Genomic DNA, 115,343 nt, shown 5'->3' with positions numbered 1-115,343 from the left:
AACAAAAATAAATATCCGTTCTGATTCGAGAAAAAAATCAATTTTTAGTTAACCATTACTTAAAGTGCGTAGAGAAATTTTTCCAAATCAAGCCTGCAATGTGGAAATAAATGCTTGATTTCTTAATTTAGCGTCTGCCAATAAGTCATGCCACTCTATTATTTCAATCGTTCCTCGCAATTTACTGTTTAGATTCATAATTCTTCCCCGACCATTAGCTGTTTCCTGCCAGCCAGCCGTCTGCTCATCAAATTCACCTTCAATATTAGCAATAATATAACAATAAAAAATGCACTGATCTGAAATTTTTATACTCTTATTATCGAATGTCTTTATGCGCTTTCCTCGAAGCTCAGCAAGGTATTTCTTGATTTGATAATCAGGAGAATAACCAGAGCTATATTGTTTCTTTCCTGGTCTTTTAAACTCCACCAACATTAATTTGTCTAGATCTGTATCAGAAGAACACATGCGACCTAAAGCATGCACTCTATCATAACATAATAAATCAGGACGACTTTTTGCTGTACTGTCCTCCATGATTTTATTAAAAGGAACATCAGAAGAGAAATATCTGGTAAATGTTAGCCTTTCATCAATAATCCATAAATCATGAGCCAAATTGTCGTAAGCTTGAGAATCATCACCACGAACTTGCATAGGACAAATAAGTTCATGCAATGTTTTTTCTAAATGTCCTACTTCTTCACCAGAATCAGTTTTTTTAACCTCTATTATTAATTTTTCTAAAATATCAAGTACAACCTTACGACGTATAACATACTCTGCTAATTGTCTTTTTTCTTCATCTTTAACATCATTTGCAAGTTGAGAAACTTCATCTGAGAAACTCTTTGTGTTAGCTTCTCCTTTAGTAATTTTACTGTATATGTTTTCAATTCTCGTATTTCTATTTTTATCTTTTCTAAGCTTATAAATAGCTAATTCTCTAACAAAACTCTCTGGATCATTTGCAGATTTAGGAAGTTTTTTTAATAAGTTTTCATAACTATCAAAGTGATAAGAAGGATTCTCTTTACAAAACTTTTTTAATTTATCTAAACGTTCTTTTTCATATTCTTCATTTTCTTGGGAAAGAGTACCATCTAAAATATTATCAACAATGATGTGTATAATATCTTGTAATACATTGCTCTTGAAAGAAAAATTGGTTCTTTCTTGATTAACTCTATCATCTAAGTATTGACCACTTATACAACCATGATACACTAATCCTTGCTCTCCTAGTTTTCCAAAACCAAAAAGACCGTCTATACGTTCGGTAGCGACAGTGCGGCTATGCGCAGAAAAATGCAGCTGGTGATTTCCTTTAAAATTACGGCTAGCATCCGATAAACAAATAAAATTGTGAATTTTTAACAAACCAAATTCTTCGGTCTCAAGCAGAATTTCACCCTTATTTTCTACTAAATATTGCCCAATCTTCTTTGCTAGATCAATAGATCGCTCACCGTGACAAAAATTTATTCTTGGAAGTCTTTCTAAAATTAAATCTGAAAAAAAATGTGATCCCATATGGTCAATAATTGTTTCAATTTTGCGTGGAAAATAACTCTTATATGCAGAATCTCTCAAACCTCGAAAAACAACTTCTGTTCCCGTCATCTCTTCATTCGTCAAGGGAATTTTTGAATGGTTAAGAATCTGATTATCGTTTTCTAAATAAAAACCAAAACTTCTATGATAGAGCTGTTTTTCCTCACGGAATACACTATTAACCTCTATTTCTTTAAAGGCTTGCAACCATAAAAGTCGACCAACTCCCTTTCCTCCTTTTTTTAATTTAAAATTAGTATCTATAGTACAAAAAGCTTGAAAATGCTCATTATCTAATCCTACACCATTATCCTTAACCACAATTTCAAGTGAATCATTTCCATCTGTGTTTCTGATACTGACATCTATTTCACCATCAACTCTGTAAGTTCCTTGCTCAACACCTTCAAGTGCGTGAATAGCATTACTTATTGCTTCAAAAACAGGTTGCAAAGCTTCTGCTGAAGTAGAGGGTTTAGGAAAACGAAGAACTCTTCCAACAAGGTCTTCTTTTATAGAAAACTGCTGAATGCTATTCTTTTCTTGTTTTTCTTTAAGTGCGACATTTCCCATAATTATTCCTACTTTTTCTACCAGATAATGCTCATTTCATCGTCTATGATAACAAATATTTATTTCGTATCATAAAAAATTGTTCTTAACGTAAACAAAATATCAACTTTTTGAAAACCACTGCTTTAGATGCATAAAAATATTGTCTAGTGCATCCATGAGGCGTGCAAATTCAAGAATGAATAGAAAGATGATGAACACAATCCATTTCATAAAACGAGACATCACTTTCAAACTTTGGTAGGTAACGATCATTTCTTGAAGCATTTCTTTTTCTGATTCCGTAAGCTCTGTTGTTTTTTTAGTCTTTTTTCTGACCATGTTTCCACCAGCACAAGCATTCACCTTGTTTGTTATGCTTTAAGATATCTCTTGCTAAGTTTGAGCTGATGGCGTTCAGATCTTGTTTGCTTAAGTAAATGGGCATCCAACCTAGACAGGAAACAGACCTATTTGTCGCGCACCCAGTCAGAGAGATCAGCACGCACATCAGCATCACTTTTCTTGTTAATCTCATTTTCCACCTTAAGCCTTGTTGCTGCTGCTGCTAAAACTTTCTCTGTTTGCTTCTGTTGTTCAAACTTCTTTCCAAGGTAAAAGGCTTTCGCTATGACCATAAAAAAAGCAGCCAAAGCTGCCATAATGAGTACAAAGTTTTTCTTTACCCGCCAGATCATAAGCGCTGCTCATGAAAACGTTTGGCTATAAACATAACACCTATACAGACAGCTATAATCATAATGGCTGCCAAAGCCCGTTGAACTGGGCCATTGCCCGCTAACAAGCCTCCAAGTCCAGAAAAAGAGCCTATAATGGGGGCAAGTGCTTCTATTTTGAAAAGACCTGTTGATTCTTTTGTCTCTACTGCTTGATAATTGGAAGAAACATAAGAGCCTTTTGCCCATAAGCCTGCTTCTGCTGCACGGCGGTTTACAAGACCTTGAAGACGTTTTCCCCCTGCTTTACTCCATCTCTGTAATTCAGCTGGCACTGTTTCATAATCCCCTTTATTCAGCTTTTTGAGCAATGTTGAATTGCAAAAAGCTTTTATTCCTACATTATAGCAAAAGGACACTAACGCCGCGAATTGTTCATCGGTTAAAGGGACAACGACTGCTTGTTCAACTGCCTTTTCAAATTGTTTTAGATCTTGAAATAAAATATCTTCTGCCTTTTTTTCAGTGATGTTCATATTTTTATGAACAAAAGGCTTTCCAGCATTACTCGTATGACCATAACCTATTGTCCATAAACCGGTAGCATCTTGATAAGATTGCAAGCGCAATCCCTCCCATTGCTTAATGAGTGCAAGTCCTTCCTTCGATATTTTTCCCTCCATAAAAAAAGCCCCGCAAAACGCGGAGCTGATTGACATATTTAAAATTCATTTTCCCGTCTTTAACAACGGCAAGAGATAAGCTTCAGTATAAAGTTAAGCCACTTTCTTAAGTGAGCTTTCTAAAGTAGGATCATAAGCTCTCAGAAAAGGATCGATAATTTTAGGAAGGTTTGACCCTCCACAATCTGTAAGAACTGCTAGAAGCCTGATAATATGCGGATATTCTTTTTTAAGCTTTAAAACTAAAACATTCTCTACTGCATCCATGCTATTAACCAAAGAATTACATTCCTCATCGTCAATATCATCACGATTGCAAAGCTTAAATAAAACCAGCCACAAATCACACAAAGAGTCGATATCAGTCTTCATTGCACACCTCCGTGGATTTGTTCTCTCAAGAATGCCAAGCCTTTTGCTGTAACACGTGCCTGAACAGAAATTTTCTCGCTGCCATCATCTCTTCTAAACACATTCGTTGCGCAATCCATAAGCCCCCGTTGTATCTTATCCTGATAGGATACAAATTCAGATGTACCCACGCGCTTATATATCCAACGTTTTTGCTTCATATAGCCGAATAGATCTTTCGGACGTATTTCAAGCATTTTGGCGGTATCTGTGATGCACATAGTCCCATCAGCACGGATTAGGTGGTCATAAGCTATAACCTTATGGGCTTGTTGTTCAATTAACGCGTCTTTATTTTGCAACTCCTCTTGCATATGAGTGATAACGCCAAGTATCGTGCGTGGATCCGAATAATCAATCTGCGGTGCGGATACTTGCTTCTCCAATTCTTGCCACCGGTCAACTATCTTGGCTCGCAATGTAGTACCTGATACAAGAATTAAACATTCACGTTTAGGAAGGTGATAGCAGTTTTGTGGCTTTCCCTGCTTATCTAAATAGGTGCCCCCAAATTTGGGGAGACCTCCTTCAGAGTATAATTCTCCTAACATTTGCCGAATATCACGCATAACATGGTCATGCCGTTTGTCACACAATTCAGCAATCTCACGGCTAGACATAGTCTGAACCGTTGCACCATTAACAGTGCTTTCTGTAATTTTTATAAGAGTGTTCATGATGAACTCCTAGATGTTAGATGTTTTTGATTGACACTCAAGAAGAGTGCCGGGTGCTCAAAAACACGGCATCTAGTCCGTCGTTACACTTTCCCCTAAAAGGGTATTGTATAGTGTAACCACACCCGACAAAATCACTATATGCCACAAGCACACAATGAGTCAAAGTCTTTAAAATGCGCGGAAGACTGATTATTTCGGTAACCAACCCGCTAGATGTTTTAAGGTGTTTTTGAGGCACCTGAATCAACAATAGACATGTTCCTGCCATATTGTCAACGAATAAAATTGCTTTCTGTTCTTTCACATATCTCCCTCATCCATATGAATAACGTCCTCACCTTCATCATATGACGCGTAAGGTGGAGCGTTGGGATCGATAATGTCATCTTTGTCTGGTGTTGTATTGGCAACGTTTCCCGCAGCATCTTCCTGTGCTTCGTCAAAGAGTTCGCATTCTATTTTTGTGGTATACCCGCCTATCTTATCAAATTTGTGCTTAACGCTTTTGATGCGCCATTCTGCTGGGATATAAGGTCGAAGTGGCGGTTCTTGAACAAGCTTTGCTTCTGCTTGGATTAAGGGATTACCACCCATGCTACACGAAAAGGATGATTTTCCACGCAATGATTTATTACGATAAGCAGCAATTGCTGCAACAGCTTCTGATTGATTATGATAGGTGTATTTTAATTCATGAAAGGGCGCATTCCCAACTTTGACCTCTTTTTTTTTCACCACTGCGTAAATCATGATAAGCAGCAAGAACACCACCCTTTTTCTCTTCTTCTTGTCCAGATATTTGTTCTGTTTCTTTTAGATTCGGTGATGTAGGGTTTTCTTTTGTATCTCCTTCATCCATATGGATAAAGTTTGCATCTTCCCCAATCTCTTCTGGTGCTCGTGCAGCAGAAGCAGCTTTTTGATCGTCACCCACATCCGTTCCCAAGCCATTGGCTGCCCCTGCTTCATCACGCGCGCTATACTTAAAATCCCAAGAGCTACACATTTGTTCATTGATAGAAACGATAGGAAGTGGCTCACCTGTTATCGCTTTGCCAAACCCGCGCTTGGCAAGCACGAGTTTCCCATCAACAGGCTTTGCAACAGCGTCATATTCCGCGGCAAGGCGTGCAGCAAAAGCCATGTCACTTTCCGCCTTTTGGTCACTGTGACGCACAACAATCTTTGCCAAAGTAGGATCAACTTTTGCTGTATAGCCGTTGCGCTGTGCTATTTCCTGGATAATGCTGCCTAATGTTTGTTGGTGATAGGATTGACTTTTAGGTGTTCTATAAGAGGTATTCATTGAAGCTGCGCGCCCTGTAATACTCAAGCTTTGTGGTGGGCTGCTGACAGATATTTCATCAATCAAGTACGTGCCCATGTCACGCACAACTCCCCCTTCATAACCGATAGTGATAAAAACAACTGTCCCAATTAAAGGGATATCTAGAAAGCTGTTATCACTGTCACGTGCACGATCATCAAGCTCTATGGTGATACGGTCACTTTTCTCTTCTGCCTCATCGGTAATTTCAATCGACAAAACATAATTCATTAAAGAGCTTGTAATGTCTTTGCCATTTGCCATCACTCTGCAAAAAGGCTTCATTCTTCACTGCCCCAAATTCTAATCACTGGTGTTGCTTTTGGATAAGGCAAGGAAGGCAAAAGCAATATTCTGTAACCGATAGCTCTCAACCGTATTGTTTAAATTGGGATTACTATAAAAGATGCTTTCAACTTCCCACGCCAGTTCATCAACACAGCGTGCCCCCTCTTTCTCTGTTACATAACATTCAACATCAACGGTTAAAACACGCCGCCGTAATCCATGGTCATGTCCCTCTTCTAGTGTCTCGTTTTGCGTAGACACGTTAATGGCAGGCATTGTCTTAACAGAGAAATTAAAGTCTCGCATATTGAAAACACCCTCATTAGCAGCTGTCTTTGCTGCCTTTATCAATGCAACAAATATCTCTCTTATCTTCTCTCGCGGTTGCACAAAGACTCCTGTTCAGATGAGGTAATTGATTTGTAAATACATTTAAATATACATACGTTATGGTATCAGCCTCTTTCTCATCTTTTAGGGTAAGGAGAAGACAGAATGCACCAAAGAAAGATTTATTTTTATGAAAACCTCTAAATTAAAACAAATACCCATTTTCAAGACGGATGCAGAAACAGAAAGCTTTGTTGATACTGCCTGAGCTTACTGATTATGACTTAACTGGCTTTAAGCCTGTTTATTTCGAACTTTTACTTAAAAAAGATTAGAAAACTGTAGCTTCTCCATTATTGACGGATGAAAAATTCACACGCCTCAAGCCAGCAAAAGAAGTTTTACCTACTTCCTTTTTTAAACATGTAGTAAAAGAACGCAGTAAACGTGGACGCTCACTTATTGCATATCAAAAGTAACTTTTTAAATATTTTCAGTTTCTCTCACTTCCAATTTTGGAAGATTGCGAACAATTTTCATTGTTTCTAAGCTTACAGTAATAACCCGTTGAAACAATTCTAAGGGATAGGCTGGATTACCAACTGTTTCCACAGCATAGCGATTAGCATCATTAACAAGACCGCTTGCTTTATCAGTTTTGACAACCTGCCGCTCCATAATCCATTCCAGAGCAGGCCTGCCATTCACTACATAATCATAAGCTTCAAGCGGAATATTCTGCATAGTGATGTGCGCATTATAAATCACTGTGCTTTTATCAAGTGCACCGCGTTTACCGGCAAACTTCATTGCTTGAACACGATAGAAACTCACCTCATCAGAAATAATCCAAGTGCGTGGATCTCCCTGTTTATATGTAACAGGATATGGCTCAACATCTTCATAATTCATATGCAAATCACCAAGCTTTCGACCCGCTGTAACAAAAGCCCAAAAGTCCTCTACCTTTTTAACAGTTGGAATACGCGGCAATTGTTTGGATAGATTATGCGCATAACGCACACGGTAATCCTCAGAATGCAACACCCCATAAACGTAGAAAAAAAGATCATCCTTTGTAATCATTTCACCGGGATAAGCCGCCTTAAAATATGCCAACCCTTCATCAGTAATCGCATCACGTCGCTGCAAGCCAGCTCTTTTGCTTTCCTCTGCAAAATTTGCAAATAAATGAACTTGGCTCTCTTCTTTATCGTCTAAGAACTCAGCATTTTCATAAATATACCGTGGAAAACATTGACCTTTCTCCATTGCATCATAGTTGGGCAAATTTTTAGTCATCAGAACAGAAAAACCACTGCTTGCTCCCTTTCCCGTAACTTGTATGACCCTATTTTCAACCACTTCCCCCAGAGGAAATAGACGTGGAATTTGATAAACCATTTCATTAAAAATACGATCATAATAGAGCCACTGTCGTGTAAAAGCACGATAAAGACTTTGAACTAAGCAATTATTTTCAAATTCGGAAAACTTTCCCCTTATTAATTCTTCTTTAAGACTACGACTCCAACTGATTTTTCTAGCATTTGTATTGACAAAATCATTCACAGAATTTGCACGTGCCTTGCGATCAGAATGTAGATACGCAGCATTAAAACGTTCTACTTCACTGTTATAGAAGGTAATCATATTGCTCATATTCTTCATTAAAGCCTCGCGACTTGCGTTGTATGCCCAAGCATCACGACTAGTTGAAATACCACAAGAAAAATTTTCAAAAAGCTTTTTATCGCCCCCCTTCTTGTCACCTAAGACCAGAAATTTTTCAAAATCACTGTTGCGCTGATCTAGCCAATCACCATATTTATCTGGCTTAATCATCTGCAAACCATCTTCACTCTTGATGCCACCAATACTACCCAATCGTTGAAGTTCAGATAATTTCTCTTTCGTTGTGAGATTATCACCAATGTTGTAATAGTAAATTTCGCACGGCTTCGTGACATTTGGATTTTTAATAAACAGTGTCACCGCAATACCTGTCATACTTCCACTTCCGAAAACATTTTGCCCCTCTTGAGCGCGCCCTTTACTCATAATATTTTTGCGAATATCACCTCGCAAATTGAGAACATAAATGCTTGAAAATTCTTCATTCAATTCTTTTCGCAAGCCATTCATAGAATATCCATTGATAAAACCTGCATTTGTCACAAAACCAATAACACCACAGTCTTTTATGCGATCACTTGCCCACCGAATTGCACGAATATAACTATCATAAAGTCCATTAACATTGCTCGCTTTAGATTGAGTGGCATAAGTTTCACGGATGCGATGATCCAATTTGGCGTAGCTGATATTCTTTGCATTGTCGTTTTCATTTTTTTGCCCAGTAGAATAAGGGGGATTACCAACAATAACACGAATATCCAGTTCCTTCTGGCGCGAACGACGTGTGCTATTGTCCATCATCAAGTCACTAATCAGATCTTTTTCCTGTTCATAAAGCTGAAAAGTATCGGTCAGACAAATTCCTTCGAACGGGATATAATCTCCCCCCATAAGATCATGATACGTTGTCTCAATATTAATGGCTGCAATATAATACGCTAAAAGCATGATTTCATTGGCATGAATCTCATGACAAAATTTGTGCTTCATTTCTTCTGGTTTTATCAAACCCGACTGTAAAAGCCGTGTGATAAACGTCCCTGTTCCCGTAAAGGGATCCATGATGTGAACACCCGATGAGCCAAGCGTTTGCTCAAATTCATTTTGTAATACCTCATTTACTGAGTGAATAATAAAATCTACAATCTCAACGGGAGTATAAACAATCCCTAGTTTTTCTACAGTGCGTGGAAAAGCGTAACGGAAAAACTTATCATATAGCTCTACAATCAAGTTCTGTTTTGCTTTTGGGTCCGTAATTCCACTGGCTCGTAATTTTACACTTGCATAAAAACTCTTAAGATCTTTGGATTCTTTATCAAGGTTTGCCTCATCAAGCATATCGAGCATACGCTGCATAGCACGCGATACAGGATTTTCACGCGTAAACTGATACCCTTCAAACAGCACCTGAAATACGGGACGCGTAATGATATGCTGTGCCAACATCTCAATCGCATCAGCCTCTGTAACAGCATCGTTTAAGTCATCACGCAGTTCTGCTACAAACTTGTCAAAGGCTTGACGCACCTCAGTGTCTGGTTCTGCTAAAATGCCTGTTAAACGCATGATATGATTCTTAGCAATCTCAGCAATATTGCTCGCCCAATCTTCCCAATAATCACGCGTACCGCATTTTTTGACGATCTTTGCCATGATCGCACGAGAAAGTTCATCTACAGGGAAAGAAAGCTCTCCTTGTACATTTTCTGTAATAGTGAGATCATACTCCGGTGTTCCAATTTGTGATCGTGCGGATTGTGACCGAACAGGGAGATTTTCTACAGCAGCAGTAACAGCCTGTAACTCAGTACTCTGGGTGACACCAATAATCTCAATCACATTGCTCACATCCTGCCCTAAAGATGCCTTATTAATCGTAGCATCAAAACGATCATCATGCGCACGCAAAGCATTCAAAATTTGCCAGATAACCCGATATTTCTCGTTATTGTTTAAAGCCTGTTCCACTGGAATATCAGAAGGAATACCAATTGGCAGAATGACATACCCCATCTTTTTTCCTTCAGAGCGACGCATCACACGCCCAACCGATTGAACAACATCAACCTGACTCTTCCGTGGATTAAAAAAAATGATCGCATCAAGAGCCGGAACATCCACTCCCTCAGACAAACAACGGGCATTGGTCAAAATACGACAAACATCATCATCACCACCAGCTTTCAACCAATCGAGCAATGCACCACGATCCTTCGCATTGAAAGTGCCATCAACATGCTCGACTTCACACTTCAGAAATGGCTCATTTTCCGTATTCTCTTTAGTATAATCAAGATATTCTTCGACAACTGCAGAAAACTCATCACGGACCAGTTTAGAGCTGCGAATATCTTTACAAAACACCAAAGCACGATGCATAGGATGCAGATCAGCCCCAACGTCAGCCTTCACATCTTGTTTTAAGAGCGCCTTATAACACCCGATAATCTTCGTTGCATCATCAAGAACAAGCTCAGACTGGACATCACTAAGGCGCTTCTGAACAGCTGAACTCACGAGTTTCTCGTCCATTGCTAATACAATAACCTTGTAGTCAGTTAAAAGGTTATTTTGTACTGCCCATGAAAAACCACGATAAAAAAGTGTTTTGCCAAAGAGCTTTTCATCATCCATTGAAGCAAGAACCGCATTTGCTTCATTCGCGCGACTTTTTGCATTATCACCAAAAATACGTGGTGTTGCCGTCATATAAAGGCGCTTCTTGGCATGAATAACATCATTGGAATGAACCTTAACAAAATTGGATTCATCCTCTCCCACCAGCGTTGCACCTGTTGTACGATGGGCTTCATCACAAATGATAAGATCAAATGTTGGAAAACCATACTGTTTTTGAGCATCCGCAATCACCTGAATGGATTGATAGGTTGCAAACACAACGGTCATCTCATCTGCAACACCATCACTCGCATGTTCTGCGAGTTTAGCAGCATCTGTTGTTGCTGGAAAAGCAAGATCAAATACATCAATTTCTGCAATATCATTACTGCTTTTACGGCGCTTTCCAACCTGTATATCTGAACATACAGCAAAGGATCGTAATCCGATTTCTGTATCCGTTGTCCATTCACGCACCGTTTGTGACATTAAAGCCAAGGATGGCACAAGAAACAAGACAAATTTCCCTTCACCCGCTAAATCTTCAGCAATCTTAAGACTGGTAAATGTCTTACCGGTACCACAAGCCATGATGAGCTTGCCGCGATCTGCTTCAGCAAGTCCAGCGCGCACACAATGCAATGCCTCCAACTGATGCGGACGGGGTTCCTTTTTATCCTCCAGCACAACTTTACCTTTGGCAGCAAAAGTTTCCCAACGGATCGGACTTTCTTGCATATCGGAAAGACTAATCCGTATAACAGGAATATCCTGTCCTCTTATCATTGTTTCAGCGTTTTCACTCCAAGCATTGACAGTACTGTCTATAATAACACGCCGCTTGAACGGTTTTTTACCTGATGCTGCAATAAAACTATCAATGTCTTCTTTTCTAATCCGATACGCTGCATTATAAAATTTACATTGAATTGCCGCAAAACCATCTTCATTACGAATCTTTGCAACAAGATCGATACCGGTATCACGACCATCCCAACCATTTTCATGAGCCCAATCTTTAAAAGTTTGAACCTTTTCATACTGTTTCAACTGGAGAGGATCATGGGTAAGATACGCAAGAGAAAAACGCTCAAAATATGTACCTTTATCTCGTTCGGTACGCGCTTCATCACGATATGTCTGTAAAAGTAATTGTAGCGTCATGCTCCCCCCTAATTACCCCCATTTTAAAACATCCCCAACTACCGTGTCTAGATAAATTCGTCAATGCCCATTGTGCTGCACAAAAGACTTAAAACAGCCTAATCTACTGATTACCTTCAAATGCCAGCTTTCTTCACCACGTCCCCAACCGACAACTTCCAATTCTAATCGATCATTTTGCACATCAATACCCGCTGTCAACAACACAGCTTGCGACGGTGCAAGAGGATACTCTTCACGCCGTGCATAGAGGCTTTCAGGATCAATCACTTCACCCGTTTTATCTTCCCATGGCTCTCCAAGAACCGTGTTGATAAAAGGCTGTAAAAGTGCAGGATCATCTTTGGCATCTAAAAATTCACGCGCACACTCTCCCCATGTCAACCACGGTGAATAGAGTGCTGAAATGTGATAAGAACGTAAATTCGGTCGACTTGATTCACTTGTTGGAACCCAACACGCTCCCCTTTCTTCAGACATCAAATCTGCTTTGCGATGCTCCGCATGTTCATGACCACAATGGGCACAAACAAAAACCGCCTTTTCTGGTGACCCTTTCGGCCATTTTATTTGTGACCAAACAATCGGCTGTAACACACCGCACGCATCACAAGGCACGTTGTAATATCTCTGATCTCCAAGCACAAAATCTTTGGCTATACGGCTAGTGTCACGATGTGTTGGTGTCGACAATTTAAAAATCTTTCTTTGCACAAAGGTCGATGTACGCTTTTCGGCAATCACCACGGGATCACCTTCATTATCCACGCTCAAAGGATAAGCATCGACCTCATCCAAAATCAGATAACGAATAGGCATAGAGCGAAGCCCAGCTGCACTGTTGGCTCCTGTGAGCATCAAAACGCCCCCGTCAAATTCCTTCGAGAACATTGTGTTACCACTGTCGCGTGCACGAGCTGGAGCAATCCGTTCACTTAAAGCAGGACTTGCCGTAATCATCGGATCAAGACGAGTCTTCGACAATTTCTTCGCTGTCTCAACAGTTGGCATCACATAGAGTGCTGGGCTCGGGCTAAAATGAATCGCATACCCACAGAAATTCAGTCCTGCTTCCGACATACCAACCTGCGCACCTTTCATCACAATGGTTGTTTCAATCGGCACGTAAGAGGAAAGATTATCCATGATTTCCCGCAAATAAGGCGTCCGTTTTGTTCTCCACAATCCAGGCTCTGCACTTGCCACTATAAAGCTGTTGAAGCGTTTTTAGGAGAGATAGAACAAGACATGGAACAAATCTCAATAAAAGCCGCTTAACGCTATGGGGGTCTTTCTCCTCCTCGGCACCCCCGCCCTCTTCCATAACAACTTTTCATGAAATGCGTGATTCACGCCACAGATAAACTGCATCTAAAATTAGGAGAAAAGATATGCCACATCGCCCTCCCACCATAACACAGCCAGCCATTGCTCGTGCCCTAAGAGAAGCTAAAAAACAAGGCTGCGAATTAATATAAATCAAGCCTACGGGTGAATTGCTAATCTACCTTAATACGGGAATCGGAGTACCTAAAACTGCTACCCATCCAGACAAATTATTAGATTTGCCAAAGAATGAATATTACGAAGCTTTGCTCTCTAAGATGTGAAGCTGCTATGCCAAAGCCACGCCCTCCTCATCTTGTTAAAGAAATTACACGCCATGGCAAAACTATATGGTATGTGCGTATTGGTCATGGGCAACGAATTAGAATCCACGGGATTTATGGAACGCAAGAATTTGTTGACAACTATAAAAGCGCCCTAGCCCAATCACAAGGGCTCATACTTCCTAAATCCAAACCAGGAAAACTTATTGAAAGTTCCTTTGCATGGCTTCTCAAACAATATTTTAACAGCGTCAATTGGCACAGCCTAGCTAAAGCTACAAAAGACAAAGAGAACTTCATTCTTAGAAGGTGTGCGATGCCATAGGAAATATTCCATACAGAGAAATTAAAAACACGCATATCATAGCTGGTGTTGAACGACGCAAAAAAACACCAGAAACTGCGAGAAACTTTCTAAAAGCACTGAACGGGCTTTTTAAATGGGCAATCGATCAAAATCTTCTAGAAAATAATCCAGCTTTCAGGGTAAAGAGACCCCCTTTGAAAAACAAGGATGGGTTTCCCGCTTGGACAGAAGAAGATGTTGAGAAATATTATCAACGATGGTCTATCGGTACGCATGAACGCGTCTGGATTGATGTTCTTCTTTATACCGGCTTGCGTCGTGGTGATGCAATACGAATTGGCTGGAAAGACGTAAAAGATAATACTATCCATCTAAAAACAGAGAAGAGTAAATTCCAAACAGATGTCTTTCTTCCCATTTTACCAGAACTGGCCGCAACACTTGAAATTGGTCCTATCGGAGATGAAACATTCATTTGTGGAAAAGAAGGTAAGAAACTAATTAAGGAAAGCTTTGGTAATTTGTTTAGAGATGCTTGTAACGCAGCAGGAATAAAAAAGTCAGCACATGGATTGAGAAAATTAGCAGCAACACGTGCGGCTAATTCAGGTGCAACAGTATCGCAACTCAAAGCACTTTTTGGCTGAACAGAAGATAAAATGGCATCTCTTTACACCAAAAGCGCTGACCGCAGAAAACTTTCTCTCGAAGCGATAAAAAAGCTACAAAAACATGAGGGATAGAACTCTAAAAAATTCAATAGAATCAACAATCGAAAGATTCCCCCATATTGAATTAACATATTGAATTTATTATAAAATATCGCCGTGTCTGAGCACCATTTTATTTTGAATAATACAATGTAATCAATATGTTAGCTGTTTTTACTCTTTTTTAATCCACCTAACAGTCCCCTTTTTATCGCACGATCAAAATGCATATGTTTAGAAAATTTGTTGCGTAAAAATCTGGAAGGTATTCTCTTCAGGAATCTTAAAACGGACAGTGATTTTTGAGCAAACCAAATCAGTAAAAATTCTTCATGTATAGCAATTTGACATAAATTTTTACTACAAAGAGTGTAATAATGGACGAATATCACACAAATCTGCAACGAACGCGTTCGAAATTATGGTTTTTCTGTTACTAACTATGACTACTTATCGGAGCAGAAAATGTTCGTGCTATAGCCCGCAAAGTTCCTGCAAATCCTGTAGATAAATATAGGATAAATTATCAGCAATATGTAAAAAAATTATATGCGCTGGGAGAACATGAAAAGAAGCTGATTCAAGCAAGATGGTTAGCAGAAACTCAAAATTATAACGAGCAATTTGTTATTTTAACTTTGCAGACAACCGCCATATATTTGTTGTTATGTACAAATACATGGGAGATGTGCTGCATAGTGATATGGGAAAACGTTGCATAAAGAATTTGGTTGAAAAGAAAAAGATTTTCATTGGGCAATCAACGCAATGTACTCTGAGCCAGAAATATTCAAACATGTAGAAGAATTTCTAAAATCTCCACCAACCTTTCACAGGAAAAAGCAGATTGCTGAGATAAGACACGATATAATGTACGCGTAAAGTTCTACGTGCATCTGAGATATACAATGGTCTTGAAACAATGTCTCATATGATGTTCCTAGACAAACAAGCACTCTCAATTAGTCGCACTCATCTTTTATTAAGTGAGGTTGCTGAGCGAAAAGCTGGTACCTAACCTCATCCTGTGAGCAAGGCATTTGACGAATTTATCTTCTAAAACAGTAATACGAACTCTCAAAACCTTCAAATCCCATGCGTAAATAGTTTTGAGAATTCTTATTTTAGAATATTTCGAAAATTTTTGGACAACTCTTTACTCAGAATTGCTCCTTATTTCTCTTGAGTTTATCCATCTCACTTTATAGTGAAACATCGCTCACTTACTAAGTCTCTGGGAATCTAAGGCAATATAAAGTTAAAAAAATCAGTGAACCTCAATATTGGTGGGTTCCTCCTCCATGAGAAATGATTGCAATATGCTAACGCACTCAAAAAATAAAACAGCAAGTGTTTAGCACTCTGTTTATTGTTCATACTCTATTCACTGGATCTATTCCATATTTGTGACCTATATGCTTTCCATTTTTGAAAAGAAGATAAAGAGACAAAGCAATTCTAGAACATATCACCAACATAAAAAAAAGATCAAAAAAGATGCTCTTCATTAGGTAAGCTAAAGATTCGCTCATCTCCATGAGATCACCTATAAACCCCATTGCCAACCAAGGTGCATAAACAGGAATCAGCCAAAAACCTGAATGACCTAAATCGTGTAATCGTCTCACTGAAACAGAAAGCTCCGGTATCAGTAATACATGATAAATCACATGCAACAAAACTGTGAAACCAACATTCGGTTCAGGAAGTATAAACGCAAATATTTTAGGCTGTTTCGCAAAAAACCAGATAGGTGATGCAATAATACGCGATGTGAGTAAAATCCAAGCATACTCAGCACGTGTTGCACGTTCTCTCCAGTTAAATGAACGTTTTAGCCCATAATAAACCCATCTAAATCCGCTGTACCACTTCAATTCTTGCACCTTACTCTCCTATATTTCAACAACTTATCTATCACCCTCTTTCACACATCTTTAAAATTTAACGATAAAGAAGATATCTATTTTAGATATCCATCTTTAATGGAGTTTCTTTGTCCACATACTCTTCTTTTATATCTAATTTAGGCAGATTTTTCACAATCTTACAGATTTCTAAACTTACCGTGATAATCCGTAGGATAGTTCGAGTGGATAACGTGTATTGCCTATAACCTCAATAGTCCAATCATTCACATCATTTATAATCCCAGATTTATTCTCCTTCTTATTATTCGATTTGGCAGCTTGATATGTCATACCCCATTACAAAGAAGACCTTCCAGTGACAACGTACTCGTAGACTTTCTCAGAGATATTCTCAATCGTGGTCTTATCATCGTAAATGAGAATGCTTTTATCGTAAACTTCTCCTTACTTTTTGGCTTCTTTTTCTCAGAAAATTGTATTTCATCAACATGAAAGTCTTCATCATTCCCATCAATAACTTTTTGGTTTATTAACTCCAGATCTTCTAAGAAGCTCATAAAAAAAGAGATATAGTTTCATAATTCAGATGAAGCGCTGTTAGATCGCGATCCGCTTGAGTAAAAGTAGTAAAATCATCAAAACTCTTTACACGTGAAATCCGTAGCAACTGTTTGATTCGGTTATCGGCATAATACTCCCGATATCCTTCACTATGTAACAAACCATATATAATAAAAGATATCTTCTTTGCTTATCTTCTCTCCTGGATAAGCTACTTGAAAATGAGTCAAAACCTTATCAGTAATTACGTCTCTTCATCGATATTGTGCAATATTATCTGATTCTAATGACAATTACCCAGAAGAATCTACTTTCTCATAAAGATACAATGGGAAATAATTTCCAGATGAACTAAATGAATAATCAGAAATTGTATCGACAATCAACGACGAAAAATTTTCTCTTTTATCACTCCCTCTAACGACAATAACCAAATTTTTACACTGTTTATCAGAGAATATCTTAGGCATTCGATGTTGGCTGTTATTAAAGTTTCTATCAAAATACAACATATTTTTTATGAACGGCCATCCCACTCGTAAAAAGAATTGCCAGAAGATCAACAAGCTCATGGAGAAGACCAAAACCAGCGCAAGGCCAGTTTTTATCCTTTCACAAATGACGTAATGCTGTCCATCATGTTCATTTTAACGAACTGCTCCACCTATAGCAGATCCCAGCATCGCCTTCTGTGGTTCAAGATCAGCTTTAGTGCCATTTTCACACAGATAAGTTCTATGAATAGCAAAGGATTACCCACCTTCTACAAGGGAAATCATCGTAGGAAGAACAATACCAGAGAGATGAGGACAATACTCATGAAAGCGTAAGCTCTGCAATAAAACACAAGCAATCCCACGCTTGCACAAATAAGTTTCCGCTAAACTATTCTCTATTAGATGAGCTTGTTTCCAAACATCTTGTGCTCTTTCAGATCGCTTCTTCGCTGTTTTATCATCCATACATGAAAGCAGCTCATCATTTTTTCTGGGAAATAGAAATTGTGATTATAGCTTTTACCCTTCGAAACCTCATATCATCTCAGTAGATTCATTCTACCTTTTAAGCCCTTTTGCTTGAAGGATTCTTATGATCTCTGAAAATGGACACCCAGCATGACAACATAACAGCAATCGCCCATCATCACTATCAGAAAGGGATAAGCTAGGATTCCTATCATCATGTACTGGACAGCGAGCAAATTCATCATGACCATGCTCATGTGCCATTTACTTGATATATTATGTGTTGAACACTATGACTATAACGATACATGAATTTTATCCTTATAGCATTATGCCACAGAACCGGTTATGCTACTCTATAATTAGTGAAAGATAGAAGAATCTTGTCCATTCATACGTAGCAGGTTTTTTTCTTCATCCGTTGAATGTATGTTGCTGCTCCTTTGCTTTTTCGATGACAGTTATATGTCAGATTTTTGTCAGCGTGAAAGTGCGCCTATTTTCAAAGGTCTTAGCACTGTTCCATTTGCAACACGCCGCCAAAATGTGGGCACGCTTATTTGCAAGATTTTTGCACTCTCATAACACTCTAAAAGCGGATCATGAATATTTGTCGTATTTAATCTCCAATAGATAAATGAACTTTGGACTCAAAACGTGTACTTTGGAATTCCACCAAAGATGACGAAAAAACGAAGAAAAATAGAGGGAGAAATGAGCTTAAATCTCCCTTAGATTAATGTTTTCTCATTTAAAATAAAAACAAAAAATTGTGAAAAACTGTTTTATGAGACAAAAATGGGTGCTGATTGCAAACAAAAAGAAAAACCTAGGAAAAATTACCCTAACTTGTTTTTTTGGACAAAATAAAGATAGAAAATGTGAAATAAACAATAAGTTAAAATCTAGGAGAGGTTAAAGATAACCTCTCCTAAATCGGAATTGCAGCCCTATTGTTCGTTATTTTTTGATAAGAGCACTTGGCTTTTTCCGTTGCCCCTTCTTCAGGCTTCCAATTGACGGATAGACGCTAATCGCTCGAGAACCTCTTTTGACGGAAAATTTCTCCTATTCTTTACGTTATATTGAGCAGCATTTTCAATCATCCTCTTTTGAATTGTTCGTTTAATAGACACATTATCATCAGGTTTTTCTGGATGATAAAAAGGCTCAGTTACATTCTCCCATGCCACAACAGCCAAAGCAAGTTTTGGAGTATAACGTTATGATCTTTATTCATAAATTCATATCTTTCCGTTTCATGAACATCAATATTGAACAATAAAAATTTAGATGATGTTATACCACGTAATAAAAACAATTTTTTCGTGGACGGCAATGAAAGCCATTCTCGCAAATCTTCAATATTGGCAAGAGAGTGCTCGTTTACAATTGGATAACTCAAAGGAGTATACTCCATATATTGCACTCTTAGTATTTCCGCTTTTGCACATCGGATCAAGCAGTCATAAACTGCCCGGAATTTCTTTGTTATCAGACGCAGTGCAAACCACGCAGACCCGTCTTTATAGGACACGCTCCGGCATTCCTCCACTATACACCTAGTAACGATGATAGATAGATTCTGTCCTTATAAACAACCGTATATTCTCCTGAATATTTTTTAATTAAAGGTTTGCACTTTACTGGGCTTATTCCAATTATCAATAGGGCTGTGTTTGTAATTCAACACGATCTTGACACAAAAAAATCTTTCACATCTGTATCAAGGTTCATATATAATGCCATTTTTTATCTGCAAAATTTAACTATTTTTCCCCGTAACGTGCAATGCTCAGCACGTTTCATATATTTTGACATAGACATATCTAAAATAATACTACGACTAATACCAAGAAAAAGAAAACTGTCATGAGAAAGAGAACGAGCCTGCTCAGTGACATTCACCGCTTCATTGGATAAAAAAGAACACCCTAAAATCTGTTGTGGTGTCACGTCTATCTTTCATGCCTTTAGCGGTGATTGTCCAGATATGACCATCAATCTGGTTTTCATGAATAAAACGCAAAGGCTCCAAATGAACATTGGTCAGAATAAGAAGACGTAAAGCTAAATGTGTTGCTGTTGATTCACTGAGTGTTTTGTAAAAACTCGGTACATTTCGCCAATTCATTGCCGGTATGTTTTTAACCTTATAGCGCTGTTTTCCTAGCAATACTCGTTGCCTTATCTGTGGCTTGTAAATCAACATTCAACCCTAGAGCAGCAGTATATTTTCAGCAAATATCAAGGCGGTTCATTGCCTTTCTCGCCGTTCAGCTTTTGTATGCCAAACGGGCTCTCATGTGCCACGGATGTCAGTTTGCTCAATCTCTGAAACGGGCGCTTTCCCTAACTTTGGCAAAATATGAAATTTTAGAGGTATAAACCAGCACCCAACTTTGCCATATCCCTTAATTCATTCTTACGGCTTTCAAAAGCATCAAGAGCGATATCTTTTAGCAAACAAAGATTGTGAGCAGCTTCACGTTGCAACTTTTCACGCTCTTTGATGGAGTCACGACCTGTAAACGACACCGCACCACTGTTCAGCTAACTGGTGCACCTGTTTTAAGGATATATCCTTGCAGGCTCCTAATCCCATTTTTTGACGCCGCCCATGAATAGTGTAGTGCAAGACTCATTGAGCTCCACCATCTTCACGCTTATGCAACCAAAAATCGGCACCATCATTATATTTGCCAACACCCAATGTTGCTACTGCTCTGGCACTTAAACAGTTCATAGCCCCTACGGTCAATCCACCCATGGATCCACCTTTTGGACTGCGATTAAATAATGCTTGATGATTGTTGTCATAAAGAACAAAATAACAAATACTGCAAGATCAAATGCTTCAAGACAGCATAAAAATGATTATTTATGATGATAAATCAATAGGTTGTAGCATCTTAGCACCGCATCTTCTTTTATCACGAACAATCTAATTATTTTTATAAACATTTTTAAGGTAAGGAGTGCGTCAATAAAAGCAAGAGAACAAGATTTTTACACTTGCCTCTCAGGCTATTACAAATGAAGACTTCTTTTCAAAGTCCTTTTTTAACCATCTCTTAAAGCACATTTCATGGCTTTAATGTAAAAACTAAGCTAAAAAATGTATTAACGTATTCTCTCACCCTAACGACTAAATATGGAGAATATGGAAACGTATAAATACTGTCCTAAAGCAGCATACACACGTCTTGCTTTCTGTAACATTAACGATACATTTTTCCAAAATACACCCTGATCCCCTGGAAGAGTGGGTATAACAACTTTATTCAATAAAACACCAGCCTGCTTATTAAAAAACAAATCTGTTCTAAAAGCAGTAATAACAGACTTTTCTCCTTGAATGACCGCATGATCCGATGCTCTCACAACAGAAGAAAAACTTAAAAAAACAATACATATAGCAAAAAAATATCTTATAGCCATAGCTTTACCTATAATATATCATACCATTTATAACTTATATATTACATTATCCAACAAAAGCATGTAGTGTATTAATAGTAATTATTATTATGTATTTTACATATAACATAATAATAAAAATATTTCAAGATTTATTAAAAAATATTATTAATAAAATCCGTAATTTTGTTAATAAACTAAGATTTTTTTCACAGAAAGTAATATTAACTACAATATGTATTTTATATATCATATAATTTATCAACGACCATAATAATTACAATAAAGAATAAATAAAATAATCACTTAAATAATATACTCTATGATTCTTTTATCCTACATATCCCTTCATTAAACTAGCAAATAAATAAACAGGGAACTTTATAATATTGTCATTTTATTTCTGTTTTACCTCCAAGTATATTACAACACAAAATCTCATTCAAAGTAAGAACTACCCTTCCTTTGACGAAATGAGAGGGATGGATTTTTTCACTGTGAGTGCTACAAAAGATGCAATCAATACTTTCAGAAAACCACCAATCAAAAAACCTAATGAACTCGTTAAAGCTGTCAGAAAAGGAACCTGTGCAATATACGCCGTCCATGGTATTCCAAAGGAATAGACAATCCCAATGCCACCAACAGCATTTATCACAAACAATGTAATAAAATTTAACCGCCGCCAAAGCAATTCGACCATAAAACCAATAAAAAATGCAGCGACTGGATAACCAATCATATAGCCACCTCCAACTCCTAAAAAAACCCCGATACCTCCGCGTCCACCAGCCAATAGAGGAAATCCAATAGCAACAAGCACTAGAAAAAGAAGCGATGCTAGTGCTCCTCTTTTTGCTCCAAGTATAGACCCTGCTAACATCGGCCCCATAGATTGAGCTGTAATAGGTAACCCAAGAAAAATAGGAAGAAAAATAGGAGGGAAAAGTCCCAAAATTGCATAAATAGCCGCAAATAAAGCAATATAGGTCAAATCTTTTGTATTCATTAAATCATTCCTTCATCGTAGATATTTTTACCGTCATTGGACTTTATCATCAGCATCGTAAGAACGTGCATCTAACGCTTCAGCAACCTCTGAAGCCATTCTTATCGTTCGTATAATTAACGGCATCGCAAAAGCAAAAATGTTAGTATAAAATCCACGCGCTTGCTGTGCTTCACGCACCTCATTAAACTTTTCAGCAATAACTGGAATAAATCTAATTGCCATAGATAAAACCATACTAAATTTTGATGAATTTAGACCCAAGTGTCGCAATGGCTGAAGCCATGTTTCAATTGCACTCACCATATCTGAAACTTTAGTCGTTAAAGAAACAAGTGATGCCAAAAAAACAAGAGAAATAAGACGCAATATAATCTCAAAACCTGTAAGCCAACCTTTAAAAGCAACTTGAAAAACAAATATAAGAACTAAAAATAGCCCCATTGATTTAAGCTGTTTTAAAATATTATCGAGAGGAATCTTAGAAATTCTATACAGTAAAGCCACGAACAATAGAAAGAGTAAAAGGATCAATATCGATGACACCGTGAATAGAACTGTTGCACATACAATGAGGGATAACAGCTTAATTCCCGGTCTAAGCCTATGCACAAATGTATCCCGGGGCAGATATAAACCGATCACGACATTCTCCTGATGTATTCTTTGATCGCAACAAAAGGTATATCGTCAACAACTATCTTCCCCTTATCAAAAACTAACACTCTATCAAACTTTTTCAAAAGTTCCAGATCATGTGATACAACAATTGCCGTTTGTGATAACTCTTCTATAACTCGTGTAATACGACGCTTATTTTGCAAATCAAGTAATGTTGTCGGCTCATCAAAAATAATATAGTCTGGGTTCATTACCACAACACCCGAAATGGCAAGTAATTGCTTTTGCCCACCACTTAATAAATGAACCGCATGATTTCTAAAATTTTGAAGATCGTAGCGCTGTAAGATTTCATCCACACGCTCCTTAATTTCACCCTTACTAAGTTTTAAATTTTTGAGACCAAATGATAAATCTTCTTCTACTAATGGCAGAACAATTTGATTATCAGGATTTTGAAAAACAAACCCTATTTTACGCTTTACTGCCTTAGCATCACGCTTTGTATCAAGACCATCAACACTCACAGAACCCTTTGATGGTAATTGTAGCCCATTGATAAGACGAGCGAATGTACTTTTTCCAGAACCATTCGCACCAATAACTGCAATTCGCCTTTCAGTAAGCTCTACAGTAATATCTCTTAAAACACACAAATCACCGAAGACTTGTGTCACCTTATCAAACTTTATGCTTCCCAAAAGTTATTCCAATCAATCCCCTTTATTACTTCGTCTACCACCTATCGCTTAAGTTTATAGCAAAAAAGCAAAAGTAAGCACCATACAGGCATGATAATAACGGCCAAACTCATATCAGGCATCTCCACAGGGACATACAATTCAATAAAGGACGTTCTGATCCCTATTATATTGAAAAATTGAACCATTAATCCATTTTTTCCAAAGCCGCTTAAAAACATAATACAAAACAATAAAGCGAGAAAGCAAAGACAAAGATAGTTAGCATAAGGATATAAACTAAACGCATAAATAAACAACCCTTTTTTGTCTTTATGTGCTCTTCTAAATTTCAAATGAACAATAACAATAATAGCCCAAATAACAACCACTGCTGCAGTTGCAGTCGCCATCATCCGCATAAAACTATTGTCTGGAACAAGAACATTAACAATGATAATTGTCGCGGTACAGAATGATGAAAAAAGGATAGCAACATAAGGAACGTGAGCAGCATTCAGTTTACTAAAAATATGTGGTGCATTTTTTTGTATAGCTAAACTATAAAGCATACGACCATTGGAATAAATGCCACTATTGTAAACAGAAATGGCAGCCATAATAACCACAAAATTTAAAATATGACCCGCCGCAGGAATTCCTACGGTTTCAAAAATTGTAACAAAAGGACTACCATTTTTCCCGATCATATTCCATGGACTTATCATCATAATAACACCAATAGAACCAACATAAAAAATGATAATCCTCCACATAACTTGACGAATAGCCGTTGGAATTGTTTTTTGTGGATTAGATGTCTCTCCAGCGGTAATACTAATAAGCTCTGTTCCACCAAAAGAAAACATTACTATAGAAGTAGCCAGGATAAACCCCATTATCCCATAAGGAAAAAAACCGCCATGAGCCCAAAGGTGCTGAACACTTGCACCATTGGTTCCAGTTGCAATGAGAAAAATCCCAAAAATAATCATACCAATAACAGCAGCAACTTTGATTAAGGCACAACTAAATTCAAATTCTCCATAAAAACGAACATTCAACAAATTAACTGATGTAATAAATAAAAGAACAATAAAGGATGACTTCCAATGTTCAATCAAAATCCAATGATCAAGATAAAATCCGATCACTGTAAGTTCAGTCATGCTCACAAGAATATAAAGAAGCCAATAATTCCAACCTGTTATAAAACTGGCAAGGCATCCCCAATATTTATAAGCAACAAAACTAAAAGCACCTGAGGTAGGTTCTTCTACAGACATTTCACCAAGCATCCGCATAATAAAATAGATAATAAGCCCCCCAAAAAGATAAGCTAAAATGATTGAAGGACCAGCTAATTTTATAGACTCTGTTGATCCATAGAAAAGACCCGTTCCAATAGCTCCTCCTAAAGCAATCATTTGAACGTGACGATTTTTAAGGTTACGCTTCAATTCATTGTGCTTTTTCTCAAACATCATTCCTCATTTCTTTTGTTGAGTTCAACCTAAACTTTTATCGAGATAAAACAATCATGATTTTTATGCATATTTTTCAAAAAAATAAAAATGAACATCGACTTATTTTCTTGTCATAATGCAACTCCTTGTTCTTCCGTGCATTATGCGAATGTTCCATTTAAATTAAAGGAAAAAATATGCTCCGTCCTCTACTCAAATTAATGGCTTTCATTTTCGTTACACTAACGATTATACTATTAGTCATTGATAGTGCACACTCTGTGAGTACATCATATTGGACGACAACCCCCTTAAATAAAATGTTAGCAAACCTTCTGAAAACAGATATCTATGGCCTTAACCAGTCTATACATAATATCATACCAACCTTCCTGTCCTCAATTTGCATTACTCTCACTTGTTTACCAGCATGGTTCATCTTCGGTGCTTTAGCAATAGCATTTTGCATATTGAATCAAGAAAAACAAAAACCTTTTCAGAAAATTTTGTATACAAAATGAAGAATACATTTGATATTAAAAAGACTCTTCTAGCGCCCATTGTACCCTACAACCAATACACCTTAAAGGGCTTCATCCTATCAAGATAGCTGAGAGTCATTTTGTAATAGGAGCAGATTAAAAGAGCCTTATTATTAACATATACATCAGCTCATGATTGTTATAGATAAAACTATGGTATCAACTCATTTCCACCAATTGCAAGCAATGAGCTGCTAAATTTTATCTCTCATTCCATCTATAAAAAAGTTTGTACAGAGAAAAACACAGATATGCTGAAATAACTAAAATTGCCTATGATCGCTAATTTATCCCCTCTAAAAAGCTTTCTCTATTTTTCAGCACCATGGATCGCACACAGAAAATACGTCCTAATAATAATCAGCACTCTTTATAAGACTGCAATTTCTTGACATAATGAAGAAGATTCTAAAACTTGTAAAAGTCGCCCCACATGCCTAGTAAAACGCATTAAAAACTTGGTGGTAAACAACTACAATTGTGATAAAAAAACTTCACACCATTCCAGCCTGCTACCCATCATATCTTGAAAAAATCAAGAGGCTATTACTGGAAAAATTTGAGAGCTTCAAAAAAATATCTAACATCCCACCCCTATTGATGAGAAGATGATGAAACAAGAGCTTCAGAAACACTCCGTTTTCTAAATCTGAAAATCGCCGCGTTTAAATATTAAATTTTTTAGATATCTCATTCAAATTTTTCCATCAATTAGTTACTACATAAGAAAATTCGTCAATAAGCTTTTTTGTAAGCTGACTCCACTTCTAATTCTATCAGCCTATTTTTACGATATGGTTTTTAATCCATCTTAAACAGAAAAACGTGTTTAATTTTATTAAATCGCCATTTATTCCCATTCCCTATAGAAATGAGGAGTAACCTTTCTACCAATTTCACTAACCTTATCTTCACATTATAAAGGTTGATGGTATCTTTTATCTCCCCAATCATTTGTTCAACAAATTTCTTCCTTCCATAAAAGCAGTAGATATTTTTATTTTTACGAGGATATCCTGACATCATTTCCTACAAAAAACATGCTTTTCATACCAACTTAAGTTTGAACGCGACCGTAAATTAGAAAGTATTTTACAACATCAAGATCAAAAAATACTATTTTTCTCCTAACCTTTGCACCCCTTCCTCTACTTCAATAATTACCGCATCTTATAAGTTATCGAAAAAATGGATACTTGCTTTTGTGCGTACTTTTGTCTAATTAATGTACAAGCCTATGCCGCATTAGCTCAGTTGGTAGAGCACATCATTCGTAATGATGGGGTCGCTGGTTCAAACCCGGCATGCGGCACCGTCTAATCTTTTAAAATCAACATAATAATAGATCGTTCATCTTTAGTTATTTCTAATCTATCTTTTGACACATAATTAAATCTTGCTATATGTCATACAAAACTGTTAGCAGACCCACCTTATTGTAAAGAGAAAAATCAAAAATTTTGTTTTGAATGTGATGTAATCCCTCAAAACCATTCCTATAGGGATTTAAAAAGCTGTCATTCAAACTGTTTCTGTAATTTTTAGCGTGATACTCTCTAATTACATCTAGTATATAAGCTGTATTTATTAGCGCAAGATACTGAAAAAATGATAAAATTTTATCCTTTCATCAAGAGCTTTAATGCCAAGTAAAATTATTTTCTCATGTCTTGGTTACTCTCACATAAAACCTCCTATGTCGTATACTTTTTGGATGTAACAAATATAGTGTGAACCAATTGGTTGCGACAATAAGAATGTGCCTCTTTTAGAAAATAGTGCACTGAATAGTAGTTTATTGGGAAGATTTTAGTAACCTTAAAGTCTTCTTTTAACTCAATAACTATTTATGTGATCTCCTTCATTGAGAAATCACACTTCAATAAAAGTATTATGACCTCTTTTAGTTAAATTTTTTTTCCCATACAGTATTTATTAACGACTCATCATAAATTTACAGATTTAATTTAATCCGTTTGCATCTGTAACTTTAGCGGTATGAAGTGCCTATCTTTGTTATTGGATAACTTAACAAAGAGATATTTCACTTAGCGTAAAAAATATTGCTTACTTTGTAAAAAAATGAATATAAAATAAGACATTGGATAGCTGTAATTTCTCGAGCTCACGCACTTTTACAACTGAATTTAGCTTTTTCAAATCTGTCACGCTCAGGCTGAACCGCTTCGAAAAACATCTAAAGAAAAAGAAATTTTCGTTTCCTGCCTACGATGAGAAACGAATACTGGGCAGATGCTTCAAACAATAGAGTTTCAGTGTATATTTGAGGAGTAAGCACATTTTTTTGTGGCTTTTTTAGAAAGTATAATTTGAAAGGCACGAGATAGTAAAACAAAGTGCAATATCTACTCTATAAAATTTGGACTGCTTCCATTAAATGTATCTATTCAAAAAACGATTGATTTCTTACACGCAAAGATGTTTAGCTGCTGGTAAATATCTCTTAACCTGTTTAAAAAATTATGAACTATGTGCCTTCCAAAATTAATTGGATAGATGCTCTTATTTCCAAACTGAATTCGATGGATAGATATAGAGAAAGCTGATTGGGCTTCTCCTACTTAATCACAGAGCAACCGATTAATTATTACGCATGAGAAAAGATAAAAAGCTATCATTTAATCCGATAGTACCACGAAAAAATTTCATAATCATAATGTATTTTCGACAGATATAAATCAAGAGATTCTGCGATAACATCATGCATGCAGAGTCAAAGAAATTTATGACTGCTGATCTCAGTAAAATCATAAGAAAAGAAGTTATCTTTATGCTATGTTTATAATTCGCTTCATTCACAAGATGATTGCACCCATAATGAGAAAGCTCATAAACACAAAGAAGTGCACTATAGTGAGGCATTTTCTATGCTTTCTTAGAAATTAAAGAGTGCTATAGGAGAAAGATAACATGAATGTTGATTTAGTGCTCAGTGGCAGAGATGTACGTAGTTTAAGTTGTTTTACAGTTTTTGAACTTAAAATTAAACGTTATCGCACGATCTTCCGTCAGTCTGATTAAGTGTGGGTTTGACTTACGGAATAACAGAAACGAATTGGAAAGGTTGAAGTTAAAGAGATTTAACGACATGTTGCATTTTTTTGAAAGAAGCTAAAAGGAAAGGTTCCCGATTTGCTAAAGAAAAAAAATGCAATGAATGATGCATAATTTTTATTGATGAATATACAAAAGTTACGTTCTAATTTGTATAAGTTTGTCAGATTTCTTATCAATGTAAATAATAAATATTTTAAGGAGCCTATAATGACTGACAAAAACCAGATTGATAAAGCCGCTTCGTTAATTGAAGCGGCAAAGCGTTCTGGGGCAGATGCTGCTGATGCTGTTATTGTTCGTGCACATTCTACCAGTGTATCGGTTCGTTTTGGGAAAGTCGAATCGACAGAAACTTCAGAGAGCAATGATTTTACATTAAGGGTTTTTGTTGGCAAAAAAGTAGCAAGTGTTTCTGCTAATTTAGCAGCTTATCCGCAAGAATTAGCAGAACGTGCTGTTGCTATGGCAAAAGCTTCTCCTGACAGTTTGTTCGAAGGATTGGCAGATAAAGAATCTTTAGTTTCACATCCTAAAAATCTCGATCTTTTTGATGATTTTGTTCCGCACAGTCATTTTCTAACAGAAGATGCTTTTAAAATGGAAGCAGCAGCTCTTGATGTTAAAGGAGTAAGCAATTCTGGTGGAGCCGCGACAGCTTATGGCCAGAGCGGATTTGTTCTTGTGACCAGCGATGGTTTTTGTGGAGCCTATCACTCCAGTTGTTTTTCACGTTCTTGCAGTGCGCTTGCTGGTGAGGGTACTGCAATGGAACGGGATTATGATTATACAACTGCCTTACATTTCTCTGATCTGGAAGCAGCAAAAACTGTGGGTAGAAATGCAGGAGTTAGGGCAGTTCAACGTTTGGGAGCAGTTCGTGCTGCTACGGGAGTTGTGGATGTTATTTTTGCCCCACGTACAGCTCGCGGAATTACTGGGCATATCGCACATATGGTGAATGGAGCATTGGTTGCTCGCAAAACAAGCCTTTTACAAAATCTCTTCGGAAAATCGGTAATGAAACCAGATGTTAATGTAACAGATCAACCTTTGCGATTGCGTGGGAATGCTTCTCGTCCTTTCGATGGAGAGGGAGTAGAAGGGCAAACATTAAATATTATTGAAAATGGTATTTTAAAAAATTGGCTTCTTTCATCGTCCTCAGCGCGTGAATTGGGGCTTGAAACCAACGGTCATGGCGTGCGTTCGGCATCATTGGTTCAGCCGGCAAGTACCAATTTTGCTATTGAACCGGGTTTAATATCGCCTCACGATATGATAAAAGATTTACGAAGTGGTTTTTATGTTACAGAATTATTCGGACATGGAATTGATTTTGTTACGGGTCAGTACAGTCGTGGAGCTTCTGGTTTTTGGATTGAAAATGGTGAAATTGCTTATCCAGTGAGTGAAGTAACGCTGGGTTCTGATTTGCTCCACATGTTAGCGCATTTAACACCTGCAAACGATATTGATCGGCGCTATGGTATAACTGCTCCGACATTGTTAATTGAAGGAATGACACTTGCAGGAAAATAACACACACCATTCTTCCGACCTAAATCTTCTGCTTGATGTTTGTCGAGAGGCAGGAGATTTAACGATGAGGTATTTTGGATGTGCGTTGGATGTTTGGATCAAAGATGGCAATTCACCGGTCAGTGAGGCAGATTTTGCAGTTGATCACTTTTTGAAGGAAAAGCTTCTTAAAGCGCGTCCGAATTATGGATGGATTTCAGAAGAAACAAAAGATGAGCGAGGACAAGGGATTTATAAACGCTACTTTGTGGTTGATCCGATTGATGGAACTCGTGGCTTTCTATCAGGTAGCACCTATTGGTGTGTTTCGATTGCTATTATTGAGAATGGGCGTCCTATCGTAGGTGTTGTGCAATGTCCAGCTCAAGGAGATGTTTATGCAGCTATTGCTGGTGGAGGGGCGACATTAAATGGTATAGAGCTTCCTCTTTTGACATCTGAGGTGAATAAAAAATACAAAGTTTCGTTTGATAAGTCGTTCGCTAAAAAATTACCGGATGGTTTTTGTGATAAGGTTAGTTTTTACCGTCATATTCCTTCTCTTGCATATCGTATTGCTCTTGTTGCCCAAGGTGAGATCGATATCGTGTTGATACGTCCGAATTGTCATGAATGGGATATTGCCGCTGCTGACCTTATCTTACAAGAATGCGGAGGATGTCTTATGTCACTTGATGCAGATCGTATATTTTACGGAATTGAACCTTATCAATGTAGACTGTTAATTGCTGGTAAAAATAATTGCTGTCAAGATATGATAGATGTTATTCGTCAAGCAAAGTTAGTTTAATCACATAAAAACACGCTGAAATCTCTGAATGATATGGAAAAACACATGAATGAAACCAACGAAAAAAGACAATACTTGCACCTTGTATTTGGTGGGGAATTGAAAAATCTTAATAGTGACCAATTTAAGAACCTTGATGATTTAGATGTGGTTGGTATTTTTCCAGATTACCAATCAGCTCAAGAAGCATGGCAGGCAAAAGCGCAAAGCAGTGTAGATAACGCATTACAACGTTATTACATTGTAGATTTGCATCAGCTTCTTTGCCCTGAAACAAACGACGCAGAGTAAAATTTGAATATTTGATCGTCATTTTCTTAGTTATCCAAGTGCAACGAGATTGCATTTTCTAAATGTAATATCAGGGTGAATAGAATAATTCAGAAAAGGAAGGGATGTGCTTTAAAGCGCTTTTGGCGAAAGCATTCATCGATAAAGATATGGTTTATACAGTTTTTTGTTGTATGAGTGAATTGTCTGCGTTTTTTATTGGACAAATCTGCACTTGAAAAGTTTAGAGTAATGTCCCGAAGGTACAGAAAATTTATAATCAATTTATTATCACTTTTTTGCATGAGTGACATACCATGGAATCTTTTCTTCATTCTCAATGTGAAGAAGTTTTTGCCATGTTTTCTTGTTCTGCGAATGCAAAAATAAAGACGCAATTTGCAAACTAAAATGGGGACTTACATTTATGCACGGTTCTCAGGGAGATGAGATAAAACACATTTATTAATGAGAATAAATGTGGGTACTGTTAACGCTTAAAATACTCTTAAATCTAGCAAAAACACTATGATTGCGGATAGTTCACGTGGAAAAACATCTAAAATTGGGAAAAAGATTATTTTATTAGCTAACTTATTACCTGCCTTCTATCATACTTTGTATACATGCACTTTTATGAGAAATGATTTTTGAAAAAATGTAGAGTAAAATTGTGTCCTTGTACAATCATTCTCATGAAGAAAGCGTTTTTTATCTTCCAAAATACGGATAATATTTCACTAGAAGAAATATGAATGCAATGAACAGAGTTAATGAATCGTTTAATAAAAGTAAATTATAAGCATTTCAAAAAGGTGAATGAGGTGATTTTCAATGGTAGAACTAAAGGAACGTACAGCTCTTTTAATCTATCGGATGATTGGCTTTTGCTTACATCCTGTGGTACCTTTTTATTTATTTCTCCGTTCTGTACGTGGAAAAGAAGAGCGTGGTCGCCAAAAAGAACGTTTAGGTAAAAGCCATAAAGTACGTCCTCCAAGTCCGTTAATTTGGTTGCATGCGGCTAGTGTTGGAGAAACGCTTGCCATTGTCCCACTCATTAATTATATTTTATCATTGAAAATCAATATATTATTAACAACTGGCACTGTAACATCTTCTTCCCTCGTAAAAAAGCATTTTGGTAATCGGTTAATTCATCAATATGCTCCGTTAGATTTAGACTTAGCAGTACGCCGTTTTATCGGCCATTGGAAACCTGATTTAGTGCTGGTTTGTGAATCAGAAATTTGGCCTCTACGTATTAAGGAACTTGCCAAAATGCGCATTCCACAGATTTTGGTTAATGCCCATATGTCTGAACGTTCTTTTAAGGCTTGGCAAAAACGGCGCGCTCTTGCCAAACATATTTTTAAGCATATTGATATGGCTATTGGCCAGAATGAAAAAGATGTCGCTTATTATCACGCACTTGGAGTAAAGTCTGTTGCATTTTCTGGTAATCTCAAGGCTGATGTTTTTCTAATTGAAGATCAAGCATTATTTGCGCGTTACCGTAATGCTATTGGAAACCGTCCTGTTTGGGCAGCTGTTTCAACCCATGAAGGGGAAGAGCAGATTGCTTTTGAAGTGCATAAGATTCTTAAAAACTATTTGCCAGATTTGTTGACAATCATTGTGCCCCGTCACCCTGAACGTTCAGAAAGTCTTATCAAAAGATATGACAATAAGAGTTTGCATTTTATTCGCAGAAGCAGCAATGCTATTCCAGATATGAATACAGACATTTTGTGGGGAGATACAATTGGAGAAATGGGACTTTTCCTTCGCTTATCGAAAGTTACTTTCATTGGTAAATCACTATGTGGAAACGGTGGACATAATCCATTGGAGTTGGCTTTGCTTGGTTCAGCTATCTTGACGGGACCTCATGTCTCAAATTTTCAAGAAATGTTTGAACAATTTTTAACGCATGATGCAGCATATATAGTGCAAGATACAAAACAGCTTGCTATTCAGGTGTATAAGCTTTTAACCAATGAAACATTACGGAAAGAAATGGTCGATAAAGCCTATGAAGTAGCAACAAGTATGGCAGGTGCACTTGAGCGCACATTGAAAGTTCTTGATCCATTTTTGCAACCCCTCGTGATACAAACAGGTTTAAGTCAGCATCGGGATGGATATGCATATTAGTGCGCCTCGTTTTTGGTGGAAAGATAAAAGCTTTTTGCATTTTTTATTAGCTCCAATTTCTTTGGTGTATGGCTATTTTTCAAGTTACCGTATAACAAAGCGGCCTCCCGTTATTGATCTTCCGGTTTTGTGTATTGGTAATTTTACATGTGGTGGTGCTGGTAAAACGCCTGTTGTCATTGCTTTTTCCAAAGTGGCTAAAGAGCTTGGTTTTGTGCCTGGTGTTGTATCACGTGGTTATGGTGGGACAGTTAAGGAAGTACACCTTGTAAATGTGGAATGTGACAATGCCCACGATGTTGGAGATGAAGCACTTTTACTTGCACGGCACGCTTTTGTTGCTGTATCTGCTGACCGTCATGCGGCAGCACAACGGCTCAAAGAAGAGGGATGTAATCTTATTTTAATGGATGACGGATTTCAAAGCCGCCGTCTTTATATGGATTATGCATTGCTCGTTGTAGATGCAATGCGCGGCTTTGGGAATGGAGCTGTTTTTCCGGCAGGACCTTTGCGTGTACCGTTAAAAACACAGTTTTCTTTGATGGACAGTGTTTTATTGATTGGTCATTCGGATGCGCGTGAGAAGATTGCTTTTCTTGTCACTCGTACTGGAAAACCTTTGTATCATGCTCATCTTAAACCATTAGCATCTGATAAGGTCGCAGGAAAATCATTTTTGGCATTTGCAGGTATTGGCAATCCAGATAAATTTTTCCAATCGATTAAAGAATTGTCTGGTCATGTTGTGCAAACCTACTCTTATCCAGATCACTATTTTTTTACCGATACGGATTTAAAAAATCTTGCACAAAAGGCTAAAGTGCACAATTTATGGCTGGCTACAACTGCTAAGGATTATACACGTATACAGACACGTGATGTACAAAAAGACTTAAAAAATCTTATTGTATTTGATGTTAAAGTTGACTTCACTCAAGAAGATTTTTGCCGTATGCTGCTTGAGGAGGTCATAACTCGTTTTAAAAAACGCAAACATCCCCTTTAATTTGCATTTTCGAAAAAAGAGCTGAATTTATAGTTTTCAATTGGTTATTTTTTCTGTGCTTTTAACAATTGGCTGAGATACGGATTGCATTCAAGCTCGCGATGATAAGAAATTTCACAACTGGCATACGCCTCTTGGCGGTGATGATTCCAATATTTTAAATCATCTATAGGGATTTTTTGTCCACTGACGGCGCAAAGGGTATAGGTTCCATATTCTATGATTTTATATCCATTATTGGAATAATGAATTTTTGCTTCGTGTTCATCACTGGAAAACATTCTTTAATAATCCCTTCTTGTTTGTATGAGAGATGACTCAAGCAAAGTGCCATAAGATGCCTTATAAAGTCGAGGGTGAATTTAAAAAAATATTTTTTCCCTGCCAAAATGGTGAGTAGTAACTCATTTTCTACCAAAAAGTCTCTCTATATCAGCCAATTTGAGTTCAATATAGGTAGGACGACCGTGATTACATGTGCTTGTATTAGGTGTTGCTTCTATTTGTCGTAACAGTGCATTCATTTCTTCAGGGCGTAAAAGACGCCCTGACCGTATTGAGCCGTGACAAGCCATAGTTGCTGCAACATAATCAAGCATTTCTTTTAAATTGTCTGCTGTATCATATTCAGCAGCTTCATCTGCGAGATCCTTAATGAGAGCTTGTACGTTTATCTCTCCTAACATAGAGGGCGTTTCTCGCACAACGATTGCACCAGGTCCAAATGGTTCTATTCCCAAGCCAAATTTCTGCAAAGCATCTTTGTGCATTAAAAGACACGTTGCATCTTCTTCAGAGAGTTCTACAACTTCAGGGATAAGCAACAACTGTGAAGGAAGCGGTTTGGAATAAAGCGCATTCTTGAGTGATTCATAAACCAGTCTTTCATGAGCTGCATGTTGATCGACAATTATCAAACTTTCTTTGGTTTGAGCGATAATGTAGTTTTTATGTATTTGTGCTCTAGCAGCTCCTAGTGGATAACGCAATTCTTCTGATGAAAGTGCAGTACTTGGAATATAGGCATCACCGCTTGGCGTATCTAAACCTTCTATAAGAGGAATCGCATCTTCTTTAAAACTAAAAGAGTTCGTCGCATCCAATGGTTTATGAATCATTGATGCAGCTGCTGTTGCAAGGTGATGGTGCTGTGAACTGTCCGAAAGAGATCGGTAACTGTTTTTAAAACTTCCCAATGACTGTGATGTCTGAAATGCGGAAAGCATTGCTTTAGAACACGTTGAAGTAGGACGAACACCAGTCTGATGCAATGCTTCGTGAATTGCTCCAACAATTAAACCACGAATTAATCCAGGATCACGGAATCGTACATCGGCTTTGGTCGGGTGCACATTAACATCAACATAAGCGGGTGCCAGATCGATAAAAAGAATGCATACAGGGTAACGATCCCGAGTCATAACATCAGCATAGGCTCCTCGAATTGCCCCCCAGAGAAATTTATCACGCACTGGACGTCCATTAACATAGGCAAATTGATGAAGACTATTAGTGCGGTTGAAAGATGGTAAACACGCAAATCCAGTCAAACGGACTGATTCGCGTTCAGCATTAAGTGCGATACTATTGGGAGCAAACTCTTTACCCATAATTTGTGTAATACGTTGTAATTGCCCTTGGATGTTATTTTCCGTGGCAGGTAATTCCATAGAAGTTCTATCCGGACCTGAAAGAGAAAAGCGGATATGCGGAAATGCAATAGCAATTCGTTTAATCATATCGGTAATAGCATTTGTTTCAGCACGGTCAGTTTTCATAAATTTTAACCGTGCTGGAGTGACAAAGAAAAGGTCACGAACTTCAACGATAGTTCCAGGATTTGCAGCAGCCGGTTTTGGTCCAACAATTTTTCCTGCTGTAACAATAATTTCAGTAGCACTACCAACATTTTGCGTTCGTGAAGTTAATTTAAGTTTAGCAACAGAACCAATAGAAGGTAAGGCTTCTCCTCTAAAACCAAGAAAGCAGATATTGTGCACGTCGTCAGTAATTTTTGATGTACAATGGCGAGAAACTGCTAAGGTTAACTGATCTTCCGGAATGCCACAGCCATTATCAGTCACCTTTATAAAACTTTTTCCACCGTTTGCTGTAACAATTTCAATTCGAGTTGCTCCAGCATCAATAGCATTTTCGACAAGTTCTTTGACAACATTCGCTGGCCGCTCAATAACTTCACCGGCAGCAATTTGATTAATAATATTTTCGCTGAGATGGCGTATGATCATGGTAAATTCTAACAAGATTCCTGCGGATTCTATAGAAGCTTTGAATCATGATAACATTATTTGTTCAACATTCAAGAATGATAGTACGTGAAAAGTATTATCTGAAATAAATATTATTTACTTTAAATAGAGTGTTGTACCAAGTGCTATTTCGTTGTTTGTGGTATTCTGGTATGAATTGCAACAGTAAATTGATTGAAAAAATCAGAAGGAAATCGTTTTTATCGCCTAAAACAGCTTGCACCAATCAATCATCTGGGCCAAAAAAAGAAATGAAGTAAAAATGGAAGGCAAAACATATGAAGCGTGTAAGCGGTATTTTGGCAGATAATGATATACAAGCTTTGATTGATAATAACATTCTCAAGGCTCTTTGGTCATTTGATGCAGCCCAAATACAGCCAGCAAGCCTTGATCTTCGTTTAGGGAACAAAGCCTATCGTATACGTGCCTCTTTTATGCCAGGATCCAATGTAAAAGTTTTAGATAAACTCGAACGGTTAAAGTTGCACGAATTTGATTTGCAGGACGGAGCAGTCTTAGAAACAGGCTGTGTTTATGTTGTTCCCCTTTTGGAAAGTTTGGCTTTACCAGAAATTTTATCAGCAGTTGCAAATCCTAAAAGTTCTACCGGACGATTAGATATTTTTACGCGTGTGATTACGGATAATGCACAAGAATTTGATAAAATTTGTGCCGGTTATCATGGTCCACTTTATCTTGAAATTAGCCCACGGACATTTCCAATTTTGGTGCGTACCGGTTCGCGTTTGTCTCAGCTTCGATTTCGCAAGGGACTCAGTTATTTAAATGAAATTGAACTACATGCTTTGCATACGGATGAAACGTTGATATCGGATAATCTGCCTAATATTAGCGAGGGTGGTATTGGACTCTCCATTAATTTGAAGGGAGACGAAAACGGACTTGTGGGCTATCGTGGAAAACGTCATACAAGTGTTATTGATATTGATAAACATGCTGTTGCTCACGTTCTAGATTTTTGGGAGCCTCTTTTTGACCGTGGTCAAAGGGAATTGATTCTTGATCCTGATGAGTTTTATATTTTAGTTTCGCGAGAAGCTGTCCATGTCCCTCCACTTTATGCAGCTGAAATGACCCCTTTTGATCCTTTAGTTGGTGAGTTTAGGGTGCATTATGCGGGTTTTTTTGACCCCGGATTTGGACATATAGAAGCGGGTGGAAAAGGAGCAAGAGCAGTTTTAGAAATGCGTAGCCATGAAGTTCCATTTATCTTGGAGCATGGTCAAATTATTGGCCGTCTCGTGTATGAACACATGCTTAATCGACCGTTAACACTTTATGGGCACGATTCTGGATCACATTATCAAGCACAGGGACTAAAATTATCTAAGCATTTTAAATGATTTTGAAAAAACGGAACTTTATAAAGTGTTTTCAGGAAGAAGATCTGAGTAAAAAGGCTTCGGTTTTTCACGGATATAATACAACATTAGTTTGTTCGTTTCTCAAACTGAATATTCAAAACTGATTGCCAGCACTCGCTCCATTTTTAAAAATTTAAATGAAAATCTCATGTGTTTTATTTTATATAAAATACCGTTAAAAAACAAAAAAGTACGTTTTCAGTGATAGTATAATAACAAACCTTTTAATGTAGCATTATCAATAATTTTTTTAAATGTATCTAATTTTAATCCAAATATCATTTTGATAAGTTTATATCATTCCCCCTCTGGATATAATCAATTTACAGTATGACCAGATAATTACTTAACCAAAAGTGAGATTTTTCTGTTTATATGTACCTATATTTAAAATTCTTTAAAATGCTCTATATAAATCAACAAATGCAGGTTTTATAAATTTCTATTAGCGGAAAACCTGCAAAGTTTAGGATACTGATAGGGGAAATTACCGGATGCCCGTGACAGGTTTGTTCCGTTTTATTAACGATCTTTTTCATCTTTTTAAGGAACTTTTGTGATGTATACCCAATAATGTAGCTATATGACTTTTATGAACTGTAATGTGAGATATCTTTATAGTTTGTAAGAGAGATATCGCTTTAAAATTAGAATAAATAGCTAAAAAACATCTCTCGAAAGACATTGATTATAAAGAGCCTATCACGTCTTGATTCTCGGATACATATTAATAACGTGTGAGTTATAGGTTATTGATTAAGGCTTAGCACCATTAGACTTTTAATCTGGAAAAAAGCAATAAAAATGTTGTGTTCATTGATTAATTTTTTAAGTTGCAATCTTTGTTACCTACATCTAGTGAATGGAGTGTTTTTGGAGACGTCTAAAGGAGGAGTGTGGGCTAATCCTTATTAGTTTTAGAGCATTTTCGCTTTTTATTCAGGAATAGTGTCGTTATGATTATTTCTTCAACATTTGATTACCGCAAAGCAGCAAAACGTCGACTTCCTCCTTTCCTTTTTCACTATATCGATGGTGGAGCCTATACTGAGGAAACGATGCGACGTAATTGTGCAGATCTTCAAGCACTTGCACTACGTCAAAGGATTCTGAAGCAGATTGGTGAAGTTGATCTTTCAACCAAGCTTTTTGACCAAACATTTGATTTGCCAATTATACTTGCGCCTGTTGGATTAACAGGCATGTATACGCGCCGTGGTGAGGTAAAAGCTGCACGTGCAGCAATTGCAAAAGGTATTCCTTTTACATTATCCTCAGTTTCAGTCTGCCCCATTGCAGAAATACAGAAAGAGGTTGGAAGTGCATTTTGGTTTCAACTTTATGTTCTCAAAGATCGCGGGTTCATGCGTGATGTATTAGAGCGGTCTTGGTTAGCTGGTGTGCGCACCTTGGTTTTTACAGTTGATATGCCGATTCCTGGTGCACGTTATCGTGATGCGCATTCGGGGATGTCTGGACCTTATGCTGGATTACGCCGTATTTTACAAGCTTTTACTCATCTACACTGGGCGTGGAATGTCGGTGTTATGGGGCGCCCACATGATCTTGGGAATGTTTCTACCTATCTGCAAAAGAAGATTAGACTGGACGATTATGTTGGTTGGCTTGGTGCAAACTTTGACCCATCAATTGGTTGGCATGATCTGCAGTGGATTCGAGATTTTTGGAAGGGAAAAATGATTCTGAAAGGTATTCTTGATCCAGAGGATGCACGAGAAGCAGTACAATTTGGTGCTGATGGTATTGTTGTTTCCAATCATGGCGGACGTCAGCTTGATGGTGTATTATCAACTGCACGGGCATTGCCAATGATTGCAGAGGCTGTAGGAAGTGATTTGACTATTTTAGCGGATTCTGGTGTTCGTTCTGGTCTTGATGTTGTACGCATGTTAGCGCAAGGTGCGAATGCTGTTATGATTGGCCGTGCTTTTGTTTATGCGCTTGCAGCAGCGGGTGAGAAAGGAGTAGCTCACCTCCTTGATCTTTTTGCTAATGAAATGCGGGTGGCTATGACATTGACAGGTGCACGCGCAATTAAAGATATCACAAGAGAGAATTTAGTGAGTGCAGACATTCTTGATTCATGAGGAGATATACTGCTTCTTCTCCTATTCTTTGGGAAAAGGGAAGCACATCTATTAAAAGCAAGAAGAACGCGATTTAATACATCTATATACTTTATTCTCTTTTAGAATCCTCAATGAATTATGATACACTTTTAATTGAGGAGCACATTCAGATGCCGTTAGATGTTTTGTATATTATTTCATTGCTAACATAGCTTCCGTTATACCATCTCGACTGATAGCATAATTTGCTAAGACACCCAATTGACTTCCACTATAAATTAGCTCATCTGCTATTCCTAATGATACAAATTTGCATGCAATATTATGTTCTCCACAAGCAATCTAGCAATTGCATCTCCAAGCCCCCATTCATGCTATACTCTTAAAAGATAACAATAGATCTATGAGATTTACATAGTTCTAGTACACATATATCGTCTAAAGGCCAAATTATTAGCACGCTTGTAATCGTTTGGTAAAATTTTATATTTTTTGAGTTCTTCAACAGCATCAAGATAAATCTTGACGGTTCCTCCGGTAGCAAGCAAGAGAATATCTTTTCCCTTTTTTACAAAGAAAACTTTACTATGAATGTTTGTAACTGCACGCTTTCCTACACGTATATAAGCAAGTGTAGGATTAATTGCTCAGAGTGGAAAGAATTGCCAGCTTCCATTTTTTTATTATCCGCAGAAGAAATGATGCGCATATTAGGAATAGCATGAAATGAAGCAAAATCGAAAATAACATGATATGTCGCTCTAAATGATTTATATAGCTAGTACCAGCACTCATGACAATCAATCGAATAGAACTTTCGTAATAAAGAGGATAGCAAAGCTGATAAAACTTGTGCAAATATTATATCAAGGATGTAGAAAATCGTAGGTTTATTTATTGATTTTAAAATTATTTTTTATGTATTTTTTCATATTTGCGCTTCGTAGATATTTTGTCCAAAGAAATAGATGGTTATTGAACCGTTGAATTTAAAGGCTACATCTTGGTATAATTTTTATCAAGATTTTGTTATATGTAGCAAAGTTGAAAGGGCAGTTATGCTTTCTGTACTACCATACTGTTTGTGATTTTTTCCCCATAATTCCCGCAATATTGGTTTCTTGAAATTGAGTTATTGTGATGGTCGTTAGAAGATCATTTAAACCATTCCATATACCTTTAGATGTATTATGAATAAAAAAAAGCATATGTACCGATAAGAAATTGTATATTGGTTATAAAAAATAGTAATATAAAAGCTTTCCGCAGCTTTAATCGGTTAAAAAACTACGGTTAATTAATAAAGTAATCACTCCATATAAAAAGCAATAGAAAAAGGTGTACAGAATAATTTTTCTCATCCTATCGAATAAAAATGAGAGTTTTTCCAAACATTAAACTATGATCGCAGTTTATAAAAACGTATTGCTGTCTCACCATAAAAACGTTCATCATCTAGATAAAATATATCGGGTAATTCAATAATTGCATCTTTCTTTTCTTCGAGCACAAAGAGTGTATCAGCTTTTGCCCACCCTCCCCTCAGAGCCTCTACAAAAGCACGCTCACCTAAACAATGACCATAGGGAGGATCAGCGCAAATAACATCAAATGGAAGCATTGTCCCAATATTTCCTAGTTTAGTTGCATCACGACGCAAAATCCGCCCAATTGACTGTAATTCAAAAACTTCAATATTTTTTTGAAGCAATCCACGCCCTTCAACTGAATTTTCAACAAAAACAGCGTTTTTTGCACCACGTGAGAGCGCCTCAATACCTAAAGCGCCCGTACCAGCAAAAAGATCAAGTATACGTTTGTTAGCCCAAAATTGTTCTTCTCTGCTTGCAAGAATATTGAAAAGGCTTTCGCGCGTACGATCACTCGTTGGGCGAATCGACTGTCCCACAGGCGCAAACAAAACACGCCCAGCGAATTTACCGCCGATGACCCGCACGTGGCTCTCCAAATTGCTTCGATGTTTTTCTACCGCTATACGCTTTAGATTTTTTCACAGCACCATTAAATGATTTTGCTCTTCGCTTATCATCAAAAGAATGCTCATCATGATCGCCTTTCATAGCCTTTCCTTCTTTCTTTAAAAAACGATCTTTCTTTTTAGAAACATGCGCTTCACCATAAGATATTTTATTACGTTTTTGACCAAAACTAACGCCCCTCTTTTTCCGTAACTGCACTTCTGATGGCTTTTCCTTATCTGTACGGAAAGATCCTTTACCGACTAAATTGCTTTGATGCTCATGAGGAGTATCCTCACTGTAGAAAGACTTCTTACGCGTACTCTGTGGACGTGCACCAGGAGCCATCCAAACATTAGAACGGCGTGAACGAGGTAAAAAGCGCTCTACTTTTCCACCCTCACTCTTATCCTTACGCATAAATTTCTCATCAAATTTCGTATCCAATCGTAATTGATCGTGCTTAGCAGAGCTGCCTCGCTGCCTGCGCTGTACATTTCTCCCACTCAAAAAAATCCAGCTATCATTGGTGACAGAAAGATCTTTATTACTTCGTTTTTCTGCAACAACCGCAGAATTTGAAAATGGCTTAAGAATAGGAGCATCAAAATCTGCATTGGCTTGCATAATTAAACGCTCACCCAACTGCTCGCGTAACATCCGACCTTTTATCTCACGAACTGCTCCTTCTTCCAAGTCAGATAACTGAAATGGACCATAAGATACACGAATTAAACGATTAACCGATAATCCTAATGCACCCAGAACATTTTTTATTTCACGATTTTTTCCTTCACGCAAAGCCACAGAAAGCCATATATTTGCCCCCTGTTCACGTTCAATCGATGCTTCGATCGAACCATAGAAAACACCATCAATCGCGATGCCATTTTTAAGGTTATCAAGCGCACTCTGTTTTACTCTTCCATGAGCACGAACCCGATATTTGCGCACCCATCCCGTTAAAGGAAGCTCTAATACACGTGCTAAACCACCATCATTGGTTAACAGTAAAAGCCCTTCCGTGTTAATGTCAAGCCTGCCCACAGAAAGAACACGAGGCATTCCTTTCGGCAAATTGCCAAATACTGTTGGCCGACCTTCAGGATCACGGTTAGTGGTGACAAGCCCTGCCGACTTGTGGTAAAGCCATAACCGTGTTCGTTCTACAGGAGCCAAAGGTTTGCCATCAACTTTAATAACATCAGAGCGGATAACATTAAAAGCAGGCGTCGTCACAACTTTACCATTAACAACGATACGACCCGCGAAAATCATCATTTCTGCATCACGACGCGAGGCGACACCAGCACGCGCTAACCTTTTAGCAATCCGCTCACTCTCACTGTTTTCACTCATTTGCTCTTCACACCAACCTCTTTCAGTACACTCGGAAAATCATCTACCCACACTATATTGCTTATCCTGAAAAGGGGAAGTAACATAATCATTTATCATTTTCTATCCTTTAGCAGAGACAATATATCGATTTACTTGCAAGTTCGCTTTAAACATTTTAAAAAAATAATACCCCTTCATTATAAAAGGATCATAGCTCATTCCTTTTACAGTTCTCCTCTCTACAAAGAAGCCTTTTGACTCCTTACACTTCAATGGAAAAGAATACCATGACTTTAACTCCCATGGAAATAGCTCTCTTAGAAGCGCAATGGGCAAACGAAAAAAATGAAGTCCCTGTAGGCGCCGTTATCACACACGGAAAAATGATCATTGCACGCGCTGGCAACTACATAAAAACCGCATACGACCCTACAGGACATGCAGAAATGCGCGTAATCCGTATGGCCTGCGAAAAATTCCAAAGTGAAAGACTTCCTGAATGCGACCTGTATGTGACACTTGAACCTTGTGCTATGTGTGCCGCAGCCATTTCATTTGCACGTATACGGCGCCTCTATTATGCAACAAGCGACTCCAAAGGAGGCGCCATTGAACACGGCACACGCTTCTATCAGCAGCCAACCTGCCATCACAGACCTGAAATCTATTCTGGTTTTAAGGAAAAAGAAGCTTCTCAATTGCTGAAAGATTTTTTTGCACAAAAACGATGCTAAAGTTCCTCTCCTTACCTACACCTATCTTTTAACAATATTAGAACTTTTTGAAAAAGTTAACAGCTCTTCTTTTTACCAGAAACCGTTTTCAGAGCACTTTCTCTCTCACGCTCTTTTAAAACTCTGCCTTTACTCTTCTTGACCAACAGATGCAGCTCCTCTGCCAGTTAACGATAACTTAAAGACGGCTCCATGAGATACCGAGATTCACACTTTCAACTCGTGCTCTCTGATGACGTCAATATTCCTTTCATTGCTTAGCACTCAATCAAAAAAATACTTTGTAAATCAAAGATATTAACATCCCCATTAACTGATAATGCTTTTTTGGATAAAATAAAAGCTCAGCCACCACCAAAACGTTGCATTGGTGCTACAATTCTAATTCTACCAAGAGAACGACCCGGTGCTATATCTTGCTTTACACCTTGCTTGAGTGTGACAGTAAAACACGCTCGAGTCGAGCTTCGGAACCACAAGTTTTGGATAAGATTTCATAACAAGCTGACTTTATTTTTGTCGCTGGTAACGAGATAAGATCAGCAACATCTTCAAAAAATTACAACGAAGCTACCTTATCTGTACCATAGGCAGGAGCAAGCAAATTAAATCCCGTTAAAATAAAGTACATACTTAAAATGCTTATTGAAAATATTTTTATTTCACGTTTTTTCACTGCTTATCCATTTTCCTAAAGCATATAGCTGGTTGATATTTCCCCAATTTACTGGAAATCAACTCCGTACACAAATCCCCCCTGCAGAAAAAAGTAAAATCCTTTAACATCACAAAAAATCTATTCACCAATGATAGAATTCAAATGATAAAACGTTGTTTAATCCTGCATTTTTCATCTCTGATCCAAAACCTTTAGATCTTTCCGAGCATCTTCAATTCCCGTAAAGCAGCCGCATCGCGAGCGGATACATCAGGATAAGCTGGATCACTCCCAACATCCTGCGTATAACGCCATGATCGAGCACATTTTGTACCTAATGCCTTCCCCGGATACACACCAACACCTTCAACCTCACTCAGTGAAAAAGCATCCGCAGGCGGTATATCCTGAGTAATTGTTAGAGCACTGGTGATACAAATTTCCGCCATATCCAAATTTTCTAACGCCTCTAGTAAAGTTGGATTAGAAATAAAAACAATAGGCGCTGCTTCTAAAGACGATCCAATACGCTTGTCAGCCCGTTCAAGCTCTAAAGCGCCCGTCACAACTTTACGAACCTGTCGAATTTTTTTCCAACGTTCAGCCAAGGATTCATTTTGCCATTCCCTTTGCGCAGGACGAAACTGCTCTAAATGCACCGAAGAACTTTTTGGATAACACTCCAGCCAAGCCTCTTCCATTGTAAAAGGCAACATTGGAGCAAGCCATGTTACCATTCGCTCAAAAATCTCACGGACAATCTGCAAAGAAGCTTTACGTTTTTGTGATGAAGGTGCATCACAATAAAGAGAATCTTTGCGGATATCAAAATAAAACGCTGATAATTCAATGATCGAAAAATCCAATAATGCACGCATAATTTTTTTAAAATCAAACTCATCATAGGCTCTGTTAATCAATTGATCGAGTTCAAAAAGCCGATGGAGTATAAATTTTTCAAGATCCGGTAGTTCGCAATAAGGTATTTTTTCTCCTTCATCATGTGCCAAAGTTCCAAGCATCCAACGAATCGCATTTCGTAGTTTACGATATGAGTCTACGTTTGTTTGAAGAATTTTTTTGCCTAAACGTTGATCTTCCCAATAATCAGTTGTCATAACCCAAAGCCGAAAAATATCGGCACCAGATGTTTTAATGATCTCTTGCGGTACAACCGTATTTCCCAAGGATTTAGACATTTTCTTGCCATTCTCATCCAAAGTAAAACCGTGCGTTATCACAGCCTTATAAGGGGAACAGGCACGCGTACCACAACTTTCCAAAAGAGAAGACTGAAACCACCCACGATGTTGATCAGACCCTTCAAAATAAACATCTGCAGGCCATTTCAAATCAGCCCGATCTTCTAATACAAAACTATGACTCGCTCCAGAATCAAACCAAACATCAAGAATATCATAAACCTGAACCCAGGGCTCATGCGCACGATCGCCTAAAAAACGCTCACGCGCTCCTTCTGCAAACCATGCATCTGCCCCGTCTTCTTTAAAAGCCTGCAAGATACGCTCATTCACGCACTCATCTTTAAGAACAACACCATCCTCATTCGCAAAAATACAAATAGGAACACCCCAAGATCGCTGGCGAGAAAGAACCCAATCAGGACGATCTGCTATCATAGAAGCTAAACGGTTTTGACCAGCAGAAGGAACAAAACGTGTCGTCGCAACAGCTTCCAAAGCACGACTGCGTAAAGTTGAACCATCTCCAAGATCTTTATCCATTGAAATAAACCATTGTGGTGTATTACGGAAAATAACCGGCTTTTTTGAACGCCAACTGTGAGGATAGGAATGCTTCAAACGACCGCGTGCAAACAACCGATCCATCTTAATTAAAGCGTTAATAACCTCTTTATTGGCATTACCCATTTTTCCATTATCATCAATAATGCGTGCGGCTCCCCCTTTGCGATCTGGGCCAAAACCAGGAACATCCCTCGTGTAAAAACCAGCATCATCAACAGGAAATGGTATAGACGAATCAATACCAGCCTGCTCTAATAAAGGCTTATGCGCATTCCAAATTTCAAAATCCTCACGCCCATGGCTGGGCGCTGTATGCACAAAACCTGTACCAGCACTATCTGTTACATGCGAACCATCAAGCAGCACAATCTTATCATTATAACCGCCAGCAAAACCTTTGAGTGGATGAGAAAGAACAAGGGTTTGAAGCTCGTCAGTAGAAACAACACGTAAACGCTTCAAAACAAGTTTTGCTTTTTCTGCACAACCCATGGCTAACGCATCAGCAAAGAGAAGTTTTTCTCCAGCTTGAGGACCAAAATCATTTTCCGCGCTTTCAACTTCGTAAACACCATAAGAAATCTGCAAAGAATAACTAACCGCACGGTTACTAGGAATTGTCCACGGAGTCGTTGTCCAAATCACGACATAAGCACCATATAAATCTCTGGAATCTGTTTCCAAAACAGGAAACTTAACCCAAACAACCTCTGATTCATGATCATGATATTCAATCTCTGCCTCCGCCAAAGCGGTACGCTCCACAACAGACCACATCACAGGCTTTGAACCACGATAAATCTGATCTGACATAGCAAATTTCATCAATTCACTGGCAATACGTGCCTCTGTATGAAAAGCCATTGTGGTATAGGGAGTGTCAAAATCTCCAATAACGCCAAGGCGTTTAAATTCTTCACTTTGAACCATTATCCAATGCTGTGCAAATTCACGACATTCTTGACGAAATTCGTTAAGAGGCACATCATCCTTATTTTTTCCTTGTGCACGATATTTTTCTTCTATTTTCCATTCAATTGGAAGTCCATGGCAATCCCAACCAGGAACATAATTTGCATTAAAACCGCGCATTTGGAATGAACGAACAATCACATCCTTTAATACTTTGTTCAAAGCATGCCCTACATGAATATGGCCATTTGCATAAGGCGGACCATCATGGAGAATGTAAAGTGGACGGTCTTTTGCCTGCTGACGCAATTGAGCATAAAGTCCAATATCCTCCCACCGCGCCATCAATTCAAGCTCCTTTTGTGGTAGCCCTGCACGCATAGGAAAATTTGTGTATGGTAAATAAAGAGTTTTCGAATAATCTATTGCTTCATTTTTCACAGTCATTGTGAAATATTCCTGTCCACTTTTACGATTTCATTTTTGCATAATTTCCCTGAACCCTGCAACTCTGTTTTTGAATAGGGAAAGCCAGACTAATCATCCGTATTAAGCAGCGATCAAGAAGATATACCATCACGTTTCACGGGCTTTATCATGAAACTATCAAGAAAGGAAACTTAAAAATGATCTTCTCAAAAAATAAAGGCTCCACTACCAGTGGAGCCTCTTAGCAGCTTACTCTTAAAACAAATTAGAATTTGTAAGCTACACCAACACGGAAATCATTGGTTTTGTATCTAATTTCAAATTTTTCCTTTGCAAATTTCTTTTTACCAAAATCTGCATAACGATATTCCGCACGCACAATAACGTTATCTAGCATTGCAAAGTCAATTCCACCACCAAGAGTATAACCAATCATCGTTTTTGTTTCATCGGTTAAGTTCTTAGTAGCAGCTTCTCTTCCATTCTCTTGCTTAAATGATGTTGATACAGTGTCTTGGAGCTGCGCATAAGCTATACCACCAGCAACATAAGGCATAAAGCGATCAGCAGCAAAACCGATGCGCATCCGTGTAGCACCAGTCCAATTCTGTTTTAAAGTGTGACTTAAAGCTTCAACTTCAACTCCCTGAGCAAGACCAAGATCAGAGATCACACTCCTGACTTGTTCTATACTATATACACTGTTGCCTTTTTCATCCGCAGCTTGCATAGCTTTCGCATCACGTCCAGCTATATTCGGCACACCCTTCGGATGACCGTGGACACCACCCGGTGCACCGTGATGATTACCGCCAACTACACCCCCACCATTAACTTGTGGCACTTGTTTTGCTACTTCCGGTGCTGATCGTACTTCCGGTGCTGGTCGAGCTGCCGGTGCTGATCTCCGAGATCTCGCTACTAAATTTTCTACTAAAGCATTATCAGGTGTATCTATAACAATAGCTTTTGCGTGCTTTTTTCTAGACCAAATTAAATCTGTATCAACACCTAAAACGAAGCCATCACCGAGATCAATATTAGACCCTGCATAAAGACCACCTACGAATCCTGAAAGTTTGGGTGACAAATCTTTGCTCAGTGGGATAGTTTCGTCTTTACCAATAATACTCATATCAATTTTACTTGAAAAGCCACCGACTTGACCACCAAAATAAAAACCCGTCCACGCAAAAGTAGGAGCTACAACAGCTGGCGCTGGAGCTGGTGCAGGTTGATGAGAAACCACCACATCTGCTGCTTGCACTGCAGAAGCTGAAACTAAAGCAAAAATAGATGCTGTTATTAAACGTTTCGTATTCATGTACTATCTCCAAATATCCAAAATGGTGCTTATATAGGACATCTCATTTAAAATATCTGTAGTAAAAATGACACAATTACAAAAAAAATAGAGGCTCTGTCTTTGACAGAGCCTCTATAGAAATTTAGTCTTCTACTAAATTAGAATTTGTAAGCTACACCAACACGGAAATCATTGGTTTTGTAGTTAACTTCGTATTTATCATCTGCGAATTTCTTTTTACCAAAATCTGCATAACGATATTCTGCACGTAAAACAACATTATGAGTCATTGCAAAGTCAACTCCCGCACCAAGAGTATAACCAATCATCGTCTTTTTACCATCAAAGCCGTCAGCAAGAGCGTACCCTGAAGTATTCTCTGGTTTATTTTGAGGTTTACCAACTCCATACAAAGCTTCCAAAGATGCATAAGAAACACCACCAGAAATATAAGGAAGAAGGTGGTGGTGAGAAGTTTCAAAACCAAGACGTACCCGCGTAGCACCGGACCACTTTTCTTTTAAACCACTCTCATATACTATTGGATCACTTGGTTCTGTAGCATCAGACTTTTTTTCAACAAAACTGACCACTGGGGCAAGTCTTATATCAACTTTATCAGCCCAACTAGCATCCGTTTCAATCCCTAAAATAAGACCATTTCCAATGTTTATATTGGAACCTGCGTAAATACCAGCCATGAAACCTGAGGGCTGAGCTGTAGCATCTTTAGAAAAAAGATTACTATTATTTTCCAAAACATTCATTTCAGGCTTACTAAAAAAACCACCAGCTTGAACACCAAGATAAAAACCTGTCCAAGAAAATTCTGGGGCAGAAACAACTGGTGCTACCTCATGAGAGGGAGCTATAACATCCGCGGCCTGTGCTGCACAAGCTGAAGTTAAAGCGATAACAGAAGTCGTCATTAAACATTTCATATTCATAAATTTTGCTCCTAACTGATTTGTTATATGCAATGCTACACGACTGCTTAAAAAAAATCTGTAGTAAAAATGACACATCCATAAAAAATAGAAGTTCCTTCGAGACTCCATCAAAGACAGAGCCTCTTAGAAATTTAGCAATTTAAGCCTACAATATGTTAAAATTTGTAGGCTACACCGACGCGGAAATCATTGGTTTTGTAAGAAGTTTCATATTTATCTTTTGAGAATTTCTTTTTACCAAAATCCGAGTAACGATATTCCGCACGCAAAATAACATTATTGGTCATTGCCAAATCAATACCAGCACCAAGGGTGTAACCAACAAGCGTCTTTTTTTCATCAGATATGTTACCAGAAGCTAATACCCCACCCTTGTCTTTTTCTGTTATTAATATCGATTTGATATCTTGAAGCTGCGTATAAGCAACACCACCAGCAATATAAGGCATGATGCGCTCAGCAGCAAAACCAATCCGTACCCGCGTAGCACCAGCCCATTTTTGTTTTAAAGTGAAATTGTGCGTCCGTTTATCACCAGCTTTGAGCACCTTATCACCAATCTTAATACCAGATTCTTTCAAGATACTATTAATATATGTCAAGTGATCTGGAATAATGTCATATGTTGGCGTTGTCTTACTATCATCTTTATCAGACCACATAATATCTGTATCAACACCTAAAATGAGGCCATTGCTGAGATCAATATTAGAGCCTGCATAAAGACCACCCATAAAGCCAGAAGGTTTTGGCACAAGATCTTGATTAAAGGAAACATTTTTTCCTTTAGTAATAATATCCATTTTAGGCTTACTCGAAAAACCACCAATTTGGCCACCAATATATAAACCTGTCCAGGAAAAAGTAGGGGCAACAATAACCGGTGCAACAGGTGCAGTATTGTGAGGAACAATAACATCTGCTGCATGCGCTGCTGAAGCTGAAACAAAAGCGAAAGCAGAAGCTGTTATTAACCATTTCATATTCATAATTTTTCTCCATGCTGAATATTTGAACACGCGATTTCATATAGAGCCCCAATAACAGATATCTGTAGCAAAAATGATACACTCATAAAAAAAACACAAATCCCGCTTCTTCGCATAAACAACATCACACAAACTGTAACAAGACCACCCCCATCTTCGTGACTCCAGATTCTTTATTCTTTAAAATAAAACTCTTTACGCATTTCTTATTTTCTTAAATACAGGCTTATCACTTTACTCTATGCTTCTTCCAACCTTCTAGAAAATCTTTTTCCTCTCGCGTAATGATCTTCCATCTATTTTGTACTCTCTTTCAAACTAAACTGTGCTGCTTCCTACATAAAAATTTCCGAGATAAAAAAGAAAAAACACTTCAGAATACGAACAAGCCAAAAACTCTATTCTCACAGTTTTAAGCTGGTCCCCTCCTCCAGACCTCATCGATTATCAAGAGTAAAACTGTATCTCTTGATATTAGTTCTTTGCTTACTAAAAACTCATCGGACTTTTTAAAAATAATTGCGGCCGTGTTCGTTTCTGGCAATATCCTGAACTTCTTCTTTTTCTAATTGAAGACGACACAGGTACCAACTTAACAACCGGTTTCCATTGCTCATTATCAATAGAAGAAAATTTTATTTGAAAAGTTTCAGCTAAGGAACTGCTAACCTGTGCACTCTCAAAAAAAGCCTTAGGAGAAACAATGGAAGATATTCCCTGTACCAGCTTTTGAGAAGTCACAAGACCAGCTCCATGAGCCACAGAGATTGAAGTAAAAGCAGCCAAAGCTGTAATAAAATATTTCAAGTTCATAAATTTATCTCCATAAAAATATCCATAATGTATTTTACGTAGTGCCTTCACTTCAATTTTCCATAGAAAAAATGATACATTTATAGATAAAAATAGAGAACGCTCAAAAAACGGATCTTGGTAGCACTTTGATTTTAAAATAAATGGAATTTTCTAAACTATGCTAACATAGAAATCACTTGTTTTGTAATCAATAAGAATATAGCGCCAGCTGTGAAATAAACTAAACTGGTATTTACCAATGCACTTCTTCTAGAAAGGTTTACCTCATATCTCTAGTGCAATTTCAACAACATTTATACAGCACCAAACCTTTTATGTGATATTATTGGCCATATTTTTCTGCTTCCCTCATAAAGCTGTCTATTGTAAGTCTTAAGATAAAGACAGCTCTACATAAAAAGCACGTATTCATAAATATACTTTTATTATGCCTATTGTGTGTTGTGCAATCTTCAAATTCAATAGCACTCACTACACTAAGAATTATGTCACAAAACACTATCATAAAAACAAACGACAGAACAAAATGCTCATATACTATAAGCATTTTGTTCTGTTGCATTAATATTTCTTCTTACTCTTATTTTTAAAAAAAAGTTTTAAACTCAGCTATGTGCAAAAATATCAACCTCTGACCATCCCAAAAGATCGAGTTTTGCTCTCATAGGCAAAAATTGAAAACATGCCTTTGCAACATTTTCCCGCTCTTCACGTCTTAAACGTTCTTCAAATATATCTTTTAAACGATGCAAATATAAAACATCCGACGCGGCATATTCAATTTGTGCACGTGACAAAGCTTCAGCAGCCCAATCCGAAGATTGCTGCTGTTTAGAAATATTCACATTCAACAATTCACTACAAATTTCTTTTAATCCATGACGATCCGTGTATGTACGCGTGAGTTTTGAAGCAATTTTGGTACAAAAAACCACATCTGGCATAACGCCAAATGTATGCGCTAAAATAGAAAGATCAAAACGCCCAAAATGAAATATTTTAGTGATTGCCTTATCTTCAAGCAATTTGACCAAGTTTGGCGCACTTTTTTGTCCTTTAGCAATCTGTATAATGTCAGCAGTACCATCTCCAGGAGAAAGCTGAACAACACATAAACGATCACGGTACGGTTGCAATCCTAAAGTTTCGGTATCAATCGCAACGGCATCAACTTGATAATTGTCTAAGTTTGATAAATCACCTTGATGAATACGGATCTCAGTCATTTACTCTCCTATTTGCTAAAGCTGTAAGAATACGTGCCCAAGACCGCTGCCCCTTATGAAACGATTTTAGATTATACTTTTCATTAGGCGAATGAATACGATCATCAGCCAGTGCAAAGCCAACCAAAAGAGTTTCCATGTTAAGAATTGACTGAAAATCTCCAACAATCGGAATTGAACCACCCATGGCTGTTAATAAAGCCGGATTACTCCACTCTTGCGACAAAGCATCCTTCGCTGCTTCGATAAAAGGAGAATCATAGGGAAGTTGAATTGCTGGAGAAGCACCATGTTCCTTAAATGCAACTGTACAGTCAGCAGGAATAAGACTGCGCACATAGTCACGAAAAGTTTGGCGTATTTTCTCTGGATCTTGCTTATGCACTAAACGAAAAGATATCTTTGCATTCGCTTGAGAAGCAATAACCGTTTTCAATCCTTCTCCCTCATAGCCACCACTAATACCATTAATTTCTGCTGTAGGACGTACCCATATTTGTTCTAAAATGCTCCGTCCTTTTTCACCAGCAGGGATGGAAAGCCCAATAGGACCAAGAAAATTTTCAGCATTGCAATTAAGCTCATTCCATGAATGCAAAATATGTGGCGGTGTTTCTTCTACTCCATCGTAAAAACCAGGAAGGGTTACCCTATTATTTTCATCATGAAGTCCTGCCAAAATCTTAGTTAAAATACGAATAGGATTGGCTGCTGCACCCCCAAAATAACCAGAATGCAAATCACAATTAGCTGCTGTGATAATGACCTCTTCTCCCAGAACCCCCCGAAGAGCAACAGAAACAGATGGTGTATCTGCATCCCACATCGACGTATCACAAACCAGCGCGCAATCAGCCCTAAGCTCATCGCTATTTGCTTTCAAAAAAGGAATAAGTGAAAGAGAACCGCTTTCTTCTTCACCTTCACATAAAACAGTAACTTTAACAGGAAGCTGCCCTGTCTCTTTCTTAAATGCCCGACACGCTTCAATAAACGTCATAAGCTGACCTTTGTCATCTGAAGCTCCACGAGCACAGATAACTTTCTCTCCATTTCTCTCTTTTAAAGAAGGCTTAAATGGATCATCCTCCCATAAACTCAACGGATCAACAGGTTGAACATCATAATGCCCGTAAAATAACACATGCAAACAATCATCTGAAGGTCCTGGATGATGTCCAACGACCATTGGATGACCTGGCGTATCACGCCGTGAAGCCTCAAAACCAATGCTTTTTAAATCCTCTACTAACCAATCAGCTGCTTTACGACATGCATCCTTATAAGCCGAGTCTGTAGAAATCGATTGAAAACATAAAAAAGAAAAAAGACGTTCAAGGCTCTTTTCTATATTTTCATCAAGGTGTGTTAATACTTTATTCAGCATAAAAAAAAATCTCTCAAATCTTGTATAATTGTAAATATGACTTTAAGCCTCTTGTAAGATTTTGCAAGATATCTTCTTCATTTTTGACATTGTGGACAGTAAAAACTTGAACGCCCAGACTGCAAAATACGTACAATAGGCGTTCCACATTGCAAGCATTCCTTGCCTTCTCGCCCATAAACTGAAAAAGTGTGTTGAAAATAACCAAGTGAACCATCTACATGCCTATAATCACGTAAAGAAGATCCACCAGATAAAATTGCTTCAGCAATCACATTGCGTATATTCTGTGCTAAAGAATCTGCAAATTTCCGTGCACGTGCAGTTTTTACTGCTAATGTAAATGCACCGCGCTGTGGAGATAAGCGACTACGCCAGAGCGCTTCGCAAACATAAATATTCCCGAGACCCGCAATGACAGACTGATCAAGCAAAACTCCTTTAAGGGATTTTTTTTTATTAATAAAAACTTTTTGCAAATAACTACCAGAAAACGCATCATTCATAGGCTCAAGCCCTAACTTCTTTAAAAGTGGATGTTCAGAAAGCTTACTTGTATCTACTAAAAGCATAAACCCAAAACGACGAGCATCGTTGTAAGTAAGATGATAAACTTTGCCCTCTTTTGTTTGAATATCCATAACAAAGTGATCATGCATAAAAAAATTACCTGTAGCAGAAGATCTTCCTCTTAAAAGCTCATCCTCTACACGCCATGATCCTGACATTCCTAAATGACTCAAAATCGTTTCATTCTGCGAAAGATGAAACAGCAAATATTTCGCGCGCCGACCAAGTTCCATAATCGTCCTGCCCATCAGCCGCTCAGAAAACGCCTCAGGGAAAGGAAATCGCAAATCTCTACGATTAAGCGTGACAGATACAATCTTTGCACCAGTCACAACAGGCTCAAGTCCACTACGAACCGTTTCTACTTCAGGAAGCTCAGGCATCTATTTTTCTAATAATTATGCGCTTTCCAACAATACCATTGAAAAAACAATAATATTAAGCCCATTCACCCTTACGAAATACAGGAACTCTCACACCATCCTGTGTAATGCCATCTACGTCAATAGCTCCTGATCCAATCATCCAATCAATATGAATAACACTTTTATTACCACCACGCGCCGCAATTTCCTCTGCAGTCAATGATTCTCCATCTAAAAAGCATTTCGAATAACATTGCCCTAAAGCAATATGACATGCAGCATTTTCATCAAATAGTGTATTATAAAAAAGAAGATCGCTCTTAGAAATCGGTGAAGAATGTGGAACAAGAGCAACTTCGCCCAATCGACTCGCACCTTCATCACTTTGCAAAATCCGTTGCAAAACTTCCTGACCCGTCGAAGCACGTGCATCAACAATACGCCCAGCTTCAAACCGTACCTCAATATTATCAATTAGTGCTCCTTGATAGGAAAGAGGCTTCGTCGAACGAACAAAACCTTCAACCTTATAAGCATGAGGAGTGGTGAATACTTCTTCTGTCGGAATATTGGGATTGCAAACGACACCATTTTTGGCAACTGATGCACCACCATGCCATTCATGCTCATCTGCCAAACCAACCATTAAATCAGTCCCTGGCCCTGTGAAGTACAAAGCAGAAAAACGCTGCTCATTAAGCCAAGATGACCGTTGCTTCAAAGCCGCATTATGCACAGTCCACGCATGAACTGGTTCCTCTTCTGTAACACGTGAAGCAGAAAAAATTGCATCAGCTAACTTCTTAATCGCCTCATTAAGCGGCAAAGAAGGAAACATCGCCTCAGCCCATCCTGCTGTTGGATAAGCAACGATCGACCAATTCATAGCAAAATTCGATATTTTTTTGAGAGTAGGCTGATAAGCCATTGAAGTGGCCTTATTTAAACGTGCAACCTTATCAAAATCTTGGTTGGAAAGCAGCAAAGGATTATCACCAACAATAGCTAAACGTGCAGCCCCATTTTCAAAAGCTTTTGCCATTCCCTCATACAGCCAAGAAGGTGCACAATCAAAACTAGCAGTATGCGCATTTTCAAAACGCGTAAGTGATAATACATCATCGCTAAAAAGCGGTGTAATCACACCAGCACCAACCTTATAGGCATGATATGCAATACGCCGGACAAAAGGTAATGCTGAAACTGGAGCAGTCAAAACAAGATCCTGCCCCTCTTGTAAATTCAGTCCAACTTTTACTGTAACTTCTGCAAAACGATTAAGCATTTCAGGCGAAATTACCTTATGAATATCAAAGCACATTACCAATACCCTTCTTTGGTTGTAAAAAACTACCGGCCTCTATACTGTTTTTCCAACAGTGCAACAATTGCATTTAACTGATATGATGACGGCGTAGCATAGACCATAATTAATTTGCTTTCCTCTTCCTTATCTATACGATTAGGTGCATATGTTGGAATAGGAACTTTATCAAGCTGTACTGCAAAAAAAGACGTAGTACTTACCTCGTCCACCTGCGCTACTTCTATTGAGGAAGATGCATTTTGTTTTTCTTCTGCTTTTATTCCCTCACTTACTACACTTGCATCCATAAAGCTCGGTGCATTGCCAGAACGTTCTTGGGCAAAAGCATAAGCAACATCATAAGGACGATCATTAGTAGGAACTTGAAGCGATCCATCACGTGATCGTTTTTCATAAAAGGCATTCCCCCCCGCAACACGAACATAGTGCATATTTTTATAGGGAAAAGATAAACCTGCTGTATGAAAAAACTTAGCGTTTTTAAGTTTTTTATCTCGTTTGCCACGTAAAACAGCATCAGCTGCATCTCTAGCAAGAGCAACAGATGCCGTCTCAGTCATAGGACGCGTTAAAACACCGGGAGCAAACTGTTTGTACTGACCAACAACACCACAAATCGTTTTTGGATAAGCAGTTGAATTAACGCGATTCATGACAACTGTTCCAACTGCAATCATTCCTTCACGGCTTGTACGATTCGATTCAAAATACATCGCACGCATAAGGCATTGACGCTCTGTTAATGGGTATATTACTGTTTTTGACTTTTTCTCATTATTATTCACTTTTCCAACACCAAAATGGTTTGAAGTACATCCCACAATAATCAACGGTGCTAGACAACAGATAACAAGAACAGTCCAACAATTTTTTTTCATCTTATACAATAAGTTTCCATATCTTTGAAGTATTCAAAATTTAAAAGTACCTTCAGAGAACGTATATGATTAATTGTTACCACTTAGTAAAATTTTAATATACGCAACAATTAAAATATACTTATGCAATTTAAAAAATAAAAAATTCTTAATTTACAGATCGATATTGTCATTATTAATAGCAAAAATGTAGCTACACAATATCAACCTTCACGCTTCAACTGCAATTGCAATGAAATACCTTCAATAATTCTACATACGAAAAAAGACTAGGGTGCTAAAACGGCCTGCGTCAATATTAAAAAAATCGACACGAATATCCTTTTCGATACAAATCTTAACAAAATAATCAGGAAAAAACTTCCCATCTGGCCAAAGTATAAATAATGATACTACCCAATGTCCAAATGTATCAAATTAAGAGTCAAAAACCCGCTATATTACCTTGAAAAGTCCCTTCGTTGCTTCTTTGCACTTGCCCATAATACATCTATCATCTTCCTCCCACAGCCATATTACAAGAAAGTGCTCAATGGTTTTTATCTTTACTAACAAACTCATTCTATATATCTGAGAAAAAACTTTAATCTGTTTTCCTCTCACCTATCCCAACTTTATAAGTAAGATCATCGCGGGGACGATCAAAAGACATATGATAGCCCGTTATGATATAATGCAGCATTTCCGCAATATTGGTAACATGATCACCAATTCGTTCAATATTTTTTAAACAAAAAAGTAAGTGCGTACAAACCGTAATATTGCCCGTATCTTCCATCATATAAGTTAAAAGTTCGCGAAAAAGAGAAGTGTACAGAGCATCAATTTTACCATCACACTCACGTACTGCATCAACACGCTCCAATAAGCGACTGGTGTAAGCATTTAATACTTCCTTTAATTGATTGAGTGCTAAAGCTGTAATTGTTTCAAGCCCATGATAAAAAGCAGCGGGTTGACGTGTTTCTGAAATAGCAACTGTTCGCTTAGCAATGTTTTTAGCCATATCCCCAATCCGCTCAAGATCAGAGGAAATACGAATGGCACCAACAATTTCACGCAGATCAACAGCCATCGGTTGACGTTTGCAGATAATGGTAATCGCTTTCTCATCAATATCACGTTCTGCTTCATCTAAAAATAAATCATCGGCAACAACTGTCGTCGCAAGTTGAAGATCGCTATACACAATCGAAGCAACAGAACGCTCAATCATTCTTTCTGCATGATCACCCATTTCTGTAATTCTCGCGTTCAAATATTTTAGTTCTGCATCATAAGAACGGACAGTATGGTTCATAGACATACCTTATACTCCTCAATTCACCTATCCAAAACGCCCCGTAATATAATCTTGCGTACGTTGTTCTTTTGGTGAAGTGAAGATCATTTCAGTTGTAGCGACTTCTACCAAATGCCCTAAATGAAACATAGCTGTATATTGAGAAACACGTGCTGCCTGTTGCATGGAGTGTGTGACAATAACAATGGTGTAATTTTGCCGTAATGCATCGATAAGCTCTTCAATACGTGCTGTCGCAATTGGATCAAGAGCTGAACAAGGCTCATCCATCAAAATAACTTCAGGACTAACTGCAATGGCACGCGCAATACACAAACGCTGTTGCTGTCCTCCTGATAAACTTGTTCCTGCCTCATGAAGGCGGTCTTTTACTTCTTCAAATAAACCTGCCTGCCTCAAACTCTTTTCAACCACATCATGCAATTCTGCACGCGATTTGACTAAACCGTGAATGCGTGGGCCATAGGCAACATTCTCAAATATAGATTTTGGAAAAGGGCTGGGTTTTTGAAAAACCATCCCAACACGAGCACGCAATTCTACAACATCAATCCGCGAGTCATAAATATTCTCCCCATCTAAAGTAATAAGACCCGTTATTTTAGCGCCTTCAATCGTATCATTCATACGATTAAAACAACGCAAAAAAGTCGACTTTCCGCAACCCGAAGGACCTATCAAAGCTGTGACTTGATGTTCAGGAATATCAAGAGTAATACCATGAAGGGCTTCTTTTTCCCCATAAAAAACCTTCACATCTTGGCCACGCATTTTAATCTTCATTACAAAAATTCACCTTACCTTTAAAACACAAACCTTATCGAAATTACTACTTTATCGAAGCTACTGGCGCCTCTCAAATCGTCGACGTAAAAAAACAGCAGAAATATTCATAACAGCGAGCAGAATCATTAATACGATAATGGCACCCGACGTCTTTTCAACAAAAGCGCGTTCTGCTTCACCCGCCCACATAAAAATTTGAACAGGCAAAGCTGTTGCCGGATCCATTGGTGTCGTAGGAATATTTGCAACAAAAGCAACCATTCCAATCAAAAGCAAAGGTGCAGTTTCACCCAATGCCTGAGCCACACCAATAATCGTACCAGTCAAAATACCAGGTGACGCTAAAGGAACAACGTGATGAAAAACCATTTGTGTTTTCGACGCCCCAAGCCCTAAAGCTGCCATGCGGATAGAGAGAGGAACAGCACGCAAAGCAGAACGTGTCGCAATAATAATTGTTGGTAGAGTCATAAGAGCTAAGATAAGCCCACCAACAAAAGAAGCTGAACGTGGTAACCCAAAAAAATTAATAAAAACAGCAAGTCCTACAAGACCAAAAACAATCGAAGGAACAGCTGCAAGGTTATTAATATTAACTTCAATAAAATCTGTAAACTTATTTTTGCGTGCATATTCTTCAAAATAAAGAGCCGTTGCTATCCCTATTGGAAGCGAAACCACTAAAACCATAGCTATCATGTAAAGAGAGCCTATTATTGCAACCCCTAATCCTACAGTCTCAGCACGACTTGAAGCACCAAATGTAAAAAAACCAAAATTAAATGTTTTATAAAGCGTACCATCATGAGCTAAACGTCTCATCCACTCCACTTGGCGGTTAGAAACTTTACGGTTCCTTTCTTCCACATGCAAGTTAATTTGCCCTTTATAAGCGGAATCAATATCCGCTGCTGCCAAGACCTTGATTTTTTGCGTTGTTCCAATAAGCTGTGGATTCTTTGTAACCATTTCACGTAATTGAACTCGTACACCATTTGAAAACAGACGGTTAACATCACGCAATGATGCCCGATCATTTTGATCTACATTAAGCTTTTTTGCCAACGAATTACGCACAAGAAGTGGATAATTAGCAGTTATTAATACTTGTGGATTTTTTTCACGCTGAATGCCTGGATCAATGACCTTCTCATCCAAATAAACTGATAATGTCATTTCACTTTGAAAAAAAGCTGTATAACCTTTGCTGATGACAGACCATAAAAGCGCGAATAAAAAAAATAACCCAATAAAAATAGCAATCAAACCATACGCACGGAAACGACGTTCAGCCCAATAGCGACGTTTGAGGCCAATATTGCGATGATGCGAAAAACAATCTTCATTCATTCATATTGTTCCCGATATTTACGCACTATGTAAAGAGCAAGAATATTCATCAAAAGAGTCATAACAAAAAGTGTCATCCCTAAAGCAAAAGCAACAAGAGTTTGTGGAGAATTGAACTCAAAATCACCTGTCAATTGATTAACAATCTTAACTGTCATCGTGGTCATTGCTTCGAACGGATTAAGCGTTAAGTTCGCTGCAACACCTGCCGCCAGAACTACAATCATAGTCTCTCCAATTGCCCGTGATGCTGTCAACAAAATCGCTCCCATAATTCCCGGAAGCGCTGCCGGTATAACGACTTTTTTAATCGTTTCAGATTGCGTTGCTCCTAAACCATAAGACCCTTCGCGTAAAAAACGTGGAACAGCCCTAATAACATCATCTGACAAAGAGGAAACGAAAGGGATCAACATAATTCCCATAACAGACCCAGCCGTTAAAACACTTTGAGCCATAATAAAACCAACACCACCAGAGAGAGAAACAGAGAGATCACGCAAAAATGGTCCTACAACTTTCAAAGCAAAAAAACCATAAACAATGGTTGGAATACCAGCCAAAACTTCCAATAATGGCTTCACAATTGCTCGCAATCGAGCAGAAGCATATTCAGCCATATAAAGAGCTGAAAATAATCCAATAGGAACAGCAAAAAGCATTGCCACAAATGCAATATAAAGCGTGCCTGCAAGTAGCGGTATTAAACCAAATTGCCCCACTTCATTGTTTGAACCACTGGCTGAAAAGCGTGGATCCCAAACCGTTCCAAAAAAGAAATTTGAAAAGGATACAGACTGAAAAAAACTTATCGTCTGAAAGAGCATAGAAAGCGCAATGGCTGCTGTTGTTAAAACCACAACTATAGACGCAAAAAACAATCCAATAACAATCAGACACTCAACCTTGTTGCGCGCCCGTTGACGCGGAGCAATTTGCACAACTCCACAGATAAATCCACAAAATGCAATTACAAAAAGTAAATTATAACCAATAAACTGCAACTTTTTAGAAGAAGCAACCCATAGCTGCGCTATCCTTAACACATCATCTGGCGCCTCATAAGGCAAAAAGAACCCTTTTGCGGATAACTGTGCCCGCACTTCTTCATACGAATCGGAAACAAGATCTTCCTCAAAGCGATGAATAATTTTGATCAGACTGCGGATAGTCTCCAAAACGAGGTCATGATTAACAACCTCTGTCACGCGCGCACTATATGCCCCAACCTCTCGAGAAGCGCTATACTCTAAATAAATTGTACTCCCACCATCCCAAAAAATTAAAAAAACAAGAGCTGGAATAACAGTTATCAAAAATGTCCACCAGCCGTAATAATACGCACGAGAATGCATTTTGTACTGTGCGTACTCAAGATAGCGGGCTCGCATATAAGAAACAAAAAAGCCAACAAAACCAAGAATAAATAACAGAAAAATAATGAAAGAAATGCGCATATTATCTTTCAATTTTTATAAAAAGCAGCACAAAAAACTCCTACAACTGTAAACCCAGAAAATTATTTCAAAGTCATTACTCTACCAGCAGAAAAAGCAGAACGCTGCGCTTGGCGCTCCTTTTCAGATGCAACAACCAAACCATATTCAGCCAATGGGCTACCTGGACCAATCATTTGCTCAGAAATAAAAAAGTCGACATATTCCCTCAAACCTGGAACAATATCTAAATGCGCTTTCTTAACATAGAAAAAAAGTGGACGAAAAACTGGATATTCGCCACTAGAAATTGTTTCAACCGTTGGCTCAAAACCATTAATATCCGCAACCTTTAGCCTATCAGCATTATTTTGATAAAAAGACAAACTAAAAACACCAATCCCTGTTTTATTAGAAGTTAGACGAGCAAATGTTTCAGAATAATCACCATCAATATCAATGGCTTTACCATCTTTACGCACAGCAACACAAGTAGCATGTATTGCCTTATCATCCATCCCAAAAGCTTTCATCGCCTCAACTGCTCCACTATCCTTACAGCCCGCAGCTAGCAATTTTTCTTCAAAAACTTCACGCGTTCCATGCTTCTCTCCAGGAATATAAACCGCTATCGTCCAATCAGGAAGAGCAGTATTGACGGCATTCCATTTTGACATGTTATTGGGCTGCAATTTTCCGTTTATAATAATCCGAGCAGCAAGTGCCCTATAAACATCTATTGGCCGCAATCTCCAATCAGGGCCATTTATATCTGTTGCAAAAACAATGCCATCATACCCGATGCGTATTTCCTCAACATCTTTTATACCAGCATCAAAACAAGATTGCAATTCACTTGACTTCATTGCCTGCGAAGCATTGACAATATCAATTGTATTCTCCCCAATACCGCGACAAAATTCCTTAATACCAGCCCCTGTTCCACCCGATTCAATAACTGGAACCTTAAAATGAGGATAAGTTTCTCCAAATATCTCAGCAACAATCTTTTGATAAGGAAAGACCGTAGATGAGCCAGCGATCTGAATTTGATCACGTGCGGTGCCAACATTAACGGACAACAGTACCGAAAAAACCACTCCCATTCCAACTGATAACACTCGGATCATCCATAAACTCCCTAAAATGTAGACCAAGGCCTCTCGTTCATATCACACGATAATTCTAGTTCATATGTGCAGTATAACAAATATAAAACAAAGAAACATTGATAATTTTTTCTAAAAAAACTTGTCTTTACTCCCCGTTCAAATAAATTTAATTTGAACGTTTGAACTCAACAACATCCCAGAAAAGATGAGCAACATCTGTACCACCAAAATGTTTAATTTCACGAATTCCAGTAGGAGACGTCACATTAATTTCTGTTATATAATCTCCAATCACATCAATTCCCACAAGAAGAAGACCACGTTCCTGCAAAGCTGGACCGATGCGTTCGCAAATCTCATAATCACGCTTTGTTAAATCAATATTTTCCGCGCTACCTCCAACATGCATATTAGAGCGAATATCCGTCTCTGCTGAAATCCGATTAATCGCTCCAACAGGTGTACCATCAAGCAAAATAATCCTTTTATCGCCTTTTCTCACTGCATCTAAATACCGCTGAACAATAAAAGGTTCGCGATAAATTTCTGCAAACATTTCTAACAGAGATGCCAAATTGCGATCATCCTGTTTCAAATGGAAAACACCAGCACCTCCATTGCCGTAAAGTGGTTTCACAATAATGTCACCAAACGTAGCTCTAAAATCCGTTATTTCTTCAATATCTTTCGTAATTAACGTTTCTGGCATTAAATCAGAAAACTCAGTAACAAAAATTTTTTCTGGACTATTGCGCACCCATACAGGATCATTCACAACGAGTGTTTTAGGATGAACACGCTCTAACAAATGAGTCGTGGTGATATAATTGAGATCAAAGGGCGGATCTTGACGTAAAAGAACCACATCCATATCTGTCAACTGCGTACGGACAGACTTCCCTAATTGATAATGATGTCCCTCTTCGTCATGTACCGTCAATGGCTCTAGTCGTACAATCACACAACCATCGCGCAAAGATAAACAATCTGGTGTATAATGGAAAAGAGAGTGTCCACGTTCTTGTGCTGCTAAAGCAAGTGCAAATGTCGTATCTCCTTGAATCCGAAGTGTTGAAATATGATCCATCTGAATGGCAATTTTCATGAATAAAACCTCCCTATAATTGAAAGCAGACTGGTCTCTGCACCATAAACTTAGTAAACAATAAAGAAACTATGACAAGAGAAAGTCCATGATACAAGAAGCGGATACAAAATTAAGTAAAGAAGAAATCGAGCGTTACGCACGTCACATCATTTTACCTGAAATTGGTGGGGCGGGACAACAAAAGCTCAAAACTGCACGCGTTCTCGTTATTGGTGCGGGTGGTCTTGGTTCCCCTGTCCTAACTTACTTGGCTGCCACAGGCATTGGCACCCTTGGAATTGTTGATGATGATATCGTTGCGCTTTCTAATTTACAACGACAAGTTATTCACAAGACAGACACAGTTAACAAATGTAAAACTGACAGCGCTGAAGCCACTATAAAAACTATAAATCCCCATGTTATGGTTGAAAAACACAATCTACGCTTAGATAAAAGTAATGTGGATAAACTCCTCAAGGCCTACCACATCATTGTTGATGGAAGTGATAATTTTACCACACGCTATCTGCTTGCTGATCACGCTGCCCAATGCGAAAGACCTTTAATAAGTGGCGCTGTAGGACGCTTTGAAGGCTCATTGACCGTGCTCATGCCTTATAAAGACAATAATCCTCACTATCGCGATCTATTCCCTAATCCGCCTACTTCTGGCATTGTCCCAACATGTGCTGAAACCGGAATCATCGGTGTCTTACCTGGAGTCATCGGAACTCTACAAGCAATGGAAGTCATTAAACTTATCACAAACATTGGTGAACCGTTAGTGGGAAAAATTCTCCTCTATAATGGATTGTTGACGCAATTTAATGTCATTACCTATAAACGATCAGATTCCAACGCGAATGCAGAAGCCATCAAGGTTTGCGTATAAGAGTTTTTGGGACAAGAAAAAATACGATCAGCAGATCCATGCTCAACCATTTTTCCATTGCGCATGACAATCACTTCATGTGCAAGCGCTTTGACAACCTTTAAATCATGGCTAATAAACAAATAACCTAAATGATATTTTTGTTGTAGATGACGTAAAAGATTAATGATCTGTGCCTGCACACTTACATCAAGAGAAGACGTTGGTTCATCAAGCATGATAAAGCGCGGTTTGAGGATGATTGCACGTGCAAACGCAATCCGCTGTCTCTGCCCACCGGAAAATTCATGTGGATAACAATGGCGGGAAGAAGGATCTAGACCAACCTCATGCAAAGCTTCAATCACGCGATCATTACGTTCAGAATAGGAAAGCTGCGGTTCATAAATTGATAATCCTTCAGTGATAATTTCATTTACAGACATACGTGGAGAAAGTGAACCAAAGGGATCTTGAAAAACAATTTGAATATGACGGCGCAAAGAACGCATCTTCCTGAAAGTAAAATTGCTTATGTCAATATCATCAAAAATAATCTGTCCCCTGGAAGACAACATCCGTATCAACGCAAGCCCTAATGTTGTTTTTCCTGAACCCGATTCTCCTACAACACCAAGTGTTTGACCGACACGAATTGTAACATCTATATCCTGAACAGCTTTTACATGACCCATTGTTCGCCGCAATAGCCCCTTTTTAATCGGAAACCAAACACGAACTTTCTTACCTTGCATCAAAATAGGCGCCCTCTCATCCACTTGAAGAGGGCTTCCTTTAGGCTCTGCCGCCAATAATTGTTTTGTATAAGGCTCTTGAGGGTTTTCAAACAATTGATTTGTTGGGCCACTTTCAACAATTTTTCCTTTTCTCATCACGTAGACGCAATCCGCAATACGGCGCACAACAGCTAAGTTATGGGTAATAAAAAGCATCGACATATTGTTTTGCTTTTTAAGTTGTACCAAAAGCTCAAGAATTCGCGCTTGAACAGTCACATCAAGCGCCGTTGTTGGCTCATCAGCAATCAACAATCGTGGGCTATTAGCAAGCGCCATCGCAATCATTACACGTTGCCGTTGCCCACCCGACAGTTGATGAGGAAATGAACCCAAACGTTTTTGTGGTTCATGAATTCCCACCTTTGTCAATAAATCAATAACATGGGCGCGCAGTGATTGATTTTTTACATCTGTATGCATTTTGAGAACTTCACCTATTTGGCGTTCTACATTATGCAAAGGATTAAGAGCAGTCATCGGTTCCTGAAAAATCATGGCAATATCTTTACCGCGAATTTTACGCAAATCTTCTTCTTTTTGCTTCAATAAATCCTTATTTTTAAAGAGAATTTCTCCCGATTGATGAAGCGTCTTCAAAAAAGGCAATAATTGCAAAATAGACAGCGCTGTTACCGACTTTCCAGAACTAGATTCTCCTACCAGTGCAACTGTCTCGCCATCTTTAATCTCGAAAGAAATTTGTTCAAGAATGCATTTCTTTTCTTCCGCTTGGCGGAATGCAACCGAAAAATCACGTACTGAAAGCAAATTTGTCATTATAATGTCTTTCGTGGATCAAAAGCATCTCGCGCAGCCTCGCCAATAAACGCCAACAACGATAACATAACAGCAATAACAACGAATCCTGTAATACCAATCCAAGGAGCGTTCAAATTGGTAGTCGCTTGCCGCATTAACTCACCTAAAGAGGCGTAACCAGGTGGAAGACCAAATCCCAAATAATCAAGTGATGTGAGTAATGAAACCCCCGATGTTAATAAAAAGGGCATATAGGTCAGAGCAGCAACCATCGCATTTGGTAATAAATGCCGTACCATAATAGTGCCATTAGAAACTCCTAAAGCACGTGCAGCATCAACATAAGTAAAATTGCGCGCACGCAAAAATTCTGCTCGCACCACACCAACCAATGTTACCCATTGGAAAAGAAGCATAACCCCCAATAGCATCCAAAAGCCCTGTGCTAAAACCGCTGCCATGATAATAACTAAATAAAGTGATGGCACAGAAGACCATATCTCAATCAAGCGCTGAAAAATTAAATCAACCCAACCACCAAAATATCCCTGAACAGCTCCCGCTGTAATACCAATAACAGTAGAAACAACTGTCAAAAGAATACTAAAAATTATCGACACTCGAAAACCATATAAAACGCGTGCGAAAACATCACGTGTCAGATCATCTGTTCCAAGCCAATTCCATCGACTCATCGTACATTCTGGATCAGCGCTTCCCTGCGCATAATTGACACAACGTTCCTCTTTACTTTGAAGCCAAAAAGGAGGCGCCAATGCCACAGTTTTATTCCCCACAACCGTGTTATAGGAATAACGTACTGGCGGCCACAATGCCCAACCATGCTCGGCAATTTCATTTTGAATGAAAGGATCACGAAAATCTGCTATGGCTAAATCTCCACCAAACTTTTCATCAGAATAATCAAAAAAAACAGGAAAGAGCAACTCTCCTTTATAAGAGGCGATAATTGGACGATCATTGGCAATGAACTCTGCTGAAAAAGAACAAAAACATAAAAATAGAAAGAGCCACAATGACCACCAACCACGACGACTTTTCTTAAAATTACGCCAACGACGTACATTCAATGGAGAAAAAAAAGGCTTTTTTTGTAACCCAGCACTATGCGAATGATCACGCTCTGTCTCTTTCATCATAAATCCTTTTTATCAAAATCAATGCGTGGATCAACAAGCATATAAACGATATCAGAAATGAGGCTCACAATCAGACCAATGAGCGAAAAAATATAAAGAGAAGCGAATACAACAGAATAATCGCGATTGACAATAGACACATAACTTAAAAGCCCCATACCATTTAACGAATAGAGCATTTCAATCAGCAAAGACCCACTAAAAAATGATGCCATAAAAGTTGCAGGAAAGCTGGCAATTACAATCAAAATTGCATTGCGAAATATATGGCCATAAAGAATCGAGCGTTCGCTTAAACCCTTAGCACGTGCTGTAATGACATATTGCTGACGAATTTCCTCTAGAAAACAATTTTTTGTTAACAAGGTCGTTGTAGCGAAACCAGAAATAGTCATTGCTGTTAACGGAAGAACCAAATGATAAAGGTAGTCTAATATTTTACCCACAAAAGACAATTGTTCAAAATTATCGGATGTTAAATGGCTTAATGGAAACCAATTTAAAAAAGATCCTCCAGCAAAAAGAACCATTAAAAAAATACCAAAGAGAAAACTTGGAATAGCATAAGCTACAATGATGAGTGTACTTGTCCATACATCAAAGGCCGATCCCTCTTTAAGAGCTTTACGGATGCCTAATGGTATAGAGATAGCATAAGAAATCAGTAGTTGCCAAAATCCAAGCGAAAGAGAAACAGGTAAAGCATTCTTAATAAGTTCGATAACCGAACGTCCCTGTGTATAAGAATCCCCGAAATCGAAACGCAAATAACGACCAAGCATTGTTAGATAACGCTCTAAAGGCGGCTTATCAAACCCAAACTGCTTTTCAAGTTTGGCAATAAACTCTGGATCCAATCCTTGTGCACCACGATATTTAAAAGTTTTGGAAGAAGATAACCCAACATCAGCACCATCCAAAATGACATCAGAAGAAAGACCTAGATCACTTCCACCACTCACTCGCCCTGCAGCATCACCACCTACCCCTTGCAACTGAGCAATAATATTTTCAATAGGCCCACCCGGTGTAAATTGAACAATAATAAACGTTACTGTTAAGATACCAATCAATGTTGGTATAATCAGTAAAAGACGCCGGAGAATATAGGCTGCCATTTTTTTCACCTTTCATACAGCCATATCGAGTTAATTTTAATGATACGTCAATAACAACTCTTTTGGTAAATCTTTGAAGTCAAAATTACAAACAAAAACCAATCGCACCTCTTGCCCAAAATGAGCTCTCCCGGCATAGTTTAGTCTGACTTACCTTCTTCATTACCCATTGGCAAAGGAACAGGATGATCGGATAAGCTCCGCAAATAAAGCAAAAGATCGGCACGATCTTGATCATTTTTGATCCCACGAAAAGACATAATTGTCCCTGGGAACGCTTGACGCGGTGACTGCAGATAACGATCCAAAGTTACAAAATCCCATCTTTGATCAGAATTTGCACGCAATACCCGTGAGTAAGCAAACCCTGGTACCGCCGCCAAAGGACGGTTCACTACGCCCCAAAGCACTGGACCAACACGACCCGGTCCATTGCGTCCAGAGGTATGGCATATGGCACACTGATGAAAAATTTTGCGCCCATTTTCAAAATTTCCCTTTTGGAGACGATCGTTCAATAACGAGGAAATGCTAGCCTGCTGTTTCTCATTGAGCATATTATTCTCTGTAACCTTATAAGAGTGTTGAACTGATATAGAATTGTCAGTAAAGTTATCATAGACCGCGTCGCTGAATGTGAAGATTCCCACCAAAATAACCAGCACAAGTAAACAAGCGCAAATGAAATAAACAATTGTGGAACGCTTCATAAAAACTTAAACCTTCATTTTTTCATTACCACTTTTAGTTTAAACTTTTTCCTTATAATATACAATATTACACACGCATTATATATACGGCATTTGGAACTTTATAATGGCTATTGAACCAATTATTTTCATTCCCGCCCGTATGGGCTCAACCCGTCTACCTAGAAAAGCTCTCGCTGAGATCGCGGGAAAACCGATGATCGTTCATGTTGCTGAGCAAGCAAAAAAAGCTGCACTAGGGCGCACTATCGTTGCAACAGACCATAACGATATAGCTAAAGTCGTTACAGATTATGGGCATGAATGTATCATAACATATGGCGATCATAAATCTGGATCTGATCGCATTTATGAAGCTTTAATTCGTATTGATCCTGAACAACGTTACAATGCCATTTTAAATATACAGGGTGACCTCCCAACGATAATGCCTCGTGAAATCATCAGTGTCTTACGCCCTCTAGAAAATAACTTAACTGATATTGCAACCTTGGGTGCTAAAATCATTGAGGAAAATGAAAAAATAGATCCGAATGTCGTAAAAATTATTGGTACACCATTTTCTCAAAGTCGTCTTCGTGCTCTTTATTTTACCCGCACAACAGCACCTTATGGAGATGGTCCTCTTTACCATCATATTGGGATCTATGCCTATCGACGCGAAAGACTTGAGCAATTTGTGACGCTTAAACCCTCTCCACTAGAAAAACGTGAAAAACTTGAACAATTACGTGCACTAGAGCATAATATGCGTATCGATGTAGAAATAGTCGACACAATTCCCTTAGGGGTCGATACACAACGTGATCTTGAAAGAATACGTAAGATTTTAGCATGACAACAACTGAAAAAAACAATAAAATCTCTTTCCAAGGAGAATATGGTGCGAATTCTCATATTGCTTGTTATAACATGTTTCCCGATATGAATGCTGTACCTTCTGCTACTTTTGAAGATGCCCTCAATTTAGTAGAAAGCGGGCAGGCTGATCTTGCTATGATTCCTATTGAAAATACTCTTGCTGGCCGTGTTGCAGATATTCATCACCTTTTACCGCAATCATCTCTCTATATTGTTGATAAATATTTTTTGCCTATCCATTTTCAACTAATGGTTTTACCCGGTGTTACTCATGACGAGATTAAAACCGTCCACAGCCATACACATGCCCTTGCACAATGCCGTAAAATCATACGTAACAATGGTTGGATACCTGTCACTTCTGCTGATACAGCTGAAGCTGCAAAATTTATTAAAAAAATGCAAAGCGCTCACAAGCAGCCTTGGCTCCTCTGTTCGCAGCAGAACTCTATGGGCTTGATATTCTCGAAAGAAATGTTGAAGATAATCCTCATAATATTACCCGTTTTATCATCCTTTCGCGTTCTCAACAACATGTACCAAAACCCCAAAACGGTGAAAAAGTCATTACGAGTCTTCTTTTTCGGGTGCGCAATATACCATCTGCCCTTTATAAAGCTATGGAAGGATTTGCCACAAACGGTATCAATATGACAAAATTAGAAAGCTATCAAATTGGCGGAAATTTCAATGCAACACAATTTTTCGTTGACATTGAAGGACATCCTGAAGACCCTATGATGCAGCTTGCATTGGAAGAACTCTCTTTTTTTCTTCTGAATTTCGCATTATTGGCATTTACCCTGCTAAAAAGGATCGAGCACCGTATACATAAAACCACTGTTGTACAGTTTTTCCTTGACATCAAAAAGAATCCAAGGGATTCTATGATGCAACTCACCTTAGAAGAGCTATCTTTCTTTTCAGCCAAATTCTTTTCATAAAGGCACTGAAAAAATAATGAAAAAAATATTCACTCAAGGATTATTAGCTGCAAATATTCTAACTTTCTCCAATGTTGCATTTGCTGGATTTAGTGAGAAAAAATGGAGTTTTGCGCCGGATGAAAGAGTTACGATTAAAGCATCCGATACAATACATCAAGGCGCCGAATATTCTTGCAAGACATTTAAGCCCAAGAAAGCCTCCTTTACTTTATTCTACTCTGCCCTTTCTGACCTAGACAAATTAAACATTGTTGCAGATGATGAAAAGAAAATAACACATGATAAAAAAAATAAGATCTTTACACTTAAAGATATAAAATCTCTCGATATAAGCTTTCCTTCGTCGGGAAATTATATTTTTACAAATATTACTAAGAAAAACGTTATTGGAACAGATTGCGATACAGGAGATTACGATTGATAATATTTCCAAAAACACCTAAATTTCTGAGTAAACTTATCCAATTGTTCAGATAAGCGTTTTTTCGAAATCGGGCGTAGTGAACTCTTAAAGCTAGATTTCTTGTGAGTTTGAGTTTTTATATTTGTGCAGAAAAATTAAATATTACGTAACTTTTGCAACCAATTAATTTGTATTTTCGTTATCAGAGTAATTTTTTTTAACAATAACACAGCATCCACCTTTGTAGTCGGATCACTTCAAAGTTTCTACAAACTATATTGTATATAAATCACATACATAAGCAGAAAAGGGATAAAAAAATCTGCTTTAGGGCTGTAAATCTGTTCCACATCTTGCCAAAAAATAACAATTTAGAATAATAGATTGGTCTGTTAACAATAAAATGAATGCCACAACACACACGAGAAACCCTAGTCTCATTTTGTTTTAGTCATGCTAAAGCTCATGATCTGAGCTATATGCAGGCCACATTCATTTAAGCTGACTCAAAGAGAGATCAACTACCAAAAAAACTAAACAGATCTTCGTCAATTAGCATCTCCTTAATACTGAGAAAAATAAACGCTTTATTCATGCCAAATAAAAATAAATATGCGGTGAACTCCAATAAAAATGGGGAAATCCCTGTCCTATTTATCGTTTATAGAACAAGAATTAAGCTCAAAGGAAAAAATTCTTTGTCATTCTTGCCGTATTTTTCGTTTCTTAACTTGATTTTTCATTTTAAATCGACAATATGAGTTTGGGAGGTTGGTGGTGGACGAACTGCTTGCCAACTGGGTCAGGTCTGGAAAGAAGCAGCCCCAACGAGTTCTAGTGCGGGTCATCGTACCAGCCTCCTGTTTTGTTATAAAGCATATTTCTGTTGTTTTTCAGTGAAGCATCTTCATTTTAAAGCGGTGTTGTGCGTGTAGCAAGTTAAAGTAGTTTGGCTGTGTTTAAGCAAATTTTCCTATTCTTTCGAAAAATAAATTGATTGAGAAAAGATCCTTTTATATTAGAGTACAAGTATTAACCCGTGCTTTCGTATTATCGAAATGTACTCATAAAGAGCTTTAAAGTTGGAATCATTGATGGGAAATATGCCGGTAGAAAAAACCTATCGTGTTCTTGCTCGCAAATATCGACCTAAAAATTTCTCTGACCTCATTGGTCAAGAAGCCATGGTGCGTACCCTCACGAATGCCTTTGAAACAGGTCGCATTGCACAAGCGTGGATGTTAACAGGAATTCGCGGAGTGGGTAAAACCACAACAGCGCGTATTTTGGCACGCGCACTCAACTACAAAACAAAAGATATTGATCAACCAACAACTATCTTGAATACACTTGGTGAACATTGCACACAAATCATCGAAGGACGCCATATCGATGTCATAGAAATGGATGCGGCCTCGCATACGGGTATTGATGATATTCGTGAAATTATTGAACAAATACGTTACCGTCCTGTTTCCGCACGCTATAAGGTGTATATTATTGATGAAGTGCACATGCTCTCAACGCAAGCATTTAATGGTTTATTGAAAACACTTGAAGAACCACCAGCGCATGTAAAATTTATTTTTGCAACGACAGAAATTCGCAAAGTTCCTATTACAATTCTTTCACGTTGCCAGCGTTTTGACCTGCGGCGTATTGAATCGACAGTTTTGAGTTCGCATTTGCGCCAAATTGCGAAACATGAAAACGTAGAAGTAGAAGATCAAGCGCTCTCCATGATCGCCCGCGCTGCAGAAGGCTCTGTACGTGATGCACTGTCCATTTTTGATCAAGCGATTGCTCATAGCCATGGCAACATCAGTGCCGTTGCAGTGCGCGCAATGTTAGGATTAGCCGATCGAGCACGTGTTATTGATCTTTTTGAATTTATCATGAAGGGCAACGTTGTAAATGCATTACATGAATTACGCAGCCAATATGATGCAGGTGCTGACCCTCTCACTATATTGACAGAGCTAGCCAACTTCAATCATCTGGTTACACGTTTACGTTTTACACCAGAGGTAGCCGAAGATCTCTCGCTTACTGAAGATGAGCGTTTAAGAAGCTTAGATTTTTCACAAAAACTTTCCGTTCCTGTTTTATCACGAAACTGGCAAATGTTACTCAAAGGCTTACAGGAAATTAATCAAACCGCGCATCCGCTTCAAGCAGCCGAAATGTTATTGATTCGCCTTGCCCACACTGCCGATCTACCAACTCTTGATGAAGCTTTGAAAAAGCTTTCACAAGAAAAAATATCCCCCACCATCGTCACAAATTCTGCTCATCAAGAGTCCGCAAATACAAGTAATGCGACTAATACGACAAAAGAAATAGCTGTATATGCCCATTCCTCCTCGCATGTTTCAAACCTTTCACCTAACAAGACAGATTTAAAAAGATCTTTAAGCAATCAATTAGATTGCTCTTCACAATCAGAAAATTCTCTGAAAGTTCAAACTCCTAAAAGCGCTAACGCTCCTGAAATAACAGAAACTTTTGAAACTTCTCAATCTGTTGGCCTGTCTGAAAATATTACAAATTTATCACACTCCTCCACGCAAACAGCAAAAAAAATTACTGAACCCCAAACCATAGTTATCGATTCCTTGCACGATATTGTTAAATTAGCCGAACAGCATAATGAGATTCCTTTCAAACTCCTTGTTAAAGAATTTATTCATCCTGTTTCTTTTGAACCAGGGCATATTACCTTGAGACTTTCTGAAAATGCTCCACATTCACTTGCTAACGATATAGAAAAAATGCTTTTCCAATGGACCAAAAAACGTTGGACTATAACTTTTGTCAATGAAGGAGGAGGACCAACCCTACAGGAAGAAAGTATAGCTGCCCAAAAGACTCTTTTTTCCAATGCAGAGGCAGATCCTGATATCGCAAAAATACTCAACCATTTCCCAGAAGCAAAAATTGTCGATATTCGTCTGCATAAACAAGAAAACGACCTTGATTTACTCTCAAATACTTTTAAAAATGCAAGTGATATCAATGATGAATAAGGATACCTATTTCTATGCGTGAAATGATGAGCATGATGAAAAAAGCCAAAGAAATGCAGGAAAAAATGCAGAAAATTCAAGAAGAAATGGCTAATCTGCAAGCCATTGGTACTGCAGGTGGTGATCTTGTCAGTATAACCTTAAATGGAAAAAATACCATAACGGCGATTCAAATTGATCCTTCATTACTCAAGCCTGAAGAAGCTGAAATCCTTGAAGATCTGATTATGGCAGCCTATAATGAAGCTAGAGCAAAAATTGAAATAGCGATAGAGGAAAAAACTAAAAGCATAACAGCAGGGCTACCGCTCCCATCAAGCTTCAAACTGCCATTATAATGAATCAGATTTTATTTAATCCTGTGGGACAAGAATATGTCTAAATACATTGCAGGACCTGAAATCGAGCGTCTCATTCAAATTTTAGCACGTATACCAGGTCTCGGTCCACGTTCAGCTCGTCGTGCTGCGCTTCACCTTATCAAAAAAAAGGAAACATTACTGGAGCCTTTAGGAGCAGCAATACAAGCAGCTGTAGACAAAGTCTGCATTTGTTCTGTTTGTGGAAATGTAGATACAACTGATCCTTGTTCGATTTGCACAGATTCGCGCCGCGATAATACAACAATTATTGTTGTTGAAGATATTGCTGATCTCTGGGCCCTTGAGCGCGCAAAAACTTTAGCGGCACGTTATCATGTATTGGGTGGACGACTCTCACCCTTAGATGGAATAGGCCCTGACGAACTTAACATTGCTTCCTTAATACAGCGCGTTGTACAAAATCCTATTACAGAGATTATTTTAGCTGTCAATGCTACTATTGAAGGACAAACAACAGCTCACTACATCACCGATCAACTTTCCAATTTTTCAGTTAAAGTTACCCGACTTGCTCACGGAGTACCTGTAGGAGGTGAGCTCGATTATCTTGATGATGGAACTTTAGCAGCAGCTTTACAGGCGAGAACAAATCTGTAAAACTCTTTTTACCTATTATCTCTTTTATTTACTATCATTTTTTACTTATGGGGGAATATTAAAATGATAAAGACAAATCTTTCATTTTTAAACGACTTTGATTCTGGTATGCTAACATGTTTACTCATGTCTCCTTAGCTTATAGTTTAGAAGTCATAGAAAAACAGCTTTTCGCGGAAGTGTGGCTTGAAAACCTTGTTTTGGCAACTCTTTTAGATTCCACTCCCTGTAGTTGTTTTACTTTGCCAACATATTTTCAAAAAGGTATAACTTTTTGTACAAAAAATACTCCTCGAAATTGCTATTGTTTTTCTGGGAACAAGTGTTAGATTAACGCAGTTCTTTTAGCCGGTTAGAATTTGCTTGCTAGCATCGTATTCATTATATTTGTAGTGATTATCCTCAGCTTTATCATCAGCCGACTTTTTGGAATTTTTACGAATTTAGCAACGCTAATTGCTTGCAGGAATGCTATTTGTGGCAATTCAACTGTCGTCGCCGTTGCACCTGTCATAAAAGCAAAACACAAAGAGGTGGTTGCATAAATTGCTTTTACTGCTCTTTTAGGGTTTTTTACTATTTTACTTCTACTTTTAAATTTGTCATTTAGCCAAGACGGTGACGGTGTGCTTACTGGCATGGTTATTTATACTGTACCACAGATTTTATCAGCAACAGCACCTGTCTCTTTTGTGAGTGTTCAAATTGAAACAGTTGTTAAATTGGTGCGAGTTTTAGTTTTAATTTTGAGCTCTATTTTTTTGCTCTGTCACATCTATCACCAATCAGCACAAACACGCTTACGTTGGCACACCCTCATCCCATGGTTTATCATTGGTTTTATTATTATAATGCTGATCTGCTCAAATGATTTTATTCCTGAAACAGCTCCCAACCCCATTAGATTTATTTCTCAGTTATTCACTATCATTTCAATATCAGCATTAGAATTAGACGTTGATATTCGCTCATCAAAAAAGCAGGTAGCGTATTCTTTTGGCTTCAACATGCTCCCTTATCTTTGGCGTTTGCAGCAATATCATGAAAAATTGATTGATCTAAACCATATAACATTGTGAAATGTGAACTCTCAAATATTTTTGCTTTTTCTAACATAGCATGCAATCAACTCAAAAACTTGCCAATATTGAAGCCGCTCTCTCATAAAATTAGATTTAAACTCCAAAAACTTCCTCATAATTTTATACAAAAAATCGAATGCGCTTTAATTAAGTAGCAAACTGTTAACTGCTTGTTAAATTAGCTTTTTCAGCACATAATTGCTTGCAACTGAACCGCATGATAGAAAAATACAAATTCATCAAAAAACAATGCCTCTTTTTTATTTTATCTGCTCTAACAAAAGTCAAGTTTTTACAAAAGGCTTACAAAATATGCTCTTATTGGGAAAACAACGTTATCTCATGGTTTCTCTCTTTCAAACTTCTTTTACTCACTATGTGTGCACAAGATACAGTGAGGATCAAATCAACACCACCGTATTCAATAAAAGAGATATTGTTGCTTATTAGCACTAGCAACCTTCTTAAAATATTGCAAAATGCACCAACAAAATAAATGGACTAAAAAACACAGCTAACCTTTTGTTTATCATATTATTCAACTAAGATATTTTTTATGCTTATCCTTGCTATAGACACTGCTTCAATTTATTGCGCTGTCGCACTCATTCGTCATAAAACTGTCGTTGCGCGCATAAGCGAACGCATGAACAAAGGACATGCCGAAAAACTTATTGGGCACATTGCACAAATAACTGACCAGACCAATATTACTCTTAATCAAATTGATCGTATTGCTGTTAATATCGGACCTGGATCATTTACTGGTGTGCGTGTCGGTGTTTCAACAGCACGGGCTTTGGCACTAGCGCTTGAAATACCAGCTATTGGAGTAAGTGCACTTGAAGCATTAGCAGCACAAACAACAACCAATAAAAATACTGCAGCAGTCACCGTTGTCATTGAAGCCGGAAGAGACATGTTTTACCATCAAAACTTCAATGAAGACCTCACACCTTTAGGAACACCTGGCTTAAAAACAATTGAAAATATTATCGAAGATTTACCACAACAAACGAGACTAACCGGTCCAGCAGCTGATATCGTTGCGCGACACATTAAAAACAATAAGATAAACAGAAAAATCGTACGAGATCAAAGCCTCTGCGAGGCGGCTGATATTGTAACCTATGCCCATCTTTCTGCAAACAAACAACCACAAAATCCACCCTATCCACTCTATTTACGCAATGCTGACGCAAAACAACAAACCGGTTTTGCTTTACCTCGAAAAAAATAATGTCTAAGTTTTCATTGAAAAAAAAGCATTTTTGGATTTCTCCGTTACAAACTGATGATAGCGCTTTCCTTCCTCAAATTCATCAGCATTGTTTTGTCCCTTCTTGGGAAAAACAAGCTTTTGATAATTTCCTGCAAGATCAATCTGTTTTCGGGTACAAAGCCTCTCTCATTGGTCAACCTGATCAAATTTTAGGGTTTTGCCTTTGCCGTCTCATTCTTGATGAAGCAGAAATCATCACAATTGCTGTCCACCCTCATTTTCGTCGACAAGGAATTGGTTCCTTGCTTATTGATAGCACACTTCGCCATCTTCATCATGAACACACTATAAAATTATTTCTAGAGGTAGAAGAAACGAATCTTTCTGCTTTGAACCTTTATCATCGTTTTGAATTTCAAAAAATCTCTAAACGCCTTGCCTACTACCAATCAAAAAATAGCCGTGGAGATGCTATCATTATGCAAAAAACTTTTAAGCAAATAGATTGAGATTTGCGTAAAAAACATTTAGACATGCGCTATGAATAAAGTAAATCCTAAAAATAAGTCTCCTGATGCTCCTAAAAAGGTTTTTATCAAAACCTATGGGTGTCAAATGAATGTTTATGACAGTCAACGAATGACGGATAGCCTCAGTTCACAAGGTTATGTTACGACAGAAACACCAAATGACGCTGACCTTATTCTCGTGAATACCTGTCATATCCGTGAAAAAGCAGCAGAAAAGCTTTATTCTGATCTTGGTCGCCTACGAGTAATGCGTCAAGAGCGTACGCCTGATAAGCCACTGATAGTCGGCGTAACCGGTTGTGTTGCACAAGCTGAAGGAAGTGAAATCCTACGCCGTGCTCCAACGGTGGATCTTGTCATTGGTCCGCAAATGTATCATCGCTTGCCAGACTTGTTAGAAAAAGCAAAACAGGGGAAAAAAATCGTCGAAACAGACTATGCTGTTGAAGATAAATTTTCTTATTTAGCGCCTCACAATAAACGTGCTGTAAGAAAACGTGGCGTTAGTGCATTTTTAACAGTGCAGGAAGGCTGCGATAAATTTTGTACTTTTTGTGTTGTTCCCTACACACGCGGCGCCGAAATGTCACGATCTGTTGAGCAAATTACCGAAGAAGCTCGCCAACTCATTGAAGCTGGTGTCAAAGAAATTACGCTCCTTGGACAAAATGTAAATGGTTGGCACGGACAAAGTGCTAATGGCAAAACTTGGCGTCTTGGTGATCTTCTCTATCATCTCGCTAAACTAGATGGTTTAAAGCGTCTACGTTACACAACAAGCCATCCACGAGATATGGATGACAGCCTTATTGCCGCGCATCGAGACCTTGACATATTGATGCCTTATCTGCATCTCCCTGTTCAATCGGGTTCAGATCGCATCTTAAAAGCAATGAACCGCCAACACAAAAGCGTTCATTACCTTCATCTGATCGAAAAAATTCGTACCGCACGACCCGATATTGCTTTTTCAGGTGACTTCATTGTAGGATTTCCAGGAGAGACAGATGAAGACTTTGAAAAAACCGTTAAACTCATTCAACAAGTACAATACAGCTCAGCCTATTCTTTCAAGTATTCGCCTCGTCCTGGAACAATTGGCGCCACAATGAAAAATCATGTTGATGAAGCTGTAAAAGATGCTCGACTTCAACGTTTGCAAGTTCTTCTTCTTGAGCAGCAAAACGCGTTTTTGCGTTCTAAAATTGGTCAAACAACTGACGTTCTCATTGAAAAAGCTGGGCGTCATTCAGGGCAAATGGTAGGTCGCTCACCTTGGCTTTTACCTGTTGTAGTGGACACAGAGGTCTCTATGGGCACCGTGATGACCATTCATATTAAAAATGCAAGCTCAAACAGTTTTATCGGTGAAACGGCAAATGTATAAACATGCCTCTAATGTCTTTTTTGCAACATAGATTTTAGAAAGCTCTTTTATTTTTAAAGAAAACGATTACATCTAAAGCTTGTACTTGATGAAAAATAAGTTGTCTTTTATACAGTATATTCAAGAAAGTGTGCAACACTTGTGTAGATGTGGGAGAATAGGTTGAACACTTCAACCAAAAAAGTGAATGCTTACCCTGAAAATACTGATATCTTGGGAAAAGCAAGCGCATCAGATATTACCCATGTTGTTTTAATTTTTGAAAACAATAAATATGCGAAAGCGGTTTTTGGTAAACTCGACGAAAATCTTGCTTATATCGAACAAAAACTCGGACTTAGCATTCATCCGCGCGGTAATGAAGTTTTAATCCGTGGAAATATTGCTGCTGTAAAACACGCACAATATATATTACAGCAACTTTATGAATATGCTAAGGTACATAAAGAGCTCACTTTATCAGATACAGAAGGAGCGATTGCCATGGCAAATTTGCTACGGGAACAGCAAGAAGCGCCAACAACAACCCAATCTGCCCAAAAACGTATCCCCGCACGATTAAATACCCATAAAAAAACAATCCATGCTCGAACCCCAACACAAGATGCTTATATACGTGCAATGGACCGTAGTGAACTTGTTTTTGGTGTAGGACCAGCAGGAACAGGTAAAACATATCTTGCTGTTGCTCATGCTTCAATGCTCTTAGAACGTGGCATCATTGAACGAATTATCCTCTCACGTCCCGCCGTTGAGGCTGGAGAGCATCTTGGCTTTCTTCCGGGTGACCTCAAAGAAAAAGTCGATCCGTATTTACGTCCACTTTACGATGCCCTTTATGATATGATTCCCGCCGAGAAAGTAGAGCGCATTTTAGCTTCTGGTGTCATAGAAATTGCTCCTCTTGCTTTCATGCGTGGGAGAACACTTGCGCATGCAGCTGTCATTCTTGATGAGGCGCAAAATACTACACCTATGCAAATGAAAATGTTCCTCACACGTCTTGGAGAAGGAACACGTATGATTGTCACAGGTGATATAAGCCAAATTGATTTGCCTACCGGACAAAAATCAGGTTTAATCGAAGCAATGCGCATTCTCTCACACGTAGAAAATATTGCAATCATTCGTTTTGATGAAAAAGATGTTGTACGCCATCCCCTTGTTGCTGCTATCGTCCGTGCTTATGATTATGATTCTGTTATACAAATTAAAGAAATGCCATCCTCAAGCATTCCATCAAAAGAATGAATTCAATTTGTCATGATTACTATTGATATAACTATTAAAAGCCCCGGGTGGAATGATGAGAAAATGCTTTATAATATCACTGAAAAAGCATTAACAGTGACGATACATCACCTTTCATTGGGAAATATTGCAAGCGAAGTCAGCCTACTTTTTACAGATGACAAACATATGGCACAGATCAATGCGCAATGGCGCAATAAAAACAAACCCACCAATGTATTGTCCTTTCCTGCTTTTCCACTTAAAGTTGGAGAAACTCCTGGACTTATGCTCGGCGATATTATTATTGCGCAAGAAACTGTTGTACTTGAAGCAAAAAAAGAGGGAAAATTATTTCAAGATCATTTGACACATATGATTGTTCATGGTGTTCTCCACCTTCTCGGCTATAATCACGAAACAGATGAAGAAGCCCTTGAGATGGAAAAGCTTGAAAGAGAAATTCTCCAAAAGCTTTCCATAAAAGATCCCTATACTGAATTGTCTTAAAATGATAAAAATGAATTTTTTAAATCAATATTACCATCATACAATTTAAAACCTCTTATGCCTCGATTATAAAAGGAAAGTTTAGAATATTTTAAAACCATGGCAAACAAAATACATCCACCAAATAACAGTCAAACATCTTCTAATATTGAAGAACATACCTTTCAACAGGCAAATCATACGGAAAAATACTCCCTGATGAATCACTTGTTTTCGTTCTTACGTGGTCGCAATTATACGTCACTGCGTGATGATCTTACCGTTGCACTCACGACTGACAATGAAAAAGACACAGCTCTCTTCTCACCTGAAGAACGCACTATGCTGCATAATATCTTACGCTTACGTGAAGCACGCGTTGATGATGTTATGATTCCACGTTCTGAAATCGAAGCATTGGAAATCAACACCCCACTTGGAGAAGCCCTTAAATGTTTTGCAAAAATCGGACATTCTCGCGTACCTGTCTATGCTGAAACTTTAGATGACCCACGAGGAATGATTCATATTCGCGATATCCTTAATTATATGACTCGCTTTATTATCAACTCAACCCAACCCGAGCAGAAGTCCGATTTGCTTCAGTTAAACCATACAGATTTGCACACCCCAATTGGTGAGTTGGATTTGATTCGAACAGTTCTCTTTGTTCCTGGTTCCATGTTGGCAAGCAAATTACTAACACGTATGCAAACCACACGAACGCAAATGGCTTTGGTTATTGATGAACATGGTGGCACAGATGGTCTAATTTCTATGGAAGATATCGTCGAATTGGTCGTTGGTGATATCGAAGATGAACATGACAATGTCAACAATGCTATCGTGCGCGAACCCAATAATAAATGGCTTGTTGACGCAAGAACCGAACTAGAAGATGTGGAGAAAGCTCTTGGTCCTGACTTTATCATAGGGGAATATGGTGATGAAGTCGATACTATTGGTGGTTTGATTGTCTCCATTCTTGATCGTATTCCTGCAAAAGGTGAAGTTGTTGAAGCCATACCTGGCTATGGATTTCGTATTTTAGAAGCTGATAAACGTCGGATTAAGCGATTACGCATTTTTCGCATTTCCGAAAATGAGAACTTTGAGAACAATGCCATCTTTAAAAAATAGCCAAATGCTTTTAAGAAATTTCATACTTTTCTTGTTTTCTGTTACCGGCTGGAAGCGGCAAATGTGGGTGTTTTTATGTGGTGCATTTACTTCTTTTGCACTTCCACCCTTTTATTTGACACCTCTCTGCTTTTTAACTTTCCCTATCTTTATTGTTTTACTTGACTCAATACATACCATCCAAAACAATACAAAGCGCTTTCTCACCTATGCTCTAAGCTGCGGAATATTTGGCTTTAGTTATTTTATTTGCGGCCTTTGGTGGCTATCTAATGCTTTGTTGACAGATCCAGATTCTTTTGGTTGGGCAGTGCCGTTTGCCATTTTAGGCCCTCCCCTCTACCTCTCTCTTTATTGGTTTTTTTCTGGTTTCATTGTCAGTTTATTATGGACAAAAGGAATAGCACGCTTCTTTGTCTTAGCCTTTTCTCTGGGACTAGCAGAGTGGTTGCGTTCAATCTTATTCACAGGTTTTCCATGGAATGCTCTTGCTTATACGGCTATGCCAACTCCGATGCTCATGCAGTCTGATGCAGTCGTGGGACTTTATGGAATGAATATTCTTTCTGTCTTAGTCTATAGTTTACCAACTGTTTTATTAACGAATGAAAAAAAGAAATTCGCACTTTCTCTTTGCTTATCGCTTATATTAGTCCACAGTGGTTTTGGATTTTACCGTCTCAATACCGTGCCTAATACAACTGATTATAAAAAAAGTAATTATTGGGTGCGTATTGTTCAGCCTTCTATCCCGCAAAACATAAAATTGCACGATACTGAACGAGAAGCTATATTTAACACTCATCTGCATCTGACTGCAACGCCAACAGCTGATAATAATCCAGAACCCGACTTTATCATATGGCCTGAAGCATCTGTTCCTTACCTTCTCTATGATAACTCTGCTACCACAATGCGCATTGCCTCTCTTCTAAAACCCAAACAATGGGCTATTATTGGTGCCGTGCATGCTAGCGATGATCCATCTAATGCACGAACACAATACTTTAATACAATTGCAGTCATTAATGCTAAAGGTAATATTTTAAATACTTCTGATAAACTTCACTTAGTTCCTTTTGGTGAATATCTTCCTTATAAGAATTTATTGAAAAAAATTGGACTGCGTGCCCTTGCTGATAATATTGGTGGATATACTGCTGCGAGTGTGCGTAAAACTGTCACAATGCCAAACGGATTTTCTTATCTTCCGCTGATTTGTTATGAAATAATATTTCCCAATGAAATGACTTTTAAAGGCCCCTCTCCTCAAGCAATCATTAATGTTACAAATGATGCATGGTTTGGCGTAACACCCGGCCCATATCAACATCTTCAACAAGCGCAGCTCCGTGCCGTTGAACTGGGAACTCCCCTCATACGAGCAGCCAATAATGGAATATCGGCTGTTATTGATTCTTATGGACGAATCGTTGTAGCTCTCCAGCAAAATGCTGTTGGCATTATTGATTCACCGATTCCATCACCCATTTTCCCCATATGGAGCAATGAATACAGAATATTCTCTACTTTCATCTTATTCATTCTTATGCTATTGTGTTACGTCGGTTTTAGTTCTACAAAACAGCTTAAGTGATCGGATGCCCTATACTACGGTATTACGTTTAGTATACCAGTAATATTGGGAAGAAATGTTATATATTATATTAATTATATGATAAACCAACATCACATAAATCTGATGCTGGTTTAGAAGCGGAGTGCTGGAAATAAAGAGTTGCATTATGACCGAGACTAGAAAAAAACCTGATCCTATAGATATCTATGTTGGAACCCGTATTCGTTTACGTCGTAATATTTTAGGGCTTACTCAAGAAAAACTAGGTGAAAAACTAGGCATCACTTTCCAGCAAATCCAAAAATATGAAAAAGGTACAAACCGTATTGGTGCAAGCCGTCTTCAAGCAATTGCGGAAATTATGGACGTTCCCGTTTCTTATTTTTTTGATAAAGGCATCAATACACAGCATGTAGAAGGGTTTGCTGAAAGCGACAACAACTTTATGGATTTTTGCTCTAGCAGTGAAGGAATCCAGCTTATGCGCGCTTTCACTAATATATCTGATGCTAAGGTGCGTCGAAAAATTATTGACTTGGCAAAAGCACTTTCTGAAGAAGATATGACAAACAAGTTATAAAATAAAAAATTACATCTTTTCTCATTCATCTTATAAATCAGCATTGACGATTTGGCACGGGATTGGCAAATAGGAACAGCTTTAATAGACAATTAATAAACTGTTGGTTTTCTTTTTTGAAGGAGTTCCTATGCCGCATCAAGATTATCTTTTTACGAGTGAATCGGTATCGGAAGGGCACCCTGACAAAATTTGCGATCGTATTTCCGATGAAATCGTTGATATGATTTATAAAGAAGCTCAAAAAACCGGTACTGATCCCTGGTTAGTGCGAATCGCTTGTGAGACCTTAGTAAGTGTCAATCGTGTCGTTATCGCTGGTGAGGTGCGTGTTCCCGATACACTCTTAAAAAGAAATAAAAATAGAGAATTTGTCTACGATAAAACTGGCTCCCCACTCATTAATCCCACTCGTTTTCGTGCAGTAGCACGCCGTGCTATTCGTGCAATTGGTTATGAACAAGTAGGCTTTCATTGGAAAACTGTTAAAATTGATGTTCTTCTACGTCCTCAATCAACTGACATTGCACGCGGAGTTGATAACGCTACGGATCGGCATGGTGAAGAAGGAGCAGGTGATCAGGGTATTATGTTTGGATATGCTTGCCGTGAAACACCCGATCTCATGCCTGCACCAATTTATTATGCACATAAAATTCTTAAACTTCTTGCAGCAGCTCGCCATAAAAAGGAAGGAGATACTGGAAAATTAGGACCAGATGCCAAAAGCCAAGTAACAATACGGTATAAAAATGGAAAGCCTATAGAGGTAACATCCATTGTTCTTTCGACGCAACATTTAGATGAAAGTTGGGATTCCAATACGGTACGTGCAGTGGTTGAGCCTTATATTCGTCAAGCTTTACATGATATTCCCATTTCTGCTCAATGCAGTTGGTATATTAATCCAACAGGAAAATTTGTCATCGGTGGCCCTCAAAGCGATGCCGGATTAACGGGGCGCAAAATTATCGTTGACACTTATGGAGGCGCAGCACCCCATGGGGGAGGAGCTTTTTCAGGCAAAGATACAACAAAAGTTGATCGTTCTGCAGCTTATGCTGCACGCTATCTAGCTAAGAATATTGTTGCAGCTGATTTAGCGGAACGGTGCACCATTCAACTCTCCTACGCAATTGGCATTGCACAACCTTTATCCATTTATCTTAATCTCCATGGAACAGGAAAAGTCGATGAAAAAATTCTTGAAGTAGCTATCCGAAAAATAATGGATCTTTCACCGACGGGCATTCGAAAACATCTTGACCTCAATAAACCTATTTATAAAAAAACAGCCGCCTATGGTCATTTTGGACGTAAACCCAAACGTGATGGTTCGTTTTCATGGGAAAAAACTGATCTGATTAAAACACTTCAAACAATGATTAAATTACCATGATTGACCATAACGCACGTACGCGTAAAGCCTTTTTTGGTCGCAGACAAGGAAAGCGGCTACGAAACAGTCAGCTTGCACGTATAAAAACGCTTCTCCCAACTCTTAACATTGATTTAAATACCCTTCCACCCTTAGATTTAACATCGTTATTTCCCAGTAAAGTGAGAGAAGTCCGACTTGAAATTGGTTTTGGTGGAGGTGAACATTTGCTTCATGAAATGGAACATTTTCCACAAACTGGTTTTATTGGCGTAGAACCCTTTATTAATGGCATGGCAAAAATGCTAATGTCTCTTGAGCAGCATAAACAGCATCAAAGCCATATTCGCTTTTATAATGATGATGCCATACACCTCCTTGATTGGCTCCCAAATGCATCACTTGATGGAATAGACCTTTTCTATCCTGATCCGTGGCCTAAAAAGAAACATTGGAAACGACGTTTCATCAACATAAAAAATCTTGACCGCTTTGCTCGCATTCTTAAAACAGGAAAAAAATTCCGCTTTGTCAGTGATATAGACAGTTATGTAAACTGGACTCTATACCATTGTGCACAACACAGTAGCTTTGAGTGGACAGCAGAAAGCCCTGAAGACTGGAAAAACCCTTACCCGATATGGATAGGTACCCGCTATGAAACAAAAGCTTTACACGAAGGACGAACACCTGCCTATCTTACCTTTATAAAAAAATAAACGATGAAACACTTTTCTTACAAACAACTTGAAAAATTTTGAATTTAAGAGTATCAATAACTAAATTCTTGGTCTTATGATGAGGAGTGGGCCTTCGGACCCGCTCTTTTTTAACGTCATAAAGCTGACGAAAACGACTTGGATAAAATGTATGAACGAAGCTGAAAAAATAAGCGATCTTGACGAACCACGTCTGTTTGAAGAAGACGGCATCGAAGCACGCGTTGCCGCTCTTGTCATACCGTTGCTTAAACCTTTAGGTTTTCGTTTAGTTCGTATAAGACTTCTTGGTCTAAATGGTTTAACACTTCAGGTTATGATTGAACGAGCTGATGGCTCTATAACCGTAGAAGATTGCGAAACTATTAGTCGAACTATTTCCCCCCTTCTTGATGTGCAAAATGTTATTGAACGCAAATATCATTTAGAAATTTCATCTCCTGGAATTGATCGTCCACTGGTAAGAAAATCTGACTTTTTTCATTGGCAAGGGCATATTGCAAAAATTGAAACCAAAATAACAATTGATGGACGCCGAAAATTTCGTGGAACACTTACAAATATCACGCAAGATGGATTTACTTTAAACACCGATAAAGCCGCTTATGGAGAAGCCATGTATACCTCTATTCTCTTTTGTGATATCATAAATGCGCATTTGGTGCTTACTGATGAACTTATTCGCGACGCGTTGAAAAAAAATAAAAATTTAAATCAACAATTAATTCCGGAAGATAATCCTAATGTCTCAAAAGAGATGCCAAATTACAAGAATTAACATCACTGGGATAATGCCTATCGTGTGGCACAAAGAAGGAGAAAGTTGATGGCTACAAGCGCTAACAGGCTTGAAATTCTGCAAATTGCAGATGCTGTTGCACGTGAAAAGTCAATTGACCGTGAAATTGTCATTTCTGCGATGGCCGATGCTATTCAGAAAGCGGCGCGTTCTCGTTATGGTCAAGAAACCAATATCCGTGCCGAAATAAACTCCAAAACAGGTGAAATTAAATTACAACGCCTGCTTAAAATTGTTGATGTGGTTGAAGATTATACAAGTGAAATTACTTTGTCCGATGCACTCAAACGCCAAACAGATGCAAAAATTGGTGATTTCTTTTCTGATCTTTTACCTCCTATGGACTTTGGACGTATCGCGGCACAATCTGCTAAACAGGTTATTGTACAAAAGGTACGTGATGCAGAACGTGATCAACAATACGAAGAATTTAAAAATAAAATTGGTGAAATTATTTCTGGTACAGTAAAACGTGTGGAATATGGCAATGTTATCGTTGATCTTGGCCGTGGTGAAGCTATCGTGCGCCGTGATGAGTTAATTCCCCGTGAATCTTTCCGCTATGGAGACCGTATTCGTGCCTTTGTCAATGATGTGCACCGTGAATCACGCGGTCCGCAAATTTTTCTTTCACGCACACATCCTCAATTTATGGTGAAGCTTTTTACCATGGAAGTGCCAGAAATCTATGATGGTATTATAGAAATTAAATCCGTTGCTCGTGACCCGGGTTCACGTGCTAAAATTGCTGTTGTCTCACGAGATGGTTCCATTGATCCTGTTGGAGCGTGTGTTGGAATGCGAGGAAGCCGCGTACAGGCTGTTGTTGCAGAATTGCAAGGTGAAAAAATTGATATTATTCCTTGGTCCCCTGATGCTGCGACATTTATCGTCAATGCACTGCAACCCGCTGAAGTTTCCAAAGTTGTTCTCGATGAAGATGCAGAACGTATTGAAGTCGTCGTACCTGATGACCAACTCAGTCTTGCTATTGGCCGGCGTGGACAAAATGTTCGTTTAGCCTCACAATTAACGGGATGGAATATTGATATCTTAACAGAACAGGAAGAATCTGAAAATCGTCAAAAAGAATTTACTGAACGTAGTAAACTGTTTATGGAATCCTTAGATGTTGACGAAATGATCGGGCAGGTTATGGCATCAGAAGGCTTTTCTTCCATTGAGGAAATCGCCTATATTGATCTCGAAGAAATCGCTTCCATTGATGGTTTTGATCATGAGACTGCTGCTGAAATCCAAAGCCGTGCACGTGAATATCTCGAACATAAAGAAAAAGAACTCGATGAAAAGCGCAAAAAACTTGGTGTTTCTGATGAATTGCGAACACTTCCTGGAATGACAAGTGCTATGTTGGTTGCTGTTGGCGAAGATGGCGTGAAAACAATAGAAGACTTTGCTGGCTATGCAGTCGATGATTTGGCTGGTTGGAGAGAGCGTAAAGAAGGTCAAACACAGAATTTTTCTGGTATCCTGACCCCATTTGATATTACGCGTGCTGATGCAGAAGCTATGGTTTTAGCCGCACGTGTGCAAGCAGGCTGGATAGACCAAGCTGATCTTGTTACAGAAACTTCCGCAGAAAGTGAAAACTCTGCAAAAGGTGAAAAAATAGATAATTTGAACGTGGATGCACTTTAAATGAATGAACGGACCTGCATTGTAACAAGAAGAAATGCTGCAGCAAAAACGCTGATTCGTTTTGTTGTTGGTCCCAATAATCAAATTATCCCTGATCTTAAATCCAGTTTGCCTGGGCGTGGCGTTTGGATTTCTGCTCACTATTCTGCTATTGAAGCAGCGATAAAACGGAAAGCTTTTAACAAAAGTTTTAAAACAGATGTTGAGGTTGCACCAAATCTTGCGCATATTGTTGATACACTTTTGCTAAAAGCCGCTCTTGGAAGCCTCTCCATGGCGCGAAAAGCAGGTGCTATTGTCATGGGGGCAACAAAAGTTGATGCAGCTATCCGCTCTGGGCAAGTCATTCTTGTACTTCATGCCAAAGAAACCACAGAAGATGGAAAGCGAAAGATCGCCCAAGCCATCCATACAATACAACAACAAACAAATCGGGATATAAAAACCATATCTTTATTTACAAGAGATGAAATGCGGATGGCTTTTGGCGCTAATCCTGTAATGCATGCGGCCTTATTGGATACCAAAGCTGCTGAAGGATTTCTTAAAACGATATACAAACTGCTCGCCTATCGTGATGGCAAGCACAGCAAGCCTGGTGAGATGACGGCACAAGTCGTGAAGGAAGTACAATGAGTGAAAATAATAACGACAAAATAACAGTCAAGAGGACACTAACCCTAAAGCGGTCAGTTCTAGAAACAAGTGCAGTCAAACAAAATTTTAGCCATGGACGCACAAAGGCTGTGGTTGTCGAAACCAAACGACGCAAAATTACACGACCTGATGAAAAAGCTGAAATACAACAGCCAATTACAAAACCACATGTAGCTCCCCAACGCTCTAAATCACGTTTCGAAGAAACAAAGCCGAGTGAGCCTGTCGCTAAAAGCAATCTCTCATCCGCTGAAATGGAAGCGAGATTTCGCGCGTTAGAAGAGGCACATATCCAAGAAAAAATAACGCGCGAACAAGCTGCAGAAGAAGCAAAACGCGCAAAAGAACGTGAAGAAAGTTTGCGGCAGTCAATTCAAGAAACAGAAATACATAAAAAAGAAGAAAGTCCACCACAGACTCCATCTACTCCCTCTGCTCACACACTCATGGAACCGATAGATATCCCTATCACGCCTAAAAATGCAACTGTAATTGAAAAACGCAAAGCGGATGGCAATAAAGAAGACGATCGACATAACCGACGCGCTAACCCTGCTAAATCAGAAGTGCGTGCACCCAAAGTTGTAAAAGGTGCTGACGAACGGCGCCGTGGAAAGCTAACCCTCAATAGCGCTCTGGATGAAGAAGGTGGCTCACGTGGGCGCTCAATGGCTGCAATGCGTCGCAGACAGGAGAAATTTAAACGTGCACAACAACAAGAGCCAAGGGAAAAAATTTCTCGCGAGGTTGTTCTTCCTGAAACCATTACCATTCAAGAACTTGCGCAGCGTATGACTGAGCGTTCTGTTGATGTGATTAAATTTCTTATGAAACAGGGACAAATGATGAAACCGGGCGATGTTATTGATGCGGATGTTGCTGAGCTCATCGCCGTTGAATTTGGTCACACTGTTAAACGTGTTTTAGAATCTGACATAGAAGAAGGCATCTTTAATATAGCTGATAATCCTAAAAAAATGCGGCAGCGTCCACCTGTCGTAACAATTATGGGCCATGTTGACCACGGAAAAACTTCTCTTCTCGATGCTATTCGAAAAGCGAATGTTGTTTCTGGGGAAACGGGAGGTATTACACAGCATATTGGTGCTTATCAAGTGGAGCAAAACGGTCAAAAGATTACCTTTATTGATACACCTGGACATGCCGCCTTCACGGCTATGCGTGCTCGTGGAGCGCGTGTTACGGATATTGCCGTTCTAGTTGTAGCTGCTGATGATAGTGTCATGCCGCAAACGATTGAATCAATCAATCATGCTAAGGCTGCTGGAGTGCCAATTATTGTTGCTATCAACAAAATTGATAAACCAGCTGCTGATGCGCAAAAAGTGCGTACAGAACTTTTACAACACGAAGTGTTTGTTGAAAGCATGGGTGGAGAAACTTTGGAAGTCGAAGTTTCTGCTAAAACCGGTCAAAATCTTGATAAACTTCTCGAAGCTATTCTCCTTCAAGCTGAAATTCTTGATCTAAAAGCAGATCCCAAACGAACAGCAGAAGGCGTTGTTATTGAAGCTAAACTGGATCGGGGTCGTGGATCTGTTGCAACCGTTCTTGTTCAAAAAGGTACATTGCATCCTTCTGATATTATTGTTGCTGGTAATGAATGGGGTCGTGTGCGTGCCTTGATTGACGACCATGGTCGTCATATAAAAGAAGCAGTTCCCTCTACACCCATTGAAATTTTGGGCATGCAAGGAACACCACAAGCTGGTGACCGTTTTGCTGTTGTCACCCATGAAGCAAAAGCACGGGAAATTTCTGAATATCGTCAGCGATTAGCACGTGATAAAGCTGTAGCCCGGCAAACTGGTTCTCGTGGTTCTCTTGAACAGATGATGACTAAATTACAAACCACTGGCATCAAAGAATTTCCTCTTATTATTAAAGGAGACGTACAAGGGTCAATTGAAGCAATCGCTTCAGCATTAGAAAAGTTAGGGAATGAAGAAGTGCGTGCGCGGATTGTGCACTCTGGCGCTGGAGGTATCACTGAAAGTGATATTTCTCTTGCTGAAGCTTCCAACTCTGCCGTGATTGGCTTTAATGTTCGAGCCAACAAACAAGCGCGCACCTCCGCTAAAACACAAGGAATTGAGATTCGCTATTATAATATCATCTATGATCTTGTTGACGATATAAAAGCTGCTATGTCAGGATTACTCTCACCAGAGCAGCGTGAAACTTTCCTCGGCAATGCTGAAATTCTAGAAGTCTTTAACATTACAAAAATCGGAAAAGTCGCTGGATGTCGCGTAACAGAAGGTAAAATAGAACGGGGAGCTGGTATCCGCCTTATTCGCGATAATATTGTCATTCACGAAGGAAAACTTAAAACACTTAAGCGCTTCAAGGATGAAGTCAATGAAATACAAAGTGGTCAAGAATGTGGAATAGCATTTGAAAACTATGAAGATATGCGCGCAGGAGACATTATTGAAACCTTCCGCATCGAGCATATTAATCGCACATTATAATATAAAATAATCCAATGACTTTATTCTCTGTAAAATGAGAAAAGTTATTGGATTTTATGCGCAATATCTCTGTTCTTTCTTAATCTTTTAAGCCAGTTAAAAGAAGAGTAATTGTAACAAGGATGAAACTTCAATGAAAAATGCAATGCCATCACAACGACAACTAAGGGTAGGAGAACAAGTACGCCACGCAGTAGCTCATGTGCTACAGGGCGGTATTTTACTCGATGATGTCCTAAAAAATATGGTAATTTCTATCTCTGAAGTACGCATGTCCCCAGATTTAAAAATTGCCACCTGCTTTGTTTCTCCTCTCAGCACTCTTAAGAACGCATCTCATGTTGATGTCGTTGATATCCTCAGTAAACATAGCCGTTTTATCCGTGGAAAAATCAGTCATACGTTGCGGCAGATGAAATATATGCCTGAACTGCGTTTTCGACTTGATAACAGTTTTGATAATTTTTCAAAAATTGATGCCCTGCTTCGCTCACCTGAAGTAGCACGTGATCTTTACCATAGTGATAAACTTGAGGACTAAAATATGGCACGGCAACGCAAAAAAAAAGGCCGTTCTGTTTCTGGATGGGTAATATTTGATAAGCCAAAAGGGATGGGATCAACAGAAGCTGTTTCACAAATCAAACGGCTTTTTCATGCACAAAAAGCAGGGCATGCGGGAACGCTTGATCCTCTTGCTTCTGGTCTTCTGCCAATTGCATTGGGAGAAGCAACCAAAACCGTTTCCTACGTTATGCAAAACACAAAAACCTATCGTTTTCACATTGCTTGGGGAGAAGAACGCTCAACAGACGATCTAGAGGGTGAAATAACTAAAACATCTCTCAAACGTCCAACACAAGAAGAAATACTTGCTCTTCTTCCTCAATATACAGGTGTTATTTTGCAAACACCTCCACAGTTTTCGGCAATTAAAATTTCTGGTAACCGCGCCTATAATCTTGCACGTGAAGGTGAGAATGTTAAAATTCCGCCGCGCCAAGTGAAAATAGAAACTTTTAAATTAATAGAAACTGCTACCAAAGAACGCTCTATCTTTGAAATAACATGCGGAAAAGGAACCTATGTACGTTCCTTAGCACGTGATATGGGACGTGATCTCGGTTGTTATGGGCATATTGCTGATTTAAGGCGTATCGCAGTGGCACCTTTTTGTGAAGATGATCTCATCACATGGGATACGCTAAAAGCGATAGGACTAGATAAAAATGTAACAAATGAAAATGGAGCCCCTTCCAAAAGAAACTTTTCCACACTTGATGCACTTTTAATTGAAACAGGTGCTGCATTGGATTGCCTCTCTCATTACACCCTTAGCAACGAAACCCAAGCACAGCGAGTTATGATGGGCAATTCTGTGTCCCTCTATGATCGCAATGCACCTATTGATGAAGATGAAGTTTGTGTCGTCTACAAAGGCCAACTTCTTGCTATAGGCACTCTTGACAAAAGCCAATTTAAACCAAAGCGGATTTTCACAATTTAACCGCTTTTTCTCATAACAATCTCTTGCAGAGAGATATTTTCCCATGTCCATGAAAAATGAAGCTCTTCTTATTGTACTCTACACCTAACCCTGTTACCATCAAGGTAATTGGTCAGTAGAAGGCTTTAAATGCATCTCATTGGCATGTGGTATTGTCTGCCGCTCAATCATACGGTGTACTCTTATGCCATTTGGCATACGATTTAAGTGACGCAAAAGCTTATTCACCTCTGCATCTGCTTTTATGCGACGGTGATTATGGCGCAAATAATCTACCCATGTTGGCATATGATACGCTTCCGTCCAATATTCAGGTCTTTCAAGATCACGTAAAAGAACCCATTGACGAGCACCATCACGTAAGCGAATATGACGACGACGTGTCATCACTTTGAGAAATTCTTCGAGATCACTTTCATGAATTTGGTAATCAATCATAATCATGATCGGACCGCTTCGTGCTTTTAGATCGAGTAAAAGCTCTGGCTCTCTGAAATGGTCTAGCGGATCAAAGTCTATCTGGAGAATTTCCTGAATTCTAAATTTCACCCCTGCAAGAGCTCCAAAAACCAAGAATAGAGAACAAATACTCAAAGCAACTGTTGGAGAATAAGCATCAGCTAGAACACCCCAAACTGCACTTCCAATAGCCATTCCCCCATAAGACGCCGTTTGATAAAGTGCCAAAGCACGTGCAACAACCCAGCGTGGTGTAGAAAGCTGTACAGATGTATTAAACAGGGATAACACCAAAACCCAACATAAACCTGCAGGAAATAAGATAATATGGCTTACAATTAGCGAACGACTCATTGCCAAAAAAAAGCAAGAAAAAGCAAAACCAATAAATGCACTCGCAACAATTGTCTCTGAACGAAAATAATGCCGTACAGATGAATTAATGATACCAGCTGCCATCGCCCCTAAACCAAAACAACCGAGCAATGTACCATAAAGAAGTGCACTTCCCCCGAGAATTCTATGCACAACAATTGGCAAAAGTGCTAAAATTGAAATCGCTCCAATACCAAAAAGGAACGCCCTAACCATAATATTAAGAAGATTAGGAGACATCGCGACATAACGCAAACCATCTGATACAGCTCCTAAAAGTCTTTCTCGTGGCAACGTGTTATTTTCATAGCTTGTTTTCCAGAAAAACAAAGCACCAATTAAAGGAATGTAACTTATCGCATTAAACAAAAAAGCTGCAGCTGCACCCAGAGTAGCAATGACAGCACCACCAATAGCGGGACCTATACTACGCATCAAATTAAAGCCGACACTATTCAAACTGACAGCAGCAGGAATATTCTCCCTGCTGACAATGTCTCCTATTGTTGCCTGCCAAGAAGGATTATAAAAGGCAGTTCCACACCCAATCAAAAACGTAGAACATAATAAAAGCCAAGGTGTTAGAAAGCCCACATAGGATAAAACAGCCAAACTAATTGATATAACCATCATCATAATCTGTGCACACAACATAATTTTGCGGCGATTAAAATTGTCAGCTAATGCTCCTGCCATCAAAGAAAACATAACAAGTGGTAATGTTGTAGCGCTTTGAACAAACCCAACCATGGAATGCGAAGAACTAATCAATGCCATTAACCACCCTGCTCCTACAGCCTGTATGAGCCCCCCTAAATTAGAAATGAGAGTGGACGACCATAAGTTTCGAAATACCGAATTACGAAAAAGTTCTAATGTTGAAGTGTTCTGCATCTTTTGTCTCCAAATCGGCATTTTATCGCTTTTATTACCATACACACACTATATAAAGCAGCAATTTTTGTATCAAAAGGATGCATAATTCTTTAAAAATTTCTCATAAAATATTGTTAAAATCAATGTTCCAAGATAAAACCATTTTGAAAGAAGATCTTCAAAATGGTTTCAAGGGCTAGCATTTTAACCTTCTTTACTATATAAATGCAAAAATAAGTAAGAGTCTTCAACTCTTTTTATACCATCACAGACCCTTGCTGGACGACATCTCGGCTATGGGTGACTTTTTTCTTCGTTTCTTGAAAGGATAACACGATGTCGATTACAGTTGAACGTAAACGAGCTCTTGTTGCAGAATACGCAAATAAAGCTGGTGATACAGGATCACCAGAAGTGCAGGTTGCTGTGCTTTCTGAACGTATTTCTAATTTGACTAACCATTTTAAATCTCACAAAAAAGATAACCATTCTCGTCGTGGTCTTTTGAAGATGGTATCTCAACGCCGTCGTCTTCTTGATTACCTTAAAGAAATTGACCAAAATCGTTATCAGACACTTATCAGAAAGTTAGGTTTGCGTCGCTAAAAGAAAAATGGGTGGGTTGTGTTTCTACAAAAACCACCCATTTTTTTTCAGCTTGCTGCCTTTAGTTAAAAACTTTAAAAAACTGAAACATAATCATAATGAGGCAGGGTTATTAGTTTCTTCGCGTTTAGGTTGCGTCTTACTCTTCTCTTCTCGCAAAAAGACAGAAGTGTCTTTTTACCCTGTCCATAGCTTTACAATATGCTACGCAAAACCAAAATGTGAGCACCGGTCATTAAGGATAAAAAATGTTCGAAACGCACAAGATAGAAATTGAGTGGGCTGGTCGGCCGCTCACCATTGAAACAGGGAAAATAGCGCGTCAAGCTGATGGTGCAGTGGTTGCTACCTACGGAGAAACCATTGTCTTAGCAACCGTTGTATCGGCAAGAAGTCCAAAACCAGACCAAGACTTTTTTCCACTCACCGTTAACTATCAAGAAAAATCTTATGCTGTTGGTAGAATACCTGGTGGTTATCTAAAACGTGAAAGCCGACCCACAGAAAATGAAACATTGATTTCACGTTTGATTGATCGTCCAATTCGCCCCCTCTTCGCTGACGGTTATAAAAATGATACGCAAGTTATTGTTTCCGTTATACAGCATGATCTCGAAAATAATCCCGATATCCTTGCGATGATTGCATCTTCTGCTGCATTAACCTTATCAGGTGTTCCTTTCATGGGTCCCATTGCTGGTGCCCGTGTCGGCTACTGTAACGGACAATATGTTCTCAATCCTCATATCGATGAAATGCCCGAATCAAAACTTGATCTTGTTGTTGCCGGAACGGAAAGTGCTGTGTTGATGGTTGAATCAGAAGCACAAGAATTACCAGAGGATATCATGTTGGGTGCCGTGATGTTTGGGCACAAAGGCTTTCAACCTGTCCTTGATGCCATCATCAAACTTGCCGAAGTTGCTGCAAAAGATCCACGTGATTTTGTTCCTGAAGATCTCTCTGATCTCGAAACGACTATGCTGGAAATGGCCGAACAGGATATACGAAAGGCCTACACAATTGCCGATAAACAAGAACGTTACGCTGCGATTGATGCACTAAAAACAGAAGTCATCAATAAGCTTATGCCAGAAACAGAAGAAGACTGTAAATTTAGCGCAGATCAAATTGCAACCGTTTTCAAACAGCTGCAAGCAAAAATTGTTCGTTGGAACATTCTTGATACGGAAAAGCGTATTGATGGGCGTAACCTTTCAACAGTACGTTCCATCCAATCAGAAGTTGGTATTTTACCCCGCACACATGGCTCAGCACTCTTTACCCGTGGAGAAACACAAGCAATTGTCGTTGCAACACTAGGAACCGGTGAAGATGAACAATATGTTGACTCCTTAACAGGTATGTATAAAGAAACGTTTCTCCTTCATTACAATTTTCCGCCATTTTCAGTGGGTGAAGTGGGGCGTCTTGGCTCTCCTGGCCGCCGCGAAATTGGACATGGTAAATTGGCGTGGCGCGCTATTCACCCTATGTTGCCAACCAAGGAATCTTTTCCTTATACTATTCGTGCTGTCTCAGAAATTACTGAATCCAATGGATCTTCTTCCATGGCAACTGTTTGTGGTACTTCACTTGCTCTAATGGATGCCGGTGTTCCTTTAGCACGCCCCATCGCAGGTATTGCCATGGGCTTGATTAAGGAAGGTGACCGTTTTGCTATTCTGTCTGATATTTTAGGAGATGAAGATCATCTTGGAGACATGGATTTTAAAGTAGCAGGAACAGAAAATGGTATTACCGCCTTGCAAATGGATATCAAAATTGATGGTATTACCGAAGAAATTATGAAAATCGCACTTGAACAAGCCAAAGATGGTCGAATCCACATCCTTAACGAAATGGCCAAAGCTTTAACCAGTGCACGTGCTGAGCTCAGCGAATTTTCTCCACGCATTGAAGTTATGAACATTTCTGTTGATAAAATTCGCGATGTTATCGGCTCTGGCGGTAAAGTTATTCGAGAAATCGTTGAACAAACTGGAGCAAAAATCAATATTGAAGATGATGGGACAATTAAAATTGCTTCTACTGATGCTAAAACCATTGAAGCAGCAAAACGTTGGATCCATTCCATTGTTGATGAACCTGAAGTTGGTGCCATCTACCAAGGAACAGTTGTAAAAACGGCAGAGTTCGGCGCATTTGTAAACTTCTTTGGCTCACGTGATGGGCTCGTTCATATCTCTCAACTCGCGTCAGAGCGCGTTACAAAAACAACAGATGTTGTTAAAGAAGGCGATAAAGTTTGGGTTAAATTAATGGGCTTTGATGAACGTGGTAAAGTTCGACTATCAATGAAAATCGTCAACCAACAAACCGGTGAAGAAATTACCGGTGATAGGCCGATAAAAGAAAAGTAATCTTCCTCCTTGTCATGAAATAAAATGCCATCCTTATCGGAATGGCATTTTTCTTTGAAAGAACCACATGTGTTGCTGTTTTTACCTTTTGAAAAACATGGCCTCCCTCCTCCCAGTCCAAGCCAATCTTGGTTGAGTTTTGGTTTAATAGAAATCCCTGCTCCAAAATGGGTGCAAAACTTAAAAGTTATAACGCCTTGGCGATCAGAGTTTTTAAAATTTACCAATGCTCAGTTTCACTGCTCTCCCCAAATAGATAAGGCTTTCACCTATGACGGTGCATTTTTGCACTTAAGCAAATATCGTGGTTTCAATCAAAATTGTTTTCTTGATTTGTTAGAATGTGTTAAACCTGGTGGATGGATTATTATCGGTGGAAATAAAATCGCCGGTGCTGCCTCAATGATGAAATGGGTAAAAACGTTTGTTCCCATCACTGATAAATTATCAAAAAACCATGGGCTAGTATTTTGGCTTCAAGTTCCAAAACGAATAGAGAAACAAAATATTGCGCAGTTACGCTCACCACCACTCAATTTTGAAAATAAATTTCAAACTTCTCCTGGCATGTTCTCACATGGTCGTATTGATCCGGGATCTGCCGCGCTTGCTCTGCATATGCACAAAGTTATTTCTGGAAAAACTGCCGATTTTGGCGCTGGCTGGGGTTTTCTTTCTTATGCTGCACTTGAAAGAAGTGAAAAACTAACAGCTCTCGACCTCTATGAAGCTGATTACAATGCTTTAGAAGCAGCCAAACAGCACCTCAAACGCATAACGGCTTCTTGTCCGGTTCATTTTTATTGGCATGATCTTGTACATGAACCGATCACTGATCTGTATGATACAATCATTTCAAACCCACCGTTTCACACGCAACAAACTACAGATGTTTCATTAGGACAGCATTTTATTATAAATGCTGCAAAATACCTAAAGCCAGGCGGCAATTTTCTTCTTGTTGCTAACCGCCACCTGCCTTATGAAACATTGTTAAAAAATATTTTTCGTACGGTATCTATACACGAAAAAGCCCATGGTTTCAAAGTTATCGAAGCACGCCGATAGACGAAAACAAGCGATAGCTCTAAAGAATAAAACGTGAAAGATCAATATCAGCAGCAAGCTCACCTATAGATTGCCTGACATAAGCCGCGTCAACTTTAAACGATGTTCCAGCTTTATCAGGTGCAGTAAAAGAAATCTCATCCAAAACGCGCTCCATCACTGTTTGCAAACGACGTGCCCCTATATTTTCAATCCTTGCATTTAAATCCACAGCAATATCCGCTAAAGCATCAATTGCATCATCGGTAATTTCTAAGTGAACCTCCTCTGTTGCCATTAAAGCAATATATTGCTTAATCAGGCTAGCTTCAGGTTCAGTCAAAATACGTCGTAAATCTTCCCTTGTTAGAGCATTTAGCTCCACGCGAATGGGCAAACGTCCTTGAAGTTCTGGCAATAAATCAGATGGCTTGGAAACATGAAATGCACCTGACGCAATAAAAAGAATATGATCTGTTTTGATTTGACCATATTTTGTAGAAATTGTTGTCCCTTCAACCAAAGGCAAAAGATCCCGCTGAACTCCCTCACGCGAAACTGCAGCGCTTGCTCCACCATCTCGGGTTGCAATTTTATCAATCTCATCGATAAAAACAATTCCTTCATTTTCAGCAACACGGAGCGCTTCTTGAACAATTTGATCTTGGTCAAGAAGCTTTTCAGACTCATCATCAATGAGGGGCTTAAAAGCATCTTTTACTGTCGTTTTGCGAACCTTTGTACGACTCCCCATTTTGCCAAAAATATCTGATAAATTCATAATTCCCATTTGCGCACCAGGCATACCAGGAATATCAAAGGTTGAAGCGCTATTGCTGTTATTATCGGCTACTTCAATTTCAATCTCTTTCTCATCTAATTCACCTTCGCGCAATTTTTTGCGAAAACTATCACGGGTAGCAGGACTTGCTGTCTTACCAACAAGGGCATCTAAAACACGCTCTTCAGCATTAACATGAGCTTTTACTTTAACTTCATCCCGTTTTTTTTCACGCACGAGAGAAATGGCAACCTCAACGAGATCACGAACAATTTGCTCAACATCACGTCCCACGTAACCAACTTCCGTAAATTTAGTCGCCTCCACTTTAACAAAAGGTGCTCCAGCAAGTTTTGCTAATCGACGCGCTATACCTGTTTTACCAACACCTGTTGGTCCTATCATCAAAATATTTTTTGGCATAACCTCTTCACGCATTGAACCATCAAGCTGTTGTCTACGCCACCGATTACGCAGCGCGATAGCAACAGAACGTTTGGCATCATTTTGACCAATAATAAAACGATCAAGTTCGGAAACAGTCTCACGAGGGGAAAATACAACACACATTCAAATAGCTTTCTCTAAAGAAGATAATTCTGTACCCAATGTTTCAATTGTAAAATGATCATTGGTGTAAACACAAATTTTAGCGGCAATATCTATAGCTTTACGGGCAACGGCTTCTGCATCCAAATCCATATCCATAAGTGCCCGAGCAGCCGAAAGAGCAAAATTTCCTCCAGAACCAATTGCCATAACCCCGTCTTCTGGTTCTAAGACATCACCAAGCCCTGTTAAAGCTAAAGTTACTTTCTTATCAGCCACAAGCATCATTGCTTCAAGACGACGTAAATAGCGGTCTGTTCGCCAGTCTTTTGCAAGTTCTACACACGCACGCATGAGCTGATCAGGATATTGCTCAAGCTTCATTTCCAATCTTTCCAGCAAAGTGAAAGCATCTGCTGTAGCACCTGCAAAACCAGCGATAACCTCTCCACCCTTTCCAAGACGACGCACTTTGCGTGCATTGCCTTTCACAATCGTCTGTCCAAGTGAAACCTGACCATCCCCGGCCATCACTACTTTGCCACCTTTTCGTACAGTAACAATAGTCGTACCATACATTATACCTGGCTTATGTTCTGTCATAAGGAAACTCCTTAATATTGATTTCTTTTCATCAAATGTAAAATCCAATCATTATTGCCTTTATTTAAGAACATATACTGCAAAACACAATGATGAGCACAATTCAATTTGCTAAATAAAAAAATGATATCATTGTTATCAATGCAAATTGTTGCTAAATAGCTTTTGTAAACTGTTTACGTCTTTCAAAGGAAGAATTATGAAAAAAATAGCAATAGGAACATTAGGAGGAACAATTGCAATGGCTGCTGACAGTTTTGGACAAATGCAACCGACATTAACCTCTGATATTCTTATCAAAAGTGTTCCTGACTTAAATAACGTTGCTAATATTCATGCGCAAACACTGACACAATTACCGAGTGGGTCTTTATCTTTTAAAATTCTTTTTAAAGTAATAGAGTGGGCAACGCAACAAATAGAGGCTGGCGCAGAAGGTGTTGTTTTAACCCAAGGCACTGATACTCTGGAAGAGACAGCTTTTTTTCTTTCCCTTTATTGGGATAAAGTGGAACCGCTCATTATAACTGGTGCTATGCGTACACCCTGTGAAGCAGGTGCTGATGGACCGGCTAACGTTTTAGCAGCAACTCGCGTCGCTGTTCACCCACAAAGTCGAAACAGAGGCGTTTTAGTTGTAATCAATGATACCATTCACTCACCTTATTGGGTTCAGAAAAGCCATACCGTCAAAATTGAGACATTTCAGTCAGGTTTAGTAGGTATTTTAGGCAGTATTTTGGAAGGAAAACTGATTTATTTTAATGATCGAAATTTTTTCCCGGCAACATTTACTCTTCCCAAAAACTATGATCACCAAGTCGCACTCCTATACTCCTCTTTATCCTCTGATACACAATTAATGAAACTCTGCCTTGAAAGTGGGCAATATTCTGGACTTGTCATTGCCGGCTTCGGATCAGGACACTGCAGTTTTGAAGAAGCCGAAATAGTGCGACAATATGCACAAAAAGTACCAATTATTATCGCTAGCCGTACCTACACTGGTTCAACAACTCGCACAACTTATGGCTATAAAGGTTCAGAAGTCGATATGATTGCCTCTGGTGCTCTCATGTCTGGTTATCTATCCGCTGTAAAAGCACGTCTGCTTTTATGGACTTTTTTAGCACAAGGACTATCATTGGCACAAATCAATACACACTGGAATGACTGGACTATAAGTTAACGAAAGATTGTCTATTATTTTAAAAAAGGGACACGCAAAATAAAATTCATTTGAATACAAAACAACCCACTTGTCTAACCTTAATCGATTACTGCAGCAAAAAAATTCTCGACTAATAACATGATTGATACAGCTCCCTCAAAAATTGATCAAGAAGACAACCTAGTCAAATCCATTTCTCATCAATATTCACCTTATCGTGTCTTTACTGCACAAGAATGGTCCCAATTTCGTGCGGATACACCGCTTACTTTGACGTTTGATGAAATTAAACGTTTACGCTCAATTGATGATCCAATTAATCTTGAAGAAGTACAACGCATTTATCTGTCCTTATCGCGTCTGTTATCATGCCATGTTGAAGCAGTACAGGAACTTTTTCACAAGCGTCAACAATTTTTACATCAAGAAGGAACCAAGAAAACTCCTTTCATCATTGGGATTGCTGGCTCTGTTGCTGTAGGAAAATCAACTACCGCTCGTATTCTTCAAGAACTTTTGAAACGTTGGACATCTAGTCTTAAAGTTGATTTGATTACAACTGATGGTTTTCTCTATCCTAACGCTGTTTTACAGCAAAAAAATCGTATGCATCGTAAAGGATTTCCTGATTCCTATGACATTAAGAAATTACTTTGCTTTCTTTCTGCTATGAAAGCCGGTATTGGTAATGTGAGTGCCCCACTTTATTCGCATTTGACCTATGATGTTCTGGAAAATCAAACAATTATCATTGATCGTCCCGATATCTTAATTGTTGAAGGAATTAATGTGTTACAGGTCAGTGACCTTCCTAAGGATGGAAAAATCATTCCTTTCGTTTCAGACTTTTTTGATTTCTCAATCTATGTAGATGCTGAAACAGAAGTAATTCGTCGCTGGTACTTGGAACGCTTTAAACGTTTACGTAAAACAGCTTTTCAAAATCCTGAATCTTACTTTCACCGTTATGCACAACTCAATGAAAAGGAGGCTTCAAAAATCGCTGAGAACCTTTGGCAAACGATTAATTTTAAAAATTTACAAGAAAATATATTGCCAACACGACTACGGTCTAACCTCATTCTACGAAAAGGAAAAAACCATTTGGTCGAATATGTTGCACTTCGACGACTATAAGGATTTCATAATTATGCATTTACATCACATTCACTTTACCTCAACACGTGTCGATAATAGCTGTCCTATCCTCTTGGTAGACCAAAAAAATCTTGCGGATTTAACTCTTGATCCATCAACAATAGCATGGATGAAAGTTAATGATTTCACTGGAAAAGCAGGACAAACATTATTCATTCCTCACGAAACGGGGCATTTAAAAAAAGTTTTATTTGGACTTGGCAATGGTGATGAACCTTTTATTACAGGGCTTCTTGCTAAAAAGCTTCCTGCTGGACATTGGCATTTAGAAGGCACAGCCTCCCATGAAATAAATAGCTATCTTGGATTGGCATTTGGAAGTTATCAATTCAACCGCTATCATAAAAACTCTTCCTCCCAATCGTTATCGATCCATGTTAACGATACGGTTGATCTCGATGAGCTTCAACGAATTTATGAAACCATCTTTTTTGTTCGTGATCTCATCAATATTCCAGCCAATGATATGAATCCTGATACTCTCGAAAAAGAAGCACGCCAATTGGGGAAAACCTACGGTGCTCATGTCCAAAGCATCTATGGAGATGATCTCTTAACACATAATTTTCCGATGATCCATGCCGTAGGACGAGCAAGCAGCACTGCACCACGGCTAATTGAGTTACTATGGGGGCAAGAAAATCACCCTAAAATAACGTTGGTTGGCAAAGGTGTAACCTTCGATACTGGAGGCCTTAATATTAAATCAGCCAATAACATGTTGCTCATGAAAAAAGACATGGGAGGTAGTGCACATGTTTTGGGATTGGCTAAACTTATCATGGATGCCAAATTACCCTTTCGTCTACGTGTGTTGATTCCAGCCGTTGAAAATGCGATTTCTGCCAATGCTTATAGACCAGGCGATATTCTCCAAAGTCGTAAAGGTTTAAATATTGAAGTTGGTAATACAGATGCTGAAGGTCGGCTTGTCCTTGCTGATGCACTCGCCTATGGTGATGAAGAAAGTCCACAATTTATGCTTTGTATGGCTACTTTAACAGGAGCGGCCCATATAGCATTAGGGCCAGATCTTCCCGCATTTTATTGTAATGATTCAATATGGGCACAACAAATTTCTCAATCTGCCCATTCTGTTTCCGATCCTCTTTGGCAAATGCCACTTTGGAATCCCTATAAGGAAATGTTATCATCACCAATTGCTGATCTTAACAATGTAAGTGGAAGTAGCTTTGCTGGCTCTATAGTCGCTGCTTTATTTCTTAACTCTTTTGTTGAAAACGCTGAACATTTTGCGCATTTTGATCTTTATGGGTGGGTTCAAAAAGAAAAACCAGGCTATCCTGTCGGTGGTTCTGCACAAGCTATTCGTGCTCTTTATAACCTCTTTAAAAATTAAGACTGACACAAAATATCCACAAAGATGGACAATTCTGTAATTTTAAGAGAGATTGCTTACCCTCTTAAATTGTGCTCTGTGCTTTATTTGAGGGTAAAACATCTTACCAATGCAGTTTTATAAGTCTGCTTAAAGGCAAAAAGCTCAAAAAGTGGAAGGTAAATAGATGGTCTCTAAAGATCCAAGGTTATATGCATTCAGAAATGATTTAGCAGATCAACGTCTTGAAACAGAAATTGCAGCTCAACGCTTTGTTCAAGGTGAAAAAAAGCGCGTTAATACAGCTGTCGCTGGGCTTTTTAAAGAGAACAATAAAAAAAGCGAAAGACAAACAGAGTGCTTATTAGGAGAAGAACTTCTCATCTTTGAACAAGGGGAAACAATGTCGTGGGGTCAATCACTCAAAGATGGTTATGTCGGTTATATTGATACAACAGTTCTTTGTACATCAACCGTGAAACAAACGCATGTCGTTTCAGTACCACGCACCTTTCAATATTTACAAGCTGACTTGCGCAGTCCAATGGAATGCTCCTTATCCATGGGAAGCAAAGTAAGTGTTGTTGATGAAATTGAAGTTCGTGGCACAATGTATTCTATACTTGAAAATAGAAAAGCAATCATTACCCATCATCTCAGTCCCATTGGGCGTGTATACGAAGATTACGTTACAGTTGCCGAAGCTTTTGTTCACACGCCTTACCTCTGGGGTGGTATCAGTGGTTTCGGAATTGATTGCTCGGGGCTGGTTCAGCTCTCCATGATAATGACCGACCAAATGGTTTTACGCGATACTGACATGCAGCAAAAAACTATAGGTAAACAACTTACAGACAGTGATACTCTTCAAAGAGGTGACTTGATTTTTTGGAAAGGCCATGTTGCCATTATGATTGATCATGAAAATATCATTCATGCAAATGGCTTCTCGATGGATGTTATGATCGAACCCTTAGAAGAAGCGATTACGCGTATTGCTAAAAAACATCAATATCCCATAGAAAAACGCCGCCCAATTCAGGGAATGTAATACGTGCTTTTATATGGGTACAGCTAACAAATACTTCCGGTGTTATATTCTTCCGTGAGTCTATTTTGAAACCTTAAAAATAACGATATGGATTGTAGCTAGCTACAAGTCATATATGAATGAAAAACATTTTCACAAGCTTATTTATATAGAATGGGATTAATCACTCGGTCTTTTCTTAAGGCTCATATTTAGCATCCATTTAAAAATCTTTACCGACATTCATGCGTTCTGGATAGTGTGATAACTTATCAACCGGTTTACTGAATAGCTTTCATTAAAGCAGGTATTTTATAGGCAGCATACTGATTTTAAAATATAAATTAGTATTAGACAATTCAAATCAGAAAAACTATTCAATGAGTGATTGATGTATTGGCTTTAGAAGAGGATTAAATCACAAAGATAAAAGCTATTGCTAGACTTCACCATTTTTTTCGTTCAACTTCAAAGCTTTCAGAAACATTCAAAGTAAAAGCGTTTAAAATAATGAAGCAATACAACATCAAGAGAGAATAACCCACTATAAAAATGGTCATTTATGCTTATAACACAACTTATTATCGTATAAATACATCACAATGATAGTAATCACACACACACAAAATTTTCTTGACTATCAATGCCTTATAAAACAGACATTCCTTATCTGTAAGCGATATTTTCTTCTCATAAACCTACTAAAGAAGAAATTTTTTCAATACCTGAACTAATGGCTTGTCAGCATCCGGCATAGGATATTTATCAAGATCATCAATAAAAACCCATTTTAAATTTTGACCCTCTCGTCCTTGCGCAATGCCCTCATAATGGTAACAAATATACAAAGGCATTAAGAGATGAAATGTTTCATAGCCATGACTTGCAAATGTTAAAGGTAATAAATCACTTGGCTGAACATGAACACCAAGTTCTTCCTCTAACTCACGAATCAATGATGCCTCTGGAGTCTCACCTTGCTCAACTTTTCCACCAGGAAACTCCCATAAACCAGCCATTGATTTTCCTTGAGGACGTTCTGTAAGCAAAACACGATTATTTTTATCTAACAACGCGCATGCAACAACAAGAAGAAGTGAACTTTTTATACGCATACCATCCTCCACTAGGGATAATAAAATAATCGTCTCTTCTATAATACCCCCCTACTCTAACATGGAAAAATTAAGACACCCAGCTCTCTCCGAGAAAATATACAGATACTCAATGTCAAGTTTATGGTACATCAGTTAGCTTCTGTAATCACCGTTGATCATAACGTATTCCTTCGTTAAATCGCAAGACCAAACTGTCGCCTTACCGCTTCCTAGACCAATATCAACGCGAATTGTGATGTGTTTCCCTTGCATATAAGCGCCTATTGTCTCTTCACAATACTCAGGATCTCGTTCGCCATTGATTGCCAAACGGTGTTCACCAAACCAAATCGTTAATAGATCACGGTCTACTTCAACACCTGCCTTACCAACTGCCATAACCACCCGTCCCCAGTTAGCATCTTCACCAGCAATAGCTGTTTTTACAAGTGGTGAGTTTGCAATTGATAGGGCAATAATCTTCGCAGCATTGTCTGTTGTGGCACCAGTCACATTAACCTCAATTAAATGACGTGCACCCTCACCATCACAAACAACTTGTAATGCAAGATCACGCAGAAGCGCACTCAATTGCCTCAAAAATACCTCATAACGTGGATCAGCTTTACATGTAAGGCAGGAAAAACCTGCCTTCGCTTTTCCTGTTGCAAACATCATAAGTGTGTCTGATGTTGAGGTATCGCTATCGACAGTAATCGAATTGAAAGACTCCTGGACCGCCTCAGATAACATAGATTGAAGTATATCCGGAGAAATTCTTGCATCGCTTACGACAAAAGATAGCATCGTTGCCATATCCGGTGCAATCATACCAGCGCCTTTTGCAATTCCATTAATGATAACAGTCTCTCCCCCACAATCAAATCTGCGCGTAGCAAGTTTTGGAAATGTATCAGTCGTCATAATGGCTTTTGCAGCCTCCAACCAATTCTCTTCTTTTGCGGTCTCCGCCATGCTTGGTAAAAGATTTACAATACCCGATGCATCCATTGGCTCACCAATAACACCCGTAGAAGCTATAAAAATTTCATTTTCTCTAACCTTTAAAGCACTCGCTGCTGCGCGCGTGATTTCATTTGTTGTGTGCTTTCCTTTGCGTCCCGTAAAAGCATTTGCATTCCCAGAGTTAACAACAACACCCCTAGCAATCCCATGAGGCAGCGATGCGCGGCAATGCTCTACAGATGCAGACGGGCATTTTGAACGCGTAAAAACACCTGCCACACTTGCTGGCTCATCGAATACGATGAAAAGAAGATCTGTACGACCTTTATATTTAATCCCAACTTCAGCTGTTGCTATCCGCACACCAAATAATGGCGGAAGTTCCTGTATGTTTTGGGGAGACAAAGGAGATATTTTAAAAGCCACAATATGCTTTCCATAAAAACAGGTAAAATGATTGCAGATGAATAACCTCTAATAAACAAATGCTAGGCTTTTTGAACAGAATCAATCTATCAAAACACCCAGCAAATATATTATCTGCTTCTTCTTCCTCACTATTCCGTGTCTTCTTCATCGGATGTTTCATCCGGAAACGATATTCCATTTTGATTAAGCGATTGCATGAGCTTCATAACATTAGGATCAGGATATTTTACATCTACCTTGCTGCGCAAATCAACAATCAGTTTTTGGTAGCGCTCTTTTATCAATTGTGTACGCAACATTTCTTTAATATCATCAAATGCAGGAGGTTGTTTCACACGACGGTCTTCTACCTTAATAATATGCCAACCAAAAGGACTTTCAACAGGCTTTTTAGTGTATTCACCAACCTTTAGGCCAAATGCAGCATCTTCGAAAGGCTTGACCATCTGACCATGGCTAAAATAACCAAGATCGCCCCCAACAGGAGCGGAACCATCTGTTGAACTCTTTTTTGCAATCTCTTCAAAGTTTTCCCCTTTATTTAAACGCTTAATAACAGCTTCTGCTTCTTTTTTTGTTTTGACCAAAATATGACGCGCTTTAACCTCATCCTCTTTGGGTAAAGCAGCAACTTCTTTATTGTAAAGGGCTTCCAAATCAGCATCCGAAATCTTATCAACAACCATCTGTTTAAAATAAAGCTGCTGAAGAACATTTTCACGCATAACTGCCATACGTTTATCGTAAGCTTCGGTCTTATCGATGCTCTCCTTAATTGCTGCTTTAGCAAGTGCCTGCATATCCAAGTAAGCTTTTAAAACCATTATACGACGTTGCTCATCAGGAAAACGCGCTAAATTAGGATTTATTTCTAGCGCTAACTCATCCAATTGCCCTACTGTAATATTCTTCCCATCAATAACTGCCATGACATGAGAGGGAGGAACTGTTTTTTCAGAAGCTTTTTCCAAAGTCTTTAAATCACTCGATGTAGAATTCAAACCTTCTCGGGCCATCACCCCTAAACTCGTATTCGCCAATAAAGCTGACGCCAAAAACAGCGTGATAAAGTTAAATTTCATAAATATACTCCTTAAAAATGAAGGCAGACAAGATTCTAATTTTCTTTACCATAACACTTTAATCTCTAAATATAGATAAATAAATCAGTAATTTTATTTTAAAAGCATAAACTTATCCTTTTATCTCAGTTTATCCCACCTTATATGCTAATAGAAAACAATGATAAGATGGAAAAATGACATATCGTATCCTAAATTACTTTGTATTATGTCGATTAAACAGCATTACTAAAGTTGACACAGTGCACTTAGCCCCTTATCTCTACTTCATAATTAAAGTGAAAAATTGCACACCAACAAGTATAATGGTACCATCTGCACCCAGCTATATTAAATACCTTGGAGGTCGCAAAGCATGGGGATAGTATATGAATTATCCAACAATAGTGATAACAATTGAAAGAAAGGGCCAGAGATGGTCAATTTAGGTGTCTTTGCACGTAAATTTTTTTGTTCAGCTCATGAGCGACGTCTTAAGGATCTTCGTCAAAAAGTTGTACAAATTAATGCTTTGGAAGAACAATTCGTAAAATTAAGCGATGCGCAACTCTGCCAAAAAACTGATGAGTTTCGTAAACGTCTCGCTGAAGGTGAAACCGTTGATTTACTCCTATCAGAGGCTTTTGCAACTGTCCGTGAAGCAGCAAAACGTGTTTATGATATGCGTCCTTTTGACGTACAGCTCATTGGTGGAATGGTGCTTCATAACTGCGGTATTGCTGAAATGCGCACTGGTGAAGGTAAAACATTAATGGCAACTCTGCCAATTTATCTCAATGCATTGGAAGGGAAAGGCGTTCATGTCGTCACGGTAAACGATTATCTTGCTAGTCGTGATGCTGAAAAAATGGGAAAAATATTCAGTTTTCTAGGCCTAACAACGGGCGTGATTCTGCATAACCTTGATAGTGATGCCCGTCGAGCAGCCTATGCATGTGACATCACCTATGCAACAAATAATGAATTAGGCTTTGATTATCTGCGCGATAATATGGCCTTTGATCGTAGTCAAATGGTTCAGCGTGGACATCATTTCGCGATTGTTGATGAAGTTGATTCGATCCTCATTGATGAAGCACGCACTCCCCTTATCATTTCTGGTCCTCTAGAAGATCGTACCGATTTCTACAACCTCATTGATACATTTATTCCTATCTTAACTCTAGAAGATTATGAAATAGATGAAAAACAAAAAACAATAACCTTTACTGAAGCCGGTACTGAAAAAATTGAAAAAATGCTCGAACAGGCTGGATATCTTAAAGGTGAAAGCCTCTACGATATAGAAAACGTCGCCATCGTCCACCATGTCAATAACGCCCTAAAAGCCCACAAGTTATTTGTTCGTGACAAGGATTACATTGTTCGCAACAATGAAATTGTTATCATCGACGAATTCACAGGTCGTATGATGCCAGGACGACGTTATTCTGAAGGACTCCATCAAGCACTAGAAGCCAAAGAGCATGTTGCTATTCAACCAGAAAGTCAGACCCTCGCTTCCATCACTTTCCAAAATTATTTTCGTATGTATAGAAAACTGTCTGGGATGACTGGAACTGCGACAACAGAAGCCGAAGAATTCAGTAATATTTATGGTCTTGACGTTGTCGAAGTCCCCACAAACTTACCAATACAGCGTCTTGATGAAGATGATGAAATTTATCGAACAACAGAGGAGAAATATCGTGCTATTGTGCGTGATATCCATCAAGCGCACGAAAAAGGACAACCTATTCTTGTTGGAACAACTTCTATTGAAAAGTCAGAACAATTAGCAGAGCGTTTGCGAAAAGAGGGCATTACTGATTTTAGAGTCTTAAATGCCCGCTATCATGAGCAAGAAGCATACATCATTGCACAAGCAGGGGTTCCTGGAGCCTTAACCATCGCAACCAACATGGCTGGTCGTGGTACTGATATACAACTTGGTGGTAATGTCGAGATGCGTATCCAACAAGAATTACAAGATATGCCTGATGGAGCAGAACGGACAGCTAAAATTGAAAAAATTAAAAAAGATGTTAAGCAGCTCAAAGAAACAGCATTAGCTGTTGGTGGTCTGTATGTCATCGCTACTGAACGCCATGAAAGTCGTCGTATTGATAATCAGCTGCGTGGACGTTCTGGTCGCCAAGGCGATCCCGGTCGTTCAAAATTTTTTCTCTCTCTTCAAGATGATCTCATGCGCATCTTCGGCTCAAATCGTATGGATGGCATGTTGCAAAAGCTTGGATTGAAAGAAAATGAAGCCATTATCCACCCATGGATTAATAAAGCTCTCGAAAAAGCGCAAAAAAAAGTCGAAGCACGAAACTTTGAAATTCGTAAGAATTTGTTAAAATATGACGATGTCATGAATGAACAACGCAAGGTTATTTTTGAACAGCGTATGGAAGTCATGAATGCAGACGATCTAACAGAAATGATTCTTGAAATGCGTAATGAGGTGATTGAAGATCTCGTAGAAGCCTGTATCCCATCTGGAACATATTCTGAAAAGTGGAATGTGAAAGCTCTACAAGAGGAAGTTCACCAACTCTTCAATCTTGAGCTTCCAATAGGAGCATGGGCAAAAGAAGATGGAATTGCAGAAGAACAAATTTTAGAACGCATATTAGACGCTGTTACAAAACTTGAAAACGAACGTACTGAACGCTATTCTCCAGAAGTAATGGCTTATTTTTACAAAGCCATATTACTTGAAACTATTGACACGTTATGGCGTGAACATCTGGTAAGTTTAGACCATTTACGCTCTGTAGTTGGTTTTCGTGGTTATGCGCAACGGGATCCACTCAACGAGTATAAGACAGAGTCATTTGAACTCTTTCAGAGCATGCTCAAAAACTTGCGTAGAATCGTTGCTTCTAAACTCATGCGTTTCGAAATCACTCAGCAACCCACAGAACCACTCATAGCTGAGCAAACCGGTGATAATTCTTCTGTCTTTAACGATCCAAGTAAAGAAAATGGCTTAATCTTGTGGGCACAATCACAAGAAAATAAGTTTGTTAATCCGAAAGATCGTGACCCTAATGATTCAAACACATGGGGAAAAGTTGGACGTAATGAACGTTGTCCTTGTGGTTCAGAGAAAAAATACAAACACTGTCATGGAGCCTTCGTTTAAAAAACAAACAATTAAAAAGATGAGTAAAAAGCGAAATTATGAGCAGGAGTTACGCACTGCAGGTTTAAGAGTAACACGTCAAAGGCGCATTATCCTGGATATTTTGACTGATACAAATGATCACCCGAACGCGTTTGAAATTTTTCAGCGTGCCCACAAAATAGATTCTAGTATTTCGCTATCGACCGTTTATCGAACCATGAAAACATTAGAAGGAAACGGGACAATTCATCGCCACACCTTTAGTGGTGGGCCATCTCGTTTTGAGCAAGCAGATAGACAACACCATGATCATCTCATTGATGTGGAAACAGGACAAGTCATCGAATTTCAGTCTGATATCATTGAAAAACTGCAAGAGGAAATCGCTCAATCTCTTGGCTATGATATCATTCACCATCGTCTTGAACTTTATGGGAAAAAACACGATTCTTAAATAGCTAATCTTGTATGTATAATCAAAAAACTCCTCATGCAAATTGAATTCTATATAAGTTTACCTTAAAAACCTATAGTTTTCATTGGCAAAAAAGTTTTTCTGCTTTATTACCCCCTCTTATCTGATGCTATAAAGCAATCAATCGCCAGTATTATAACAAATTAGGCCAATATTATCATGGTTTCTTTGCCAAAAGATCGTATAAGACAGCTTGAAAAGCGCTTTGAAATAATTGAAAACCAAATGACTAAAAACCCAAATTCTGAAGCATATGTAAAATTAGCTTCTGAATATGCAGAATTACAGCCAATTATTAATTCCATACGAGCATTAAACGCTCTTTACGTAGAGATTGCAGAATTAGAAACTATAATCAATGATAAATTAACAGATATAGAGATGCGTAACCTCGCTCAAGAAGAGCAACCATTGTTATGTCAAAAAATGGAGCAACTTGAACAAGAACTCCAGATTCTTCTTTTACCTAAAGATGTTGCTGATGAAAAAAGTGCCATTGTTGAAATTCGAGCAGGAACAGGCGGGTCAGAAGCCGCACTTTTTGCCGGTGATCTTTTTCGTATGTATGAACGTTATGCTAGTACCCATAACTGGAAAGTTGAAGTCGTTTCACTTAATGAGGGGGAAGTTGGTGGATATAAAGAAATTATTGCTGCCATTTCAGGCAAAGGTGTCTTTTCTAAACTAAAATTTGAATCAGGTGTTCATCGTGTACAAC

Annotated in this window: 90 protein-coding genes, 1 tRNA gene, 1 other RNA gene and 10 pseudogenes (2 of these 102 running past the window's edge); 46 read left to right on the top strand and 56 right to left on the bottom strand. The window is 38.6% G+C overall.

The annotated features are described in order from the left end of the window. The 12 genes and pseudogenes from V3564_RS00980 to V3564_RS00925 all read right to left on the bottom strand — a co-directional run. Nucleotides 1-5 carry the beginning of an XRE family transcriptional regulator gene (locus V3564_RS00980; protein WP_455480995.1) on the bottom strand. 352 nt of this gene lie to the left of the window's left edge, so only the first 5 of its 357 coding nucleotides appear in the window; its start codon is at nucleotides 3-5; its stop codon lies off the left edge, out of view. Nucleotides 6-87: 82 nt separating this feature from the next. Then, nucleotides 88-2,130 (bottom strand): ATP-binding protein, encoded by a 2,043-nt coding sequence (locus V3564_RS00975; RefSeq protein WP_455480994.1) that lies wholly within the window; start codon nucleotides 2,128-2,130, stop codon nucleotides 88-90. Nucleotides 2,131-2,232: 102 nt separating this feature from the next. Next, complete coding sequence (locus V3564_RS00970) at nucleotides 2,233-2,451, bottom strand: hypothetical protein (protein WP_455480993.1); 219 nt, start codon at nucleotides 2,449-2,451, stop codon at nucleotides 2,233-2,235. Nucleotides 2,452-2,579: 128 nt separating this feature from the next. Then, a complete protein-coding gene (locus tag V3564_RS00965; RefSeq protein WP_455480992.1) occupies nucleotides 2,580-2,807 on the bottom strand; it encodes a hypothetical protein in 228 nt (75 codons plus the stop codon). Beyond that, entirely contained in the window at nucleotides 2,804-3,469 is a 666-nt protein-coding gene (locus V3564_RS00960; RefSeq protein WP_455480991.1) for a lysozyme, read from the bottom strand. Before V3564_RS00960 ends, V3564_RS00965 begins: the two co-directional genes overlap by 4 nt. A gap of 93 nt (nucleotides 3,470-3,562) precedes the next feature. After that, nucleotides 3,563-3,841, bottom strand: coding sequence for a hypothetical protein (locus V3564_RS00955; protein WP_455480990.1), 279 nt, complete (start codon nucleotides 3,839-3,841; stop codon nucleotides 3,563-3,565). Continuing rightward, nucleotides 3,838-4,557: a phage antirepressor KilAC domain-containing protein gene (locus V3564_RS00950; RefSeq protein ID WP_455480989.1), complete on the bottom strand. Its 720-nt coding sequence runs from the start codon at nucleotides 4,555-4,557 to the stop codon at nucleotides 3,838-3,840. The genes V3564_RS00955 and V3564_RS00950 overlap by 4 nt, the downstream gene beginning before the upstream one ends. Nucleotides 4,558-4,594: 37 nt before the next feature. Continuing rightward, nucleotides 4,595-4,864: a hypothetical protein gene (locus tag V3564_RS00945; protein WP_455480988.1), complete on the bottom strand. Its 270-nt coding sequence runs from the start codon at nucleotides 4,862-4,864 to the stop codon at nucleotides 4,595-4,597. After that, nucleotides 4,861-6,172, bottom strand: a pseudogene (locus V3564_RS00940) (phage late control D family protein). The gene V3564_RS00945 and the pseudogene V3564_RS00940 overlap by 4 nt, the downstream one beginning before the upstream one ends. A gap of 51 nt (nucleotides 6,173-6,223) precedes the next feature. Then, nucleotides 6,224-6,565, bottom strand: a pseudogene (locus V3564_RS00935) (hypothetical protein); the annotation flags it as partial. A 423-nt stretch (nucleotides 6,566-6,988) separates the two neighbouring features. Further along, nucleotides 6,989-11,929 (bottom strand): DEAD/DEAH box helicase, encoded by a 4,941-nt coding sequence (locus V3564_RS00930; RefSeq protein WP_455480987.1) that lies wholly within the window; start codon nucleotides 11,927-11,929, stop codon nucleotides 6,989-6,991. Nucleotides 11,930-12,046: 117 nt separating this feature from the next. After that, a pseudogene (locus V3564_RS00925) lies at nucleotides 12,047-13,135 on the bottom strand (phage terminase large subunit family protein); the annotation flags it as partial. 411 nt (nucleotides 13,136-13,546) lie between these two features. On the opposite strand from V3564_RS00925, the pseudogene V3564_RS00920 reads away from it, so the two are divergent. Then, nucleotides 13,547-14,589, top strand: a pseudogene (locus V3564_RS00920) (tyrosine-type recombinase/integrase). A gap of 1,340 nt (nucleotides 14,590-15,929) precedes the next feature. Here the strand turns inward: V3564_RS00920 and V3564_RS00915 are convergent. The 14 genes and pseudogenes from V3564_RS00915 to V3564_RS00850 all read right to left on the bottom strand — a co-directional run bounded on the left by V3564_RS00915 (nucleotide 15,930) and on the right by V3564_RS00850 (nucleotide 25,170). Next, nucleotides 15,930-16,442 (bottom strand): DUF805 domain-containing protein, encoded by a 513-nt coding sequence (locus V3564_RS00915; RefSeq protein ID WP_455480986.1) that lies wholly within the window; start codon nucleotides 16,440-16,442, stop codon nucleotides 15,930-15,932. A 177-nt stretch (nucleotides 16,443-16,619) separates the two neighbouring features. Further along, nucleotides 16,620-16,757, bottom strand: coding sequence for a hypothetical protein (locus tag V3564_RS00910; RefSeq protein WP_455480985.1), 138 nt, complete (start codon nucleotides 16,755-16,757; stop codon nucleotides 16,620-16,622). A gap of 223 nt (nucleotides 16,758-16,980) precedes the next feature. Continuing rightward, nucleotides 16,981-17,157: a type ISP restriction/modification enzyme gene (locus V3564_RS00905; protein WP_455481424.1), complete on the bottom strand. Its 177-nt coding sequence runs from the start codon at nucleotides 17,155-17,157 to the stop codon at nucleotides 16,981-16,983. Nucleotides 17,158-17,281: 124 nt separating this feature from the next. Further along, entirely contained in the window at nucleotides 17,282-17,560 is a 279-nt protein-coding gene (locus V3564_RS00900; protein WP_455480984.1) for a type ISP restriction/modification enzyme, read from the bottom strand. Nucleotides 17,561-17,635: 75 nt separating this feature from the next. Next, nucleotides 17,636-17,950 (bottom strand): annotated as a pseudogene (locus V3564_RS00895) (DUF7146 domain-containing protein). A gap of 93 nt (nucleotides 17,951-18,043) precedes the next feature. Continuing rightward, a complete protein-coding gene (locus V3564_RS00890; RefSeq protein ID WP_455480983.1) occupies nucleotides 18,044-18,217 on the bottom strand; it encodes a hypothetical protein in 174 nt (57 codons plus the stop codon). Nucleotides 18,218-18,435: 218 nt separating this feature from the next. Continuing rightward, nucleotides 18,436-18,561 (bottom strand): annotated as a pseudogene (locus tag V3564_RS00885) (helix-turn-helix transcriptional regulator); the annotation flags it as partial. 396 nt (nucleotides 18,562-18,957) lie between these two features. Beyond that, nucleotides 18,958-19,146, bottom strand: a complete 189-nt coding sequence (locus V3564_RS00880; RefSeq protein WP_455480982.1) for a hypothetical protein — start codon at nucleotides 19,144-19,146, stop codon at nucleotides 18,958-18,960. A gap of 607 nt (nucleotides 19,147-19,753) precedes the next feature. Further along, nucleotides 19,754-20,699, bottom strand: a pseudogene (locus tag V3564_RS00875) (tyrosine-type recombinase/integrase); the annotation flags it as partial. A gap of 395 nt (nucleotides 20,700-21,094) precedes the next feature. Beyond that, nucleotides 21,095-21,394, bottom strand: a complete 300-nt coding sequence (locus V3564_RS00870; protein ID WP_455480981.1) for a hypothetical protein — start codon at nucleotides 21,392-21,394, stop codon at nucleotides 21,095-21,097. 433 nt (nucleotides 21,395-21,827) lie between these two features. After that, a complete protein-coding gene (locus V3564_RS00865) occupies nucleotides 21,828-22,382 on the bottom strand; it encodes a biotin transporter BioY (RefSeq protein WP_455480980.1) in 555 nt (184 codons plus the stop codon). 33 nt (nucleotides 22,383-22,415) lie between these two features. After that, on the bottom strand, nucleotides 22,416-23,027 hold the full coding sequence (locus tag V3564_RS00860; RefSeq protein ID WP_455480979.1) for an energy-coupling factor transporter transmembrane component T family protein: 612 nt from the start codon (nucleotides 23,025-23,027) through the stop codon (nucleotides 22,416-22,418). Continuing rightward, nucleotides 23,024-23,704: an energy-coupling factor ABC transporter ATP-binding protein gene (locus V3564_RS00855; RefSeq protein ID WP_455480978.1), complete on the bottom strand. Its 681-nt coding sequence runs from the start codon at nucleotides 23,702-23,704 to the stop codon at nucleotides 23,024-23,026. The genes V3564_RS00860 and V3564_RS00855 overlap by 4 nt, the downstream gene beginning before the upstream one ends. A gap of 41 nt (nucleotides 23,705-23,745) precedes the next feature. Further along, on the bottom strand, nucleotides 23,746-25,170 hold the full coding sequence (locus V3564_RS00850; protein WP_455480977.1) for an amino acid permease: 1,425 nt from the start codon (nucleotides 25,168-25,170) through the stop codon (nucleotides 23,746-23,748). Nucleotides 25,171-25,346: 176 nt separating this feature from the next. On the opposite strand from V3564_RS00850, the gene V3564_RS00845 reads away from it, so the two are divergent. The 7 genes from V3564_RS00845 to lpxK all read left to right on the top strand — a co-directional run bounded on the left by V3564_RS00845 (nucleotide 25,347) and on the right by lpxK (nucleotide 34,534). Beyond that, nucleotides 25,347-25,670: a hypothetical protein gene (locus tag V3564_RS00845; protein WP_455480976.1), complete on the top strand. Its 324-nt coding sequence runs from the start codon at nucleotides 25,347-25,349 to the stop codon at nucleotides 25,668-25,670. Nucleotides 25,671-26,930: 1,260 nt separating this feature from the next. Beyond that, nucleotides 26,931-27,003: transfer RNA gene (locus V3564_RS00840), tRNA-Thr, on the top strand. Between the two features lie 1,973 nt (nucleotides 27,004-28,976). After that, nucleotides 28,977-30,308 (top strand): TldD/PmbA family protein, encoded by a 1,332-nt coding sequence (locus tag V3564_RS00835; RefSeq protein WP_455480975.1) that lies wholly within the window; start codon nucleotides 28,977-28,979, stop codon nucleotides 30,306-30,308. Further along, on the top strand, nucleotides 30,295-31,098 hold the full coding sequence (locus tag V3564_RS00830) for a 3'(2'),5'-bisphosphate nucleotidase CysQ (protein ID WP_455480974.1): 804 nt from the start codon (nucleotides 30,295-30,297) through the stop codon (nucleotides 31,096-31,098). Before V3564_RS00835 ends, V3564_RS00830 begins: the two co-directional genes overlap by 14 nt. A gap of 45 nt (nucleotides 31,099-31,143) precedes the next feature. Then, nucleotides 31,144-31,389 (top strand): DUF4170 domain-containing protein, encoded by a 246-nt coding sequence (locus V3564_RS00825; protein WP_455480973.1) that lies wholly within the window; start codon nucleotides 31,144-31,146, stop codon nucleotides 31,387-31,389. 813 nt (nucleotides 31,390-32,202) lie between these two features. Further along, nucleotides 32,203-33,525, top strand: a complete 1,323-nt coding sequence (gene waaA, locus V3564_RS00820) for a lipid IV(A) 3-deoxy-D-manno-octulosonic acid transferase (RefSeq protein WP_455480972.1) — start codon at nucleotides 32,203-32,205, stop codon at nucleotides 33,523-33,525. Beyond that, entirely contained in the window at nucleotides 33,515-34,534 is a 1,020-nt protein-coding gene (lpxK, locus tag V3564_RS00815) for a tetraacyldisaccharide 4'-kinase (RefSeq protein ID WP_455480971.1), read from the top strand. Before waaA ends, lpxK begins: the two co-directional genes overlap by 11 nt. Nucleotides 34,535-34,578: 44 nt before the next feature. Here lpxK and V3564_RS00810 read toward each other — a convergent pair whose 3' ends face one another. Both V3564_RS00810 and mutL read right to left on the bottom strand, forming a co-directional pair. Next, nucleotides 34,579-34,815, bottom strand: coding sequence for a DUF2093 domain-containing protein (locus V3564_RS00810; protein ID WP_455480970.1), 237 nt, complete (start codon nucleotides 34,813-34,815; stop codon nucleotides 34,579-34,581). Between the two features lie 123 nt (nucleotides 34,816-34,938). Next, nucleotides 34,939-36,783, bottom strand: a complete 1,845-nt coding sequence (mutL, locus tag V3564_RS00805) for a DNA mismatch repair endonuclease MutL (protein ID WP_455480969.1) — start codon at nucleotides 36,781-36,783, stop codon at nucleotides 34,939-34,941. A 299-nt stretch (nucleotides 36,784-37,082) separates the two neighbouring features. Here mutL and V3564_RS00800 point away from each other — a divergent pair, with 299 nt between their 5' ends. Beyond that, nucleotides 37,083-38,171 (top strand): 2'-deoxycytidine 5'-triphosphate deaminase, encoded by a 1,089-nt coding sequence (locus V3564_RS00800; RefSeq protein WP_455480968.1) that lies wholly within the window; start codon nucleotides 37,083-37,085, stop codon nucleotides 38,169-38,171. 977 nt (nucleotides 38,172-39,148) lie between these two features. Next, nucleotides 39,149-40,300, top strand: coding sequence for an FMN-dependent L-lactate dehydrogenase LldD (gene lldD, locus V3564_RS00795; RefSeq protein ID WP_455480967.1), 1,152 nt, complete (start codon nucleotides 39,149-39,151; stop codon nucleotides 40,298-40,300). Nucleotides 40,301-41,681: 1,381 nt separating this feature from the next. Here the strand turns inward: lldD and rsmD are convergent. Further along, nucleotides 41,682-42,239, bottom strand: a complete 558-nt coding sequence (gene rsmD, locus V3564_RS00790; protein WP_455480966.1) for a 16S rRNA (guanine(966)-N(2))-methyltransferase RsmD — start codon at nucleotides 42,237-42,239, stop codon at nucleotides 41,682-41,684. After that, a complete protein-coding gene (locus V3564_RS00785; RefSeq protein ID WP_455480965.1) occupies nucleotides 42,220-43,620 on the bottom strand; it encodes a pseudouridine synthase in 1,401 nt (466 codons plus the stop codon). Before V3564_RS00785 ends, rsmD begins: the two co-directional genes overlap by 20 nt. Nucleotides 43,621-43,889: 269 nt before the next feature. Here V3564_RS00785 and V3564_RS00780 point away from each other — a divergent pair, with 269 nt between their 5' ends. Next, nucleotides 43,890-44,336 (top strand): nucleoside deaminase, encoded by a 447-nt coding sequence (locus tag V3564_RS00780; RefSeq protein WP_455480964.1) that lies wholly within the window; start codon nucleotides 43,890-43,892, stop codon nucleotides 44,334-44,336. A gap of 870 nt (nucleotides 44,337-45,206) precedes the next feature. On the opposite strand, the gene ileS is transcribed toward V3564_RS00780, so the two are convergent. The 16 genes from ileS to gshB form a co-directional block, all read right to left on the bottom strand. Continuing rightward, nucleotides 45,207-48,122 (bottom strand): isoleucine--tRNA ligase, encoded by a 2,916-nt coding sequence (gene ileS, locus V3564_RS00775; RefSeq protein WP_455480963.1) that lies wholly within the window; start codon nucleotides 48,120-48,122, stop codon nucleotides 45,207-45,209. Nucleotides 48,123-48,369: 247 nt separating this feature from the next. Further along, nucleotides 48,370-49,428: an outer membrane protein gene (locus tag V3564_RS00770; protein WP_455480962.1), complete on the bottom strand. Its 1,059-nt coding sequence runs from the start codon at nucleotides 49,426-49,428 to the stop codon at nucleotides 48,370-48,372. Nucleotides 49,429-49,568: 140 nt separating this feature from the next. After that, nucleotides 49,569-50,357, bottom strand: a complete 789-nt coding sequence (locus tag V3564_RS00765; RefSeq protein WP_455480961.1) for an outer membrane protein — start codon at nucleotides 50,355-50,357, stop codon at nucleotides 49,569-49,571. A 158-nt stretch (nucleotides 50,358-50,515) separates the two neighbouring features. Continuing rightward, nucleotides 50,516-51,349, bottom strand: coding sequence for an outer membrane protein (locus V3564_RS00760; RefSeq protein WP_455480960.1), 834 nt, complete (start codon nucleotides 51,347-51,349; stop codon nucleotides 50,516-50,518). A gap of 489 nt (nucleotides 51,350-51,838) precedes the next feature. Beyond that, nucleotides 51,839-52,162: a hypothetical protein gene (locus tag V3564_RS00755; protein ID WP_455480959.1), complete on the bottom strand. Its 324-nt coding sequence runs from the start codon at nucleotides 52,160-52,162 to the stop codon at nucleotides 51,839-51,841. 608 nt (nucleotides 52,163-52,770) lie between these two features. Continuing rightward, on the bottom strand, nucleotides 52,771-53,391 hold the full coding sequence (locus V3564_RS00750) for a ribonuclease D (protein ID WP_455480958.1): 621 nt from the start codon (nucleotides 53,389-53,391) through the stop codon (nucleotides 52,771-52,773). Further along, nucleotides 53,384-54,778 carry a M20/M25/M40 family metallo-hydrolase gene (locus V3564_RS00745; RefSeq protein ID WP_455480957.1) on the bottom strand — a complete coding sequence of 465 codons (1,395 nt, stop codon included), beginning with the start codon at nucleotides 54,776-54,778 and terminating at the stop codon, nucleotides 53,384-53,386. The genes V3564_RS00750 and V3564_RS00745 overlap by 8 nt, the downstream gene beginning before the upstream one ends. 77 nt (nucleotides 54,779-54,855) lie before the next feature. After that, nucleotides 54,856-55,731 (bottom strand): bifunctional DNA-formamidopyrimidine glycosylase/DNA-(apurinic or apyrimidinic site) lyase, encoded by an 876-nt coding sequence (mutM, locus tag V3564_RS00740; RefSeq protein WP_455480956.1) that lies wholly within the window; start codon nucleotides 55,729-55,731, stop codon nucleotides 54,856-54,858. A gap of 55 nt (nucleotides 55,732-55,786) precedes the next feature. Beyond that, nucleotides 55,787-57,034, bottom strand: a complete 1,248-nt coding sequence (locus V3564_RS00735; RefSeq protein WP_455480955.1) for an aminopeptidase — start codon at nucleotides 57,032-57,034, stop codon at nucleotides 55,787-55,789. Nucleotides 57,035-57,063: 29 nt separating this feature from the next. Continuing rightward, nucleotides 57,064-57,918 (bottom strand): cell wall hydrolase, encoded by an 855-nt coding sequence (locus V3564_RS00730; protein WP_455480954.1) that lies wholly within the window; start codon nucleotides 57,916-57,918, stop codon nucleotides 57,064-57,066. Nucleotides 57,919-58,501: 583 nt separating this feature from the next. Continuing rightward, entirely contained in the window at nucleotides 58,502-59,224 is a 723-nt protein-coding gene (gene phoU / locus V3564_RS00725; protein WP_455480953.1) for a phosphate signaling complex protein PhoU, read from the bottom strand. A 21-nt stretch (nucleotides 59,225-59,245) separates the two neighbouring features. Continuing rightward, nucleotides 59,246-60,004, bottom strand: coding sequence for a phosphate ABC transporter ATP-binding protein PstB (gene pstB / locus V3564_RS00720; protein WP_455480952.1), 759 nt, complete (start codon nucleotides 60,002-60,004; stop codon nucleotides 59,246-59,248). A gap of 60 nt (nucleotides 60,005-60,064) precedes the next feature. Then, nucleotides 60,065-61,357 (bottom strand): phosphate ABC transporter permease PstA, encoded by a 1,293-nt coding sequence (gene pstA, locus V3564_RS00715; protein ID WP_455480951.1) that lies wholly within the window; start codon nucleotides 61,355-61,357, stop codon nucleotides 60,065-60,067. After that, a complete protein-coding gene (pstC, locus tag V3564_RS00710) occupies nucleotides 61,354-62,814 on the bottom strand; it encodes a phosphate ABC transporter permease subunit PstC (protein ID WP_455480950.1) in 1,461 nt (486 codons plus the stop codon). Before pstC ends, pstA begins: the two co-directional genes overlap by 4 nt. Before the next feature lie 62 nt (nucleotides 62,815-62,876). Next, complete coding sequence (locus V3564_RS00705) at nucleotides 62,877-63,923, bottom strand: PstS family phosphate ABC transporter substrate-binding protein (protein WP_455480949.1); 1,047 nt, start codon at nucleotides 63,921-63,923, stop codon at nucleotides 62,877-62,879. A 148-nt stretch (nucleotides 63,924-64,071) separates the two neighbouring features. After that, nucleotides 64,072-65,010, bottom strand: coding sequence for a glutathione synthase (gshB, locus tag V3564_RS00700; RefSeq protein WP_455480948.1), 939 nt, complete (start codon nucleotides 65,008-65,010; stop codon nucleotides 64,072-64,074). Nucleotides 65,011-65,098: 88 nt separating this feature from the next. Between gshB and V3564_RS00695 the strand changes: the two genes are divergently transcribed. Next, on the top strand, nucleotides 65,099-65,887 hold the full coding sequence (locus tag V3564_RS00695; protein ID WP_455480947.1) for a molybdopterin-synthase adenylyltransferase MoeB: 789 nt from the start codon (nucleotides 65,099-65,101) through the stop codon (nucleotides 65,885-65,887). Here V3564_RS00695 and V3564_RS00690 read toward each other — a convergent pair. The 4 genes from V3564_RS00690 to V3564_RS00675 all read right to left on the bottom strand — a co-directional run bounded on the left by V3564_RS00690 (nucleotide 65,833) and on the right by V3564_RS00675 (nucleotide 70,413). Next, a complete protein-coding gene (locus V3564_RS00690; RefSeq protein WP_455480946.1) occupies nucleotides 65,833-67,443 on the bottom strand; it encodes an ABC transporter ATP-binding protein in 1,611 nt (536 codons plus the stop codon). The genes V3564_RS00695 and V3564_RS00690 overlap by 55 nt on opposite strands. Further along, nucleotides 67,443-68,582, bottom strand: a complete 1,140-nt coding sequence (locus V3564_RS00685) for an ABC transporter permease (protein WP_455481423.1) — start codon at nucleotides 68,580-68,582, stop codon at nucleotides 67,443-67,445. Before V3564_RS00685 ends, V3564_RS00690 begins: the two co-directional genes overlap by 1 nt. Then, nucleotides 68,582-69,703, bottom strand: coding sequence for a microcin C ABC transporter permease YejB (locus tag V3564_RS00680; protein WP_455480945.1), 1,122 nt, complete (start codon nucleotides 69,701-69,703; stop codon nucleotides 68,582-68,584). The genes V3564_RS00685 and V3564_RS00680 overlap by 1 nt, the downstream gene beginning before the upstream one ends. A gap of 140 nt (nucleotides 69,704-69,843) precedes the next feature. After that, complete coding sequence (locus tag V3564_RS00675) at nucleotides 69,844-70,413, bottom strand: c-type cytochrome (protein ID WP_455480944.1); 570 nt, start codon at nucleotides 70,411-70,413, stop codon at nucleotides 69,844-69,846. Between the two features lie 106 nt (nucleotides 70,414-70,519). Between V3564_RS00675 and V3564_RS00670 the strand changes: the two genes are divergently transcribed. The 24 genes and pseudogenes from V3564_RS00670 (at nucleotide 70,520) to truB (ending at nucleotide 95,083) form a co-directional block, all read left to right on the top strand. Continuing rightward, the gene (locus tag V3564_RS00670) at nucleotides 70,520-71,251 is read left to right on the top strand and encodes a 3-deoxy-manno-octulosonate cytidylyltransferase (protein WP_455480943.1); all 732 of its coding nucleotides are present in this window, start codon (nucleotides 70,520-70,522) and stop codon (nucleotides 71,249-71,251) included. Further along, nucleotides 71,248-72,109: pseudogene (locus tag V3564_RS00665) on the top strand (prephenate dehydratase). The gene V3564_RS00670 and the pseudogene V3564_RS00665 overlap by 4 nt, the downstream one beginning before the upstream one ends. 125 nt (nucleotides 72,110-72,234) lie before the next feature. Further along, nucleotides 72,235-72,642: a hypothetical protein gene (locus V3564_RS00660; protein ID WP_455480942.1), complete on the top strand. Its 408-nt coding sequence runs from the start codon at nucleotides 72,235-72,237 to the stop codon at nucleotides 72,640-72,642. Between the two features lie 748 nt (nucleotides 72,643-73,390). Continuing rightward, nucleotides 73,391-73,488, top strand: an RNA gene (gene ffs / locus V3564_RS00655) — signal recognition particle sRNA small type. Nucleotides 73,489-73,718: 230 nt separating this feature from the next. Beyond that, entirely contained in the window at nucleotides 73,719-75,650 is a 1,932-nt protein-coding gene (locus V3564_RS00650; RefSeq protein ID WP_455480941.1) for a DNA polymerase III subunit gamma/tau, read from the top strand. A 14-nt stretch (nucleotides 75,651-75,664) separates the two neighbouring features. Next, on the top strand, nucleotides 75,665-75,988 hold the full coding sequence (locus V3564_RS00645; protein ID WP_455480940.1) for a YbaB/EbfC family nucleoid-associated protein: 324 nt from the start codon (nucleotides 75,665-75,667) through the stop codon (nucleotides 75,986-75,988). Between the two features lie 36 nt (nucleotides 75,989-76,024). Continuing rightward, nucleotides 76,025-76,630, top strand: a complete 606-nt coding sequence (gene recR, locus V3564_RS00640) for a recombination mediator RecR (RefSeq protein ID WP_455480939.1) — start codon at nucleotides 76,025-76,027, stop codon at nucleotides 76,628-76,630. A 63-nt stretch (nucleotides 76,631-76,693) separates the two neighbouring features. Next, nucleotides 76,694-77,709 (top strand): annotated as a pseudogene (locus tag V3564_RS00635) (putative sulfate exporter family transporter). 559 nt (nucleotides 77,710-78,268) lie between these two features. Continuing rightward, on the top strand, nucleotides 78,269-78,952 hold the full coding sequence (tsaB, locus tag V3564_RS00630) for a tRNA (adenosine(37)-N6)-threonylcarbamoyltransferase complex dimerization subunit type 1 TsaB (RefSeq protein WP_455480938.1): 684 nt from the start codon (nucleotides 78,269-78,271) through the stop codon (nucleotides 78,950-78,952). Beyond that, the gene (rimI, locus tag V3564_RS00625) at nucleotides 78,952-79,443 is read left to right on the top strand and encodes a ribosomal protein S18-alanine N-acetyltransferase (protein ID WP_455480937.1); all 492 of its coding nucleotides are present in this window, start codon (nucleotides 78,952-78,954) and stop codon (nucleotides 79,441-79,443) included. Before tsaB ends, rimI begins: the two co-directional genes overlap by 1 nt. 31 nt (nucleotides 79,444-79,474) lie before the next feature. Continuing rightward, nucleotides 79,475-80,851: a tRNA (N6-isopentenyl adenosine(37)-C2)-methylthiotransferase MiaB gene (gene miaB, locus V3564_RS00620; RefSeq protein WP_455480936.1), complete on the top strand. Its 1,377-nt coding sequence runs from the start codon at nucleotides 79,475-79,477 to the stop codon at nucleotides 80,849-80,851. Between the two features lie 162 nt (nucleotides 80,852-81,013). Continuing rightward, on the top strand, nucleotides 81,014-82,102 hold the full coding sequence (locus V3564_RS00615) for a PhoH family protein (protein ID WP_455480935.1): 1,089 nt from the start codon (nucleotides 81,014-81,016) through the stop codon (nucleotides 82,100-82,102). A gap of 12 nt (nucleotides 82,103-82,114) precedes the next feature. Further along, on the top strand, nucleotides 82,115-82,591 hold the full coding sequence (ybeY, locus tag V3564_RS00610) for an rRNA maturation RNase YbeY (protein WP_455480934.1): 477 nt from the start codon (nucleotides 82,115-82,117) through the stop codon (nucleotides 82,589-82,591). 99 nt (nucleotides 82,592-82,690) lie between these two features. Beyond that, nucleotides 82,691-83,710, top strand: coding sequence for a hemolysin family protein (locus V3564_RS00605; RefSeq protein ID WP_455480933.1), 1,020 nt, complete (start codon nucleotides 82,691-82,693; stop codon nucleotides 83,708-83,710). Further along, nucleotides 83,673-85,307, top strand: coding sequence for an apolipoprotein N-acyltransferase (gene lnt / locus V3564_RS00600; protein WP_455480932.1), 1,635 nt, complete (start codon nucleotides 83,673-83,675; stop codon nucleotides 85,305-85,307). Before V3564_RS00605 ends, lnt begins: the two co-directional genes overlap by 38 nt. A gap of 148 nt (nucleotides 85,308-85,455) precedes the next feature. Beyond that, complete coding sequence (locus tag V3564_RS00595; RefSeq protein WP_455480931.1) at nucleotides 85,456-85,869, top strand: helix-turn-helix domain-containing protein; 414 nt, start codon at nucleotides 85,456-85,458, stop codon at nucleotides 85,867-85,869. Between the two features lie 130 nt (nucleotides 85,870-85,999). Then, nucleotides 86,000-87,268, top strand: a complete 1,269-nt coding sequence (gene metK / locus V3564_RS00590) for a methionine adenosyltransferase (RefSeq protein ID WP_455480930.1) — start codon at nucleotides 86,000-86,002, stop codon at nucleotides 87,266-87,268. Further along, a complete protein-coding gene (locus V3564_RS00585) occupies nucleotides 87,265-87,966 on the top strand; it encodes a tRNA (guanine(46)-N(7))-methyltransferase TrmB (protein ID WP_455480929.1) in 702 nt (233 codons plus the stop codon). Before metK ends, V3564_RS00585 begins: the two co-directional genes overlap by 4 nt. Nucleotides 87,967-88,117: 151 nt before the next feature. Further along, complete coding sequence (gene rimP, locus V3564_RS00580; protein WP_455480928.1) at nucleotides 88,118-88,744, top strand: ribosome maturation factor RimP; 627 nt, start codon at nucleotides 88,118-88,120, stop codon at nucleotides 88,742-88,744. A 48-nt stretch (nucleotides 88,745-88,792) separates the two neighbouring features. Then, nucleotides 88,793-90,424, top strand: coding sequence for a transcription termination factor NusA (gene nusA, locus V3564_RS00575; RefSeq protein ID WP_455480927.1), 1,632 nt, complete (start codon nucleotides 88,793-88,795; stop codon nucleotides 90,422-90,424). Beyond that, nucleotides 90,425-91,060 carry an RNA-binding protein gene (locus V3564_RS00570; protein WP_455480926.1) on the top strand — a complete coding sequence of 212 codons (636 nt, stop codon included), beginning with the start codon at nucleotides 90,425-90,427 and terminating at the stop codon, nucleotides 91,058-91,060. Then, entirely contained in the window at nucleotides 91,057-93,576 is a 2,520-nt protein-coding gene (gene infB / locus V3564_RS00565) for a translation initiation factor IF-2 (RefSeq protein ID WP_455480925.1), read from the top strand. The genes V3564_RS00570 and infB overlap by 4 nt, the downstream gene beginning before the upstream one ends. Before the next feature lie 130 nt (nucleotides 93,577-93,706). Then, nucleotides 93,707-94,117 (top strand): annotated as a pseudogene (gene rbfA / locus V3564_RS00560) (30S ribosome-binding factor RbfA); the annotation flags it as partial. A gap of 3 nt (nucleotides 94,118-94,120) precedes the next feature. Further along, the gene (gene truB, locus V3564_RS00555) at nucleotides 94,121-95,083 is read left to right on the top strand and encodes a tRNA pseudouridine(55) synthase TruB (protein ID WP_455480924.1); all 963 of its coding nucleotides are present in this window, start codon (nucleotides 94,121-94,123) and stop codon (nucleotides 95,081-95,083) included. 99 nt (nucleotides 95,084-95,182) lie between these two features. Here truB and V3564_RS00550 read toward each other — a convergent pair whose 3' ends face one another. Further along, nucleotides 95,183-96,811, bottom strand: coding sequence for an MFS transporter (locus V3564_RS00550; protein ID WP_455480923.1), 1,629 nt, complete (start codon nucleotides 96,809-96,811; stop codon nucleotides 95,183-95,185). A 318-nt stretch (nucleotides 96,812-97,129) separates the two neighbouring features. Between V3564_RS00550 and rpsO the strand changes: the two genes are divergently transcribed. The 3 genes from rpsO (at nucleotide 97,130) to V3564_RS00535 (ending at nucleotide 100,851) form a co-directional block, all read left to right on the top strand. Next, nucleotides 97,130-97,399 carry a 30S ribosomal protein S15 gene (gene rpsO / locus V3564_RS00545; RefSeq protein WP_455480922.1) on the top strand — a complete coding sequence of 90 codons (270 nt, stop codon included), beginning with the start codon at nucleotides 97,130-97,132 and terminating at the stop codon, nucleotides 97,397-97,399. Nucleotides 97,400-97,647: 248 nt separating this feature from the next. Beyond that, entirely contained in the window at nucleotides 97,648-99,783 is a 2,136-nt protein-coding gene (pnp, locus tag V3564_RS00540; RefSeq protein ID WP_455480921.1) for a polyribonucleotide nucleotidyltransferase, read from the top strand. A 69-nt stretch (nucleotides 99,784-99,852) separates the two neighbouring features. Continuing rightward, nucleotides 99,853-100,851 carry a class I SAM-dependent methyltransferase gene (locus V3564_RS00535; protein ID WP_455481488.1) on the top strand — a complete coding sequence of 333 codons (999 nt, stop codon included), beginning with the start codon at nucleotides 99,853-99,855 and terminating at the stop codon, nucleotides 100,849-100,851. 19 nt (nucleotides 100,852-100,870) lie between these two features. On the opposite strand, the gene hslU is transcribed toward V3564_RS00535, so the two are convergent. Together hslU and hslV are read right to left on the bottom strand one after the other, a co-directional pair. Next, a complete protein-coding gene (gene hslU, locus V3564_RS00530) occupies nucleotides 100,871-102,181 on the bottom strand; it encodes an ATP-dependent protease ATPase subunit HslU (protein ID WP_455480920.1) in 1,311 nt (436 codons plus the stop codon). Then, nucleotides 102,182-102,763 carry an ATP-dependent protease subunit HslV gene (gene hslV / locus V3564_RS00525; protein ID WP_455480919.1) on the bottom strand — a complete coding sequence of 194 codons (582 nt, stop codon included), beginning with the start codon at nucleotides 102,761-102,763 and terminating at the stop codon, nucleotides 102,182-102,184. 199 nt (nucleotides 102,764-102,962) lie between these two features. Here hslV and V3564_RS00520 point away from each other — a divergent pair, with 199 nt between their 5' ends. The 4 genes from V3564_RS00520 to V3564_RS00505 all read left to right on the top strand — a co-directional run bounded on the left by V3564_RS00520 (nucleotide 102,963) and on the right by V3564_RS00505 (nucleotide 107,482). After that, the gene (locus V3564_RS00520; RefSeq protein ID WP_455480918.1) at nucleotides 102,963-103,952 is read left to right on the top strand and encodes an asparaginase; all 990 of its coding nucleotides are present in this window, start codon (nucleotides 102,963-102,965) and stop codon (nucleotides 103,950-103,952) included. 174 nt (nucleotides 103,953-104,126) lie between these two features. Then, complete coding sequence (gene coaA, locus V3564_RS00515) at nucleotides 104,127-105,071, top strand: type I pantothenate kinase (RefSeq protein WP_455481487.1); 945 nt, start codon at nucleotides 104,127-104,129, stop codon at nucleotides 105,069-105,071. 13 nt (nucleotides 105,072-105,084) lie between these two features. Next, complete coding sequence (locus tag V3564_RS00510) at nucleotides 105,085-106,452, top strand: leucyl aminopeptidase family protein (protein ID WP_455480917.1); 1,368 nt, start codon at nucleotides 105,085-105,087, stop codon at nucleotides 106,450-106,452. A gap of 166 nt (nucleotides 106,453-106,618) precedes the next feature. After that, nucleotides 106,619-107,482, top strand: a complete 864-nt coding sequence (locus tag V3564_RS00505) for a C40 family peptidase (protein WP_455480916.1) — start codon at nucleotides 106,619-106,621, stop codon at nucleotides 107,480-107,482. A 680-nt stretch (nucleotides 107,483-108,162) separates the two neighbouring features. On the opposite strand, the gene mutT is transcribed toward V3564_RS00505, so the two are convergent. The 3 genes from mutT to V3564_RS00490 all read right to left on the bottom strand — a co-directional run bounded on the left by mutT (nucleotide 108,163) and on the right by V3564_RS00490 (nucleotide 111,035). After that, nucleotides 108,163-108,576, bottom strand: a complete 414-nt coding sequence (gene mutT / locus V3564_RS00500; protein WP_455480915.1) for an 8-oxo-dGTP diphosphatase MutT — start codon at nucleotides 108,574-108,576, stop codon at nucleotides 108,163-108,165. 135 nt (nucleotides 108,577-108,711) lie between these two features. Then, nucleotides 108,712-109,950, bottom strand: coding sequence for a bifunctional glutamate N-acetyltransferase/amino-acid acetyltransferase ArgJ (gene argJ / locus V3564_RS00495; RefSeq protein WP_455480914.1), 1,239 nt, complete (start codon nucleotides 109,948-109,950; stop codon nucleotides 108,712-108,714). A gap of 131 nt (nucleotides 109,951-110,081) precedes the next feature. Next, nucleotides 110,082-111,035, bottom strand: a complete 954-nt coding sequence (locus V3564_RS00490) for a peptidylprolyl isomerase (RefSeq protein ID WP_455480913.1) — start codon at nucleotides 111,033-111,035, stop codon at nucleotides 110,082-110,084. A 415-nt stretch (nucleotides 111,036-111,450) separates the two neighbouring features. Here V3564_RS00490 and secA point away from each other — a divergent pair, with 415 nt between their 5' ends. The 3 genes from secA to prfA form a co-directional block, all read left to right on the top strand. Continuing rightward, nucleotides 111,451-114,168 carry a preprotein translocase subunit SecA gene (gene secA, locus V3564_RS00485; RefSeq protein WP_455480912.1) on the top strand — a complete coding sequence of 906 codons (2,718 nt, stop codon included), beginning with the start codon at nucleotides 111,451-111,453 and terminating at the stop codon, nucleotides 114,166-114,168. Beyond that, complete coding sequence (locus tag V3564_RS00480; RefSeq protein WP_455480911.1) at nucleotides 114,107-114,604, top strand: Fur family transcriptional regulator; 498 nt, start codon at nucleotides 114,107-114,109, stop codon at nucleotides 114,602-114,604. The genes secA and V3564_RS00480 overlap by 62 nt, the downstream gene beginning before the upstream one ends. Nucleotides 114,605-114,784: 180 nt before the next feature. After that, nucleotides 114,785-115,343, top strand: partial view of a peptide chain release factor 1 gene (gene prfA, locus V3564_RS00475; protein WP_455480910.1) — the 5' portion only. 521 nt of this gene lie beyond the right edge of the window; the window shows 559 of its 1,080 coding nt (coding positions 1-559); its start codon is at nucleotides 114,785-114,787; its stop codon lies beyond the right edge, outside the window.

The sequence above is a fragment of the Bartonella sp. B12(2025) genome (assembly GCF_053795135.1).
The sequence above is the reverse complement of the archived record's forward strand: the minus strand, read 5'-3'. Positions and strand labels throughout refer to the sequence as shown.

Bases quoted from the DNA above. Each gene is read 5' to 3' on its own strand.
- ileS (WP_455480963.1), bottom strand. From the start codon at position 48,122: ATGACTGTGAAAAATGAAGCAATAGATTATTCGAAAACTCTTTATTTA.
- V3564_RS00520 (WP_455480918.1), top strand. From the start codon at position 102,963: ATGAAAAAAATAGCAATAGGAACATTAGGAGGAACAATTGCAATGGCT.
- miaB (WP_455480936.1), top strand. From the start codon at position 79,475: ATGAATAAAGTAAATCCTAAAAATAAGTCTCCTGATGCTCCTAAAAAG.
- nusA (WP_455480927.1), top strand. From the start codon at position 88,793: ATGGCTACAAGCGCTAACAGGCTTGAAATTCTGCAAATTGCAGATGCT.
- rimP (WP_455480928.1), top strand. From the start codon at position 88,118: ATGAACGAAGCTGAAAAAATAAGCGATCTTGACGAACCACGTCTGTTT.
- V3564_RS00585 (WP_455480929.1), top strand. From the start codon at position 87,265: ATGATTGACCATAACGCACGTACGCGTAAAGCCTTTTTTGGTCGCAGA.
- V3564_RS00685 (WP_455481423.1), bottom strand. From the start codon at position 68,582: ATGAAAGAGACAGAGCGTGATCATTCGCATAGTGCTGGGTTACAAAAA.
- mutM (WP_455480956.1), bottom strand. From the start codon at position 55,731: ATGCCTGAGCTTCCTGAAGTAGAAACGGTTCGTAGTGGACTTGAGCCT.
- V3564_RS00800 (WP_455480968.1), top strand. From the start codon at position 37,083: ATGAAGCGTGTAAGCGGTATTTTGGCAGATAATGATATACAAGCTTTG.
- lpxK (WP_455480971.1), top strand. From the start codon at position 33,515: ATGCATATTAGTGCGCCTCGTTTTTGGTGGAAAGATAAAAGCTTTTTG.
- V3564_RS00785 (WP_455480965.1), bottom strand. From the start codon at position 43,620: ATGAGTGAAAACAGTGAGAGTGAGCGGATTGCTAAAAGGTTAGCGCGT.
- V3564_RS00760 (WP_455480960.1), bottom strand. From the start codon at position 51,349: ATGAATATGAAATGGTTAATAACAGCTTCTGCTTTCGCTTTTGTTTCA.
- pstC (WP_455480950.1), bottom strand. From the start codon at position 62,814: ATGCGCATTTCTTTCATTATTTTTCTGTTATTTATTCTTGGTTTTGTT.
- rimI (WP_455480937.1), top strand. From the start codon at position 78,952: ATGTCTAAGTTTTCATTGAAAAAAAAGCATTTTTGGATTTCTCCGTTA.
- truB (WP_455480924.1), top strand. From the start codon at position 94,121: ATGGCACGGCAACGCAAAAAAAAAGGCCGTTCTGTTTCTGGATGGGTA.
- pstB (WP_455480952.1), bottom strand. From the start codon at position 60,004: ATGAAGATTAAAATGCGTGGCCAAGATGTGAAGGTTTTTTATGGGGAA.
- metK (WP_455480930.1), top strand. From the start codon at position 86,000: ATGCCGCATCAAGATTATCTTTTTACGAGTGAATCGGTATCGGAAGGG.
- secA (WP_455480912.1), top strand. From the start codon at position 111,451: ATGGTCAATTTAGGTGTCTTTGCACGTAAATTTTTTTGTTCAGCTCAT.
- V3564_RS00870 (WP_455480981.1), bottom strand. From the start codon at position 21,394: ATGGCTATAAGATATTTTTTTGCTATATGTATTGTTTTTTTAAGTTTT.
- V3564_RS00705 (WP_455480949.1), bottom strand. From the start codon at position 63,923: ATGATCCGAGTGTTATCAGTTGGAATGGGAGTGGTTTTTTCGGTACTG.
- hslV (WP_455480919.1), bottom strand. From the start codon at position 102,763: ATGACAGAACATAAGCCAGGTATAATGTATGGTACGACTATTGTTACT.
- V3564_RS00765 (WP_455480961.1), bottom strand. From the start codon at position 50,357: ATGAATATGAAATGTTTAATGACGACTTCTGTTATCGCTTTAACTTCA.
- V3564_RS00770 (WP_455480962.1), bottom strand. From the start codon at position 49,428: ATGAATACGAAACGTTTAATAACAGCATCTATTTTTGCTTTAGTTTCA.
- waaA (WP_455480972.1), top strand. From the start codon at position 32,203: ATGGTAGAACTAAAGGAACGTACAGCTCTTTTAATCTATCGGATGATT.
- V3564_RS00670 (WP_455480943.1), top strand. From the start codon at position 70,520: ATGGCTATTGAACCAATTATTTTCATTCCCGCCCGTATGGGCTCAACC.
- V3564_RS00910 (WP_455480985.1), bottom strand. From the start codon at position 16,757: ATGACATATCAAGCTGCCAAATCGAATAATAAGAAGGAGAATAAATCT.
- V3564_RS00825 (WP_455480973.1), top strand. From the start codon at position 31,144: ATGAATGAAACCAACGAAAAAAGACAATACTTGCACCTTGTATTTGGT.
- recR (WP_455480939.1), top strand. From the start codon at position 76,025: ATGTCTAAATACATTGCAGGACCTGAAATCGAGCGTCTCATTCAAATT.
- V3564_RS00755 (WP_455480959.1), bottom strand. From the start codon at position 52,162: ATGAACTTGAAATATTTTATTACAGCTTTGGCTGCTTTTACTTCAATC.
- V3564_RS00690 (WP_455480946.1), bottom strand. From the start codon at position 67,443: ATGACAAATTTGCTTTCAGTACGTGATTTTTCGGTTGCATTCCGCCAA.
- V3564_RS00850 (WP_455480977.1), bottom strand. From the start codon at position 25,170: ATGATGTTTGAGAAAAAGCACAATGAATTGAAGCGTAACCTTAAAAAT.
- V3564_RS00645 (WP_455480940.1), top strand. From the start codon at position 75,665: ATGCGTGAAATGATGAGCATGATGAAAAAAGCCAAAGAAATGCAGGAA.
- V3564_RS00675 (WP_455480944.1), bottom strand. From the start codon at position 70,413: ATGAAGCGTTCCACAATTGTTTATTTCATTTGCGCTTGTTTACTTGTG.
- V3564_RS00650 (WP_455480941.1), top strand. From the start codon at position 73,719: ATGGGAAATATGCCGGTAGAAAAAACCTATCGTGTTCTTGCTCGCAAA.
- V3564_RS00680 (WP_455480945.1), bottom strand. From the start codon at position 69,703: ATGGCAGCCTATATTCTCCGGCGTCTTTTACTGATTATACCAACATTG.
- V3564_RS00780 (WP_455480964.1), top strand. From the start codon at position 43,890: ATGACTTTAACTCCCATGGAAATAGCTCTCTTAGAAGCGCAATGGGCA.
- V3564_RS00660 (WP_455480942.1), top strand. From the start codon at position 72,235: ATGAAAAAAATATTCACTCAAGGATTATTAGCTGCAAATATTCTAACT.
- V3564_RS00810 (WP_455480970.1), bottom strand. From the start codon at position 34,815: ATGTTTTCCAGTGATGAACACGAAGCAAAAATTCATTATTCCAATAAT.
- V3564_RS00900 (WP_455480984.1), bottom strand. From the start codon at position 17,560: ATGAGCTTGTTGATCTTCTGGCAATTCTTTTTACGAGTGGGATGGCCG.
- mutT (WP_455480915.1), bottom strand. From the start codon at position 108,576: ATGCGTATAAAAAGTTCACTTCTTCTTGTTGTTGCATGCGCGTTGTTA.
- V3564_RS00735 (WP_455480955.1), bottom strand. From the start codon at position 57,034: ATGTGCTTTGATATTCATAAGGTAATTTCGCCTGAAATGCTTAATCGT.
- gshB (WP_455480948.1), bottom strand. From the start codon at position 65,010: ATGAAAATTGCCATTCAGATGGATCATATTTCAACACTTCGGATTCAA.
- V3564_RS00745 (WP_455480957.1), bottom strand. From the start codon at position 54,778: ATGCTGAATAAAGTATTAACACACCTTGATGAAAATATAGAAAAGAGC.
- V3564_RS00970 (WP_455480993.1), bottom strand. From the start codon at position 2,451: ATGGTCAGAAAAAAGACTAAAAAAACAACAGAGCTTACGGAATCAGAA.
- V3564_RS00480 (WP_455480911.1), top strand. From the start codon at position 114,107: ATGAACGTTGTCCTTGTGGTTCAGAGAAAAAATACAAACACTGTCATG.
- rpsO (WP_455480922.1), top strand. From the start codon at position 97,130: ATGTCGATTACAGTTGAACGTAAACGAGCTCTTGTTGCAGAATACGCA.
- V3564_RS00955 (WP_455480990.1), bottom strand. From the start codon at position 3,841: ATGAAGACTGATATCGACTCTTTGTGTGATTTGTGGCTGGTTTTATTT.
- mutL (WP_455480969.1), bottom strand. From the start codon at position 36,783: ATGATCATACGCCATCTCAGCGAAAATATTATTAATCAAATTGCTGCC.
- V3564_RS00865 (WP_455480980.1), bottom strand. From the start codon at position 22,382: ATGAATACAAAAGATTTGACCTATATTGCTTTATTTGCGGCTATTTAT.
- V3564_RS00930 (WP_455480987.1), bottom strand. From the start codon at position 11,929: ATGACGCTACAATTACTTTTACAGACATATCGTGATGAAGCGCGTACC.
- V3564_RS00835 (WP_455480975.1), top strand. From the start codon at position 28,977: ATGACTGACAAAAACCAGATTGATAAAGCCGCTTCGTTAATTGAAGCG.
- hslU (WP_455480920.1), bottom strand. From the start codon at position 102,181: ATGTGTGTTGTATTTTCCCCTCGTGAGACTGTTTCCGAACTTGATCGT.
- V3564_RS00950 (WP_455480989.1), bottom strand. From the start codon at position 4,557: ATGAACACTCTTATAAAAATTACAGAAAGCACTGTTAATGGTGCAACG.
- V3564_RS00570 (WP_455480926.1), top strand. From the start codon at position 90,425: ATGAATGAACGGACCTGCATTGTAACAAGAAGAAATGCTGCAGCAAAA.
- V3564_RS00750 (WP_455480958.1), bottom strand. From the start codon at position 53,391: ATGACTGAGATCCGTATTCATCAAGGTGATTTATCAAACTTAGACAAT.
- V3564_RS00510 (WP_455480917.1), top strand. From the start codon at position 105,085: ATGCATTTACATCACATTCACTTTACCTCAACACGTGTCGATAATAGC.
- pstA (WP_455480951.1), bottom strand. From the start codon at position 61,357: ATGAATGAAGATTGTTTTTCGCATCATCGCAATATTGGCCTCAAACGT.
- lnt (WP_455480932.1), top strand. From the start codon at position 83,673: ATGAGAACTTTGAGAACAATGCCATCTTTAAAAAATAGCCAAATGCTT.
- V3564_RS00730 (WP_455480954.1), bottom strand. From the start codon at position 57,918: ATGAAAAAAAATTGTTGGACTGTTCTTGTTATCTGTTGTCTAGCACCG.
- V3564_RS00965 (WP_455480992.1), bottom strand. From the start codon at position 2,807: ATGATCTGGCGGGTAAAGAAAAACTTTGTACTCATTATGGCAGCTTTG.
- V3564_RS00975 (WP_455480994.1), bottom strand. From the start codon at position 2,130: ATGGGAAATGTCGCACTTAAAGAAAAACAAGAAAAGAATAGCATTCAG.
- V3564_RS00595 (WP_455480931.1), top strand. From the start codon at position 85,456: ATGACCGAGACTAGAAAAAAACCTGATCCTATAGATATCTATGTTGGA.
- V3564_RS00845 (WP_455480976.1), top strand. From the start codon at position 25,347: ATGCTCCGTCCTCTACTCAAATTAATGGCTTTCATTTTCGTTACACTA.
- V3564_RS00695 (WP_455480947.1), top strand. From the start codon at position 65,099: ATGATACAAGAAGCGGATACAAAATTAAGTAAAGAAGAAATCGAGCGT.
- V3564_RS00490 (WP_455480913.1), bottom strand. From the start codon at position 111,035: ATGAAATTTAACTTTATCACGCTGTTTTTGGCGTCAGCTTTATTGGCG.
- infB (WP_455480925.1), top strand. From the start codon at position 91,057: ATGAGTGAAAATAATAACGACAAAATAACAGTCAAGAGGACACTAACC.
- V3564_RS00960 (WP_455480991.1), bottom strand. From the start codon at position 3,469: ATGGAGGGAAAAATATCGAAGGAAGGACTTGCACTCATTAAGCAATGG.
- V3564_RS00505 (WP_455480916.1), top strand. From the start codon at position 106,619: ATGGTCTCTAAAGATCCAAGGTTATATGCATTCAGAAATGATTTAGCA.
- tsaB (WP_455480938.1), top strand. From the start codon at position 78,269: ATGCTTATCCTTGCTATAGACACTGCTTCAATTTATTGCGCTGTCGCA.
- V3564_RS00605 (WP_455480933.1), top strand. From the start codon at position 82,691: ATGGCAAACAAAATACATCCACCAAATAACAGTCAAACATCTTCTAAT.
- pnp (WP_455480921.1), top strand. From the start codon at position 97,648: ATGTTCGAAACGCACAAGATAGAAATTGAGTGGGCTGGTCGGCCGCTC.
- lldD (WP_455480967.1), top strand. From the start codon at position 39,149: ATGATTATTTCTTCAACATTTGATTACCGCAAAGCAGCAAAACGTCGA.
- phoU (WP_455480953.1), bottom strand. From the start codon at position 59,224: ATGTCTATGAACCATACTGTCCGTTCTTATGATGCAGAACTAAAATAT.
- V3564_RS00890 (WP_455480983.1), bottom strand. From the start codon at position 18,217: ATGGCACATGAGCATGGTCATGATGAATTTGCTCGCTGTCCAGTACAT.
- V3564_RS00550 (WP_455480923.1), bottom strand. From the start codon at position 96,811: ATGCAGAACACTTCAACATTAGAACTTTTTCGTAATTCGGTATTTCGA.
- ybeY (WP_455480934.1), top strand. From the start codon at position 82,115: ATGATTACTATTGATATAACTATTAAAAGCCCCGGGTGGAATGATGAG.